We start from the raw sequence: 115,343 nt of genomic DNA on the forward strand, positions 1-115,343 counted from the left end.
GCTACTTCAGCCGCTTGAAATCCGGCGAAATCGTCAAGTACAAGCACTAAGCTTTGTTGACATAAGGCGGATCTTGCCGTCCCTTCGGCCCCTGAGATACCTCGGGGGCTGTTTTCGTTTTGCGATATGATATTCCATATGCTGCCCCCGGTCAGGTGATCGGACTTTTGGGTGGCTCGTTTGATCCCGCGCACGAAGGACATGCGCACATCACGCGTGAAGCGCTCAAGCGGTTCGGACTGGACGCGGTGTGGTGGCTTGTGAGCCCCGGTAATCCGCTGAAAACGCGCGGGCCCGCGCCAATGGCGGCACGGATCGAGCAGGCCCAAGCGGTGATAAATCATCCGCAAGTTACCGTGACCGGCATCGAGGAACGCCTTGGCACACGCTATACTGCGCAGACGATTGCGGCATTGCAGGCGCTTTACCCGCGGGCGCGGTTTGTGTGGCTGATGGGCGCGGATAATCTGGCACAGTTCCACATGTGGCAGGATTGGAAGCGGATTGCCGAAACTGTGCCGATGGGCATTTTGGCCCGTCCCGGCCAGCGTATTTCTGCACGGATGAGCAGAGCGGCAACCCTGTATGCCCCCTACCGGATTTTGGGGCGCAACAGCCAGTTGCTGGCGCAGGCGCATGCACCTGCGTGGTGTTTTGTGAATGTCCCGATGAAGGATGTTTCATCCTCTGCTATTCGCGCCTCGGGGGCGTGGTCAGCGTAAGCGTGCAGAGGCAAGGCCTGCCGTCAAAATAACTGCCAGCCCCGCCCATGTCCAGATGTCCGGGAGGTCGCCAAAGACGGCCCAACCCAACCCGACTGCCGCGACCAACTGGAAGTATACCAGCGGAGCGATGCGTGTAGCAGGCACCAGCTGATAGGCGTAAAGTAGCAGCAGGTTTCCCATCATCGAGCACAATGCCGAGATCAGTGTGAGGCCCGCGATCGTGCCCGTAAAAGCGGGCAGATGAGTGACACCTAGCGGAACAAGTACCAGTGCCGCTATCAAGAGTTGGATGAATGTCATCGCCAGCGGTGTTCCAAGCGGCCCCAACCAGCGGGACATCGTAAGAAATACTCCGTAGCAGGTGCCTGCGGTCACTGCCCAAAGCACGCCCGTGCTAGCCCCCATGCCCGGACGGACGACGATGAGCACGCCTAAAAACCCAAGCACAACCAGCGCCGAGCGCAGTGGTGTCACAGGCTCGCGCAAGAAAATCACCGCCAGAACATAGCTGATCAGCGGTCCCACAAAGAACGCTGCAAAGACGGTGGCGACTTCTTCGACCCGAAGCGCGTTTTGGATGCAACTGATACCGGCAGCAAGAAAACAGGCCCGTACCCAGATGCGCCAGTTACGCAACAGCGCCCATGCGCTGCGCGGAACGAAGGGCAGAATTAGCACTGCCCCGACCAGAAAGCGGGACCATGCGACAAATATCGGCGCTGTCTGATATGTTCCGCTGAGCAATTTGCCTGCACTGTCCCCAGCAGGGATCAAGGACATAGCTAGAAACATGATAAAAACGGCGCGCTGCATAGTGATGCGCTATCACCTGCGTGTGTCCGAGGAAATGTCATTTATGGGCGCTTGTGGCGGCGACCTGTCTTAGGGTAACCCTGAAGAATGGAACGCGCATTTTCACGACGGTATTTTTTGGGCACTGCTGCTGCCGCTGCGGTTTTAGGGTCGCATACTGCGCAGGCAGCGCCGCCCACTGAATCGCTCCGGCCCGTTCAGAGGGGTGAGGCGTTTTTTAAACGTGCTGCGCGCAGTGTCGAGGATATTCTGGGCGAAGCAAAGCTTGCAGGCAATGTATCATTCGCTGTGTCTGACGCAGCGACAGGCAAGACGCTTGAGACCCATGATGCCGCTATAGCGCGCCCGCCCGCGAGTGTGACAAAAGCGATTACCGCGCTTTACGCGTTGGACGCGCTGGGCGCCGGACACAGGTTCGAGACGCGCCTGCTGGCGACAGGTGGGGTCGTCAACGGTGAGATTGGCGGCGATCTGGTTTTGGTCGGGGGAGGTGATCCTACGCTTGATACGGACACACTGGCGCTGATGGCTGCAAATCTGAAGGCTGCGGGAATCATCGGCGTTAAAGGAGGGTTCAAGGTTTATGAGGCCAGCCTGCCGGTAATTTCGCGAATTGATCCCGAACAACCCGATCAGGTGGGGTATAACCCAGGGGTGTCAGGCATCGCTCTGAACTACAACCGCGTTCATTTTGAATGGAGACGCGCGAGTGGCAATTATACTGTGACGATGGAGGGGCGCTCCGATAAGTATCGCCCCGCAGTGACAATGGCCGTTATGCAAATCCGTGATCGTGCTGCGCCGGTTTACACCTATGAAGATAAGGCGGGAATTGACGCGTGGTCTGTTGCCCGTGGTGCTCTAGGCGGCAGCGGCTCCCGTTGGTTGCCGGTGCGCAAGCCAGGCTTGTATGCAGGCGAAGTTTTCCAGACGCTGGCGGGCGCTCACGGGATCAGGTTGAGTGCGCCGAAGATTGTGGATGTGGTTCCCGAGGCTGAGATCCTCGTCCGTCAGGAAAGCGAGGACTTGAGAAGTATTCTGCGCGACATGCTGAAATGGTCAACCAACCTGACGGCTGAAATGATGGGCCTTGCAGCGAGCGCTGCCCATGGACCGGTTCCGGTGAGCCTCAAAGCGTCTGCATCACAGATGAATATCTGGGCCCGCGCGAATTTGGGGATGACGGGGCCCGCGCTGGTGGATCACTCCGGCCTTGGTGATGATAGCCGTTTAACAGCGAACGACATGGTTGCAGCCCTTGTGCATGCCCGCAACGAGGGCCTGCGCGATATTCTCAAGCCCGTGAAAATGCGTGATGAAAAGCGCAAAGTAGTGGATGATCATCCGATCAAGGTTGATGCGAAGACAGGTACACTAAATTTCGTGTCCGCGCTTGCGGGGTATCTGACGGGACCTGACGGGACAGAGATGGCATTTGCCATTTTTGCGGCCGATCAGGATATTCGCGCGAAGTTGACTCGCGCTGAGCGTGAAGGCCCTCCGGGGAGCGACAGCTGGAACATCCGCGCTAAACGGATGCAGCAGCATCTTATTGAGCGCTGGGGCGTTCTTTACGGCGCTTAGCCTGCTGATTTTAAACCTGACTGCTTTTATGGGAGAGCTGGGGGATGCTCCTCAGGTGAGGTGGCGTGCGCGGGCTCCGCGTTCAATCGCTGCAGCGTGCAACCGGTCAATATTCAGCTCATAGCGGATTTCTTCGAGAATACGCATCTCGGCTTCCTCAAGCTTGCCATCGGCTGCGGCAACATCGCAAGCCAGTGCATATGCGGTCTCGTTCAGGCGATCGGGCAGGGCCTCGCGCACCAAACCGAATAGAGCATCTAGGCCGTCTTCTTGCTCGAACAGATCGAATACCATCTGGCTGACGGTCTTGATCCGGTCTTGGTCGAAATCGGCAAAGATCGGGAGCAGGGTGACAGCCGTCTGGATCTTGATAAGCTCTGTGGTGCCAATATGTTCGTCCGAGGCGGAAACGGCGATCATTACGGCCACAAGACAATCCTGTGCGCTAAGCGTAAGGGAGGGGTCGTTTTGCATTCTAGGGGATCCTTTACGCGGCGATGTTAGATGTGCAGATTATTGACGGCACGGGCCTTGCGCAATAGACGATGCCAATGCGGCGCGATAAGGTGCTAGCGATTATTTTCGGGAAGTTTGATATGTCTGAGATGCGGGATGCAGCAATGCAGAGCAAAGCGTGGCCTTTTGAAGAAGCGCGCCGCCTGCTCAAACGCTATCAGGGTAAAGCGCCTGAGAAGGGGTATGTCCTGTTCGAAACAGGCTATGGCCCCTCCGGACTGCCGCATATCGGAACCTTTGGCGAGGTTGCCCGGACAACGATGATCCGCCGCGCATTCGAGGCGATCAGCGACATTCCTACCCGCCTTGTTTGCTTTTCCGACGATCTTGACGGCATGCGGAAGGTGCCGAGCAATGTCCCGAATCCGGAGGCGTTGATCGAGCATTTGCAGCTGCCGCTGACATCTGTGCCTGATCCGTTTGGCGAGTTCGAAAGCTTTGGGCATCATAACAATGCAATGCTGCGGCGGTTTCTCGATACCTTTGGTTTTGAATATGAGTTTATCTCGGCCACTGAATTCTATGCTTCCGGCCAGTTCGACGAGATTCTGATGCGCGCCGCTGAAAAATACGATGAGATCATGGAAGTCATGCTCAAATCTCTTCGCGAGGAACGGCGTCAGACCTATTCCATCTTCCTGCCGATCCATCCGGTGACCGGTCGAGTGATGTATGTGCCGATGAAATCGGTGGATGCAAAGGCGGGGACGATCACTTTTGACACCGATGAAGGCGAGGAGATGACCCTTCCGGTGACGGGCGGTAATGTAAAGCTGCAATGGAAACCCGATTTCGGGGCGCGTTGGGCGGCCCTCGGGGTCGATTTCGAGATGTACGGCAAGGATCACAGTACCAACACGCCGATCTACGATTCGATTTGTCGTATCCTTGGCGCGCGTGCGCCGGAGCATTTCAGCTATGAGTTGTTCCTTGATCAGGACGGGCACAAGATTTCAAAGACTTCCGGCAACGGACTGTCGATAGACGAATGGCTTACCTATGCCAGTGCGGAATCTCTGTCGTATTTTATGTATCTCAAGCCCAAGACGGCCAAGCGGATGTATTTCGATGTGATCCCTAAGGCGGTGGACGAATACCACCAGCAGTTGCGCGCCTATGAGACCCAGGACATCAAAGGCCAGCTCAACAATCCCGTCTGGCACATCCACGGCGGCGATGTGCCGAAATCGGATATGGTTGTACCATTCTCGATGTTGCTCAACCTCGCCTCTGTTTCGTCGGCAGAGGATAAGGCCCAACTGTGGGGCTTTATCCAGCGCTATGCACCCGAGGCAACACCTGAAACGAACCCCGGCATGGACGCAGCCGCAGCATTTGCGGTGCGCTACTTCAATGATTTCGTGAAGCCCGAAAAGGTATTCCGAACGCCCAGCGAACTGGAACGTGAGGCGCTGATCGATCTGCGCGCGCAACTGTCTGAGTGGGATGGCGGCCTTGATGCAGATGCGTTGCAGACGATGGTGTTTGCCGTGGGCAAGGAGCGTTTTGATCCGCTTCGCGACTGGTTTACTGCCCTCTATGAAGTGCTTCTTGGCGCGTCGCAGGGGCCACGGTTTGGCGGGTTTATCGCCCTTTATGGCGTTGAGGAAACAGTCGCGCTGATTGACAACGCGTTGGCTGGAAAATTGACAGCAGTGTGAAACTCTTGCCCTGTCGCTTGCGTGATTTACTTTAGGTCATGAAGGCGACAGGGAGAGTGACAATGAAAATGGTAGTCTTGGCGGCGACATTTGCGATGCTGACTGCGTTTGGTGCGCAAGCACAGGATGCTGAAATACGTGGCACAATCAATCAGCAGTTTGAGGCGTTCAAGGTGGATGATTTCACCACTGCCTTCACGTTTGCTAGTCCGTCATTGCAGATGTTTTTTCAAAACCCGCAGAACTTTGGCCGTATGGTGAGCCAAGGGTATCCGATGGTATGGCGGCCTTCGCGGGTCGATTATCTGGATCTGCGACAAGAGGATGATACCTATTGGCAAAGGGTGCAGATTACGGACCAGAAGGGCCGTTTTCACCTTCTGGAATACCGTATGGAGCAAACGCCAGACGGCTGGCGTATCAGTGGTGTGCAGATACTTGATGCACCCGGCGCTGCTGTTTGAGGCGCAACAGCACCGTGACGGTGGCATAGCAGCACCTTAATCCCTCGTTGATATTTCCCTGCGGTGTGTCCGGCAGTTGCGCCGGAGAAGCGCGAAAGGGATATTATGAATACGGCACTCAGCAGCTTGAACAACCTAACCCCCGCCCCCTATGCAAGCGGGCTCGCGGCCTATTCCAACGGCAACGGCACGGCGGGATCGCCGAGTTATGCCACCTCCGGCAATGGAATTTTCGTTCCCGCAGATCAGGATTTCGGCGGTACGCTGGAAATTCTTAAGACAAGCAGCACGCAGACCCTCAGGTACAAAGGCGAGACACCAATTGTTCCGGGGTGCTATGTGCAGATCAAAGCGCGGGTAAAGGCAATCAGCGGGAATCTTCCATCGGTGCGGATCGCAGCCTATGCGGCACGTTCTGACGGTACAGCCCTGAGCGGTGTGGTGACCGAAGGCGCGTTGACCCCGCTGACCGCATACGGTCAGATTGTGGAGGTCAGTGCGATTGTGGGCATCGGCAACCGTTCCGGCGTGGATATGGTATGGGGCGTCAACGCAGATTACGGTCATTTCGGTATTGATCTGGTGGGGCAGAACGGTGGTGTGGTGCGGGTGGATGATATCGAGATCAACGATGTCTCTTCTCTGTTTCTGAGCGATATTGTCGCGACGATCGATGTCCGTGATTTTGGTGCAATTGGCGACGGTGTTACCGATGACACTGCGGCGTTCGAGGCGGCGAACCGTGCAGCGAACGATCGAACTGTCCTGATTCCTGCAGGGGTATTTCGCCTCAACGGGGATGTGACATTTGACACGCTCACCAAATTCGAAGGCAAGGTAACGATGCCAACATCGGCAGTTCTACTGCTGCGGCAAAATTTCGATTTGCCTAACTACATTCAGGCATTCGATGATGAAGAACTCGCGTTTAAAAAGGCGTTTCAGGCGTTGCTGAACAATTCGGATCACGAATCGCTTGATCTGGGGGGACGAAAGGTTGCGTTGACCGGACCAATTGATTTGCAGGCAGCCGTGCCCAACCGGACGCGTTATGAGACACGCCGTGCCATCCACAACGGCCAGCTCATTGCGATGACTGATGGCGATTGGGACACCACAACGATTACTGCGCAGGCAACATATAGCACAGGCAATCCACGCACCCTTACTAATGTGGCGAATGTGGCGAATATTCCCATAGGCAGCCATGTAAGCGGTTCTGGTGTGGGCCGCGAAATTTATGTTCGCGGCAAAAACGTAGCGCGCGGCGAACTCACGCTTAACGGACCATTGTACGATGCGGCAGGTACGCAGAATTTTACCTTTCGCCGATATAAATACATGCTCGATTTCAGCGGCTTTGATGTGATCGCAAAGTTTATAATCCACAATGTGGAGCTTCAGTGTCAGGAGCTTTGTAGCGGAATCATGCTGGCAGATGCAGGAACGATCTTTACGGTCCGTGACTGTTTCATAACCACACCGAAAGATCGCGGAATCACGTCGATTGGAGGTGGATGTCAGGGCATGTTCATCGAGCGCTGTCAATTTCTGTCAGCAGAAAATGATCTGGCGGTGTCACAGCGCAGCACGATTGCGCTCAACGTGAATGCGAATGATGTTAAGCTGCGCAATTGTCGGGCCGAAAGATTTCGCCATTTTGCGGTCATGGCAGGCCAGAATCACCTGATCATCGGAAACCACTTTTTTCAGGGTGATACCGTGAATGGCGGCATTCGGTCGGCTGGTGTGGTGCTGGCAGAGGCCTATGCATCCTGCGTTTTCAACAATAACTACGTCGATAACGCGTTTTTTGAATGGACAAACGAGCGGGACCCCACCCCCGGCTTCAACGGCGGTTTCTCTTTCAGCTCGCTTGAGGTGGCCGGAAACATCTTTCTATCGGGTGAGGTTGCGACCAGCTTTAGCTATCTGGTGATCAAGCCGTATGGCGAAGGCCATTTTATAAACGGTCTGAATGTGTCGGGTAATCGCTTCCGAAGCATCAATGGTTTTGTGGACCGCGCGGAGCGGGTCGATACCAGCTTTGCCGATTTGAACTTCACCCGTATGCGCAATGTCCGTTTCACTGGAAATTCGTTCCACGGGATCAGCAATCCGGTTGTTAACCCATTGTTGATGGAGGCCATAGAGGAGTCTAATCAGCAAACATGGGTGATCGAAACAGGACCCGGGCTGCCGTTTCAGGGGCGTTCGCTTAGTGTGGATTCCGTGGTGGTGCGAGGGGGCGTGCGTAATACGGCCAACCAACTCAATTATGATAACCCATTTGTGCGTGCGCAGCAGGGACCAGACGCAAATCAGGTGCATGTCGTATGGTCCGAGCCTGTACGTGGCAAGATTGCTGTGATGGCTCGAATGGACAACGATACCGTTTAGAGGAAAAGGGGTTTCGGCGCGCAATGTGCCGGAGCCCACCTTAGAACTCTCGCCACAGCCCCAATTTTATTGCGCTTTTTTCGATATTGCCCAGCTCGCTTTCGGCGCCGAATTGGAACCGGAATTTGGTCCAGTCCGGACTTAAAACCACTGATGGCGCGAGGGTCGCAGCGGTTTCGCCCGCGATATCGACGGTATAAAGCTGGAGCATGCCTGCGGTGAGATCGGTAAAGTTAAGGCCGACGGTCGTGTCCAGCTTGGCAATATGTTCTCCAAAAGTAACATCCCAGACCAGAGATGCCTCAATCGTAGCCCATCCCGATTTTTCACCCAATTTGATCCCGCGGCCCCAGCTCAGGCCTGCGCGCGCAATTGGAAGTGTTTGTACGCCGATCCACCCTGCGCCTATGCCTGCTTCATATGCCCATTTCGATGTTGCGTCCGGCGTTGATAATGCGCGCCGGAGGGAAAAAATAGCGTAACCGCTTTCAGGTGCAAAACGTAGTCTGAGCATGCTAATGTCTGCAATGAGAGTGGTTTTGTCGGTAAGCCCGTACTCCAGATAGGTTTGGCTCGATGTATCGAGAAAATAGGTTGCCGATATGGAGCTTGCCGTGAAGGAAGAGCCTTTTTCACGCAGCCACGGACCAGCCTTTGAGCTGCCTGCAAGGATGATGAGCAACAAGGCGGGCAAAAGGCGTTCGTACACTGTGGGCAATTCTCCTGCCCTCAGCTTTGGTTAACATCCGTTAATAAATAGTTAGCGAAGTCAAAAAAAGGCCTCGCTGTGAAGCGAGGCCCCTTACGTCTGGTAAACAAACGTCTCTCAGGTTTTGAGAGCTGTCCCGCGTGGCCCGATGAGGAGCCATACGACAAATCCGACGACTGGAAACGCTACAACGCCCAGACTCCACAAGATTTTGCCCAAAATGCCCGCATTGGACGAAAAGATCTGAAGCACTGCGTAGATGATAGCGATCAGATGAAGGGTCGCGAGAATGCCATATTCCATTGTAGTTCTCCCAAATGTGCTTTGTTAACTGTTATGATAAGAACAGTTTGGACAGCGGATTGTTCCAGATATTGTGAATAAAAGTGATGAAGTTTGTGGCGCAGATTTTCGTTGATGGCTCGAATGTATTGTTTTGGCGCGGTGGACAGGCAGATCGCGATGTCCCGCTTTTGGTGATACAGGCGCTTTTGAGGCGACGGTTTCAACCGGTCGTTTACTTTGATCACAGTATCGGGCGGCATCTGAGTAAGGACGATCTCGCTGCGCTGAGCAATGTTGCTCAGGTCGTCATAGCGCCACGTGGAACTCCCGCGGATGCACTGCTTCTCGCTGCAGCGGCGCAAGAGCGCATACAGATCGTTAGCTGTGACCGCTTTAGAGATTGGCGTCCAGATCAACCACAACTGAGAATGAAGTGGTTGGTTACAGGGCGGATCGAGAAGGGCGGGCAGGTAAGCTTTTCGAAAAAACTGAAGCCCGCACCGCTTTGACAAGCATGTTCATCTCCCGCGGCGTTTAACGCCACCACGCATACCGCCCCTGCCCATTGTGCTTCGACCGGATTTCGTTTTGGCGTCGTCCACGGCCTTGTCCACAGCGTATTGGCGCGCCATTGGATCATCCGCTATCGTCAGATCCACAGCCTCCAGGCGCTTTACCTCGTCGCGCAAGCGCGCCGCTTCTTCGAACTCGAGGTTTTCAGCGGCTTTGCGCATATCGGTGCGCAGTCCTTCAAGGACTGATTTAAGGTTGCCGCCCGCTAGCGGGTTGTCGATTTTCGCGGTAACCCGGGACTGATCGGTATCACCCTTATAAAGACCCGCAAGAATGTCCTCGACGTTCTTCTTCACAGTCGTCGGCGTGATGCCATGGAGCTCATTGTAGGCGACCTGCTTCACGCGACGGCGCTCGGTCTCGCCCATTGCGCGCTCCATGCTGCCGGTAATTCGGTCGGCGTACATGATAACGCGCCCCTCGGCGTTGCGAGCCGCGCGTCCGATAGTCTGGATCAGCGAAGTTTCCGAGCGCAGGAAGCCCTCTTTGTCAGCGTCGAGGATGGCTACCAGCCCGCATTCGGGAATATCCAAGCCTTCTCGCAGAAGGTTGATGCCGATCAGCACGTCAAACGCTCCAAGGCGAAGATCGCGAAGGATTTCTATCCGCTCGATTGTGTCGATATCAGAATGCATATAGCGCACGCGGATACCTTGCTCGTGCATGTATTCTGTGAGGTCCTCGGCCATCCGCTTGGTCAGCGTGGTGCACAACGTACGCATCCCCGCGGCAGAGACTTTTCGAACCTCGTCCAACAGGTCATCGACCTGCATATCAACAGGGCGTATTTCAATTTGTGGATCTATCAGGCCAGTTGGGCGGATGATCTGTTCTGTGAACACTCCTCCTGTTTGCTCCAACTCCCATGCCGCAGGAGTAGCGGAGACAAACACCGATTGCGGGCGCATGGCGTCCCACTCCTCGAATTTTAGGGGCCTGTTGTCCATACACGACGGGAGACGGAAGCCATGTTCCGCCAGCGTCATTTTGCGTCTGAAGTCACCCTTATACATCCCGCCGATTTGTGGCACGGAGACGTGGCTCTCGTCTGCGAATACAATTGCATTGTCGGGGATAAATTCGAAAAGGGTGGGGGGCGGCTCACCGGGCGCGCGGCCAGTGAGGTAGCGGGAGTAGTTCTCGATCCCGTTGCAAACACCGGTGGCTTCCAGCATTTCCAGATCGAAATTACAGCGCTGTTCAAGACGCTGCGCCTCCAGAAGTTTGCCATCGCCAACCAACTGGTCGAGACGCATCCGCAGCTCTTTTTTAATGCCGATAATCGCTTGATTCATCGTAGGCTTTGGTGTGACGTAGTGGGAGTTCGCGTAAACGCGCACTGTCTGGAACGTTCCGGTTTTCTCGCCTGTAAGCGGGTCAAACTCTGTAATGCTCTCCAGCTCTTCGCCAAAAAAGCTGAGACGCCATGCGCGGTCGTCAAGGTGGGCGGGAAAAATCTCGAGGGTATCGCCACGCACGCGAAAGCAGCCACGCTGAAATCCAGCATCGTTACGCTTGTAGGCTTGGGCCACCAGATCGGCGATTACCTGACGTTGATCATAAGAAGTGCCTACCTTGAGATCCTGCGTCATTGCGCCGTAGGTTTCCACCGAGCCGATGCCGTAAATGCAGGAAACCGATGCAATGATGATCACATCATCGCGCTCCAGCAGGGACCGCGTTGCGGAGTGGCGCATCCTGTCAATCTGTTCGTTTATCTGGCTCTCCTTCTCGATGAAGGTGTCAGAGCGCGCAACATAAGCTTCGGGCTGATAGTAATCATAATAGCTGACGAAATACTCGACGGCGTTATCAGGGAAGAAGCCCTTAAACTCTCCATAAAGCTGGGCCGCCAATGTTTTGTTCGGCGCGAGGATAATTGCAGGGCGCTGTGTCTCCTCGATCATCTTAGCCATGGTAAAGGTCTTGCCCGTACCAGTGGCCCCCAACAGAACCTGATCACGCTCGCCGTTGCGTATCCCCTCTGACAACTCCCTGATCGCAGTGGGCTGGTCGCCTGCAGGCTCGAATTCGGTATGGAGAACAAATGTCTTGCCACCTTCCAGTTTTGCACGGGTGCGGACATCCTCGGCAGGGTTGGCGAGGTAGGCCTCGGTCACTTCGCTTTTGTCGGTCTGTGCATATGGCATGGTGTAATCTCCTCCCCCTAAAGTCTTCTGTCAGACAGTTTCTTCAAGGGGTAGGTAGGTAAATAATTCTCTTCTTAGCAATAAAGGTAGGACCGTGCAGCCCTCGGGCCGGAGTTTAGCGCCAAGAAACGGCCATATTTCCTTGCAGAGTGCTTTTCTGAACCACGGTGCAGAGCGTGCAGGTCTGCAATGTGAGTTGAGCAAATGGGTATGCCTGTAAAGTGTGCACCGCAATTTACTCCTGACACCGGACCGCTTTTCGCATTTCTATCAAGGCGCGCAGCGGTCTGTCAGGCGATTGCAAACAAAAAAAGCCATGATAATACATTGCCGGATCGGCTGCATATCAACGTTGCGTCAACGCAAAGGGGTTGAATCACGTAGGTCCATCGTGGCAATAGTTTTAGAACGAGCAAGAGGTCACAACACATGCGCGCGAGAATCTATCAGCCGGCCCGTACTGCCATGTCGTCCGGCACAGCAAAAACAAAACACTGGGTGCTGGAGTTTGCACCGGATGAGGCGCGTGAAGTTGATCCCTTGATGGGATGGACCTCGTCGAGTGACACACAAAGTCAGGTTTCGTTGCAATTTTCAAGCAAGCAGGAAGCGGTCGAGTACGCCTCCGAGCATGGCATCGAAGTACAGGTGCAAGAACCGAACAAGCGCAAGCCGGTAATCCGCAATGGCGGCTATGGCGAGAACTTTGCGACGGGACGTCGCGGTGCTTGGACCCATTGAGGGTGTGTAAATCGGGTTAAAGGTGTCTCGGGATCGGGGTAAGCATCTCGAGAAAAATATCCTCATACTGCATATAGCGCATCCTTTTAATGCCTCTGCTGTATGTTGATTTTGTCCCCCTTAAATCATCTAGTATATGCTGGTAGGCAAAGCAGGTAATACACTCAATGAGTGTCTGCGCGTCGTCAGACAGTTTGAAGCTACTTGGCCAACGCACCTCTGCGCGTGACTGCGACCGACAGGTTGCGGACATCCAAATTCGTGCCGCGATCCTAAATGGCTTCACTTCTCTCGGCATAGCCAATTAAGCTAATAACTCCGTCTGGCTTAAGGTGGAGTGAGGCCTCAGGCACAATTTGTGCAACAACCCCATCCGAGACAGTAAGCTTTTGGTTTTGCAGAAATAAATTGAGCGGCGTAGCGCACTGTATTGAGGGGTTGACCTGCGCGGGCGGTTGCGATCCTTTCCGGGGATGGATCAGAACAAGAGCGACAAAATTCAAACCCTTCACGCACAGATCAACGTGTTGTTCGAGGCGCGTAAATTCCGCCGCGCTTTGGATGTCATTGCCGAGGGATTGGCGGTGTCGCCTGATGATATGTTTTTGCGGCTCCGCCAATGCTTGGCGTGGCGCAAGGTCGGGCAAAGGGCAAAAAGCTTGAGCCAATTGCGTGCATTAAACGCCCGTTTTCCCGGTCACCGCGCGGTTGCATGCGAGCTTGCAACGGAACTGCGCCTCGCTGGTGATCCGGCGGGAAGCTTGGATTTGGTTCAGGCCATCATCACTGCCGACCCAAATCACATGGGTGCCCGCACAGAACAGATTCAATCGCTCTCTGCGCTCAAACGGCACGGTGATGCGTTGGTGGCAGCGGATGCAGCTCTGGAACTTCGCGCCGGTCACCTTAGGGTTTCATTGGTGCGCGTGGCGGTGCTGGGTGCGCTGGGGCGGTCCGCTGAGGGGCTGTCGTTTCTGCGGGAGCTGCACGTCGCCCGCCCCCTGAATGTGCAAATAGCACTGGCCTTGGGCGATGCCTTGCTGGTGGCGGGGGATGCGGCTGCAGCGGATGATACCTATGAGGTCGTCCTCGACGCCGCACCGCACAACATTCGCGCATGGCTTGGTCGTATCAACTGCGCAGTGGCACAAGAAGCGGGCGAGGCGGCGCTGGCATATTGTGAGGCCGCCCGTTTGCTGCACCCGACCATACCTGCATTCATCATGCGGCAAACCACAGCCTTCCTTATGTTGGACCGATTGGACAGTGGCGTTGCCGTTCTGGAAGATGCATTGAAACACGCCCCGAATGATGCGGTTTGGCGCTAGCGTTTGGCGCATTTCTATTTCCTGAAAGGCGCGCCTGAGGCCGCAAATGCGGTTTTGGTCAACGCGCCCGAGGGGTATATCGCCACGCACTCCGATGTGCAGCGACGCGCCGACGCGGCGGAGGCGCAAGGTGATGCGGCCGGAGCCCTGCAAATTCTTGGGGAGGCGATTGGCAAAGGCGCCACGCCAGCCCCCGCGGATATACCCGCGGAGTTGGCGCTGAAATATTGCGAGATGGCAGTGCAGATGGGTCAGACCGACGCCGTGCGCCAGATCTTGCTGGAAATCATCGCAGTGATCGACACGTTGCATGACGTCATCCTGATGCGCCTTGTAAAACTGGGCGAGCGGGCAGAGCAACTCGACGTTGCGCTGGCAGCAATCAACGAGATCGCGACGCGCAACCGGATCAGACCCTCTGTCGCACAGTTTCTGGTCCGGCGTGCGCATATGGTGATGGACAGCGCTGGATCCGCGCGTTTGGCGCAGGCGCTTGAGGCCAAGTTGCAACCGTCCGAGCAACCCGAATTCAGAGTGTTTGCTGCCGCCACTTTATCAGGGCCGGATGCCGCACTTGCCTTGGCGCGGTCCGGTATTCAGGTGCCTGCGACGGTCTTGGAGACGAGAATAATCGCAGAGCAGATCCTTGGCGTTGGAAAGTCGCGGCTTGCTCTGCGGTACTTGCGGCGGGCGATAAACAGATGGCCCAACAAGGCGCATTTGCGCGCTTTGTTCATGCGCGCCTGTGCCGCCAATGGCGATCTGGCCGCGGGACATGTGATGCTTGATGCGCTCACGGCGGCCAACCCCGAGGTCTCTGTCGACCTAAACCGGATCGAGCTTTTGGTGGAAGGCGGGCATCTGGAGCAAGCTGTGGCAATTCTTGAAAAGCGGCAGGCGCGTGGCTTGAAAGCGGTCGCTTCAATGCGTGCGATTGAAATATATCTGGCGCTGGGCCGGTATGAGGACGCCCTCAAAATCGAATCGGAAGTGCGCAGATCACCGGCGATAGGGCGCCAGACAGCAAGCCATTTTGGAATTACGCTGGTCGGATCGCGGCTCAAGGATCAGGGACTCTACCGCGAGGATGCAGCCCATTTGCGCAGCACGGGCATGGCCGAGGATGAAATCACCCGCCGCATGGCCCGAAAATTCTTCTATCCGGCGAAATTCATCATTGATGACTGGTTGAAAGGCGCGGACATCTCGGACCCTGCAAAAGCGACTACAGGGAACATACCGCGCAATGTGATGCAGTATTGGAACGCGCCATTGCCGCCCGCCGAGGTTCAAGCCGTCATGGAAAGCTGGCGGGTGCCGGGGTTTGAGCACACGGTCTATGACCGTCTGTCTGCCCTTGCATTTTTGCGCAAGAACTTCGGCGAAAAACATGTGCACGCCTTCTCGTTGGCCAATTCAGCCGCTGAGGAGTGTGATTTTCTGCGGCTCTGCCTGCTGTATAAATTTGGTGGCATTTACGTTGATGCTGATGACCGTTTGAACAGTGATCCGAGCGCGCTTCTTGCCCAAGGCAACGGCATGATTGTGGTTCGCGAAACCATGGGTGCCATCGCCAATAACCTGATCTGTGCCCGCCCCGGTCATCCGGTTTTGAACAACGCGATTGCGCTGGCGGGGCGGTCGCTGTTGAATCGCGAAAATGACAACACATGGTCTAAAACGGGGCCCGGATTGATGACCCGCGCAATTGCGCTCTATCTTCACGCGACCGACGACGCGGAAAGTCGCAATGACCTCACAATCATCACGACCCAGATGATGCGCCGCCATGTGCAGCCGCATGTGCGGCTCTCGTACAAGACCACTGCGCACTATTGGAATGCGCGCGACGGGCGCGTATCGGATCAGATCGTTGCGGCACTTTCCCGGATCGGGTGAGCGTCCGCGCATCGGCTCTGCTGATCTGTACGTGGTCATTTTGGGCACGAGGAAATCCTGACCGGTCAGGGCATCAAAACCATCCGGAGTGATTACATTCATGCCACCGCTGACGCAAAGCAGTAATCAAAGCGCAAGGTGCGATACGGGCTGCGGCGCAATGGATGTGTGCCATGGCCCGACATAATCGGTTTGTGCGACAGCCTAAGGCGCGCGCGCACATTTATGTCGCATTTTCAGGCGGTAACGCCGATGCGGATGCAATTTGAAGTAGATAATTCACCGGCGAAGCGTTACGTTGACGCAACTTCATATATAAAAAACCTTTGAGGATCTGACATGCCGACATTTGAATTCGACGACGGGGCAAGGATCACGCAAAGTGGCGCTGACCCCTCCATTAGCTTCACCGATGATGGGGTCAATTTCACGCTCAGTTCTGCCGCAGGCAATGCGGGCGACGAGGATATTACAAACACACCTGGTTTACTTGGCGGCGTGATTTCCGTTACTGACGTAAGTGTAGCTTCTGGCGGCGTGACACTTACGTTTAATGACGGGGCGGGAAATGCGCAGTTTGCGGGCCAGATGTCGGTCGCATTCTCGACCGTGTTTGCGGGCGGGAACGTCACGTTTGTTGCGACAGATCCTGCGGATAATGTTGTGGTTGCCATGGCTGTAGGCACCGTTTCCACCGGTGCCACGACTGGAAACTTCACGTCTATTATCTTCAACGGTGGCTTTTATGGCATCACGAGCATGACCACCGCAGCATCCGCGCTGACCTGTTTCCTGACGGGCACGCAGATTGCGACGAAAGACGGCATGGTCAACGTCGAGGATATCAAAGCGGGCGACATCATCACCACGGTTGATGGCGAGGCGCAGGTGCAGTGGCTGGGCGTTCAGCACGTCGATACCGCGACGGCGATGCCCGCCAAGGTCAACCCGATCTGCTTTACCGCAGGTGCGCTGGCCGAAAACGTCCCCTCGCGCGATCTGTATCTGTCGCCCAACCACGCGGTTGCGATCGAGGGCCGCCTGTTTGACGCGCATACGCTGCTTAACGGCCGCTCGATCTATCAGGTCGCAAACCCGGGCAAAGCCTTCACCTACTATCACATCGAGACCGGCGCACATGAACTGCTGCTGGCCGAAAATACCCCCGCCGAGACTTTTGTCGATTTCGCCGACCGTGTGAATTTCGACAACGGTGCCGAGCGTGCGGACGCGCCCATGATCCCCGAGATGGCGCTGCCACGGGTATCGGCCAAACGCATGGTGCCCACGTCGGTCGCGCAATCGCTTGAAGAGCGCGCAACCCAACTGAGCTTTGCCCTGTCCAAAACCCGCGCGGCATAACCCGCGTGTTTCGACCAAGGAACGCCAATGTCCGTTGATACGCCTCTTGCTGATACCCGAACGCCAGAAGCGGTCAACGCCGACCTTGAGCGGATAAAGCGCCACCAGAACGCGGGCCGTTTCCCCGAAGCACAAGCCATGATCACCAAGCTGATCGCGACGCAGGGCGAGGTTGCGCGCCTTGTGCATCTGCGTGGTCTCAACGTGGCGATGCAAGGCGATGTCGATGCCGGTCTGGCCGAGCTTAAGTCCGCTATGAGCCTTGATGTGAAAGATGTGAGCATCATCGTCGACTATGGTGCCCTGTTGGCCCAAAAGGGCCGCATCGACGAGGCCGTTGACGTCTTTCAGGCGGGTGTTGATACGGCACCCAAACATGCGCTGGCGCATGCCAATCTGGGTGCGGCACTGGTGGTTAACAAGGATTATCCGCGCGCGATCGCGGCCTTGAAAACCGCGATTGAGCTGGATGACACACTTAACGACAGCCGTCTGAACCTTGCGCAGGCCTATATCCGCATGGGCGCGTTCCAGCCTGCAGTTGATGTGCTGTTTCGCGCGCTGGCCCAAGACCCACAATCCGCCGGCGCGCACGTGAACCTTGCGCTGGCGCTGTTTCGCCGCGAGCGTCACGATGCCGCCGAACACCATGCCCGCCGCGCGCTGGAGTTGGTGCCTGATGCGCCAGAGGCATGGCTGCATCTGGGGGCAATCCTCGGTGCGGCAGGGCGTATGGATGAGGCGGTAGAGGCCTTGTTGCGTGCCGCAGAATCGCGGGATTTTGGCTTGGCTGCCACAAGCCGCATTGTCTCGCTTCGCAAAACCACATCGGACAGCCCCGAGCTTGCCCTGCTGGAAGGTTTTGGCGCCAAGTTGGCGGCCAAGCCCGATGCCCCGGCCGAGACCAGATCAACCTATCACTTTGCCCGTGGTAAAGCTGCGCAGGATCTGGCGGACTACGACATGGCGGCACATCATTTCGCCCTTGGCAATGCTGCCACCGCCGAGGTGCATCCGTTCGACCGTGCAAAAGCCCACGATCAAAACGGCCGCGTGCGCGAGTTGGTCACGCCTGCGCTGATGTCACGTCTCAAGGCCGCAGGGCTACGCTCTAACGCGCCTGTGTTCATCTGCGGGCTGCCCCGGTCCGGCACCACATTGATGGAGCAGATGTTTTCGCGCCATCCGGACGTGCAAGCAGGGGGTGAAATGATCGCGACCCAAGTGGCGTTTTCCAAAAATCCTGTACTGCGCGCGATCTTGGAGAAAGAACGCCCTGCGGATGATCTGAGCGAAGACAACATCACACAATTCGCCGAGGACTACGTTGAGTTTTTGCACCGCGAAGGTCTCAAATCCGATGTGGTGACGGATAAGATGCCCGCTAACTATTACTACATAGGTGTGCTTGCCATGGCGTTCCCGCGCGCGCGGTTTGTGCTGATGCGGCGGCATCCGCTGGATTGTCTGCTGTCCAACTACACGCAAAACTTTGGCCGCAACCAGACATTCAGCTCGTCGTTCGAGAACCTAGGTCTGGTCTATAACCTGTTTGATAGCCTCGCAACGCATTGGCAAAAGCTGCTGCCGGAGCAGGTGCGCGTTGTACAATACGAGGATGTCGTGGCTGATGCCGAAGCTCAGATGCGATCGCTGCTGGAGTTTACCGGTTTGCCGTGGAACGATGATGTGCTGGACCACATTGCCTCATCGCGAGGGGTCAACACCGCCTCTGTGGCCCAAGTGCGCGAGCCGATCTACACCAGATCAGTCAAGCGCTGGCAGCGTTACGGTCCGCACATTCAAGGCCTTGCTTTGGCCGTGCGTGATCATCTTACTGCGGAAGAATTGCGCGCTTGTGGTGTGACACAGGCCTGATTTCCGCGCGTTGTCAGGTCTAGAGGGGGCCTTTGATTTCAAAGGAAGCCCTTACCTCAAAAGCCTAATCTTTTACGCGGTGTTTTTCTAAGTGCGCTACGGCGTGTCATGTGGTGATCTTTAGGATATGTTAGCTGAACGCGGCATTGAAGTTGAGCACGCGGGGCTGGACTTAAGGTTCTTGCCTCTGATTGCTGCAAAGGTCCCAGCCAGAAAGAGGCCGAGAACCATTTCTTGGGACGTGTATGAAACCTACATTAAGGGTAGCGGCAAGTGAGTTGCTATTTACCGCGATGGTCAAACCTTGATGGAAAATGTGCAATTTAGAAAATAAAATCCGGCTTGACCGCTTCAAGGAAGACGGCCGCGAGATACGAGCGGGCGACGCAGAAGCGAAGCTCAACGCTAAGCTGGGCAAGCTGATGAAGTAAAAGAAAGACGCAAAGCGAGCCGATTGAACCTTCTCGACACTTTAGCCTCCCTGTGTGAATGGATAATTTTTTAATGGAATTCCACCTGGCGCGACCACTTTCGTCGGATCAGGTCACACATCATGATTTTAAAGACCAACATGATCCTGCGTATGAAACAGCTCGTCGCCTTTTATAACGGCTGATTGCCAAAATTTTGCTCAAAGACGGTGGATTGTTCGGCCGCTGGAAGGTTGATGCCTACCATACTCGCCTGGACGCAAGCTTGGGCACGTCTCCAAAGCAGGCATAGGAAAGAGCAACCAAGGAATGGTTCCCTCGTTCGTTGAGCAATGATGAGATGCGTGAGGCATTCGGCGTCCGGAGAGGGAGTAAACTCAGTGGTGTTGGCTTTCTGGTATCTCATATCGACTATCAGGCTGAAGAAGTGACGGAAAAGTTCCTCAATACCAATGCCGAACTTTTCGATAACCTTCGCTGGGACGGCGACATTGGAGCAATCAGCGTGCGGTGTGAGGATGGCCCTTAGACAGCGGTTCTCGCTTGCGACGGCAGGTCCATGCGGCTCAGTCAACCATGCGGGCGCCTTGGTCGGCAGCATCTCGACGATCTTTTAAAGGGGATTTCCAAACTGCTGGAGTTGGACAAAGCGGCTGAGGGGCAATTTGATCCAATTTGTTGCGCCCCCAGCGTGGCACGGGACACTTCGAGGACATATGTCATCGACATTCTTGGTGGTCGAGTTCCGGGTTGCCGCGGGCCTGAAAAAACTGGGATCGGCGCGTTCCATGTCGATGTCCCGTCCTCGGTTAGTATTAAAAGATCGTCTGCTTTCCCTTAAATTATTCTCCTCCAAGCCGTCTCGGGGGGCTTGGCTGTTGTTGTTTCTTGTAGATCGCGCAGTCTTACCCCTATTTTCATGGAACTTTTGCTCGGAATTTAAAGTGGCTAAAAATCAACAATTGATTCAACTTGTATTTTTGAGCTATCCCACGATAACTTAAAGCCAGATTTCAGGGGCCTAACCAGGCCTTTTAATTATCTCAATTCGGGCGGCCCGTCGGGTCGCCTGTTTCATTTTATTCTTCCCGAGGATACGCCCAATGACAATTACCCATCTCGTTACCCATTCGGGCGGATTTCACGCGGATGAGTTGCTGTCCTCGGTGATCCTTACGCGGCTGTTTCCCCTAGCCAAGATTGTTCGCACTCGCGATGTGGAATGGACTACGCCCGCACCAGATAAAATTATTTACGATGTCGGCCGTGAGTTTGATGCGGCGCGCCAAATTTTTGATCATCATCAGCGGCCAACACCGCTGCGCGCTGATGATCAGCCCTACAGCTCGTTCGGACTGATCTGGGCGCAGTACGGGCGTGATTACCTGCGGGCGCTGGCAGTGCCGGATGTGGATGTGGAAGATATTCACGCAAGTTTTGACAAGGGCTTCGTGTTGCCTGTGGATCTGGTCGACAACGGCGCGCTCGCCCCCGCAACAGCGGGTGATCTGGCGAGCCTGACCTTGCCCGTTCTGCTTGGGACGCTCAAGCCTGTCTTTGATGATACCAATCCCGATGCCGATGATGATGGATTTGCCGCCGCCTTGCCGATTGCACGGGCTTTTATCGAAGGCTCCCTTGCTGGAAAAGCAGCCAAAAGGCGTGCAGAGGCCATGGTCATCGATGCGATCAAGGCTGCAGGCGACAGCCGCGTGCTTGAGCTGCCGATGGGTATGCCGTTTCGCGGTGCGATCGAGAAGACAGGTGCGGATCACTTATTGTTTGTGATCAACCCGCGCGATGACGATTGGGCCATTGGCGGTATCCGCATCACCGGCGACAGTTTTGAGCAGCGCGCTGATCTGCCTGCCGCATGGGCGGGGTTGACGGATGCCGCGCTTGAGGATGCTTGCGGCGTTAAGGGGGCCAAATTCTGCCATAACGGCCGGTTCATCGCAGTCGCAGCCACCCGCGAGGCCGCACTCGAGATGGCCGCGTTGGCAGTGAAAGATGCGGGTTAAGCCAGCGCACCTTTGACCGAAGCAAGGGCTGCATCGGATGCTTTGGCCAAAAGACTGGCATCCGATGCGCAGGCCACAAATGTGAACCCGTCGTTCAGCAGTTCGGCTGCAAATTTCGTGTCCATCACCAACGTCCCGACAGGGATACCTTTTGCGATAAGGGCAGCGGCCGCTGGTCGGATCAGAGCCCAGACATCGGGGTGCATCGGCTGGCCTAGCAGGCCGATGTCGGCGGCAATATCGGCAGGACCGAAAAATATGCCGGAGACACCTTCGAGGGACCCAATCTCGACCGCAAGGCCAATGGCGGCAGCGGTCTCTAATTGGAGGAGGACAGTCAGTTCCGCCTCGACGCGAGCAAGATAGTTGGTCACGCGTCCGAATTTATTGGCGCGGGTCGAGCCTGAGACGCCGCGCACACCCAAGGGCGGATAACGGGTGGAGGCGATGGCCTTTTGGGCCTCCTCCACCGTCTGGATCATTGGAAACAGCAGTCCCGGCACCCCCAGATCGAGCAGGCGTTTAACGGTTACGGTATCATTCCATTCAGGACGCACGATCGCGGTGGTCGCACTGTTGGCAAAGGCCTGTAGCTGTCCCAACACGCTCATGTAGTCATTGGGCGAATGTTCCATGTCGATTAACGCCCAGTCATATCCCGCCGGCGCCGTCACTTCTGCCACAAAGGGGCTGGAAAGAGTGATCCAGAGCCCAACCTGTTTGTCACCATGTGCCAGTGCGCGTGTGAAAGTATTGGCTTTCAGCTCCATTGCACACGCCTCCTGTTCGTAAAGCCAGCGCATTTCACAGGTCTTCACCCCGCGCTATAGCCGCATCGACAGTTGCAATATCCTCCGTTGCCAGACCGTAGGCCTGCGCAGCAGTTTCGGCACTAATATAACCGCGTGCAAGATCGCGCATGACTGCTTCCTTGGGGCGCTTGGACGGATCGCCGTAGCCCGCACCGCCCGGGAAGGCCATCAGCACCTTGCGGCCGTGGGCGACGAATTGCTTTCCCTTACCGTTCATCGCGGTACCATCATCCTGCATAATAGTGGTAGGCGCGCCCGCCCCGCCGCCCCGCCGCCCCAAAGCGGGATGGTGGACGCGGTCAAACATTGCTTGAATGTCGAACTCGTGGCCCTCACGGGCGCTCACTTCCATATATTGACCGAGGCCGCCGCGCTGTGCGCCGGCACCGCCCGAATCCGGCCTCAGTTCCTTGCGCCAGATGATGACTGGGCCTGCGTGTTCCGTTGCTTCGACAGGCATGGTCATCACACCCGAGGGAAAAGCGGTGGCGTTTAGCCCGTCATGGGCGGGCCGCGCACCGGAACCGCCCGAATTGAAAGTAAGCACTTCGGATCGGCGCGCATGGGCGGGTGCCGGGGCATCGCTGCGCGGGCGCAAAGAGACCTGAAAGTTGCACAGACATCCCGCCCCTTCGGCAGGGACCAGTCCCGGCACAATCTGGTCAAAGGCATTGAATACCGCATCTGGGACAAAATGTCCGACAATATGGCGCAGGGCCACTGGCGCGGGATGAACCGCATTCACGATCGAGTTCACGGGGGCAACAATCTCGAACGGCGCCAGTGATGCTGCGTTGTTGGGGATTTCAGGCGCAATCGCGACCTTCAGGGCATAGCAGGCATAGGCCTTGGCGTAGACAAGCGGGCAGTTGATGCCTTTTTTATCAAGGCCCGAGGTCCCGGTAAAATCCGATATGATGCGGTCGGCGTGAACGGTCACCTTAACGCGCAAGGTGATTGGCGTGTCGAACCCGTCTATCGTAAGCTCGCCCCAGCCGGAGGTGCGCGGAAGTGCTGCGATGCGCTCAAGCGTTGCGCGGCGGGAATTGTCGAGAATGAATGCGGCAATCCCGTCCAGATCGTCGAGCGCAAACTCCGTCATCATATCAACCAGACGGCGATGGCCGATCTCGTTACAGGTGGCCAGCGCATACATATCGCCTACCAGCTGGTCGGGTTCGCGCACATTCCCCCGCACGATACGGATAAGTGTGGGATCGACAGTACCGCGCTCCGCGAATTTCATGATCGGCAGATACAATCCTTCTTCATAGACGCTGGCCGCATCGGCACCAAACCCGCGCCCGCCCACATCCACAACATGTGCTGTACAGGCAAAGAACCCGACCAGCGCACCATGATGGAACGAAGGCGTAACCATCGTGATGTCGTGCAGATGGCCGGTGCCCTCCCATGGATCGTTGGTGATATAGATATCGCCCTCGAATATGTTCTCGCGCCCGATACGGCGGATAAAGTGGGGAACGGCATCCGCCATGGCGTTGACGTGGCCGGGGGTGCCGGTTACCGCCTGCGCCAGCATCCGGCCCTGAACATCATACACACCTGCCGAAAGGTCACCTGCCTCGCGCACGGAGGTGGAAAAGGCGGTGCGCACCAGTGCCTGCGCCTGCTCCTCGACCACCGAGATCAGGCGGTTCCACATAACCTGATAAGCAACGTTTGAATGGGTCATGGTTTTGTCCTCATGTCGATGCAGCCGTCAGGCTGGCGGGTCGCGGTGCGGCTGGTGGGTACGATTATTGTCGTCTCGTCCTCGGTAATGATGGCGGGGCCTTCGATATTGGCGCCCGCTTCCATGTCATCACGCCTCACAGTGGCGGTGGTAACGAATTGGGCTAGGGCCGGATCAAACAGCTGTCGTGTGCCATAACGAACAGCGGCAGTGTTTCCGGTGGACTCCTTCACACGTGCTACATTCTCCGGCGGGGTCGTCGCATTGACCGACCATACGGTAATTTCGATGTCCATGCCCTGCACCGCGCGGCCGAACAGTTTGACATACTCCTCAATAAAACGCGCCTCGAATACCGCGGGGTCAGGCGCCAACGCTTGCTCCTCGCTTAAGGTGATGGGTATCTCCCAACCCTGACCGGAGTAACGCATATAGACCTTGAACTCTGACAGAATGGGCGCAGTCGCGTCACAGTTACGAACAAACCCCGTGGCCTCACTTTGAAGATCGGCAAGCAGAGCTTTGATCCTTTCCACATCAAATCCGGTGAGGCGCATATAGACCGAGCGATTTGCCTCAAAGCTGAAGGGCGCACGCAAAAAACCGATAGCCGATCCGACACCGGCCCCTTGCGGCACAAGCAGGCGCGACACGCCGAGTTTCTCGCATAATCGCCCTGCATGCAGTGGAGCGGCGCCGCCAAATGCGATCATTGTGTATTCACTGAGGTCTTCGCCATTTTCGACTGCATGTACGCGCGCGGCATTCGCCATGTTTTCATCAACGACCTCCGCCAGCCCGAAAGCCGCAGTAGCAGCGTCCATTTCAAGAATATCCCCCAGCACAGTTGTGAGGGCCATAGCGGAGGCATCAGCGTCCAGCGTTATCGTGCCGCCTGCAAAACCGTCGGGGTCTAGTTTGCCTAGGATCAGATCGGCGTCAGTGACCGCAGGTTTTGCTCCGCCGCGTCCATAGCAGGCCGGACCAGGCTCTGATCCCGCGCTTTCGGGTCCCACGCGGATCTGCCGCATTGCGTCAACATGGGCAAGCGATCCACCGCCCGCGCCGATCTCGACCATATCAATCACGGGGATAGAGATGGGCATGCCGGAGCCCTTTTTGAACCGGTAGGTGCGTGCGACCTCGAATACACGGGACGTTTTAGGGGTCTGGTTCTTGATAAGGCAAATTTTGGCTGTGGTCCCGCCCATGTCAAATGACAGCACCTTGTCCAGACCATAGCGGGCGGCGATGTTCGCAGCAAAAACTGCACCACCCGCCGGACCGCTCTCGACCAGACGTACCGGAAACTCCGCTGCGTTCTCGATTGAGATAATTCCGCCGCCGGAATGCATGAGAAAGATGTCACATTCAGTGCCTTCATCGCGCAGGCGCCCTGCGAGGCGGCCCAAATAGGATTTCATCAGAGGCTTGATGTAGGCGTTGGCAACAACCGTATTGAACCGCTCGTATTCGCGCATCTGGGGAGAGACTTCGCAGGATAGCGAAACCATGGTTTGCGGCACCATTTCTGCCAGCACCGCGCCCACCAGTTTCTCGTGGGCGTCGTTGAGGTAGGAGTGGATCAGACCGACGGCGACACTCTCGTATCCTGCCGCTTTGATTTTGGCCACGACCGGTTCTATGTCTGCGCGGGTGAGCGGCAGCAGCTCGTTTCCGCCGGCATCCATCCTCCCGGGCACGGTATAGCGCATCTGCCGTGGCAGCAGCGGCTCGGGCAGGGTGAGGTTGAGGTCGTACTGCTCGAAACGGCTTTCGGTGCGCATCTCGATCACATCGCGAAACCCCTCGGTCGTGATGAGCGCTGTTTTCGCGCCGCGCCGCTCGATCAGGGCGTTGGTGGCCAATGTTGTGCCATGGATAATCTGGCCGATCTGGACGGGGTCAATGCTCGCCTTGGCGCAGACCTGATGCATTCCGTCGATAATCGCGTTTTCGGGGGCGGCATATGTCGTCAGCACTTTGGTAGAGTAGGAAGCAGTCCCGACTTCCAGTACAACATCCGTGAAGGTTCCGCCGATATCAACGCCAAGGCGGATTGAGTGCTGGGTCATATTTGGTCCTTTGTCGTCGATGTTATTGAGGGTGTTACGCATCTGTCTCTCGCGCCGGAGTGTAAAAGTCGGATGTTTTTGCACGGCTCGCCAGCCACCATCCCGATTGCTGCGGCCATGTGGCGAAATTCGTATCATGTCCCAGCGTTTGCGCAGCATGCAGCGCCCACATCGGGTTCACCAGCGCCTCGCGTCCGATGGCGATCAGATCTGCGCGGCCTTGTGCCAGTATATCCTCTGCCTGTTGGGGGTGGGTGATCAGACCTACGGTCATGGTCGTCATCTGTGCGTCCTTTCTGACCCGCTCGGAATAGGGAACTTGAAAACCCGGCTGGCGTTTTTGCGGATCACCTGCAGTGGCCGAACCTGCGATTCCGCTTGAGGAGCAGTCCATTACATCAACGCCGACTTGTTTAAGTGCTGTGGCAAGGACGACGGTATCCTCGAGTGACCAGCCCTCCGGTGCGCCATCGACTGCAGAGGTGCGGAAGAACAGCGGCAAATCCTCGGGCCAGACGGCACGGACGGCTTTGGTCACTTCGAGTGCAAGCCGCATTCGCCCTGCCAGATCACCACCATATTCGTCTGTACGTTTATTTGACAAAGGCGAAAGAAAGCTGTGTAGCAGATAGCCGTGAGCGCCGTGGATCTCGGCAATTTTATATCCTGCAGCAAGGGCGCGTTTTGCGGCGGATACAAAGTCGGCTATCAGAACGACGATATCTTCATGCGAGAGGGCGTCAGGCATCGGCCAACCGTCTGCGACGGGCAGGGCGGATGGACCGACAGGCGTCCACGGCATATCCCCGCGTGCGGAGTCCTGTTCATTCAGGGGGCCGTTTCCGAACCAAGGTCGCTGCATACCGCTTTTCCGGCCCGCATGGGCCAGTTGGATCGCTGGAACTGCCCCGTTGCGCAGTGCAAATTGCGCTACTTGCGCGTGGCCGGCGATCTGGCTGTCGCACCACAGGCCAGGGCAGCCGTGGGTGATACGCCCTGATTTCTGTACCGCCGTTGCCTCGGTGAACACAATTCCCGCGCCACCTGTGGAAAAGCGGCCAAGATGTACAAGATGCCAGTCGTCGAGATGACCTTCATGCGCTGAATACTGGCACATGGGCGAGATGACGATGCGGTTGCGGATCTGGATGTTGCGCAGGGTGAGAGGCTGGAACAGATGCGGGGTGCCGGACATATATACTCCTGAAGGCGGGTTCGGCTGACGCTAGCGCTGCTAGCAGGGGCTGGCAACGGGAACCGGTGCCAAGAACGGTCTGACGTTTGGCGTCACTCAAGAAATGCAATTGCAGAATGGCAGATCCGACAGTAGCGTTATGCGGAACTGATATGTCAGACATTTAAGAGCTGGCACCCATACCACGATAAGGACAAGTATATGGCCCTCACGATTGATCCCGCACGCTTTACCAACCTTGCTGTAGAGGCTCATGATGACGGTGTATGGGTGGTTACATTGAACCGTCCCGCCAAGCGCAACGCACTGGACATCGACACCATCGAGGAGTTGGTCGAGTTTTTTTCGACCGCCCCGCGCGCGGGTGTACGGGCCGTCGTCTTGGCCGGCGCAGGGGACCATTTCTGTGCTGGTCTTGATTTGATCGAACATCACGACGAGGACCGTAGCCCTGCCGATTTTATGCACGTCTGCCTGCGATGGCACGAAGCATTCAACAAGATGGAGTATGGTGGCGTCCCGGTTATCGCCGCGCTGCACGGCGCCGTGGTGGGCGGTGGCCTTGAACTGGCCAGCTCTGCTCATATCCGTGTGATGGACCAGACAGCTTACTTTGCGTTGCCCGAAGGCCAGCGGGGTCTTTTTACAGGTGGGGGAGCCACAATTCGGGTTACCGATTTGGTGGGTAAATCGCGAATGATAGATATGATGCTGACGGGTCGCGTGTATCAAGGGCAGGAGGCCGTCGATCTGGGGCTATGTCAGTATATAGTAGAAGGCTCGAGTTTTGATGCCGCGCTTGAATTGGCGCGCAAGACGGCGCAAAATCTGCCTCTATCCAATTTTGCGATTTGTTCCGCCGTGAGCCACATGCAAAATATGTCCGCTATGGATGCCGCCTATGCTGAGGCGGTGGTGGCAGGTGTGGTCAACACCCAGCCCGATGCGCGTGCGCGTCTTGCTGCCTTTGCGGATAAATCGGCGGCACGCGTACGCCGCAACGAATAATCGTAGCTCTGCGCGGGGTACGCTCTATCTGCTAACGCAGTGACGTTCGCAATATGAGGCACCCCGATGGCACAGATTAAACGCAACAACCTGAAAATTTATGATGATGTCGCCGATCAGTGGTGGTCTGATGATATCCGCTGGGTTCGCACGCTCAAGAATATGGTGCCGGGGCGGCTTGGCTATTTCGATACGCTGATTGATTGGCACGGCAAGGCGGTTCTCGATCTGGGCTGTGCTGGCGGTTTTATGGCCGAGGCGCTGGATGATCGTGGTGCACAAGTCACCGGTATTGATCCTGCATCCGATGCCATCGCAGCTGCCAAAACCCACGCTCAGGGTCGTAACATTACTTATGATGTCGGCGTGGGTGAGGCGCTTCCCTATATAGACGCGAACTTTGATGCTGTGGTTTGTGTAGATGTCCTTGAACATGTTCAGGATCTTGAGAAGGTCCTGTTCGAGGTTGCCCGCGTCCTTAAGCCTGGTGGCGTGTTCCTGTTCGACACAATCAATCGGAACCTCATCGCACAGCTGGCTACTATAACCGTGGCTGAGGATATCCTGCGCATCCTGCCTAAGGGCACCCATGATCCGGCAATGTTTATAAAGCCTCATGAATTGCTGACAGGGTTGCGGCGGGCCGGATTGCAAGCCGGAGCACTTACTGGCTTGGGGCCACGAGGGTTAAACCGGAACGGAGATCTTAAATTTGGTCGTCTGCCACTCAAAACGGTCCTCTATATGGGGAGTGCACTCAAGCCAGAAGCCTGATGCGGAGACGTGATTCCGACCAAGCCAGGCCTGAGTCCCGTATTTAGGGGATGATTCACCAAAAACGGGCGCCTCATTTCTATGCGCGGGTCCACGAATTGCCTGAAAACACCCCCGCAGCACTAAAATTATCTAGGCAGTCGGATTCATATTTGCCATAAAAATATGGTAGTTCAGGGTTCCCGATGGGGGCTAACAGGGAAAAATCGACCTAATGGTCAGTTTCCCTGAAAAAAGCACTTGCGGCCTGCTGGAACTAACACTAGAACCCCCCTTACCGGAGACGCAGACAAGCAGACACGGAGCAGCGGACGGAACGAAGCGGAGACGCGGAGTTAAGGAAGCGAAGATAGAAATTCGGAGAGATTGACTGGCGGGCGCGCAGTGAGAATTGCGCATCTGTTGGGTTTTTGTCTCCACGTTATTTGAAAATAGAATATCTGAAGAGATATGTGGGCGGTTTGGTCTATTTCGATGGATCAACGTCTGTATATCGCGCTCTTAGGGTTCAGGCCCGATGATAGAGTGTCAGCTTCACTGTTTGACGGACTTTCGATTACTTTGGTAATCTTTAGTACATCAAACGGAGAAAAACGCCTGTACTATTCAGTAAGTAGTGCAGGACGATGTGCAGAGGTTCGACGTCAAGGATATGATCGTAAGATCATTTCAACTTGAGAGTTTGATCCTGGCTCAGAACGAACGCTGGCGGCAGGCCTAACACATGCAAGTCGAGCGCACCCTTCGGGGCGAGCGGCGGACGGGTTAGTAACGCGTGGGAACATACCCTTTACTACGGAATAGCCTCGGGAAACTGAGAGTAATACCGTATGTGCCCTTCGGGGGAAAGATTTATCGGTAAAGGATTGGCCCGCGTAAGATTAGATAGTTGGTGGGGTAATGGCCTACCAAGTCTACGATCTTTAGCTGGTTTTAGAGGATGATCAGCAACACTGGGACTGAGACACGGCCCAGACTCCTACGGGAGGCAGCAGTGGGGAATCTTAGACAATGGGCGCAAGCCTGATCTAGCCATGCCGCGTGTGTGATGAAGGCCTTAGGGTCGTAAAGCACTTTCGCTAGGGATGATAATGACAGTACCTAGTAAAGAAACCCCGGCTAACTCCGTGCCAGCAGCCGCGGTAATACGGAGGGGGTTAGCGTTGTTCGGAATTACTGGGCGTAAAGCGTACGTAGGCGGATCAGAAAGTAAGGGGTGAAATCCCAGGGCTCAACCCTGGAACTGCCTCTTAAACTCCTGGTCTTGAGTTCGAGAGAGGTGAGTGGAATTCCGAGTGTAGAGGTGAAATTCGTAGATATTCGGAGGAACACCAGTGGCGAAGGCGGCTCACTGGCTCGATACTGACGCTGAGGTACGAAAGTGTGGGGAGCAAACAGGATTAGATACCCTGGTAGTCCACACCGTAAACGATGAATGCCAGTCGTCGGGCAGTATACTGTTCGGTGACACACCTAACGGATTAAGCATTCCGCCTGGGGAGTACGGTCGCAAGATTAAAACTCAAAGGAATTGACGGGGGCCCGCACAAGCGGTGGAGCATGTGGTTTAATTCGAAGCAACGCGCAGAACCTTACCAACCCTTGACATCCTGTGCTAACCCGAGAGATCGGGCGTTCACTTCGGTGACGCAGTGACAGGTGCTGCATGGCTGTCGTCAGCTCGTGTCGTGAGATGTTCGGTTAAGTCCGGCAACGAGCGCAACCCACATCTTTAGTTGCCATCATTTAGTTGGGCACTCTAAAGAAACTGCCCGTGATAAGCGGGAGGAAGGTGTGGATGACGTCAAGTCCTCATGGCCCTTACGGGTTGGGCTACACACGTGCTACAATGGCATTTACAATGGGTTAATCCCCAAAAGATGTCTCAGTTCGGATTGGGGTCTGCAACTCGACCCCATGAAGTCGGAATCGCTAGTAATCGCGTAACAGCATGACGCGGTGAATACGTTCCCGGGCCTTGTACACACCGCCCGTCACACCATGGGAGTTGGTTCTACCCGACGGCCGTGCGCCAACCCGTAAGGGAGGCAGCGGACCACGGTAGGATCAGCGACTGGGGTGAAGTCGTAACAAGGTAGCCGTAGGGGAACCTGCGGCTGGATCACCTCCTTTCTAAGGATGTTCCTAGCAGCATTAGAACTTGTTCTTTTACTCGTGGAACACTTAGCAGGACAGCAAACAAAGCTGTCCATATTTGGAACATCTTCGGATGTTCTTCGGACCGAGCCGTCCTCATATCTCTTCAGAAACAGAACACGAGCTACCGCTCGTATGGGTCGGTAGCTCAGGTGGTTAGAGCGCACGCCTGATAAGCGTGAGGTCGGAGGTTCAAGTCCTCCTCGACCCACCATGAATTCTTCTGCATATGTAGAAGATAAGTGATGGGGCCTTAGCTCAGCTGGGAGAGCGCCTGATTTGCATTCAGGAGGTCAGGAGTTCGATCCTCCTAGGCTCCACCAAGCACTTAAACTGTAATGAAGCCTTCAGATACAAGCTCAATTAGATCGTTAAGCACTGTACACAGTTCTTAACCGTCCAATTGGACGAATTAACATCGTAAAGAGAGATACAAATAACAACACTGTTTGATCGTGCCGAGTGTGGCAATGATCTCAGTTTGGTGTGTTAGGTTTAGGCCTATCACAAGCATTTGCATAGACTGTTTCCTCGGTCTGCCAATTGTTTGCCATCTGAAAGCAGCAGTGTTGTCCAAGTCAAGTACACTAACCGGAGAGGTCGTAAGGCCTCTCGAAATAGTCATAGATCCGCACGGTTCTATGGCAGTTATGTATGCTTTTGATCTGGAAACAGGGATAAACAGTTTCTTACCAGCTTCTGTTGTCCACGAGGGGCGTTAAGTCCTTCTCTTTCTGGATCAAATCAAGCGCGAAAAGGGCGTTTGGTGAATGCCTTGGCAGTAAGAGGCGATGAAAGACGTGATACTCTGCGATAAGCCATGGGGAGCTGAGAATAAGCTTTGATCCATGGATTTCTGAATGGGGCAACCCACCTGATATTTTGTTATTACTGTGCCTTCGGGTGCAGCTAATAATGAGGTAAACCAGGTATTTCTAGACTGAATATATAGGTTTAGAAAAGCAAACCCGGGGAACTGAAACATCTAAGTACCCGGAGGAAAGGAAATCAATATGATACTCCCCTAGTAGCGGCGAGCGAACGGGGACCAGCCGAGCCATGAGTGTGGTTAGAATGCGTTGGAATGCGCAACCAGAGTGGGTGATAGTCCCGTATAAGAAGCATGATTGGACGTATTAAGTAGGGCGGAACACGTGAAATTCTGTCTGAAGATCGGAGGACCACCTTCGAAGGCTAAGTACTCCTTACTGACCGATAGTGAACCAGTACCGTGAGGGAAAGGTGAAAAGCACCCCGACGAGGGGAGTGAAACAGTACCTGAAACCGAACGCCTACAATCAGTTGGAGGGCCCTTGCGGCCTGACAGCGTACCTTTTGTATAATGGGTCATCGACTTGGTCTCTCAAGCAAGCTTAAGCCGTTAGGTGTAGGCGCAGCGAAAGCGAGTCTTAATAGGGCGAATGAGTTTGAGGGATCAGACCCGAAACCGAGTGATCTAGGCATGGCCAGGTTGAAGGTAAGGTAACACTTACTGGAGGACCGAACCCACATCTGTTGAAAAAGATCGGGATGAGCTGTGCCTAGGGGTGAAAGGCCAATCAAACTCGGAGATAGCTGGTTCTCTGCGAAATCTATTTAGGTAGAGCGTCGACCGAATACCATCGGGGGTAGAGCACTGGATGGGTAATGGGGCCCCACAGGCTTACTGATCCTAACCAAACTCCGAATACCGATGAGTACTAGTCGGCAGACACACGGCGAATGCTAACGTCCGTCGTGAAGAGGGAAACAACCCTGACCTACAGCTAAGGCCCCTAATTCATGGCTAAGTGGGAAAGCAGGTGGGACGACCAAAACAACCAGGAGGTTGGCTTAGAAGCAGCCATCCTTTAAAGATAGCGTAACAGCTCACTGGTCTAAATAAGTTGTCCTGCGGCGAAGATGTAACGGGGCTCAAGCCATGAGCCGAAGCTTAGGATGCATTTATTGCATGGTAGCAGAGCGTAGTGTGACATAGTTCCATGTGTCTTTACCCACTTCGGTGGGATTGGACACAAGGAGCTTTCTGTGAAGCGGGCCTGTGAGGGATCCCGTGGAGAGATCACTAGTGAGAATGATGACATGAGTAGCGACAAAGAGTGTGAGAGACACTCTCGCCGAAAATCCAAGGGTTCCTGCTTAAAGCTAATCTGAGCAGGGTAAGCCGACCCCTAAGGCGAGGCCGAAAGGCGTAGTCGATGGGAACCAGGTTAATATTCCTGGGCCAGGTGAAAGTGACGGATCTCGAGGGTAGTTCATCCTTATCGGATTGAATGGGCTGCTTAGAGGTTCCTGGAAATAGCTTCACCGCTAGATCGTACCCTAAACCGACACAGGTGGATAGGTAGAGAATACCAAGGCGCTTGAGAGAACTATGTTGAAGGAACTCGGCAAAATACCTCCGTAAGTTCGCGAGAAGGAGGCCCGGTTTCTAGGCAACTAGAGGCTGGGGGCACAAACCAGGGGGTGGCGACTGTTTATTAAAAACACAGGGCTCTGCGAAGTCGTAAGACGACGTATAGGGTCTGACGCCTGCCCGGTGCCTGAAGGTTAAAAGGAGGGGTGAGAGCTCTGAATTGAAGCCCAGGTAAACGGCGGCCGTAACTATAACGGTCCTAAGGTAGCGAAATTCCTTGTCGGGTAAGTTCCGACCTGCACGAATGGCGTAACGACTTCCCCGCTGTCTCCAACATAGACTCAGCGAAATTGAATTACCGGTCAAGATGCCGGTTACCCGCGGTTAGACGGAAAGACCCCGTGCACCTTTACTACAACTTCACACTGGCATTAGGCCGAACATGTGCAGGATAGGTGGTGGGCTTTGAAGCGTGAACGCCAGTTTGCGTGGAGCCTCCCTTGAGATACCACCCTTGTTCTGCTTGATGTCTAACCGCGGTCCGTTATCCGGATCCGGGACCCTGTGTGGTGGGTAGTTTGACTGGGGCGGTCGCCTCCTAAATCGTAACGGAGGCGCGCGAAGGTTGGCTCAGACCGGTCGGAAATCGGTCGTTGAGTGCAATGGCAGAAGCCAGCCTGACTGCGAGACTGACAAGTCGAGCAGAGACGAAAGTCGGTCATAGTGATCCGGTGGTCCCGAGTGGAAGGGCCATCGCTCAACGGATAAAAGGTACGCCGGGGATAACAGGCTGATACTGCCCAAGAGTCCATATCGACGGCAGTGTTTGGCACCTCGATGTCGGCTCATCTCATCCTGGGGCTGGAGCAGGTCCCAAGGGTACGGCTGTTCGCCGTTTAAAGAGGTACGTGAGCTGGGTTTAGAACGTCGTGAGACAGTTCGGTCCCTATCTTCCGTGGGTGTAGGATACTTGAGAGGAGTTGCCCCTAGTACGAGAGGACCGGGGTGAACGATCCACTGGTGGATCTGTTGTGGCGCCAGCCGCAGTGCAGAGTAGCTATGATCGGACAGGATAACCGCTGAAGGCATCTAAGCGGGAAGCCCCCCTCAAAACAAGGTATCCCTGAGAGCCGAGGTAGACTACCTCGTCGATAGGCCAGAGATGTAAGCGTGGTAACACGTTCAGTTGACTGGTACTAATGGCTCGATAGGCTTGATTTGATCCAGTAACAGAGTGACTTAACTCTCTACTGCGAAAATCAAAAGCATACACACACATCAGTTGTACTGACTTGGACATTTGGAAAGTTTGTTTGGTTTGGTGATCATAGCGTAAGCAAAACACCCGGTCCCATCCCGAACCCGGCAGTTAAGTGCTACTGCGCCGATGGTACTGCGTCTTAAGGCGTGGGAGAGTAGGTCATCGCCAAACCTAACAAGCTTTCCAGATGAGTATCTCTCTTCGATGAAAACAAAACGCCGCCTGCTGAAAAGCTGGCGGCGTTTTGCTGTGTCAAATTACCTGCAACCTGCTTAAACCTATTGCAAGCGCATCGACAGATAGCACCTTCGCTATGGATACGCTCTTATGCAGACTTAAAAGTCTAAAGATCTGCTGATTTTAGCTCTGCCGCTTCCAGAGGCACTACCCTTTATGGCGCCTCCCAACGTGAAAACGTGTCAGACCTATCGCAAGCTGCCTCACTCTAAGCCAGAAGCTATCTGAAATTAGACTGTCACGGCACAAACCGAACATCTCCAGCGTGTCTCGACATACTTATCACATCCCCGCACCCTCATCAAAAGCCAGACGCCAATGCCTCCCAAAAAACCTCAATAGAAAAAATGCTTTGTCTTGCTACTCCAAGACCCCGAAAACCCGCAAACAACCCAAGACACGCGAAAATAGCACAAACTAAATAAACAATCCTCAAGCAGATCCTTTCGATCCAAAAACAAACACACTCACACTGCACAGCAGGCACAAACAAACTCAGCAAAATAAAACAAAAAAACGCTAGATTAATAACATAATCACAAAATCCTAGATACTCAGAGCTGCGCCATCAGCTCTTGGGTCGGTTGCTGTTTCCACCAATCCATCAGGGTGCCTCACCAATGCCCCAGCATGCCCTGTTAGATCGCTAAATTCTGGGAGCATCTCAATCTCGTGGCCCGCGCCGCGCAGGGCGTCAACAAGCCTCTCGTCAAACCTGCTTTCAATCTTGAGGGAAGTGGTTTCGTCACCCCAAGTCCTTCCAAGCAACCAACGTGGTGCTGTCACAGCCGCTTGAAGATCCATTCCGAATTGAACATGACGTGAAAAAACTGCCGCTTGCGTTTGCGGTTGGCCTTCACCCCCCATAGTCCCGTAGGACATTACCCGGCCGTCGTTCAAAAGTGCGAGGGCTGGGTTTAACGTGTGGAACGGACACCGACCCGGTCCAAGTTCGTTTGGTCCGGGTTGTAGCGAAAATCCTGCACCTCTGTTTTGGAAGAATACACCGGTTTCGGGGCACGTCAGGCCAGAACCGAACTCCCAGAATACACTTTGAATAAAACTAACGACTGTACCCTCACTATCTGATGCACCCATCCAAATCGTATCACCAGCTTTTGGAATGTGCGGCCAATCCAAGGCGCGGAATGGATCAATCCGTGCAGTCATTTCGCCCAGAACATCATTCCTGAGCCATTCCTGAGCCGGCGTTTGCATCCTTTTGGGGTCGCCCAGATCGGCATTGCGGCGGATGAAGGTCTGCTTGGTTGCCTCGATCAATCCATGTATGTGGTTAAAGCTTTCACCGTCTAAAACGCCTAAACGGTCAAATACTCCAAGTATACCGAGTGACGAGACCCCCTGAGTGGGGGCGATCATGTTAAAAAGCCGTCCGTGCGACGTCTTTAGTGAAAGGGGCATTACGTGTTGCGCGGCATATGAATTGAAGTCATCAATGCGCAGCGGACTGCCATGTTCCTGTAGAAATGCGGCATGTGTTTCAGCAACTGGGCCACTGTAAAACGCCTCCAATCCATTGTCGGCCAGTGTTTGAAGGGTTCGCCCCAACGCACCTTGAACCAGCCGGTCGCCCGCAGCAGGAACCTTACCTTCAATAAGATAGGTTTCCGCAAATCCGGGCACATTTTTTAGCCCGTTTAGTTTCTCGCGCGTACAATCCGACTGGTTTCCCGTTACAGCAATACCGTCGCGCGCATGCATTATTGCATCGGCTAACAGAACCGATAGCGGTAAGCGTCGGTCCTGCGGGACAAGCGATAGTGCTGCCTGCCAGCCGCTAATGGTTCCAGGCACCGTAAGCGCCGCAAGGCCGCCCCGTGCTGGAATAGCTTCGGTATGCCCATGAGTTGCATAGAATTCCGGCGTAGCCATACCGGCGGCTGTCCCGCAGGCAGAAATACCGACTGGATCGTGGCCTTCTCGATGAATAATCCAGAAACCGTCGCCGCCAATTCCGTTCATATGCGGATAAACTACAGCGATGGTCGCAGCAGCGGCGACCATCGCCTCTATCGCTGTGCCGCCAGCCACAAGCACGTCCCGCCCCGCGAGAGCCGCAGCGCGGTGTGGCGCGGTAATCCCGCCATTTAATCCAAGTGATGCTTTCAACATTTTACCATCCAATCGCTTCGGGAAGCCATAACGCGAGGCTAGGGTAGAAAAAGACAAGGACAACACCCAAAAGCTGTATGGCTATAAAGGGTAGAACACCGCGATAGATGTCGATGGTCCTGATCGAGGGTGGTGCTACACCCTTTAGGAAAAACAGTGCCCAACCGAACGGTGGCGTCAGAAAAGATGTTTGCAGATTGAGGCCGACGAGTATGGCAAGCCACGCCATATCAACGCCAGCGGATTGAAAGATCGGGAGGAAGAGCGGCAGCGCGATGTAGGAAATCTCGATCCACTCAAGAAAAAAACCAAGTACGAACAGCACCACCATCAAGAATAAAATCTGTCCATTCAGTCCGCCCGGAACCAGCGAGAATGCATCCTGCACCAGCCGCTCTCCACCCAACCCGCGAAAGGCGAGGCCAAATGGCTGTGCAAAGATCAGGATGAGGAACACCATAGCACTGGTGATAAAGGCTCCGCGAACGGCTGCTGTAAGGATCGAAAGATCTAGGCGCCCCGCCAGCAACGCAAGTACCAGACTGCCGAGTGCTCCCATCGATGCGGCTTCGGTCGGGGCGGCGACCCCGCCGATAATGGACCCTAGGACAAGAACAATAAGGGCAATTGGAGGAAGTACAACTTTGACCAGTTTGACCGCAAGTTGCTTTCCCGAAGTGAGTGCGCGCTCTTGTGCGGGAATCGCAGGAACAAGGTGGGGCTTCAGAATTCCTAGCGCCAGAATATACCCGACAAACAAAAGGGAGAGCATCAGGCCGGGGATCAGGGCGGCGGCAAACAGAGTGCCGACAGATTCGCCCATAATGTCGGCCAAAAGAATGAGTACTAAACTAGGAGGGATAATCTGACCCAGTGTTCCGGAAGCGCAGATAACACCGCAGGCCACCCCCGCGTCATACCCCCGGTTGATCACCGGTCCCAGCGCGATCAGACCCATTGTGACGACAGTCGCCCCGACGACGCCAGAGGCAGCGCCCATTAGAACCCCGACCAGAATGATCGCAAGTGCCATGCCCCCCCTGATGCCGCCCATCGCAAGGCCGATCACTTCTATAAGGTCTTCGGCTATTCGCGATTTTTCGAGCATGATGCCCATGAAGATAAATAAGGGAAGCGCCAGAAGGGTATAATTCGTGACAACGCCGTAAATGCGCGAGGGTAGCAGCGAAAATAGCATCGGGCCAAAACCAAAATACCCAAATATCAGACCTGTCGCACCAAGACATATCGCGACGGGTATCCCACCCAATAACATCAAGAAGAATGCGCCAATCATGCAGAGCGCGAGGATTTCAGTGAAGGGCACGGGCGTCACTTTCTGTTTAGGAGGATCGTTTTTCAGGAAGAAGGGGGGCTGACGGGCCGGATAAGATTTGTCAGCGCATGGGCGAACATTGCAAAGGCTTGTAAACCAAGCAAAATAAACGCTACGGGCAGAACCGCCTTGAGTAGGTAGCGATAGCCGAGGCCGCCGGGATCGGGGGAACCTTCGTTAATGCTGTAGCTGTTTTGAACATAGTCGATACTGAGCCATGCAATAACGAGGGCCACGACCAGCAGAAGAAGGGTCGAAACCACATCAACAAACGCCTGCACCCGAACGGACATTTTTTCATAAAAAATATCGACCCGAACCTCGCCACCCTGATTGAGGCCATAGGACATCCCTAAAAGAGCGCCTGCCGCCATCAGGTGCCATTCAGTTTCTTGTAATGCGACCGACCCAATCCCGGCCAGATAGCGACCCAGCACATTGAAACTGACAACCATAACAAGCGCGAGGCCAAGCCATGCGCTGAGTTGTCCGATGATGCGCACGAGGGTGGATGCCCCGTGCGCAGCGGTATTTAAAAACCGGAGCATTCCGATCAGCCCGGCAAGCTGAACAACGGCTTTTCCGAAATGTCGGCCCAGCCTTTGTATTCTGCTTTAAACGCCATAAACGCATCGTGGACCTTGCGCGTGGCTGGATCAGCAGCGGCACCTTCTTCCAGCACGCGGTCGGTTACCGCTTTCAATTCTGCGATAACATCATCGGGTAGAACATCTGCAATGACACCTTCATTATCGACGAGATCCTTGAGCGCAGCAGCATTATTAGCTTCTGACCAAGTATAGCTTTCGACGTTGCAGGCCATTGCAGCAGTTTCGACAATCGCCTTGAGGTCCGCCGGCAGGCTATCCCATGCTGCACTGCCGATCAAAAGTTCGGTCGTGTTCGACGGTTCATGCCAACCGGTTGTGTAATAATATTTCGCAGCATTGTGCAAACCCAGACGGCGATCCTGATACGGCCCGACAAATTCGGCAGCATCAATCACACCGCGTTCGAGTGCTGGAAAAATCTCGCCGCCCGGCAGCAGGGTAACATCGACACCCAAAGCCGCGTATACTTTGCCAGCGAGGCCAGGGATTCGCATTTTCAATCCGTCGAGGTCAGCAACGCCTGTGATCGGCTCACGGAACCAGCCGGTCATCTGAACTCCGGTGTTTCCCATGGGCAGGGCTTTGAGACCCAGCGGCGCATAAAGCTCGTCCCAGAGCGCCATGCCGCCACCGTGATACAGCCACGCATTCATTCCGGCAAAGTTCATTCCGAACGGAACGGTCGTGAAATACTGTGCTGCGGGAATGCGACCGGCCCAGAAATATGCATTTGCAGCATTCATCTCGATGGCACCGCTGCGCACAGCGTCAAACCCTTCAAGGGCAGGGATCAATTCGCCCGCGGCAAAATGTTGAATATTAAGGCGGCCATCGGACATGGCGGCCACTTTTGCGCAAAAATCTGTCGGGCTACCGGGGCCTTCAACATAAAACGGAGATCCAGGGCCATAAGCGTTTGTCATCTTCCAGTTGAAGGTTGATTGCGCATGGGCAATCGACGGGGCCGCCAAAGTCGCTGCGGGAACAGTTGCGCCGGCAAGCAGGAATTTTCTTCTGTCCATTGGTGTCACTTTCTCCATGATGTTCCGATGCCTGACAGGGTGCTTCGACGAAGAAAAACGCAATACTTGGGGTCATCACAAAAAAACGACTTAGTTTTTGCTGATTATAATTAGAGCGAACCAACCGCCCGCGCCCATAATTTGAGCCACCAAACAACATATCATGTCCGGCAAATGCCGGTTCATACGATAGTTTGGAGGCATTCTTTTGAAGGATGAGGCCGGGCGTTTTGCTCATGCCGCCCCTAACGAAAATTCGAGCGTTGTTACAAAACCTTCTCAAATCTTAAACACAGATGTCTTAAACCGGCTCTATCAGGCTCCTAACAAATGGGGGTCCGATCATGCTCAAGCTTGCGAATGTCACGAAATCATACGGTGAAAATATTGCTGTCCACTCGGCCAGCTTTGCTATCGACAAGCCGATGATGGTCGGAGTTATCGGCCGCTCGGGTGCGGGGAAATCCACGCTATTGCGGATGTTGAACCGGTTGACGGATGCAACTTCGGGCGAGATTACGTTTGACGGTTTGAACGTAACTGCCCTGCGCGGCACTGCCAAACGGCAGTGGCAATCGCAGTGCGCGATGATTTTCCAGCAGTTCAATCTGGTACCGCGCATGGATGTGGTATCGAATGTTCTGCACGGTACGCTCAACCGCCGTTCCACCTTCTCGACGATGTTCAACCTCTATCCTGATGAGGACATCCACCGCGCCATCGATATACTGGAGCGGTTAGGCATTGCACAACATGCCCCAAAACGTGCCGAGGCCTTATCGGGTGGCCAACAGCAGCGGGTCGCCATTGCGCGTGCGCTGATGCAGGATCCAAAGATCATTCTCGCCGACGAGCCGATTGCGTCGCTTGATCCTATGAACGCGCAAGTGGTGATGCAATCGCTCCGCGACATTCACGAACAGGACGGGCGGATGGTCATCGCCAACTTGCACACCCTCGATACTGCGCGTCGCTATTGCGACCGTGTTATCGGAATGCGGGACGGTGCCATCGTGTTCGACGACACACCCGAAATGCTGACTACGTCCAGCGCCCGCGAGATTTATGGCGCCGATGCCAGCTTCTCCGAAGCGACTACCTCAACCCAGATCGAACCCGACGAGACGGTCCAGCGCAGGCTGGTCGACATCGCCGCACAATAAGCTGTCACTTTACCCTGCACGCCGCTTTGGGGTGCACTCACAGAAGAAAGATTTCAGATGAAAAAACTCATCGCACTTGCCCTCGCAACCACCGCCATCACCGGAACAGCTTTTGCCCAAGACACAGCAATTACGGAATTCCGCATTGGTATTCTGGGCGGCGAAAACGCACAGGACCGGATGAACAGCAACGAATGTCTACGCAGCAGCATCGAAGAGGCGCTTGGTGTCCCAACCAAGATTTTTGCCCCTGCCGATTATAACGGTGTCATTCAGGGGCTGTTGGGCGGGTCGATTGATTTGTCGCTGATGGGGCCTTCGTCCTATGCGGCGGTTCACATTGCTGATGAAAGCGCAGTCTCGCCCATACTTGTCAAAGTCAACTCCGATGGCTCGACCGGCTACTATTCAATCGGCTTTGCACGCATCGACAGCGGCGTCACCTCACTTGAGGGTCTTAAGGGTAAGGTGTTCGGCTTTGGTGATCCGAACTCAACCTCCGGCTACCTTATCCCCTCTATCGAGATCCCCCAAATTACAGGGGCCAGCATGGATAACGGCGATTACTTCGGTGAGGTGAAATTCACCGGCGGTCACGAGCAGACAATCGTCGCGGTCAACAACGGTGATGTGGCCGCCGGCGTGACCTGGGCGGATGGTCAAGGCAATTGGGAAGACGGCTATAACTTCGGTGCGCTGCGCAAGGCTGTGGATGCTGGTCTGGTTGATATGAATGATCTGGTTGAAATCTGGCGCTCCAAGCTCATTCCCGGCGAGCCTGTCGTGTTGCGTAATGCATTGCCCGACGATGTGCGCGCTACCGTGACACAGATCATCGACACTATGGGTGAAAACGATCCCGCCTGCGCCGAGGCGATTGCGGGTGGCGAAGTGAGCGGCTTTGATCCGATCACCCATGATGCCTACACCTCGATCGTGGCCGCGCGCTTGGCTGAATCGAACTGATCCATACAAGTTTAAACCCTGCTGCTGGTCCTGTCATCCAAGACGGGGCCAGCGCTTTGTTATACGGGACATATCATGGCTGATGCCCAACAGTCTCATGCCGCTGCAGCGGATGTGAGCACCACTTATCTTGCCCAGATCAAAGCAAAGCGGCTGATGAATTTCATCCTGCTTATCGTTTTTCTGGCACTGTTCATGTCTGGCTTCGCGACAGCCGAGAGCCGCAATGCCGGCGGCTTTCTGGAAGGGTTGGGAAACATTTTCGATTTCCCGGCCGCGATGTGGTCGGAAGCCGTCGAGCGGTCACATCTGCTTCCCGGCTATCTGGTGCAGTATTTTCCATCGCTCGTCGAAACGGTGAATATCGCAGCTGCTTCCACGCTTCTGGGTGCGTTAGCGGGTTTGGTGATATCGCTGTTGGTAACACGTGGCTTCGCACCGGTAACGTGGTTGATAGGGCCACTTCGCCGCGTTCTTGATATCTTTCGCGCTGTGCCGGAAATTGTGATCGCACTTGTGTTGATCTTTATGCTGGGTGGTGGGCCGGTGCCTGCGATGATCGCTATTGCCCTGCATACTGTCGGCGCCTTGGGAAAGCTGTTTTCGGAAGTAAATGAAAACGCCTCGCTGAAACCCGTTGAGGGGCTTGCCTCTACGGGTGCGAACTGGACCCAGCGAATGATGCTGGGTGTCATCCCGCAGGTAGCGCCGAACTATCTCAGCTATGCCTTGCTGCGGTTCGAGATCAACATTCGTGCCTCTGCCATCCTAGGATTCGTCGGTGCAGGCGGCATTGGTTATGACTTGCGCAATACAATGAGCTGGGGCGTGGGGAAATATGACGAGGCTGCGGCCATATTCCTGCTGCTTTTCGGAACGATCGTGCTGGTTGATCAGGTATCGAGCCTGCTGCGCAATCGCCTGACACATGGCACGCAAAACATCGAGGCCACGATATGACTACCGCAACACTCCAGATGCAGACAATCACAAGGTTCAGCCGGAAAAAGCGTCTGACACTGGCAGTCCCCTTGGCGATTTTAGCCTACTTTGCCTATATCTTTGTAGCCTTCGACATCGCGGGTCTTGGCGATAGGGTAAATTTTGGGAATGCCCGCACCCTCGTCTCAGACAGCTACAGCTATAAAACCCACGTAACGCAGGACAACCGAAGCGGCGCGATCACCATGTCGATCGAGGGGGAGCGCAAGGCGCAGTATCCGGAAGGCATGACACCCGATTGGGTCACAATGGGCGATGTCACAACTGTGAATTTGGGGCAGGGACATGTGGTGACGCTTGGCCCGCAGGTGCGGTACGACATTCCGGGATACGGGACGGTCACCGCACGGCCCGATGGCAATGGCGTAAACGCGAGTTTTCCTGACGGGCCTATACCTGATTTCATCAACGCCTCCGGTAACCGCGTAATGATCGCCACCGATGCGGGGCGGCTCACCGTTACGCGCAACCGTGCCGAAGTGTTCAAGTACAGCATCGGCTGGGAGATTTTCTTTTTCACACTCGACAGTCCCTACTACGGGATGGATGCGGGTGAACTGTTATCCCGCGCCCTGACGGGTGAGGCGGGCAGCATCGTGCAGGGTTTTTGGTCCAATACCATGTGGCGCCACGGAGATGTGTTCTGGGCTTTGTTCGAGACGTTGTTGATGGCGTTTCTGGGCACATTCGGTGCGGCGATGATCGCACTTCCCCTTGCGTTTTTAGCGGCGCGCAACTTCACCCCTTTGGGGGGGCTGCGGTTCGTGGCGCGGCGCATATTCGATTTCTTGCGGGGGGTGGACGGATTGATCTGGACAATCGTACTGAGCCGCGCGTTCGGACCTGGTCCGATGACCGGCGCACTCGCGATCCTGCTCACGGATACCGGTTCGTTTGGCAAGCTGTTTTCCGAGGCTCTCGAAAACGTCGATGACAAACAGATAGAGGGGGTCGCCTCTACCGGGGCCAAACCGCTACAGCGCTACCGGTTTGGCGTTATTCCACAGATTACGCCGGTTCTGCTGAGCCAGATCCTCTATCATCTGGAATCCAACACCCGTTCTGCAACGATTATCGGTGCCATCACCGGCGGCGGCATTGGACTGCTGCTGACACAGGCCATCGCGACCCAGAAAGACTGGGAGGAGGTGAGCTATTATATTGTTCTCATCATTCTGTTAGTAATCTTCATGGATACACTTTCCGGCTGGCTCCGCCGAAAATTGATCAAAGGTGACGGGGGTGGTCACTGATGCCGCGCCTGTCGCACGATACGCCTTTTATTCATCCTGACTGTGAAATCAGTGATGCTACCTTCGGCACCTTTACCGAAGTCGGCCGCGGCAGCCGGATGTCGCACAGCCACCTTGGAGACTACTCTTACTGCGACCGTTATGCCGACATTGCAAACACGGACGTGGGTAAATTTTCCAACATCGCGGCCTTTGTGCGTATTGGTGCCACAGATCACCCGATGACCAAGGCGAGCTTGCATCACTTCCACTACCGCTCGGGCGATTATTTCGATGATACCCCCCACGATGAGGCGTGGTTTGCCCACCGCCGGTCGCGGCGAACATATATCGGACATGACACGTGGCTGGGCCATGCCGCGCAGGTGCGTCCTGACGTCACCATTGGCCATGGTGCGGTGATTGCAGGCGGTGCGATCGTAACGAAGGATGTGGCCCCCTATATGATTGTTGCTGGGATACCGGCGGTACCAATACGCGCAAGGTTCACGCCGGACGTAGCGGAGCGTCTGATGGCGTTGGCATGGTGGGACTGGCCGCATGAACGTCTGCATGCGGCGCTGGATGACTTTCGCAGCCTTAATGCCGAAGCCTTCCTTGAAAAATTCGGTTAATTACTCTGCTGCACTTAGCGTAGCTTGTGATGTCATCGCAAACCTGTCGGCCAGCCCGCCACGCAGGTAGCTCCAGCGCCCCGCCACCATTGTTCCTTCGATCCGGCGCGTCCCCTGATTAAAGAATACGAGATCGGCACGCTTGCCTGCCGCGATCTCGCCGCGGTCGGACATGCCCATGATACGGGCTGGCGCACCCGAAATCATGTGCCAAGCAGCGCCAAATTGAACTATACCTGCATCGCCGAGCGAAAAGGCCGCTTTGGAAAGCGCTGCAAATACTGCGCCGGAGACAAGCGCATCGCAAAGCCCGTTGCGGACCAGATCAATCGCGGCACTACCACCGATCTGAGATCTGGCCCGCAGCACGTCATGTGCGCCCGCTACGATAGGATTACCTTGAATGCGTGCTACCCGTGCGGGTGCGTAAGCGGTGGGAAATTCGCATATCCGCGCCCCGATCATATCGTAATATGCGCGGGTCGGTGCATCGCGGTCGCCGGAGCTGCCATACCGGATGCGGGCCGCGTCAAATGCTGTCGCCATACTACAGATAAACCGTGGTGCATAAGGCGTCAGTCTGGCCGTAGCGCGAACCAGTGCAACATAAGCCTCTGGATCATATCCGGCCTGCAAACCCCATTGCTCGAACTCTGTCCGGTCCCGTCCGAGAAGGTCGAGCCTTTGGGGGATCTGGTTATGGAATATGATGTAGTCAATTCCATAGCGACGCACGACCTCCAGCAGCCGCTCTTGTGACTCGACACAATGAATATCACAACGCAGTTGCACCCGCAGATCGGTCACGGCTGTCTGTCTGTAGTCAGCAAGTGCGTCCAGAAAGGTTTCGGCGAAATCCGGTCCATGCTTACCCCCTTCCCAAGACCAGCTTTGACCAAGCCATGCCGTTGTTATGCCCTGCGCCGCAGCTTCCTGTCCGACCGACCAAAGCGCCGATGCGATGGGAAATCCGCTGTCGGGGCGGGGCGGCACCTGACGCTCGAAGGCGGTGCTGTGCAGGTCGATTATCCCTGGCAATACCAGATAGCCGGACAGGTCGATTGTGCTGTTCCCAGGCTTTGGCAGATCGTCAGTAATCAGGCCCTGTTCAAGGGCGACATCCTCAAAAACCAGCGTTTCTGCGCGAAGGACGTGAGCACCCGACAGTCGTATATTTTGACAATGCTGCATTTTATCTGCCCGACCGTGTTATATATCGGTTAGGATAGCAGGTGATTGTATCACCTTCGTGACGTCTCAGGTATCGGTGAGGGTAAGGGTCACCTTATCACCGGCAAACCACGTGCGGCCGACCTCGACCGGTATGCCGCAGTCGTCAACATTGATACCGATTGTGCGCAAAACGGGTGCATGCTCTGCAATTTGGAGGTGACGCGCTTGCGTCGCAGTGGCCAGTTTTGCATTCACACGCGTAGAGGCACGCATATAGTCGGCCACACCGCATGCTTCCAATGCATCCGTCACAGAAGGGTTGCGGCCCAACAGGGCCGGAAGCTCTACAAAGCGTTGTGCGGGAAACACGCTGCGAAAGAGTGCGATTGGCTGGTCCTCGGACAAAGACAGCCCCTCATAAACGTGAACCTGTGCGCCCTCCTGAATGTTCAGGGCCTCTGCCTCAGAGATATGCGCCGTGCGTGTCTCCAGTAACAGCACCTTTTTGGCAGGCGTGCGGCCTGCAGCTGCTATGTTTTGATGAAACCGTACCCGACGCCCGATAGGGTAATCGGTGGGAACGGTTGTCACAAAAACACCTGCGCCGCGCCGCGCATGGACCAGTCCTTCGTCAGCAAGTGCAGCCAGCGCCTGACGGACCGTGTGCCGGTTCACGCCAAAGCGTGCGCTCAGAACAGCTTCGGTCGGCAGTTTGTCCCCGGCCCGGTACAACCCCTCTGCGATGTCCTGCCGCAAAGAGGCGGCAATCGCTTTCCAGATCGGCGTGCTGCGGGTCATGTCATTAAAACTTCATACTTCTCTGGATTGGCAAGGCGGGGCGTTACCGATATGATTTGTCTAGTTGTATAGACAACTAAAAGAGGTGTCTAGGTGAATAGAATGAGTGATCTCCAAGTGCGGCGCAAAGAATGGCTCGGCCTGTTGGCGCGGTCATCTGCGGCGGATGTTGCCAATGGTTGGCGCGCGCTGGGTCTAGTGCAAAAGCATACTGTCCTGCGGGCGCCAGAAATCGGGGGTGTAATGGTGCGTGGTCGTGCCGGTGCGGTTGGCGCCCCGTTTAATCTGGGCGAAATGACGGTGACCCGTGCGAGCGTGAAGCTTCCCTGTGGTACCGTTGGCCACGGGTATGTTCAGGGTCGCAGCAAAGATCACGCGCTGCACGCAGCAGTGATTGATGCGTTGATGCAAACAGATGAAGCGGACCGGATCGATGCGGAACTACTGACCGCTTTACGCGATGCAAAAGTTGCAGTGATGAGCAAGCGCGCCGCGAAAGCGGCAGCGACAAAGGTAGACTTTTTCACAATGGTTCGGGGGGAGGACTGATGCAGGCACATGTACTTGAGGGCGGTTTTGGCAACATACCGGTGGAGGCCTCACATGCCTTTAGGGCCATTATGACGGCAATGGCGCGTCCCGGCCAAATCATGGAGATTACTGGCGCTCAGCCCCCTGCACCCCTGTCACCTGCGGCCGGTGCTGTTTTGCTGACACTGTGTGACCCCGAGACGCCGGTCTTCCTCACTGAAGCTTATGACACGCCACAGATCCGTGACTGGATTACTTTCCACACTGGCGCGCCATCTTGCGATCCGTTTCAGGCAATGTTCGCCCTTGGCTCATGGGATCAACTGAACTTGGCGAAATTCTCGCGTGGCACAGCGGAATACCCCGACCGCTCTGCCACGCTCATCGTCGAGGTTGGTGAATTGGCAAACGAGGGGGCCACATTGAAGGGACCCGGAATCGAAGGTCATGCCCGCCTGTCGCTCCCCGAGACGGGGTTGTTTCAAGACAACGCGCAATATTACCCGCTTGGCCTTGATTTCATTTTTACCAACGCGACGCGCCTTGCGGGGCTGCCGCGCACAACGAGGATCAGCTGATGTATGTGGCTGTAAAAGGCGGCGAACGTGCGATCGATAACGCCCACGCATGGCTTGCGGAAGAGCGGCGCGGGGATACATCGATACCGGAGCTGGGTGTGGAGCAGATCCGCGAGCAGATGGCGCTCGCTGTGAACCGTGTGATGGCCGAAGGGTCACTTTATGATCCTGATTTGGCTGCACTGGCGATCAAACAGGCGCGCGGCGATTTGATCGAGGCTATCTTCCTGATCCGCGCATACCGGACCACGCTGCCGCGTTTTGGTGGCTCGGAACCAGTGAAGACCGAGACTATGACCTGTGATAGAAGGGTATCGGCCACCTTCAAGGATGCCCCGGGGGGACAGGTCTTAGGGCCTACGTTTGACTATACGCACCGTCTTCTGGACTTCAAGCTCGCGGCTGACGGGGAGGTGCCGGATGCCGCTGAGGCCACGCCAAACGGGCAGACCACGCCGCATATCATGTCATTTCTTGATCGCGAAAATCTGATCCAGAAAGAGCCTGCAGGCGACACCGTTCCCGCCGACCTGACGCGAACACCGCTGGAACTGCCCGCCAGCCGCGCGTTGCGGCTCCAGTCACTCACGCGGGCGGATGAGGGATTTATCCTTGGCATGGCTTATTCGACCCAGCGTGGTTATGCGCGCAACCATGCTTTTGTAGCCGAACTGCGCATCGGCGCGGTCGCCATCGAGATGGATATCCCCGAGTTGGGGTTTGCGATCGAGATTGGCGAGATTACGGTGACCGAATGTGAAACCGTGAACCAGTTTCAGGGATCCAAAGCGCAACCTCCCCAGTTCACCCGCGGCTATGGACTGGTCTTCGGCATGACCGAGCGCAAGGCCATTTCCATGGCGCTGGTAGACCGTGCGCTTCGCTGGAAAGAGCTGGGCGAGGACAACACAGGTGCGCCGGCACAAGACGAAGAGTTCGTACTTTATCACAGTGATAATATTCAGGCGACGGGATTTTTGGAGCATATCAAGCTGCCACATTACGTCGATTTCCAGTCAGAGCTGGAGTTGGTTCGCAAGTTGCGCCGCGATGCTTTGACAGCCGCCCTGGCCGAGAGGGAGGATGCTTCGGGCGGCAGTGTAGGTGAAAATGTGAAAGAAGGCGTAACGCTATGAGTGAATACAACTTTGCCTATCTGGATGAACAGACGAAGAGAATGATACGCCGCGCGATTCTCAAGGGACTGGCAATACCCGGTTATCAGGTGCCGTTTGCGAGCCGCGAGATGCCGATGCCTTATGGCTGGGGCACGGGTGGTGTGCAGGTATCGGCGGCTGTGCTGACGCCTGATGACACGCTCAAGGTGATTGATCAGGGGGCTGATGATACGACCAATGCTGTTTCAATCCGACGGTTTTTCCAGAAAACTGCGGGCGTCGCGACGACCGAGGCGACCGGAGATGCGACAGTTATTCAGACACGCCACCGGATACCGGAACACGACCTGCGCTCGGACCAGATTATTGTCTATCAGGTGCCAATCCCCGAGCCGCTGCGCTTTTTGGAGCCCTCGGAGGTCGAGACCCGCAAGATGCACAGTCTGGAGGAATACGGGCTTATGCACGTTAAGCTGTATGAGGATATAAGCCAGCACGGCGATATTGCGACGTCCTATGCCTATCCTGTAAAAGTGGAGGGACGATATGTTATGGACCCGTCACCGATCCCCAAATTCGACAACCCGAAGCTGGAAATGGCAGGGATACAGCTGTTCGGCGCTGGGCGCGAGCAACGGATTTACGCGGTTCCGCCCTACACAAAGGTCGTGAGCCTCGATTTCGAGGATTACCCGTTCCAGCCGACCAAGGCAGACCATGCATGTGATTTATGCGGTTCTGATGAAAGCTATCTTGATGAACTGATCGTTGATGATGCGGGCGGGCGGATGTTTATGTGTTCTGACACCGATTTCTGCGCGACACGGCGCAGGGAAGGTCATGTGGGCGCGCAGGGAACACCCTTTAAGGAGGACGCAGCATGACGCCGCTCTTGCAGGTCGAGAATGTCGCAAAACATTATGGTACGCGAGTTGGCTGCACAGATGTATCGTTTGATCTTTATCCCGGTGAGGTGATGGGGATTGTCGGCGAGAGCGGGTCGGGTAAATCCACGTTGCTCAATTGCCTCGCGGGGCAACTGACGCCGGACGCCGGTGCTGTGCGCTACGATACCCGAGCGGATGGCTTGCGCGACACCATCACCATGTCCGAGCCGGAGCGCCGCATGTTAGGGCGTACCGATTGGGCTTTTGTGCACCAACATGCTCGTGACGGGCTGCGCATGAACGTCAGTGCTGGTGGAAATGTGGGCGAGCGGTTGATGGCTGTGAATGCGCGGCACTACGGTGAAATTCGCGCCTCTGCCGTGGATTGGCTGGGCCGTGTCGAGATTGCGGAGGAACGGATTGACGACCGCCCCACCGCATTTTCCGGTGGAATGCAGCAGCGTTTGCAGATTGCGCGCAATCTGGTGTCGGGACCGCGGTTGGTGTTCATGGATGAACCCACTGGCGGCCTTGATGTGTCGGTGCAGGCGCGGTTGCTGGATTTGCTGCGCGGACTGGTGCGCGAGATGGGGCTGAGCGCCATTATCGTCACCCATGACCTTGCCGTTGTACGCCTATTGGCAGACCGCCTGATGGTGATGAAAGACGGGCGCGTGATCGAGACGGGTCTGACCGATCAGGTGCTGGACGATCCCCAGCACCCCTATACCCAGCTTCTTGTTTCTTCTGTTTTGCAGGTGTGAGCCGATGATTTCTATCGAAAATATCTCCAAATCCTTTGTTCTGCACAATCAGGGGGGTGTCGAAATTCCCGTGATGCAAGGGGCAAGCCTTCGGGTGGAGGCAGGCGAATGTGTGGCTCTGATTGGCGCGTCGGGTGCGGGAAAGTCGACATTGATGCGGATGATTTATGGCAACTATCTCACGGCATCGGGACGGATTATGATCGGGGATCTGGATGTTGCCAGCGCTGCGCCCCGAGAGATAATCGAGTTACGCCGCATGACGCTCGGCTATGTCAGCCAGTTTCTGCGTGTCGTGCCGCGTGTCTCGACACTTGATGTTGTGTGCGAGCCATTGCTGACTACAGGTACGCCGCGTGCGCAGGCGGTGGAGACGGCGCAGGAATTGCTGTCGCGGCTCAATATCCCCGAACGCTTGTGGTCGCTTAGCCCAACAACATTTTCAGGAGGCGAGCAGCAGCGGGTCAACATCGCCCGCGGCTTTGCCTATCCTTATCCAGCACTGCTGTTGGATGAACCAACCGCCAGCCTTGATCCTTTGAACCGCGCTACGGTCCTGTCGATGGTCGGAGAGGCAAAAGCCCGCGGCGCTGCAATTATCGGTATCTTTCACGACCACGCCGCACGCGATGCGCTGTGCGATCAACAACTGGATGTAACGCAATTTACACCCGGTTTGATGGCATGACCGGGCGGATGATCGCCATCGTGGGGCCGTCCGGTGTGGGCAAGGACAGCGTGATGGCGGGGATGACTGAGGCTGATCCGCGTCTGTTGGTGGTGCGGCGGGTGATCACCCGTGAGGCTGATGCTGGCGGGGAGGACTTCGAGAGTATAACGCCTGACATGTTTCGCAAGCATGAGGCAGCAGGGCAGTTTGCATTGAGTTGGGGCGCGCACGGCTTGCAATACGGTGTACCCGCTAGCGTCCATGACCAAATCAGAGGCGGGCATGATGTGCTGGTAAATCTGTCACGCGGCATTCTGGAGGAGGCCAACCGATGCTTTCCACGCCTGCAGGTGATTGCCTTGACTGCAAACCCTGACATCCTCGCGGCGCGCCTTGCCGCGCGGGCACGCGAGAGCGCTGGACAGATCGCGCGGCGACTAAAGCGTGCAGCCAATCCCATACCTGAAGGGATAGCGTTTCTGGAACTCGACAACAGTGGTTGTCTGTCGCGAACGGTTCAGGCCGCCCTCGACCATCTTTATCCTGTGAGGGCGTAGCGATGGATTTGGTGGAACAGCCCGTTGCTGTCCTCACCCATGAGGGTGACTGCGTCGAGCGTGAAGGGATCAGCAACCTTGTCCATCAGGCAAGGGCGGAGGGCGGCCATGACCGGATCTGCTGCCTTCGCGGGCATGGAGCCGCTCAGCGTCAGGTGGAAATGGAAATCCTCGAAGATAAAGGGGTAACCCCATGCAAGCAGCTGTGCGTCCTGCCGCGCGCTAAGCCGTGCCTTGCGGCGGCGCGCAATCTCTGCGTCGGACAGTGGTGCGCGAAACGGATCAAATGCCTTTATGACTTCAGCGGCGAAATCCTGAACCAACGGGCCGTCCTGCGCGGGGCGCAAGGCAATAAACCCGTTCTGATGCCGCAGATCAAGGGACCCCAAAGGGCAAGGTTTCACCCTCTCTGCAAAAGTTTCTATAGCAGCTTCAAGCGCGCTTTGGCATGTATCTTTGGCCAGCCTGAAAGGCGCTTTCAACGTGCCATGCAGGCCGTATTTGCGCGGTGTCGCCGTGATTCTTTCGATATCGACACCCTCCAGCTCCGTTGGAGCGCACGCGGTTCCCCGTGCCGAATCCCATCCCAGCCAAGCTGCGCCGAAATCGGCAAGATCGCCGGTTGGTGTGTAAAAAACAGCATATCGTTCAAACATTTGATTTCCTTCGCAGATGCTTTCTTCTGCCAAAAACGCGTGACATTCATATGACAAACCAGACAATTCTTGCCAATGCTAGGCTGATCCTCGAGACCGAGATAGTTACCGGATCGGTCGTGATGGAGGGCGGTTTCATCAGCGAGATTAATAGCGGTAGCACCGTGCCCAAGGGTGGAATCGACCTGCAGGGCGATTACCTGGCTCCCGGTTTGGTGGAGTTACATACCGACAACCTCGAGCGGCACCTCTCCCCGCGTCCGCGCGTCGACTGGCCCTATCGCGCCGCTATTCTCGCGCATGACCGAGAGTTGGCAGGCACGGGTATCACAACTGTTTTCGATGCGATCCGGGTGGGTTCTATCGTGTCGGGCAGTAGCTCGCGTTATGGGAAATATGCGCGGCGGATGGCGGACGAAATTTTGGCAGTGCGCGCGGCCGGTATGCTTCGGATCAGCCACCATATTCATTTGCGCGCCGAGATCTGCTCGGAGACTCTGGCCGAGGAACTGGCAGAATTCACCCCCGAGGACCGCATTGGTATCGTGTCTATGATGGATCACACACCCGGCCAGCGACAATTTGCGGATCTGTCCAAGTTTGAGACATATGTACGTGGAAAATACAGTTTTGGTGATCAGGAGTTTCGGGATTACGTCGATTTCCTGTATGGTCTTCAGGATAAATTCGGGACCCGCCATGAAGCTGCAACTGTGTCGGCGGCCACGCGGTTGGGCGCGGCACTTGCCAGTCATGATGACACTACGGCACGACAGGTTGCGGCCAGTCATGCCTACGGTGTGACCCTTGCTGAATTTCCGACAACGGTCGCGGCTGCTGATGCCTGCCATGCACAGGGGATCGCCACAATCATGGGTGCGCCTAATCTCATTCGGGGGGGGTCCCACTCCGGTAATGTGGCGGCGGCTGATTTGGCCCGCGTTGACCGCCTTGATATTCTGTCATCGGATTATGTGCCTGCGGGGCTGCTGATGGCTGCCGTTCAATTGGGTGATATCTGGGATGATCTGCCGCGCGGAATGGCGACGGTTACATCGCGTCCTGCCGCTGCCGTTGGGCTGAAAGATCGCGGATCGCTTTCCACGGGGAAGCGGGGGGATGTGATCAGGTTCTCGATTTTGGAGGACACGCCGATACTTCAAGAAACATGGAGCGCTGGTGCGCGCGTTTTCTGAAGGGCGGGAGGTCACGTAGATTAGGGGCGCGCCGGTTTTCCTCTGAATTCATGTGCGAGAAATCCGCAGATCACGATGATCGCGGCACCGGTAATTTCGCGAAGGGAAGGAGCCTCGGCAAAGATGAAATAGCCGACAGCCAGCGCAAACAATATCCTCACGTAGGGGAACGTCGCGAGTGCCGCAACTTCGCCAAAGCGGTAAGCCTCGACCGTAAACAACATTCCGAGCGTGCCAAGCGTGCCTGCAAGCGCCAGCAACAGCGCGTCGTGAAAATTGACGGTAGTCCAGCCCGCCACTGCACCGGGCAGGGTGCCGATGCTGGCCACCAAAGCGATCCAGAACATGATTGTCGACGTATGTTCTGTGCGCGCCAGAACACGATTTTGAAAAATTAAAATAGCTGCAGCAAAGGCAGAGCCGAGGCCGAATAATACGCCCGTCTCGACCGCAAACTCCTTAACGCCGCTGGCGATCAGAACACCGCCAAAGCCAAGCACGGCCGTGAAGGCGCGGCGCCCCCCGATCCGCTCGCCCAACACCAAGGGTGCGAGGGCGATGGTAAACAACGATGTTGTAAATGTAAGCGTGGACGCAAGGGCGAGGTCAAGAGACTGGAAACTCGCATAATAGAGCCACCAACACACCAGACTTGTCACACCGCGCAGCACCAGCCGGTGCCAGCGCGAAGAGCGGAAGCGGAAAGGATAGCGCACCATAATCCAGACTGAGACGATGACAAGCTGACTAAGGGCGCGAAAGAAAATGATCAGTGCAAATGGCACATCGGGGCTCAAAAACCGCAAGGCGGTTACATCCGCCGTAAACACCGCAGCGGCAGCAATCAGCAACGCCGCTCCATAGGGATTATTGATGGCAGTAAGGGGCGTCATTCGCGGCGGAATGGCGAGAACGAAACAGGGTCGATTAACGCAATTTCGCGCATGATCTGGACCCAGGCTGCTAACCCGTCTTTGATTGAGGACAGGCGGAAAAATTCGTTTGGAGCATGAAATTTTTCGTCCGAGAGTGAAAAGGAAAACATGACTGTATCCATTCCCAAAACGCGGTGTACAATTTCCGTGAGGGGCAGGGACGCGCCGATACGCACCTTGAGCGGGATCTGACCACTCGTTTTGTGCAATGCTGCGGTAGCGGCAGCCAGAAGCGGATGCTCCGGTGGCACGGCATAGGCACCGCCCTGTCCGCGCTCGCCATAAATCTCAAGGGTGGCATAGTCTGGCAAATGCGCATGAAGATGCGCTACCACCGCCTCCTTGGCGCGTTGCGGAACCTGACCGGGCACTAGGCGCATGGTTATTTTCGCAAAAGCCTCGTTCGGGATCACCGTTTTAGAGCCCGCGCCGGTATAGCCGCCCCACATCCCGTTCACATCAAGGGTAGGACGCACCCAAAGCCTCTCCAGCGTGGAAAAGCCCGCCTCGCCGTGCGGGGAGGCATGGATGGCATCAAAGGTGTTTTTGTCATTGTCGGGGATCGCCGCGATCTCTGCGCGCTCCGCCGCCGTAGGCTCGGTCACGCCGTCATAGAAGCCTGCCGCCGCGATGTGGCCGTCCGCATCATGCAAGCTTGCGATCAGGCGTGACATGACGTGCAAGGGATTTGCGACAATGCCGCCATAGCGGCCTGAGTGAAGATCTTGCGTCGCTGTCTGGACCCGCATCTCAAAGCCGGTGTTGCCCCGTGATCCCACGTTAAGCGCCACCAGATCGGGCCGCCATCGCGCCCCGTCCGCAGACAGTACCGCGTCCGCTGCGAGCAAATCGCGGTGGGTTTCGAGAATGGAAGTGAGGGAGGGCGAGCCGGTTTCTTCTTCGCCCTCTATCAGCAGTTTGATGTTGACGGGCAGGCGCTCCTCTACGGCAATGAAAGCCGCAAGCGTGTCGAGCGCGATCATCATTGGTGCCTTGTCATCGGAAATGCCGCGACCGAACAGCCTGCCGTCAACTTCGGTGGCGTCAAACGGAGGCGTGTGCCATTTCTCTACAGGATCGGCGGGCTGAACATCATAGTGGGCATAGACAAGCACCGTGGGTTTTCCCGGTGCGTCCATCCGCTCGGCATAGAGTGCTGGTTGCCCGCTGCCATCAAGTGGTGTGAGGCGCTGTGACTTTTGAAACCCCATGGCGGTAATCCGCGCCTCGATAAACTGCCGGGCATCCTCCATCCCCTGCGCCATTGCAGGATCGGCACCTACCGAGGGGAATGAAACAAGCGTTTTCAGATCTTCGATCAGATGCGCTTCGCGGGAGAGGGCGTAAGTCAAAACAGGGTCGGTCATGGTTCTATCCTTCAGCTTATGCCGCCATCTACGCTGAGGATCTGTCCTGTGATCCAGCTTGCCTGCGCGGAGGTCAGGAAGGCGGCGGCGGCGGCAATATCTTCTGGCGTACCCAGCCGTCGGGTGTGAATGCGCTGTACCAGTTGCGTCTGCCCTTCAGGGCCGTAAGCATCCCACTGGCGCCGTGTTGCGGGATTGGACAGCACAAAGCCGGGCGCGATGGAATTAACGGTAATACCATGTTGGCCCAGCTCAAGGCTGAGCTGTTTTGTCAGGCCGACAAGGGCATGTTTGGCGGCAGTGTAGGCATGTATCCCAGTCAAGCTGGGGCGCAGGCCGGCACCCGAACTTATTGTCACGATCCGTCCCCACCCTGCTGTTTTCATTGCGGGAACAAGCGATTGTGACAAGTAAAGGGTCGCGTCGACGTTGACCGCAAAAATACGGTGCCACGCTGCGGGGTCGACATCCTCCAATGCAGTGCCAACCTGATTGCAAACCCCGCCTGCTGCATTCACCAGCATGAGCGGCGCACCGTAATCGGCAGTAATTCGGGCATGAAGATCATGCACTGCAACAGGGTCACACAAATCACAACCGAGCGCCGGCAGGCCGCGTTCGGCGGCAGCATTCTCGAGCGCGTCACCCGCCAGATCAGTCAGCACAACGCGGGCGCCATCTGCCGCGAGGCGTGATGCAATTGCGGCACCGATACCACCGACCACGCCGGTCACAAGGGCGGTGCGCGCGGTCATGCCAGCACCTTGGTCAGCTCATGGAATGTCTCTTCCGACATGTCGCGGCGGCCTTCTTCGATATCGTGGATCAGCTCGACCAATTTGCGCAGCAGGGGCGTGTCAATGCCGTGGCTTGCCGCAATTTGTGCGACTGTGCCGACCTGTGGATCAACCTCGGTTTTGCGTTTGCGCACGGCTAGATCACGGTAAATACCTGTATGGGTCTTGGCGGTTTTTGAATTGAAAAATGCAAGTTCGGACAGGCTTTTGCGCGCTGCATCGTCGCCCGCATCCGGCAGAAAGGAGCTTGGCTCGAACCCGTTAAAGGGCTTGGGCGAGACCCCTTCGGCGAGGGCAGTCTTCATTACCTCGCGGGCGAGACCCATAAGGGCAGGGCCACGCGCGGGATCTGCGAAATTTTCCGTCATGCTATCCATGCTCAAAGCGGTTGCAAACAGCATCGCGCCATAGCCAAGCTTCCCCCACAGATATGCCCAGATATCCTCTGTCAGCACAGCATCAGGCTCGAATATCTGCATCAGCTGATGCAGCTCGGTGGTGCGGGGACGGATCATACCGTCGATTTCACCGACGACTACGGCAGCGCGGTTGCCAAACAAGATCCGGCCCGGACCAACCCAATCCGCACCGTAGTTTACGAACGCGCCGATTGTACGATCGGCACCGATGTGTTGCGCAATCACCCGCTCGTTCAAACCGTTCTGCGCAGACAGGACATAACCGTCTTGCGCCAGATGGGGCTTCAGCTGGGCCAGCGCACCTTCGGTTGCATGAGCTTTGACGGCGAGGACAATCCGAGAATAAACACCGGTGAGCTGGTCTGGTGTGACGCAGGGTACGATCTGCCGGAATTCCTCTACCGGACCTTCGATGCTCAGGCCGGTGGTAGCGCAGGCATTAACATGCTCCGGGACAATATCGACCATCAGAACCGGTACGCCGGCCCGTGCCCAATAGGCCCCCAGAATTCCGCCAATGGCACCTGCGCCCCAAATCAGGATTGGATCTTCAGTCATTGCCAAACTCCGCCCATGGTCCTTCAAGTGCTGCACGGGTTTCGGCCACGCCAACCTCCCATATCGCTTGCATTTCGGTATCCGGCCGCTGCCATGGACCCCCGAATGAGCCATCCTTGAGCAATACCCGCGTTTGAGCAGGTGGACAGGCCTTCATCATCGCCATATCGACCATCGGTTTTTCACCTTCCGGTGCGGGGGCATGGGCAAGACGCGTCCACGGAAAATTCTCCATCCAGTTGGCATGGGAACCAGTGGTATCAATCGACTGGATCTTTGCCCATGTCAGCGGCGCATTCCACCAATTATGAAATTTGATCGAGACATCGCCGTATTCGGCCATCAATTCCTGTGCTAGCGCGCCCACCGGATTATTACCGCCGTGGCCGTTTACAATCAGAATCTGGGTGAATCCTGCCTGTCGCAACGATGCGATGATGTCACGCACGACAGCCATCAATGTCTCGACCCTCAATGAAATCGTTCCGGGAAAGTCCTTGAAATAGGGGGCAAGCCCGTAAGGCATGACCGGAAAAACAGGCACGTTAAGCGGCGACGCTGCCTCTGTCGCCACGCGCTCGGCCAAAATGAGATCGACGCAGACTGATAGCTGCGCGTGCTGCTCGGTCGAGCCTATGGGAAGGATGCAGCGCGGGTCACGCGCGGCCGCCGCCTCGATATCGCGCCAATTCATTTGTGCAACATTCATTGCGGCTCTCCTTTGTGTAATTCAGGTGTCGCAAACTGTGTTTGCGCAGGCAGCTCTCCCGCCCAATCCTGCGCGCCGAGCACGACTTTTGACATCAGTTCGAACAGCATTTGCCGCTCGCCTTCGGATAGGGTGGTCAGCATACGTCTTTCCATTGCCTCGAAGGTCGGCCGCGTTTCGTTGAACAGTTTGCGGCCTTTGGCCGACAGGCGCAGCGCCTGTTTGCGCCGCCCGCCGGGAGCCTTTTCACGCGCTTCAATCATGCCCATAAGCTCCAGGCGTTTGATCGCCCTGCTTAGTGTGTTTTTCGGAAATCCCGATGTTTCGGAAATGTCGCGCGCGCTGCCACCATCGGTCAGCGCCAGCGAATAGATCACGACATACTCGGGCCGCTTGAGCCCGTAGGTGTCCTGAATCCATGTGTAGAGCGGCGTATTATATAAAAGTGCCAGATAGTTGAGACGGAACGTAAACGGGCAGGGATTATCCCACAGCTTGGCCTCGAGCATGGCTGGCCTCTGCTCGGCATCGTGTATGCCAAAGTTTTGATCATGCGCTGTCTGAGGGCCTGCCATATTTATCCTAATCGTTATGAGTTCCAAAATGAACTTGACTACATCATTATTCACGCACATCCTGATAAAGCAAGTTCCAAATGGGACACTAAAAGTAGAAAAAACAATCTACCAACTGGAAGGGATACTCATGAAAAACCGGAATTTCCTTGCCCCGATGGCGTTCGCGCTGGGTCTGGCTGCGGCGGGTGCTGCATCTGCCCAGACGCTGACCATGGGCGTACGCGGCGGGCCTGAATCGATGGACCCGCATTTCTCTGCCCTCGGCTCCCATGCCGAAGCGGCCAAGCACATTTTTGATACCCTCGTCTGGTCTGGCACCGATTTGCAGATCGAGCCGGGACTGGCCACAAGCTGGACCGCGGTGGATGACGACACATGGGAGTTCAAGCTGCGCGAAGGCGTCAAGTTTCACGATGGATCGGATTTCGATGCGGAAGACGTCAAGTTTTCGATCGAGCGTATTCCGGTTGTGACCGGACCAACCACCACGGCGATCTATGTGCGCCGCGTGGCCAGTGTCGATATCATCGACCCCTACACCGTCCACATCAACACGGACGGTCAGGCGGCAACGCTACCCAATGACTTCATACGCTTGTTCATCGTATCTTCCGAGGCAGCGGCCGATTATTCCACGCCTGAAACAGCCGCCGAAGGCTTTAACTCCGGCGCGGCCACAACCGGCACCGGCCCCTATAAATATGTCAGCTGGGAGCCGAACGGCGATCTGGTTCTTGAGCGGAACGACGATTACTGGCGCGGAATGGGCGCGTGGGAGAAAGTGATCCGTAAAGAGATCCCCAACGACAGCTCGCGACTTGCGGCGCTCAAAGCGGGTCAGGTTGATGTGATCAACTACGTCTCCTCCGTGGATTATCTGGCGCTCGAGCGTGACAACAGCATTGATGCCATCATCGGCGACAGTGTCTATGTCATGAACCTGCAACTCGACCAGCGTGTCGATACGCCGCTTGTGCGTGCAAAAGACGGCTCCAAATTGCCTGAGAATCCGTTCCGCGACCTCAAGGTGCGTCAGGCGATCGACTATGCAATTGACCGCGAAACAATGGTCGAAGTGGTCTTGGAAGGTCTTGGTAAGCCCGCCAACCAGATGATGCCGGCGGGTTTCTTTGGGTCCAGCGATAAAATTCCGATGCCGGAATATAACCCCACCAAAGCCAAGGAACTGCTGGCCGAAGCGGGCTATCCCGATGGTTTCGAGGTGGATTTGTACTGTACCGGTGACCGTCTGCCGGGCGATGCTGCCATCTGCCAGGGTCTGGGTCAGATGCTGACACAGGCAGGGATCAAGGCAAATGTTAACGCCATCTCCAAGACCGTCTATTTCCCCGCTCAGGCGCGGCTGGAATACTCCATGTTCATGAACGGTTGGGGCACCCTGACGGGTGAGGCTTCCTACACCGTAGGCAGTCTGGCTCACTCCAACGACCCGGAGGCGAAGCTGGGCGCATTCAACCGTATCGAATATAAAAACGAGGAGGTTGATGCCCTGATGCAGGCGGGTGCCACGATGATGGACCCCGACCAACGCCGCGCTGCTTATGAGGAAGCCATGGAGAAAGTAATGGCAGACAAAGCCTATATCTCGCTGGTGCAGTTGCAGACTGTCTGGGGTGCAAAGGCGGGAATGCTCGACTTCGAGACCCGCTTTGACGAAGATACGCTGGCGTTTTTCATGACGCCTGCCCAATAACTTTAATCTGAAAAAAACAGGTCGGGTGGCCCGCGCGCTGCCCGACCCTTTCTTTACCCCAAAGGACATCTGATGCTCGGTTTTGTTATCCAGCGCTTTTTACAGGCCTGTGGCGTGATGGCCGTGATGTCAGTCATCGTATTCTTTGGCGTGTACGCCATCGGGAACCCGATCGACATTGTGATCCCGCCCGACGCAACACAAGAAATTCGCGAGGAAGCAATCCGCAGGCTTGGCCTCGACCGACCGTTGTTCGAACAGTACTTTACCTTTGTCGGTAATCTGTTGCAGGGCGATCTGGGCCGCTCGTTTGTCTACAACATGCCCGTTCTGGAGCTGATCGGCGGGCGACTGCCTGCGACGCTAGAACTGGTGCTAATCTCTGTAATTTCCGCCACAGTGCTGGGTGTCAGCCTTGGCATTTATGCCGGCTACCGCCCTGACAGTTGGATATCAAAAACTATCATGGCGGTATCTGTGTTGGGCTTTTCTGTCCCGTCATTTTGGGTGGGCCTTATCCTCATCCTGTTCTTTGCGGTCAATCTGGGGTGGCTACCTGCTGGCGGGCGCGGTGAAACTGTGATGATCTGGGGTGTGGCGTGGTCTTTCCCGACCCTCAACGGATTGTCGCACATTGCCCTCCCTGCTGTGAACCTTGCGCTGTTCAAACTGGCGATGATGATCCGTCTGGCGCGCGCAGGCACCCGCGAGATTATGCTGACCGATACGATAAAATTCGCCCGCGCTGCGGGACTGTCGGAAGGGACGATCCTGCGACGTCACCTGCTCAAGCTGATCTCGATTCCGATCATTACCGTCTTCGGGCTGGAGCTTGGATCGACGCTCGCTTTTGCTGTAGTGACCGAGACAATTTTTTCGTGGCCCGGCGTGGGCAAATTGATAATCGACAGCATTGCCGTTCTGGACCGCCCCGTGATGGTTGCCTATCTCATACTGGTGGCTTTTTTGTTTGTGACCATTAACTTCGTGATCGATCTGGTGTTTGCCCTGATTGATCCCCGCGTGCGAAAAGGAGCCTCAGCATGAGCGCCGATCGGAGCCCGCTTGGGCGTTTCTGGGTCGAGTACCGCGAAAATAGAATTGCCGTGGTGGCCCTTGGCGTTGTCGTTCTGATGGTCCTCACCGCACTTTTTGCCGGTGTAATTTCGCCGCAGAACCCCTATGATCTTGCGAACCTGTCGCTAATGGACAGCCGACGACCGCCGGGCTTTGTAGGCTCGGGCGGCTATACCCACCTTCTTGGTACTGATCCGCAGGGGCGGGATTTGTTGTCGGCTATATTTTATGGTCTGCGCATCTCGATACAGATCGGCCTTGCCGCAGGCCTTGTCTCGCTGAGCATTGGCACGACGCTGGGCATTCTCGCCGCCTATCTGGGCGGAAGGATCGAGACGCTGATCATGCGACTGGTCGATCTTCAGCTATCGTTCCCTGCAATCTTGCTGGCTTTGGTGATTGTTGCCTTGCTGGGGCAAGGTAAGGCTCAGTTGATAGGTGCGTTGGTTGCCGCGCAATACGCGTATTTTGCCCGTACTGCCTATGGCGCCGCAAAGGCGGAGCGTGGCAAAGATTACATCGAGGCGGCACTCGCCACACCGCTTAGCTCCCGCATCGTTGTGTGGCGGCACATGTTGCCAAACTGCGCGCCGCCGCTGATCGTGGTGGCCACTGTACAAATCGCCAATTCGATTTCGCTTGAAGCCACGCTCAGCTTCCTCGGTTTGGGTCTGCCCGTGACCGAGCCATCGCTGGGAATGCTGATCTCGAATGGCTTCCCTTACATGATGAGCGGGCGCTACTGGATCTCTGTCTATCCTGGTGTGGCCTTGATCATTCTGATCGTGGCAATCAACATTGTGGGCGATCAGGTCCGCGACCAGTTTAACCCGAGGTTGCGCAAATGAACCCACCTGTCCTGAGTGTGAAAAATCTGGCGACGCATTTCTTCACCCGTGCCGGTGTGGTCAAGGCGGTCGATGACGTCTCGTTTGATCTGGCCGAAGGCGAGATTATGGGGTTGGTGGGCGAAAGTGGGTCGGGCAAAACCGTTACGGGGTTCTCTCTGTTGGGCTTGGTCGATGCGCCCGGGCGAATTGTTGAAGGATCGGTCAAACTTAACGGAACCGAGCTGACGACCCTGTCCGGCCCCGAATTGCGCAAGCGCAGAGGCCGCGAAATTTCGATGATTTTTCAGGATCCGATTGCAACGCTTAACCCCATGCTAACCATTGGACAGCAAATGCAAATGGCCATTGATGCACACGAACGACTGAGCAAACGCGCAGCCATGTCGCGTGCCGCAGAGTTCTTGACCCAAGTGGGAATACCTTCGGCACAGGCACGACTGCGGTCCTATCCGCATGAATTTTCAGGCGGTATGCGCCAGCGCGTGGCGATTGCCATTGCTCTTCTCCACCGCCCCGCGGTTCTGGTTGCGGATGAACCTACGACCGCGCTCGACGTTTCTATTCAGGCGCAGATCCTGTTCCAGATGCGGGATCTAGCGGCGCAAACTGGTACTGCGATGATCTGGATCAGTCACGATCTGGCTGTGGTGTCGAGTTTGGCAAGCAAGCTGGCCGTAATGTATGCTGGCCGGATCGTCGAGCAGGGACCGACTGCCAAGTTGCTACGCGATCCTCGTCATCCCTATACGGCAGGGTTGATTGCCTCACTACCGTCTATGGCCAAGCCCGGCACCCCGCTCACCCAGATCAGGGGTACTACGCCCTCGCTATTGTCTCTACCCGAAGGCTGCCCGTTTGCGCCGCGCTGTGATTACCGTACCGATGCTTGTGCGCAAAAGCCTGACATGACCCTGTCGGAGGGGCGGGGCTGGCGGTGCTTCCACCCAACCGGCCAAGATGTAGGTATTCCCGCATGAGCGCGTTTCTGGAGATTGCGGATGTCAGCCGCCTGTTCGGCCCCAAACTGACCACCGGCGAGAAAATCGCGGCAAAGCTGGGCGCAACTGTCGAGACCCGCTCGGTGCGGGCGGTATCGGATGTGACCCTGTCGGTCAGAAAGGGCGAGACACTTGGGCTGGTGGGGGAGTCGGGGTGCGGGAAGTCTACGCTAGGACGGCTGATCGCAGGGATACTGCCGCCAACCACCGGCACAGTAACAATCGACGGCGCGCCGGTGATGGTAAAAGGCAAAAAGATTACAACTCGTGTGCAGACCGTCTTTCAGGATCCGTTCGCAAGCCTTGATCCACGTATGAAAGTAGGCGCTACGGTTGCCGAGGGGCCGATTGCCCATGGGCTCACGACGAAAGCGGATGCCAAAGAATACGTCGCAGAGTGGTTCACCCGTGTGGGTCTGGATCCGGAATGGGTAGACCGCTATCCGCACCAGTTCTCCGGTGGTCAGCGACAGCGCATTGCAATTGCCCGTGCACTAGCAATGCAGCCTGATGTTCTCATTTGTGACGAGCCTGTTGCCTCGCTCGATGTGTCGATACAGGCGCAGATCATCAATTTATTTCTGGAGTTGACCAAGGGGCTGGATCTGACTTGTGTCTTTATCAGTCATGATCTGTCAGTTATCCAACACGTCAGTGATCGCGTGGCAGTTATGTATCTGGGCAGGATCGTCGAGCTTGGGCCGGTGGCGGATGTATTTGGTAAGCCTGCACATCCCTATACCGCCGCCTTGTTCGGAAGTGTGCCGAAGCTGGTTCTGGATGCTGAAGAACTGGTGCGGTTCGATACCATCGAGGGGGAAGTGCCATCGCCTCTGTCGCCGCCATCAGGGTGCTATTATCATCCACGTTGCCCACTCGCGACCGAGGCGTGTCGGACAGCGCAGCCCGAAACGCAAATTTTGCCCGACAATCGCGCCGTCGCCTGCTACCACTTCGCGCAGCAGCTCGACGCCGCAAAAGATAGCAGCGGGGCGTAGAGAGGCAATCCGGCCTGCAAAAGCTATCCGCTCTTTAAAAGGTTTTTGCTGATATGCGCTTTTAGCAATGCAGCACCCTGCTCGGCATCAAGAGACAGCGTCGCTTCGGCAATGGCGGCGTGCTCGTCCGCGCTTTGTTGCAAGCGCGCAAGCGCTGTGTTTTCCGCCAGATCCACCGCATATGCCTGAAGGCGGAACCGCCGCGTCAGATCATATCGTGCGCCAATCATTTCGAGAAGGACGGGCGATCCTGCGTTGGATACGAGGGCAAGGTGGAACTCGCGGTTACGCTCGTCCCACGCGATGATATTGTCGCGAAACGATGTCTGGAGCGCTGACTCTGCCTCTTGGAGCAGGTAGTGCGCTGAGACAACAGAAGCGCGCCATTCGGATGTCTGGCGCGCAATCGACCATATCAATCCTAGTGCCTCAAGCTCGGCGCGGACGCGGGCATTGTCCAAGAGTCGTTCCTCGGACATTTCGGTGACGAAAAAACCGCGCTGTTCGACAGCCTGAACATAACCTTCACCGCTGAGCTGTGAAAGCGCTTCGCGGGCCGAGGCGGCGCTGACAGCATATTCTTTCTGGACGTGCGAGATCTTTAGTTTTGTGCCGGGGGCGAAGACCCCCAAAGAAATATCACGCCGAAGCATATCGGTGAGGTTCTGGATTACGCCACCCGAGAGAGGATGGATATTTTCGACCGGTGACGACATATATCTTGTATTCCTAAAAAATATCAGATATTTTTGATTAAATATGACAATATGTAAGATCATCTAAATGTACCGCACGGTTATCATAGGAGCAAGCGGTGAAATCGGTGCCGCAATGGTGCAGGCCGCTTTGGCGCGTGGTGACGTTGTTGCAGCACTCGATCTTGTGGGGCCCGAGCAGGGCGGCTGTGCGCACACAGGTAGTATTGATATTACCAGCCTTGCGAATGTCCGCGAAGCGCTCGGAAGGTGCCGCGATGCGCTGGGCGGAATCGATGTGTTGATCAATGCGGCAGGTATCATGACCAAGGGGGCGCTGCATGAAACAACAGATGCGGATTTCGCACGGGTTCTGGATGTCAATCTGAGCGGTGCGTTTAGATTGACCCAGACTGCGGCGGATTTGATGGGGGCAGATGGTGGCGCAATTTTGCACACGTCCTCCATTCACGCGCTGCGCGGCGCGCAAAACCGTATCGCCTATGCCGCGTCTAAAGGCGGGATAACAGCTTTGGTTCAGGCTGCGGCATCCGAATTGGGCCCGCTGGGCATCACGATTAATGCTGTCGCTCCAGGTCCAGTGGGGCGCGGCATGGGATCACAACCCGAAGACCGTAGGCGTGCGATTTCCCGTGTCCCGCTTATGCGGGTGGCCGAAGCGGCAGAAGTTGCGGCTGCTGCGATGTTCCTGACCTCTGCTGGCGGGCGCTTTATTACTGGACATGTTCTACCCGTCGACGGAGGGGCGGGTGCAACTTTCTTTGCAGGACCGACTGCTGCAATGAGCCTTGTGGAATAGGCTCCAAGAGGTCAGGATTTACCGACTATCACGTCATCTTTAGGGAGGAATTAAGATGAAGACACTATTTAGAACAACGGTGGCTGCGGCTGCTCTTGCAACACTTGCAGGCACGTTTGCATCCGCTGAAACGCGTATCACCTATAAGTCGGCAAAGGTCGGCTCGTCCTATTACCAGATGGGCGTCGAATTAGCGGAAGCTATGAAAGCCGGCACAGACGGCGAAATCACCGTTACCATCGAGGAAAGCCAAGGGTCCGTCCAGAACGTGATGGAGGCCAAAGCCCGTGGCGGCGATTATGTCTTTACGACACCGCCAGCCCTTGTCGGTCTTGCGCAGGCAGGAAAGGCAATGTTCGAAGACAAGGGCGATCCGGCATTCGCCGAAATCCGCGCCCTGTTTCCGATCCCGTCTTTGACCATGCATTTTGTCATGTCGGCGGACAGCGGGATAACGGATCTAACAGGCATGGATGGTAAGACAATCTTGCTCGGCAAAGGCTCGTTCGGGGCAACGGAGGGCGAAAAGTATCTTGAGCTTTTCGGCCTTACCGACAAGGTTACGATCGCTGATGCGGAGTTGTCTAACGCCGTTGCAGCCCTCAAGAACGGCCAGATCGACGGATTTGTGACGGCAGGCTCATGGCCTGCGCCAAACGTGATCGAGGCAGCTGCATCAACGCCAGTCACCATTCTATCGCTCACCGAGGCACAGATCGCGGAGACAAAGCGTACCACCCTGACCATTCCTGCAGGCACATATGCAGGGCAGGATACGGACATTGTTACAACCTCGCTGCCGGTTGTCGCCTACACCACCACCGCAATGGATGATGACACTGCCTATCAGCTGACCAAGACGTTCTGGGACAGCAAGGCAAAGCTGGGCGGAAGCTCCCCTTGGTGGAACGGCGTTGACGAAGCGCTGATGGGCACGATTGAAGGCCAAATCCACCCCGGTGCCGTGCGGTATTATACCGAGGCAGGCGTCGCGCTGACCGACGCACAGAAATAGGGTTTGAACCCTTTTACAGGCCGCAACTTTGACGGCCTGTAACACCCTTCCCCCATTTTCGAGCATTGTCCCATGAATACTCTTCCCAAAAGTCGCCTGGTTTCCGGGTTCTGGCTCCTGCTGGCCGCTGGTCTGGTCGGCTATCACCTCACCCTCATCTTCTCGGGGTTGGTGCCCAATCTGGTTAGCCGTCCATTGCACATGGCATTCATCCTGCCCTTCGTGCTGATCCTTGGTGCCAGCAGTCGCGCCGGCCTTGTCAGCGGGACCGTGCTGACAGTGCTAGGGGTAGGGGCGGCTCTCTGGATTGCGCTCAACAACGATATGCTGGGCGATCAGTACGGTTTCCTAGAGGGAGATTTCCAGAAACTCATCGCGATAACACTGCTGGTTGTTACACTCGAAACAGCGCGCCGTGCAATCGGCTGGCCCTTGCCCATCGTTGCGGGGCTGGCATTGCTCTACGGACTTTATGGCCAATATATTCCGGGTCAGTTTGGCCATTCCGGCACACCGCTGAGCAGCTTTCTGGGCACGCTCACGATCGCTGAGGGTGGGATTTGGGGCTCGCTTACAGGCGTTTCTGTAGGCGTGGTGTCAATTTTCGTGATCTTCGGCGCGGTCCTCAATGCGGGCGAGGCTGGGCAGGGCTTTATGAACGTAGCCGCCGCTGCTGCGGGCAGGCTCAAAGGGGGCGCTGCAAAGGTCTCGGTAATATCCTCCGCGCTTTTCGGGTCAATCTCCGGTTCGGCCTCCGCGAACGTTGCCTCGACAGGAGCGATTACACTGCCCGCGATGACAAAGCTTGGCTATCCCAAGCGCCTGTCGGCAGCAGTTGAGGCTGTCGCCTCTTCGGGCGGGCAGATCATGCCGCCGCTGATGGGGGCGGGGGCCTTCGTCATGGTCGAGCTGACAGGCGTGCCCTATACGTCGATCATGGCGGCGGCGATCCTGCCAGCATTTTTGTATTTTCTTGCGGTTTGGGTTGGCATCAATGCTTATGCCAGCCGCTATGACCTGAAAGGAGTGGATGAGGCTGACCGCCCCGCACGGCGGGATGTGATCATCACCTCTTTGTTCTTTCTGGTTCCGTTCTCTGTTCTTCTCTGGGCGATGTTCGGTGCGAAATTTACGCCGGAATATTCCGCCGCACTGGCGATCCTCGCAGGGGCACTGTTGCTGTTCATCAATGCCGATCTGAAAAGTAACCGCGATCAGATCATTGACCGTTTCACCAGTGCCGTATTGAACGCGGCCCGGCAGGTCTCGATGATTGCGGCGATCATTCTGTGCGCTTCTATTATTATCGGGGTGCTTTCCATCACGGGCCTGGGGGTAAAGATCACCTCGCTCATTCTTGAGGGTTCGGGCGGGTTGCTTTGGCCATCACTTTTGCTCACCGCATTGGCCTGTCTGATCCTCGGTATGGAAGTGCCGACGACTGCTGCCTACGTTATTTGTGTCTCGGTCGCGGGCCCCGCACTGACGCAACTGGGGTTGGAGCCCTTGCAGGCGCATTTGTTTGTGTTCTGGTTTGCGCTGTTGTCCACGATCACACCGCCGGTGTGTGGCGCTGTATTTATTGCGGCGGGGATGATCGGTGAAAACTGGCTCAAGGTGGCGCTCACGGCGATGGCGCTGGGCATTGGTCTGTATATCATTCCACTGGGCATGATTGCGAACCCGGACATGTTGCGCCTGGCGGAGGCCCCTGTGGCGGCCCTCATTGCGATGATCCGGGTGGCAGTGGGACTGACACTGGTGTCTTATGGCCTGATTGGGGCCCGCAAGATCGTCCCTACCGTGTTGATGGTGTTGGCCGGCCTCTTGGTCGTTTTCTCAGGACTGGTGATTTAAGGCGGGGATAGCATGCTAACCCTTGCCTGCGATGGCCCCCAGAACGCTTGCGGCGAGGAGGCCGTTACCGGATAAATAGCCGCTGTCAGATGCTCCCGATACGCCAACCGCCGCTCCGCCTGTGGCATAGAGGTTGTCAAACAGGCCACCCGAAAGCATTCTGACACGTGCGCTGACCGGATCGATATCCAACCCTCCTTGGGTATGGAACAGCGCGCCAGTTACTTTGACGGCGCAAAAGGGAGCCGTCAGATGTTGGCCTGTCCAGCGCCGGCCAAACGCGTCGGTTCCGTCGCGGGGTATTGCCGCAATAATGCGTCCAAGGCTGCCTTGCTCAAACCCGCACTTCTCATCAAGTGCGTCTAGTGTATCGGCCTGCACCACAGCTCCCTGACGTTGTGCCAATTTGAAATCGGCGAACTGCTGCGCGATATTTGCGATGCGCGCATCGAATACGGCCCATGCAAAACCGTCCGGTTGCTCCAGAACAGCACGTGCTGCTTCGGAATATCCTTGTGCCTCGTTCCAGAAGCGCAATCCGTCGCGATTAACCTGAAAACCGCCTTCGGTGATGACTGCCCATGTAATCAGAATGCCGTGGGGGTGGGCCACGTTCCCGTGCCCTTGATAGGCACCCAGATGACGCGTGGCAGCGCCCAGTTTCTCACCCCAGCTGACCGCATCGCCGTTGTTACCATCATGGCCAAACCACAGTCCGCCATCAATTTCCGGCATGTGTTGTGTTACCATCGCGCGGTTGCCGCCAAATCCGTTGCACGCAAGTATGAGGCGGCCCGCCTTGATCGTCTCAAAAGCGCCATCGGGGCGCAGGACCTGAATACCGTCAACGCGGGTCCCGTCGGAGTAAAGCGTGACAGCGCGGCGTTCACAGATCAGCGGAATGCCAAGATCTTCAATCCTGTGGCGCAGCGCGTCGACCAGTTCAGCGCCCGATCGGGTGGGCAGGCCGTGCATGCGCCGGCGTGAATGGCCGGGGTAGTCAAAGTCGGTGACAACTGAAAATGGCAGGCCGTGGGTGTCGGTGAGCCAGTCGATTACCGGTGCCGCATTTTGCGCGAGGACATCCACGAGCGTTTGCTCGTTCTCATTATGCGCCTTGTGCTGGATATCGGCGGCAAATAGCGCTGGATCATCTGCGATGCCTGCCTTTTGCTGCAGCGCGGTGCCAGCGGCGGGAATCAGGCCAGCACTCAGCGCCGTAGATCCCGATGGCAGGGGGTCAGCCTCAATCAAAAGAACGTCCTGACCCGCCTCATGGGCGCGCAATGCGGCTATCATGCCGGCCGCACCCGCGCCGATAATCAGGGTTTCGACCTCTATGTCATAGGTTGCTTGCGGTGGAGCGATTTCAGGATGTGCCATCATACCGTTTCCCAAGTGCGAGCATTTCGGGTGTTCCGATTGCCTCGTTCAGCCCGTCAAAATCATACATCCGGTCGGCAAACGGTATGTTGGACCCGGCCTTTTTCAGGCTGCTGTAATAGTCATGCGCTGTGCGTGCCAGCGCCCGTACGATACCGCCAGGAAAGATTACGATATCAAATCCCATCGCTTGCAAGTCTTGCGCAGAAGAGATCGGCGTTGCGCCACCCTCGACCATATTCGCAAGCAAGGGCACTTGCCCTTTGAAAGTTTGTGCAATGCGACCCAGCTCTGCGGTGTCACGCGGGGCTTCGATGAATAGCACATCGGCGCCGGCCTCGATATAGGCGCCGGCACGGTCGACGGCGGCCTCGAAACCCTCGACTGCGATTGCGTCAGTGCGGGCAATGATCAGGGTGTCATGACGACGCGCATCAGCCATGGCAGCGATCTTATCCGCCATCTCTGCACGTGACACGAGTGATTTGTCAGACAAGTGCCCGCAGCGCTTGGGATAGGTCTGGTCTTCTACCTGAAGCGCTGCCGCGCCCGCACGCTCATACGATACCATTGTGCGCCGCGCATTGAGCGCGTTACCAAAGCCGGTATCGGCATCCATGATCACCGGCAAATCGCTGCGATCAGCAATGAGTGCCATCGTGTCGGCCATCTCACTTGCTGTGCTCAGCCCGATGTCAGGGCGGCCAAGACGCGTGTAGGCCACCGCAGCGCCCGACAAATAAAGCGCCTCGAACCCTGCATCCGTAGCAAGTGCAGCAGTCAGCCCGTCATAAACTCCGGGAGCAATCAGAATATCGGAAGAACTCAGGCGCTTGCGTAAACTCACGGTGCCGCTCCAATCTGTTTTGTCGCTTCGTCGCAGGTCAGCACCTGTGTGACCGACCCAAGAGAGACCAGCGTAGCCTCGTGCACGTCACTGTTGAAGGCAGCACAGCCGTCCGACAGCATAACGGTATGGATATCGCGCAGATGCGCATCGCGTAGGGTGCTGGCCACACCGCCATTGGTCACAATACCGCCGACAATAAGAGTATCTATGTCCATAGCGCGCAGAATATATTCCAGCCGCGTCTGGTAAAATGCGGAATACGCGACCTTTTCGATGGTGAAGTCAGCAGGTTTGAGCGTGTCGACAAGATCATGCCCGAACCCGCCGGGGGTAAAATCGCCATTGGTCAGAAAAGGCCGCAGCTTTTTCAGATGCGCCGCAATCAGGGGCGCCCCACCGCGACCGGGTACAAGGGTGAACTGTGCCGAAATGTAGGTACCTCCTGCGGCTATCAACGCTGCGCGCAGCGGTGCGATACGGGCAGGCAGCGCTGCAATTGCGGGAGCGGATTGACCTGCACGGCCATATGCCCCCTCAGGGTGCAAGAAGTCGTTTTGCAGATCAATGGTCAGAAGGGCAGTACGCTGCGGGTTCATGTCGGGCTCCTTTCAATCACTGTATTGCCAAAGGCATCGACACGACCTGTGAGGCCCGGCTCGATCAGGACAGTTGTATCTGGCTGTTCCAGAATGGCGGGGCCTGATATTTGTGCACCAACCGGCAATTCAAGTCGGGCGTATATCTGGGTCTCGTACCACTGGCCACCAAAGTATACCTGCCGTGTGCCGCGCAGTGCTGTCTCGACACTGCCGCCTTTCGGGGCCAACGTGGACAGATCAAAGCGCGGGCGCTTGCCCGTAACGGCGGAGCGCAGATTGATGACGCGCCGCACGCCCCCCTCTAGCAGGCGACCATAGGTGGCGCGGTAGGCTGTATCGAATGCTTCGCCGATCGCGGCCTCATTTGGGGCTGTCACCTTGCCATTATCGACCGTCACCGGAAGCGGAACGCTAACTGTGTGGGTTTGACCCAAATAGGCCATATCAAGAATGAACGACGTTTGGCGGGCTTCGAAAACAGTGCGCGATGCGTCCAGCATGGCAAGGCCCTGATCCACGTGGTGTTGCATGTGCGTGACAAGGGAGGTCGTATCCACACCGTCGAGCATGGCATTGACTGTTTGAACAAAGTCTTGCCGCATGTCGGCAATCACACAGCCCATTGCCGAGGTAACACCAGGATAACGCGGGACAATAGCACGCGCCAGTCCAACCTCTTCAAGCATCGCACCTGCATGCAGTGCGCCGCCGCCGCCAAAGGGCATAAAAGCGAAGCGTTTGGGATCAAACCCGCGCTCGACCGACACAAGACGCAGCGCGCCCGCCATTCGGCTGTTCGCCACCCGCAAAATAGCTTCGGCGGCGGTAAGTGCATCAAGGCCCAGCGGCGCGCCGACATGCTCAAGAATAGCCGCTTGTGCTGCTTCGACATCGAGGCGTGTAAGCTTGCCGCCGATCGGATTGTCAGGATCAATGCGACCCAGCACCACATTTGCATCTGTCACAGTGGGCCTTGTGTTGCCTTGCCCGTATGCCACAGGACCGGGGGTGGAGCCTGCGCTTTCGGGGCCAATGTTCAGAAGGCCGCCCTTGTCTACCCAAGCGATAGAGCCGCCACCTGCACCGATTGTCGTAATCTCGATCATGGGCGAGCGGACGACCATCCCGAAATCAATCGAGGTTTGCTGGCTCAGCATGCTTTGCCCTTGCGCGATGAGCGAGACATCGAAGGAGGTGCCGCCCATATCGCCTGTGATTACATCGGGAAAACCCGCCGCCTGAGCGATATAGCCCGCCGCAACCACACCCGCCGCAGGGCCGGACAAAGCAGTGCGCACCGGAAATTTCGTTGCCGTTGCGACGTCCATCACGCCGCCGTTGGACTGGACGATCATGAATTCACCCTTAAAACCGTCGCCTTTCAGCGCGGTTTCGAGCCGTCCCAGATACCCCGATACTTCGGGTTGAAGATAGGCGTTGAGGGCCGTTGTCGAAAACCGCTCGAACTCGCGGATTTCGGGTAGAATTTCAGAGGAGCATGACACGTGGGCATTTGGCCAGATTTCGCGCACTGCCGCCACGGCGAGTTTCTCGTTCTCGGGATTTGCATAGGCGTTGGCGAACAGCACTGCAACGGCGAGGCAATCCTGCGCGATAAGATTTCGGGCGGCCTCACGTACAGCATCGAGATCGACAGGTACTCTGATGGTCCCGTCGGCCAGTGTCCGTTCTGGAACCTCAAGGCGCTGGGCGCGGTCAACCACAGGTGTGAAATCACCGCGCAAACCCCACGTGCGGGGACGGTCACGGCGGCGCATCTCAAGGACATCACGCAGGCCCTGCGTGGTGATAACGCCGATCTTTGCGCCTTTACGCTCAAGTAAGGCATTGGTGCCTGCGGTTGTGCCGTGAACGACCACCGATACCTCGCTGAGGTCTTCTACCCGCGATCCGATACCGCCCAGAAAACCCGCCGACTGGTCCGGGCGTGAGGTTGGCACTTTTGCCACCTCGGCCAATCCTGTCGCTTCGTCCAACACAAAGATATCCGTGAATGTGCCGCCTACGTCGACGCCGATCATCTTGCTCATGCTGTGTGCTCCTGCCATCCGGTACCGTATGTTTCAGTTGCTTTCTGTGCTGACAGGAAGCCTGCCGCGACATCGCGAGCGACAGCTTCGGGCGCGCGCGCTGATGCGGGTCCGTATCCCCCGCCGCCCGGTGTTTCCAGCCGCACAGACTGTCCTTGCTCCAACTTGATCCCAACCATTTTGGAGGCCATCGGTGGGTGCTGCCAGCCGTCCACTTGCTCGAAGCTGAAGACGTTGAGCGCGGCATCACCGCCGCCTGCGACACCGGTAGGCGCATACCGCCCCCGTTCCCCGAACAAGAACGCCTTGGCGCCGTTGCCCTCCAATACTTCGATTTCATACACAGCCCCGAGGCCGCCACGATGTGTGCCTGCCCCAGCACTGTCAGGGCGCAAAGCCCATTGTTTGAACATGACGGGATAGGCAGCTTCGAGAATCTCCAGCGGTGGGATCGTCGCGGTGGAGATTGGCGCGTTCCCGTGGTTCAACCCGTCACCGTCGATGGCGCCGCCATGCCCGCCGCCGTAAAAGCTGAACATGACCCAAGGCTTGCCATTGTCGCGCGTGCCAGAGATCGACAGGGCATTGATGGTTCCATAGGCGTTGCCCACCACCCGCTCAGGTGCTGCGCCTGCTGCGGCGGCGAATATGACGTCGATCATTCGCAGGATTGTTTCTGTATATCCGCCCACAGGTGCGGGAAAGGGTGCCGAAAGCAGGGAGCCTTCGGGGATTTTGACAGTGATAGGTCGCATCACACCTGCATTGGCTGGCAGTGCGGGAAAGATGTGTTTGATCGCGACATAGGCAGTGGCCACTGCGGTCGGCAACGCGATGTTCACAGGTCCTGCACAGCGCGGTGCAGTACCCTCGAAGTCCAGTGTCATCGTGTCGCCCGAAATCTCTAGGGCTACAGTGATCGGCAGGGGAACATCGGTGATGCCGTCATTGTCAAGGTAATCGGTCGCTGTCCAGCGGCCATCGGGAAGGCCCGTTAACTCAGCCCGCATCAGTGTCTCGGCACGGTCTTGAAGGGCATCAAGACCTGCACGCACGGTATCGGCCCCGTATTCGCCCAGTAGTTCGTCCATGCGCCGCACACCAAGATCAAGCGCACCCAATTGCCCGTTCAGATCACCCTGCGCTGATTGTGGCAAGCGGGTGTTGCGCATAAGGATATCGATGATGTCGGTCTGGATGACACCTGCTTTGGCGAGCCGCACAGGAGGCAGCACAAAAGCCTCCTGAAACGCATCCGTGGCGGCGGGATTGTAATTTCCCGGCACTGCACCGCCCACATCGTGCCAGTGACCGACCGAGGCAAGGTAGCAGAACAGTTTACCGTCATGGTAGTAGGGCCGCACAAGGCGCATATCGCTCAGATGTGTTCCGCCGACGTGCGCGTCGTTGAAAATGTAGATATCGCCATCTTCAAGATCGCCATTCTGCGCAGCTTTGTCGATCACGGCCTTGACCGCAAAGCTCATCACGCCCACAAAAATCGGGAGACCTGATTTGCCCTGCACAAGGGTGTCGCCGGAAACCGCGTGATAGAGGCCATGGCTCGCGTCATGTGCCTCTGCAATGATGGGGTTAAAGGCAGCGCGAAACAGTGTCGCGTCCATCTCGTCTGCAATCTGCTCCATCCGGCCGGCCAGAACGGCCAGCGTGATGGGATCAATCTCTACGCTCATGTTTTTCCCTTATGTTCAGCAATATCATTCCATACGTCCTGCCGTGTGAGCAGGCCTGCGGTCACTTCGAATCGGTCGATAAATCGGATGCCCTCAAATGGGGTGCCATCAGGCCACTCGCCGCTCAGCGTGCCGCGACAATAGACAATGGCGTGTGCCTGCGGCGAGTGCAGGGCGTCAAAACCTTCATAGGTTTTTTTCACAAAACGGTAGCGCGGCGCCGCCCACTCAATCAGCGCTGCAAGGCTGTGCAGTTCCGGTGCGCCGGGAAAGTTCATGGTGAAATCCGGTCCCAGCAGAGCCTGTGCCTGTTTCAAATTACGCGCTTCCATTGCGCCCAGAAACCCGCGAATGATTTCGACGGGATCGGGCAGCGCCCGCGCGCCATTGCGGTGCTCGCGTCCGCGCATGTAAGCTGCGTGCGGCATCTCGTGAATCATCACAGTCACGGCCTCGGGGGGGGCTGGCACAACGATTCGAACCGCATCGGTGAGCGCACGTCCCAGCCTGCCTTTCTCCTCGTCGGTATAGCCTTCAAGTACGTGAAGTTCGAGTACCGGCATTTCTTTCCCCCAAAGTATTTGTATCTTTTATAATACAGATAATTATTCAGGCATAGAACAAATATTTCACAAACCGTAGTACAGTTTTCTTGCAATTGCGCAAAACGCCGTTACGGTTAACGAATATTAGGAGATGACCTGCAATGTCTGCAAAACCCGGTGATACGTCTGTGAGCAGCCTTCCGGAGGGGGGGAAGTCGCGCCGCGTCTACTTGCAGCTTTTGGATGGAATTACGCGCGGCACATATGCCGATGGGACAATCCTGCCTGGCGAACAGAAGCTGGCGGCCTTGCTGGATGTGTCGCGGGTTACGCTGCGACGTGCGCTTGATACGCTGGAGGCAGAGGGGTTGATTGATCGCCGTGCTGGTGTAGGCACACGGGTTTGCGCCCCCGCCGAGCGTCCGTCGATGGCGGCTGACTTCACAACGCTGATGCCTCAGGTGGTCCAGATGGGTCACGAAACAACCGCCCGTCTGTTGTCTTTCAGCTATGGTGTGCCGCCAGCCGTTGTTGCGGAGGCGATGAAGATTTCGCCTTCCGCAAACGTCCAGACCGCCGTGCGGCTGCGCCTTATCGAGGGGCAGCCTTTTTCGCATCTGACGACATATGTCCCCGAGGAGATTGCGCAAAACTATTCGGAATCGGAGTTGGCCACGACGCCTCTGTTCCGCCTGCTGGAGCGGTCGGGTGTAAAGGTCGAGACCGCAGACCAAAGTGTCAGCGCCACGCTCGCCTCGCCTGAAGTGGCGGCTCATCTGGGATTGAGCGTCGGGGCGCCATTGTTGGCGCTCAACCGTGTTGTGCGTGATGCGCGGGGCGGCGGGGTCGAGTATCTTGCAGCGCTCTACAGGCCAGATATGTTCAAGTTGGAAATGAAGCTGAGCCGTGTAGGGGCGGGGGATGCGCGTCATTGGGAACCTGTGGTCAACGCGGGCCGTGCGGAGGCTGCCGAATGAGCACTTCGCTAACCTTGCTCGACAAACTATGGGCTGCGCACGAGATTTTGCGCCGCGAAGACGGCACGTCCCTGTTGTGGGTCGACAGGCATCTTGTGCACGAAGGCTCTCATCACGCATTTGCAAAGCTGCGCGAGCGCGGGATGACCGTAGCGCACCCCGCACTGACATTCGGTGTAGTGGATCATTACGCCCCGACCCGCGCCGGAGAGGTTGCCGCAGACATTCGCGGCATGATCACCAAGCTGGGCGAGAACGCACGGGGTGCAAGCATCCGGTTGTTCGATCTGCATGATCCCGCTCAGGGTATTGTCCATGTGATCGGCCCCGAGCAGGGCCTGACCCTGCCCGGTTTGCTGATTAACTGCGGGGATAGCCACACCTCGACACACGGTGCGTTTGGCGCGCTTGCTTTTGGCGTTGGTGCGACCGAGGTTGCCCATATTCTCGCGACGCAGACAATCTGGCAAAAGCGGCCAAAGACAATGCAAATTACATTTCGCGGCACTCTAGGTGCGGGAGTTACGGCAAAAGACATGGCGCTCCACTGGATTGCGGCGCTTGGTACGGGTGGCGCGCAGGGTTTTGCGGTGGAATACGCGGGCGATGCCGTGCGCGGTCTAAGTATGGAAGGGCGCATGACCCTCTGCAACCTTAGCATCGAGGGTGGCGCTCGCATGGGCTTGGTCGCGCCGGATCAGGTGACCTTCGACTACTTGAAGGGTCGCCCCTTTGCGCCCCGAGGTGCCGAATGGGACACAGCAGTAAGGGATTGGAGCAAGCTTTCCTCGGATGGTGGTAGTACATTCGAGCGCGAAGCCGAATTCGACGCCGCCGCTATTGCGCCGACAGTGACATGGGGCACATCGCCCGAGGATGCCTTACCGATAAGTGGCGCTGTGCCTGATCCCGATAAATCGGCGACAAACGCGCAGAGTACGAAAGCATCTATCGAGTATATGGGGCTGGAGGCAGGTATGCCGCTGACGGGGATTGTGGTGGATCAGGTGTTCATCGGGTCCTGCACCAATGGCCGGATTGAGGATTTGCGCATGGCCGCAAGGGTGCTTGAAGGGCGCAAGGCAGTCGTGCCCGGCCTCGTTTCCCCCGGCTCTGCCTTGGTCAAAAAACAGGCTGAAGACGAGGGTCTGGCAAAGATATTTATCGACGCGGGATTGGAGTGGGCCGGCTCTGGGTGCTCGATGTGTGTGGGCATGAACGGTGATCTGGTAGAGGCAGGAAAACGTTGTGCTTCGTCAACAAACCGCAATTTCAAAGGCCGTCAGGGACGTGGGGCGCGCACCCATCTGATGAGCCCCGCAATGGTTGCCGCAGCTGCGGTAACGGGCCATCTGACTGACGTGCGGCCCTTGTTGGAGGGACGGGTATGAGCGGTTGGGAGACTCTGAGCGGAACAGCCGTGGCTTTGTCGCAAGACAATATAGATACAGATCAGTTGATCCCTGCGCGATTTATGTCGCAGCCGCGCAGCGCGGGTTACGGCGGGTTTCTGCTGCATGATGTGCGCGGCGCCCAAGCCAGCCACCCGTTGGAGCACCACAGGCCGCAGATCCTTATTGCAGGGCGAAATTTTGGCAGTGGCAGCAGCCGTGAGGCGGCGGTCTACGCGCTGGTTGATTTCGGGATCAGGGCGGTTTTCGCCCCCAGCTTTGGCGATATCTTTGCGGGAAATGCGGTCAACAATGGCCTGCTGGCCGCGCAGATCGATGCGGACCTGGCCGCAGATCTGATTTCGGCACTGGGGGATGGTGCCGCGCCTGCGCGCGTTGATCTGACAACAGGGCATGCGACAGTAGCGGGACGTGAAGTGGCCTTTACCCTCGATCCGGTAAGCCGGCAGAAATTGATCAACGGGTGGGATGACATCGACATGACCCTTGACCATTCAGACGAAATTTCGACGTTTCGCGCGGCCCGCCTTGCCGCGCATTCATGGGCTTTGCCCGCAATCTAAAACAAAACCAACGGCGCAAAATGTGCCAATCAACAGGGAGAACGACCAAATGAAACATACTATTCTCGGCGGCATCCTCGCCACAACTGCTCTGGCCGGAACAGCTTACGCTCAAGAGACGCTAACAGCCGTTCACGCCTTTCCTGAATCACTGGTCTATACCAAAAGCTTTCTGGAATTTGTCGACAAGGTAAACGCCGCAGGCGAAGGTGTCATCCAGATCGAAGTACGCGGTGGACCCGAAGCCATCGGCATGTTCCAGCAGCCCGACGCTGTGCGCAGCGGTGTGGTCGATATGGTCTACACGCCGGGTAGTTTTTACGCCGGTGCATTGCCTGAAAAAGACGCGCTCGTGACATCCAACAAAGTCGCTTCCGAAGTGCGTGCAAACGGCGGCATCGAACTCATCGACCAAATCCATCAGGAAAAGATGGGCGTAAAGTACCTCGGCTGGTTCGATTCCGGTGTGTGCTACAACCTGTGGACACGCGATGAGCCTACATTGGATGCGGATGGCAACCTTGACGTGACAGGCCTCAAGCTCCGCGGCAACGCGGTCTATAACGCCTTCTTCACCGATTATCTTGGCGCACAGGTCATCGACCTCCCGACCACCGAAGTTTACTCGGCGCTCGAGCGTGGCGTGGTGGATGCGACAGGCTGGACACAGATCGGCCTGATCGACCTGAAGTGGAACGAGTTCCTTAACTACCGCATCGAGCCATGCTTTTTCTCGACCGACCTAGGCACGATCGTGAACCTCGAAAAATGGAACAGCTTGTCAGAAGAGGCGCGCACCATCGTACAAGATGTGGCAATTGCTCACGAAGCTGAATCAGCTGAAAAACTCGGTGCGGTGCGGGATGCTGATTTCAAAGCACTCGAAGATGCCGGCATGACTGTCATCACACTCGAGGGCGACGCTGCCGATGCATACCTCGAAGCAGCTGTGTCCAGCACATGGGAGCGGATGAAGGCGTTGATGGAAGAAAGCCCGCAAGGTGCCGACAACTACGACAAACTGATCGAACTTTTCTATACAAAGTAGGCCAGACGCGCGCCGCGGATCATCTGCGGCGCGTATTTCAACGCGGGAGTGAAAGATGCGAATGTTTGGCAAGATCTATCTTGGAGTCCTTTATGCAATGGCGGGGATTGCGGGTGCGATGCTAATCTGGTTGATGATTTCGGTCGTCACCTCCGTGATGATGCGCAATCTGGGGATGCAGCCGTTTGCTTGGCTGTTCACCTCCAGTGAATATGCGATCCTCTATATGACCATGCTTGGTGCGCCGTGGCTGGTACGCGAAAAGGGCCACGTTCATATCGAACTGGTGACTGCAGCACTACCCGGTAGTGCCCGCCGCGCCGTCAGCCGCTTTGTCGCGGCCTGTTGTGTGGCTGTCTGCGCTCTGCTCGCGTGGAAAGGGGGAGAGCTGATGCTCAACAACATTGCGCGCAACGATCTGGATGTGCGCGCCTACTACTTTCCAAAATGGATACTCACCGCGGCCTTTCCCATCAGCTTTGGCTTGATGGCAGCCGAATTCAGCCGCTTTGTTTTTGGCGCTGATCTCATGCACTCCGGCGAAGCAGGAATTCACGAATAATGGAATGGTTTGAATCGCTTGCGCTGTTGCTGGGGTCTATTCTTCTGCTCATGGCCATCGGCATGCCCGTCGCATTGGCATTTTTAGCGGCTAATATTGTTGGCGCATGGCTTTTTATGGGTGGCGCGAGGGGCGTCACGCTGATGCTCAACAACGGCTTCGGCAGCTTGACCAATTTTGCACTTGTGCCGATCCCGCTATTCTTGCTCATGGGCGAGATATTTTTTCACACCGGCCTCGGGGCACGGATGTTCAATGCGATCGATAAACTCTTGGGGCGCCTGCCTGGCCGGCTCAGCTATGTCACTGTTTTGGGCGGTACGGCGTTCTCCACCCTATCGGGGTCTTCTATGGGCTCCACCGCCTTGCTGGGGTCGTTGATGGTGCCTGAAATGACAGAGCGCGGATACAAAAAGAAAATGTCCATTGGTCCGATTCTCGGCACCGGTGGATTGGCGATCATCATACCGCCCTCGGCACTTGCGGTATTGCTGGCGACACTGGCACGGGTTGATGTGGGGGCATTGCTGATTGCGGGTATTATTCCCGGTCTGATACTTGCCTGCTTTTATATTGCTACAATTTACATACAGACAAAAATGGACCCTGACGCTGCCCCTGCATACGACGTCGAGACAATCGGGCTGGGCCAGAAGTTTGCGCTGTTGTTCAAGGATATTCTGCCGATGCTATCGGTGATGATCCTCATCGTGTTCGGCATGGTTGGCGGTTTGATCACCCCCTCCGAGGCCGCCGCGTTCGGTGCGCTGGGTGTGCTTATCCTCGCTGTTATATTCCGCTGCCTCTCGTGGGAGGTTATGAAACGCTCAATCGTGGGCGCGCTGCGGGTAACGCTTATGGCCTATCTGATCGTGTTCGGCTCTGCCACGTTTAGCCAGTTGCTGGCGTTCTCCGGCGCAAGCTCTGGTTTGATCCGGTGGGCCACCTCTTTTGATCTCGCACCGATCGCGATGCTTTTGGCGATGTTTGCTGTGCTGCTGTTGCTGGGCATGTTCATGGAGCAAATTTCAATGATGCTGCTCACAGTGCCGATCTTCTTCCCGCTTGCACTGACACTCGGGTTCGATCCGATCTGGTTTGCCCTCATCATCCTGCTGGCTCTTGAGATCAGTTTTACCACACCGCCCTTCGGGCTACTCCTGTTTGTGATGAAAGGAGTGGCGCCCAAGGACACAACCATGCGCGAGATCTACGGCGCCGCGATGCCCTATATCGGGTGTTCGATGTTGCTCGTTTTCTTGCTGATCCTGTTCCCGCAGATTGCCTTGTGGTTGCCCAGCTTTTGATGGGGCAGGGCGGAACACGACATGCCAAAGCAGCCTAGAGTAATGGTACGACGGCTTCTTTCAGCCAGACCGTGATAAATCCGAGCGCAAGCCATGGGCCGAATGCCAGTGGCTTGCGTACGCCACCTCTGCGGCAAAGTGCAAATGCCAGCCCGCCGAGACTCGCGACCAGTAAAACCTGCGGCAGCAGTAAAGCACCAAGCCATGTGCCGCTGGCCGCAAAAAGCTTTGCATCGCCAAGACCAAGGCCCTCGGTGCCATGCCGCGTGAAGTAGTAATGTCCGATTAACCAGAACAAGGCGAAGCCCCCAGCACCGCCAATGGCTGAAGACAACAAGGCGACACCGCCATCCGGAGCACTGATCGCCAAACCGGCCACAACCAGAGGTATGGTATAATGGTCGGGCAGGCGAAGCTGTTCCAAATCGATCCATATGAGCCGCGCCAGTATCAGGATCAGTATAGCCGTAATAAAAAACGTCACTGGATCAGCCTCTTAAAGTAAACTGGTTAAATAAAGCCGACGCAGGTGAAACTAAGTCACGACCCCTCGCGTGTCTCGACCGGGTTATAAAAATAATCTCGTTAATAATAAAACCGGGTGGAAAACTTTTCGCTCAACCAGGAGAGACGAATGCAATTTACAAACAAAGCTGTACGATTTGCAATGACGGTCAGTGCTGCTGCACTTATTGCTTCATCGGCAACAGCGTCTTCGCATCGCGAAGCGCCGGGTATCACTGAGCAGCCAAAAGTCGATGCTTCCGACTTTTACATGTTTAAAAGCTATGAGCCCGGTCGCGGAAAATTTATCACATTCATCGCGAACTATATTCCGTTGCAGGCACCCTATGGTGGTCCGAACTACTTCACGATGGATCCCGACGCGATTTATGAAATCCACATCGACAATGATGGCGATGCCGTAGAAGACATCACATTCCAGTTCGACTTTGCAAACGAGCTGGCAAACGATGGCGCGGGCATTGCTCTGCAGATTGGCGATGCAACTGTCGCGATACCGCTGCGTACAGCGGGTCAGATCACCGGCGCTGCATCCGATTCGCTAAACGAGATCGAAAGTTATACGCTGACACATATTACTGGCGACCGTCGGTCGGGTACCCGTAGCGCTGTGACAGGTCCGAATGGTGCAAAATTTGCCAAGCCACTTGATAACATCGGCGAAAAAACATTCCCTGACTATCGCACCTATGCGGATAGCTTCATCAACGAGGTCACTATTCCGGGCTGCTCCACTCCGGGCAAGGTATTTGTTGGGCAGCGCGCTGAGGCATTCGCGGTGAACCTTGGTCAGGTATTTGACCTTGTGAACCTCGTACCGCTCGAAGGCTCCATCGAAAACACCCGTGAAAACGATGATCTGGTTGGGCGGTTCAACGTAACATCGCTTGCGATCGAAGTGCCTACAGAATGTGTCGTGGGTACCGGCAACGGTGTAATCGGTGCTTGGACGACAGCGAGCCTGCCACAGGGTAACGTTGAAGATCCATCGCCAACCTATGCGGCTACTTCCCAGTACGGCGGCGCATTTGTGCAGCAGTCGCGTTTGTCCAACCCGTTGGTCAACGAACTGGTCATCGGTCTGCCTGACAAGGACCTCTTTAACGCTGCCGAGCCGACACAGGACAGCGCACTGGCCGTCTATGTGACTAACCCGACACTGCCCGCACTGGTTGACATTCTGTTCCGCGACGCACTGGGTGCTCCAGACAACATCGCGCCGTCCAACTTCCCGCGCAATGACCTTGTCGCGGCCTTCCTTACCGGATTTCCGGGTTTCAACCAGCAGTCCATCGTGACCGGCTCTGAAATGATGCGCCTGAACACGGCAGTGCCCGCAACCTTCCGCGGGGGTCAAAGTCCTTTTGGTGTCGTAGCTGAGGATCTTGCAGGTTTCCCTAACGGTCGTCGTCCTGGTGATGATGTGGTTGATATCGCGCTGCGCGTTGTTATGGGCGCACTTTGCCACAACGTACCACTTGGTGCTGAACTGGGTGTAGAGGGTGCAGTCGAAGACACCGACAGCGACAACATCAATCTGGGTTACTGTAACCCCGAAGATGCGCCAGTCGGCAATGCACCGTTCATTGATGGCGCGCCAATCTCGGCTCGTGACATGCAGAACGTGTTTCCATACCTGAACACACCACTGCCCGGCGCAGTAAACTGATAGGGGGATCTGATGAAACTTAAATCAAAATCTTCCGCTTTCGGCGCCCTGCTTTTGTTAGCAGCATGCGGCGGCGGTGGCGCGGCGGTTGGAGTAGCCGGAATTTCCAGCCTTGGGTCCGGATTTGTCCAGATGTTTGCGGCAGCCCCAAACTCCGACCCTGTTGACGCACAAGCCGTCAATATTACCGCAGTGAGCCTCACCGCAGCCCCGTTTAACCCATAACGGCGGCGTCATACCAAACGCAGCGGCCCTCCCTGATCGGAGGGCCGTTTGCATGTCTACTGTTCCGCGCTGTCCGGCTGTTCATAGACAAAACGCCGGCCGGTAATCTCCACCGTTTTAGCTCCGCGTTCAGTGCTCCGGACAATCGTGCTCTGCAATCTGATTTCTGCATCTCCCGCCTGTGCCAGAATATCGACGCTGTAGGCATTCGAAATCAGACCACTGTTTTGGGGCCGCAGGACGTTCGCCCTGCTCAGATCCTCAAGTGTCAATGATCCGCGCCCTTCGCGTAGGCGGATAAGCTGGCTTGCCTGACTTCTGTTTTGCAACATGACACCCAACAAGAACGGATCAACCGAATTGAGGTTCACCGTGCCCTGAACAGGCAGTGCCGTAACATAAGGCCTCATCGCAGCCAGAGCTTCCGGCGCAACGCCAAAGGATAATAGATCATCAAGACTGCCAACAGGGCCGGTGAAAGCGAGAATGCGGATGATCTGGTTCGCGATCTGTGGCGGCTGGTCCAGCGCTATCATCAGGCGTTGGGCAAACGCCTGCGTCCCTGCATTTGCGTCTGCCAGCTGGTTAATGTCGAATTTGGCCTGCAAATCCGTCACCTGAACCGAGAATTCTCCGGTCGGCAGCACAACCTCGTTTTGAATGACCCCCAGCGCCCACGGCTCGTTGAGGTGGTCGGTCTCTGGCCCGTCATCGAGATCCCGGCGCAAGGCATCTACAACTGATGCCTCCGCTCCAAACGCGATTTGCTCGACAACGGCTGCATCGGCAGCACGCAATACCCTGTCAGTTGCCGCTCCCTGGGTCGAGATCAGCACCAGCATTAACCCTCCCGCGATTGCCAGAACCACAAGAACGTTAACCAAAACCACGCCTGCATCTTGAGAACGCGGGCTCATCTGCCCTGACCTGCGGGCAGAACGATGAGGCGGGTTACGCTGTGGGGGACAGGACCCTCCGTGCGTCCAATGCTGAGGGTCACCTCTGCCGCGATCGGAGTAGGGGCCGTTTGTTCGCCTGCGGGGGGCCAGATGCTGTGCCATTGGCGCGCGCGGTCCATGACGCGCCACTGTGCCGACGCAATGCCGGACAGCAGCTGTTGGCGGACGGGGGGCGCTTGGGGCATCTCAATCTGGCGCACCATCACAGCATCATCGAGGCGATAGGCAACTCTGGCCGACGCCAGTCCCTGACTCCGTTGGAACGCGATTGATTGTGTATCGAGAGTGACGGCAGAAGGTGTGATTTGGGCAAGGTCGCGGCGTATGATCAAAAAGGCGCGGTCAATTTCCGCGAGCCGCTCAAGCCGTCCTTCCGTGCGCTCTCCGGTGCGCGCTACTGTGTTTAGAACGGCGAGGCCAGCAATGCCTATTACGGCAAATATCGCAAGTGACACCAAGACCTCGATCAGGCTCAGCCCTGCATCGCGGCTCCGCTCTGCGGTCATACAGATGTGCTGCCGATCAGGCTGAAATCCCCAGCGCCGACCCTCAGCACTCCAAGCCCGCGCTCGCACTGGCCGGAACGGTCAAACCGGTATGGACCGATCACGCCGGTGAACCCCTCCTTGCGGGTAAGTCCCTTGGCCGAGAGCTGGCCGGTCTGGCCGAGAATACGCAGGAGTTCGACCCCGTCGAGAACAAGGCCGCTAATGATGCCCCCCGGGGTTCCCGACGCGTTGCGAAATGCCTCGTCAAAGGCGGCAAAGCGTAGCGGGTCCGGCGCTGCAAACCATGCGTCGCGGAAGGCGGGCTGTTGCGACAGATCAAGGGCGGACCACTGTGTGGATCCCAGTAGCTGAATGCCTGATCCGCGCAGCGCTTCGGCAAAGGGGAGAAGGGTGCCATCTGCGACAGGTATGTAAACCGCATCCGGCAATTTGCCGCCCGCCGAGAGTGCAGCCATAAGGCCATCAGGACTGCCCCGCGTAAGGGTGGGCCGCACCGAGAGACCCAATGCCTGACCCGCGCGCTGGGCAGAAGCGGCGGATTGTGCGCCAAACGTGCCGGGCGGGACCACAACAGCCACATCGCGCAGATTACGCTGTGCCGCGATCGAGAGGATCGCTTGCGCTGATTGTGCGGTCGTCACGCCAAAAACGAATGTGCCACCCCCCGCAAGTTCTTCGTTGTTGGACAAGGTCACAACAGGCACACGCACGGCATTGCCCACCGCGCTGGCCTGCGCGCTGAAAACAGGGCCTACCAGCATTTTGGCACCGCTTGCGACCGCTTGTTTCGCCGCCGCGACAGCCGTTTCCGGAGCTGAACCGCAATCGACAATTTCGATGCCGACACCGGGTCCGCCGCCAAGGGTTGCAGCGGCCTGCAATGTCTGGCCTAATTCGGCTGACGCACCGGACAGGGGCAATAAAAGCGCAGACTTCTGCGGACCGCCCGATCCGCGTGTGGCACCCGCCGCTGGCAGTGATATTTGTCCACAATTCGATACAAGGGAGACAACCGATGCCGCTGATAAGCCGGTCAAAATCCGCCGGCGCGAAAGGCGGTCATCCGCTGCGCAGGCTGCGACATTTTCTGATTGGGTTGGCTTTGACATGTGTGATCCTCGTCTCGTTGATCGGGATAAGTGGTGTCGTGATGCCGGTAAGCCTGATTACACGTAATACAGATTTATCGCCAGCAGTCATTGCTGTCTACGGCTCCATCCGTAGCGGGAAGGCCGACCTTAAAGGTGGCTACCAGCTTGAGTGGCACAGCAGTGCAGGGGTGCTCTGGCTGCCTCATTTGCGAACCGAATTTGTGCTTGAAGGAGCGGACAGTAGGGTGACCGGCACGCTGCGCACAGGCCTGCGCGGGATCAAGGCCCGCGATGTTGCGGGCCGTGCCGGTCCCGGCCTTGCGCAGCTGGTAGAGGGCGCATGGCTCTGCGATATGACTGCCCGCCTGAGCGATGTAAACTTCGGTTGGTATTGGCGATCCGCGCAGGCCTCTGGTCTGGTGAGTACGCCGCAGGGGACATGCAGCAAGGACGGTCGCCAGATCACGGTGCCCTCTCTGACCCTCGTCCTCGGGCAAGTGGAGCGGGACGCTTCTTTGGTCCTCACAGGGGCGCAGGAGGCGGCGTTGGCGACGGTTCGTGTGCGGCGTGAACGCAGGATTGATATCGAGATCCTACCCGCAGCGGCCGATGTATTTCCACAGCTGCCTCGGGGTGGCCCGATCAACCTGCAACTGCCGTTCTGATCATCCGGCAAGCGCATTTAGCCCCACAATCGGCATGAGTATCGACATCACCAGCAGCATCACGATCCCGCCCATGATCAAAAGGACCGCAGGTTCTACCAAGGCCACGATTGTGGTCACTGTCGCCTTGAGAGAGGCGGCCTGGTCTGTGGCGGCGCGGTCCAGACTATCACCCAGACGCCCGCCTGCCTCGCCGCTTGCAATCATCGCGATCAGCATCGGGGGAAAGACGCCTGATGCCTCCACAGACTTTGACAGGCTGGCACCTTCGGATACATCTTGGGTGATGCGCGCAACCCTCGTACGGATATAGCGGTTGGGAACCGTACCTGCGGCCGCCGCCAACGCATCGGCAAGGGGCACACCCGATTGCACCAGCGTCGCAAGCGTGCCAGAGAACTGCGCAGAATTCAGGCGCAGGGCTAAGCCGCTAAAGAGAGGCACACGGGTCAGCCACCTGTCCCAGACAAGCCGCATTTCGGGCTGCCGCAGAAGGGTGAGAACGCTGACAATCGCGGCGATGAGCAACACCGCTGAAACCGTCCCCCAGCGTTGCATCCATTCTGACACGGCGATGAGCGCACGGGTCAGGGCAGGCAGTTCGGCGCCGCGGGCGGTAAATACCCGCACAATGTCAGGCACGACAAACGTCAGCAGAGCCACGATCACACCCAGTGACACAACCGCCAGCAATGCGGGATAGATCAGTGCCAATTGCAAGCTTTGCCGGTTGCGGGCGCGGTCCTCGATGTGGTTCGCCAGATGTTCCATCACCTGCGGCAGCTTGCCTGCACTCTCGCCTGCTTTCACGGATGCTCGGTAATATTCGTCAAAACTGCCCTGCGCATCCTCAAGCGCGTCCGCCAGACTGCGTCCGTCGACGATCGCGCTGCGCAAATTAAGGAGCAGGGACATGTCCCGTGCCCCCGTTATCTGATCCGCCACAATCTTCAGAGCGTCCTCGATCCGCACCTGTGCACCAATCAGGGTGGCCAGTTGCCGTGTAACAAGTACCTGTTTTTTCAGGCTCAGGCGATGGGGGCGCAGGGAAGTGGCCCCGCCTGCGGGTCGCATTGTGGCTTCTACCGACAGCGGCAGCAGATTGCGCTTGCGCAGATCGGCACGGGCCGCCGTCAGCGAGGCGGCCTCTAGCAGGCCCTTGCTTTTCTTACCGGATGTATCGACGGCGCGATAGGTGAACGCAGGCATGTTCAGCGCTCGCCCAGAATGGCATCTTCGCGGACTGCACGTGCGACCTCATGAACTGTCGTGAGGCCCTGACGGACCTTTTCCACGCCATCTTGCAGAATTCCAGGGGCGGTCTTGCGCGCCTCGGCTGCCATCGCGGCTTCAGATGCACCTTCGTGGATCATACTTTCGAGCGTGGGCGTCATAACGATGATCTCGTAGATTGGTAACCGCCCGCGGTAGCCTGTTCCGGCACAGGCATCGCATCCCTTGGCCTCGTAAATCTCGAGGCCGGCTTCGGCGACGCCCGACAAGAGCGCGGCTTCACTCTGGCTCAGGGCATGGGGAGTCCGACACTCGGGGCAGAGTTTGCGTACCAGACGTTGTGCCACCAGCCCGCGCAACATCGGAGCAAGTAAGAACCGCTCGACCCCCATATCAATGAGGCGCGAGACGGCGCCAATCGCTGTATTGGTATGGAGGGTCGACATCACAAGGTGTCCGGTCATCGCGCTCTCAACCGCGATCTTGGCGGTTTCGCCATCGCGTATCTCGCCTACCATAATCACATCGGGGTCTTGACGCAAAATCGCGCGCAAGCCGCGCGCGAAAGTCATTTCAGTCTTTGCATTAACCTGAATTTGGCCGACCCCGTCCATAGAGTATTCGATGGGGTCCTCGACGGTAAGGATGTTACGCTCACGGTCGTTGAGCGCGTGCAGCGCGGCATAAAGCGATGTTGTTTTGCCCGAACCGGTCGGTCCAGTGACCAGAACCAGCCCCTCCGGCGCTGTGATGATTTGGTTGAATGCGGCAGTGTCACGCTGCGACAGACCCAGATGGCCGATGCCCAGCTGCGTCTGCCCCCTGTCCAGCAGACGCAGAACAACCCGCTCCCCGAACTGCGAGGGCAGCGTAGAAATTCGTACATCCAGCTCGTAACTGCCGACGCGTAAACTCACCCGGCCATCCTGCGGCAGCCGCTTTTCCGCGATATCGAGCTTGCCCATCACCTTGAGGCGGCTGGACAATTGCGGGGCTAAAGCGCGGTTAGGCGTCAACACCTCACGCAGGACGCCGTCCACGCGGAAGCGGACCACGAGGCGTTTCTCCTCAACCTCGATATGGATGTCGGATGCACCGTCCTTGACTGCTTCGAGGAGAAGCGCGTTGATCAGGCGCACAACCGGTGCATCATCCTTTTGGTCCAGCAGATCGTCGACGGAGGCGGCCGTTTCCGCCAAGGCGCTGAGGTCATCCCGTTCGGCCCCTGCCATTTGTGCAGCTTCCGATGCGCTGTCGCGATAGGTTTTGGACAGGGCCGTATCAAAGGTCGCAGCATCCACTGCTTCGAACGAAACCAGCCGCCCCGCAATGCGCTGGGCCTCGATCAAGGCCGAGACAGAGGCGGTTTCAAGATGTTGGCAGACGTGTTTTTCTGCGAACTCGGCAGGCTTTTGCAGCAAGACGCCATTCGCCTTTGCGAAACTGTAACTCAGAGGGGTAAAGGTCATTGTACATCCTCAAGGGTGAGCCGGAGACTGATCTGACCAGGCTCGGTCAGGCGGTCCATTTCGACAGCGACAGCGCGCACACCACTTGAAGCCTCAAGCGAAGCAATCCATGAGGTCACCTCGGCAAATCCTGCTTTTGCAACCGTGATGCGCAGCCGTTCGCCGTCAGGATCAAGGCGGGCCAGCGGGATGCCGGCCTCTTCGGCGCTTTGTGTAACGCGCGGGCCAATGGGCGTTGTGGAGGCGGCGACAGGCGCAATAACGGGCGCACCGCTTGCTGCGGCTCTGGCAATCTGTAGGGTCGAGAGATAGCCTGCGATACGCGCGCTCTGGGCCTCCCGCTCCACCATCAGCGGCTGCCACACATAAAGCCATAGACCAAGCATAACCAAGACGCCGCCACCACCCAGCACCATTACACACTCGCGAGGGTTCAGCTTTTGCATGATATTCACGGGCGGACCGTCAATTCAGCCCGCGCAGCCCCGGAATCCACCGCAGCGGAGCCGACTGTGATCAAAAGGCCGCTATCCTTCAGACCGGTTTCTGCGCGTTGCAGGGCACCCAGATCAGCGGCCTCGACGGTTAGGCGCAGCGTATCACCGGCCCAGTTCAACTGACGAAACTGGACCGCATCCGGCAGCAGCAGCAGCGCCTCGGCCACACGGTCCATGAGTGGCAAAAACGATGACCCGCGTTGCGGTGCAGCCAGTGCAGCAAGCTGGCGCTGCAACAGGGCAGGCGGATCATCGGGCGAGGCATCGGGCAGCAAGGGGGTGAGCGCGCGCGCGGCATCTGCCCGCAAATCCTGTGCGATGGCCTTTTGGGCCCGCACATCCAGAACCGCAATGCCAAGGTGGAACAGTGCGGCGATCGCCGCGCAGGCCGCCAGCAGTTTCAGCGGTCTGGCAAAACCCTGTGAAGGCCGGTAAACGCCCTGCCGTAGATCGGCGGCAAACAAGCTGTCCGGTTGTGGCACTTCCTGTGCCGATAGGTCGTTGCATGGGAAACCTGCCGGCAGGTCAGCCCCGTAGCTGTCAACGCGCGGTTTGCCCGCAGCTTGCCAGATGTGAGCAAGCACATCCGCATGTACCGCGAAACCTGTCCCGTCAGAGGCGCGGACCAGAACACGGTCGGCGTGACGATAGGCCCGCCAAACCACGTGGCCAGCCGCGTCAGCGACTGGTGGGTGAATAAGAGCTTGCTCGGGGATTATCGCGCTGTCCGGCGAACCCTTCTCTAGATAGCGAAGAAGGCATGAAACATCTATCGTCGCCGCCAACGTCATCCCATCGGATCTGTCGCCCAGCAGCGAAAAATGTGTCTGCTCCAACGGGCAGGCGATTGCATCCTCGAGTGCAAAGGGAAGGGCCGCTGCTTGTTGCCGTGTTGATTTCACAGGAAGAGCAATGGAATGCAGGCCAACATTTTCCGCAGGTACAACTGTGAACCCCTGATCAACTGCGCGTAATGCCAACGCGTGCAATGGACCATACGCAGCGAGGTGCTGGACGCTACCGCTCTTTGATGAGACATCAGGATTTGCCGCGTCAGGCGAGGTGCTTGGCGCGGTAACTTTCTGAAAAAAAAGAGATTTTTTTGTTTTCACGGAGTGTTTCTATGTTATACTTTTAGTGGGGCTTCTTCTATTTGTCCTTGTCGTATGTCGGTTAGCATATCCCACATACGGTATAGTTAGGAGATAAGTTTCATGTTTGACCGGAAAATTGCCCGCTGCATTTTGTGCAAGCGCGGCATTGCAAGGCCGCGCAAGGCGGACGCTGGTGTCACATTGATCGAGATGATGGTCGTTCTGGTCATTATCGCGGTTGTCGCTGCCATGGTCGTGCCAAATGTCATTGGCCGTCCGGATGAGGCACGGGTCACCGTGACGCAAACCGATCTACGCTCTATTGCCGGTGCGCTGGAGCTTTACCGCCTTGATAACCGTGTTTATCCCACCAGCGCGCAAGGCCTGTCGGCACTGGTCGAGCGTCCTACAATCGCGCCGGAGCCTGTCAGTTGGGCATCGGGAGGGTATCTCGCGGTGATGCCGCAGGATCCATGGGGCGCGCCCTATGTCTACAAGTCACCAGGCGAAAGTGGGCGCTTTGACCTCATCAGTCTCGGGGCGGATGGCCAGCCCGGCGGTGACGGGGTGAATGCGGATATACAGCTCGGTACGGCTACAGCCTCGAATGGCTGAGCAACGATCCCTTGATGCTGGCGTTACGCTGATCGAGATCCTTGTTGTGCTGGTGCTGATCGGGGTGAGTGCGGGTGTGATCCTGTACGCACTCCCCTCTGCGCCCAATTCGCGCACAGTCGCCCAAGAGGCAGACCTTTTAATGTCGCGCCTTAACATCGCAGCCGAGCGCAGCCTTATAGATGGCAAGTTATTCAGGCTTAACTGGACGCTCGATTCGTATAGTTTTGAGGAGTGGTCTGAGGGTGCGTGGCAAAATGCATCTGGTGCGCCTCTGGCTGAGAACCACCGGCTCGCCGATGATCTGTTGCTTTCGGGTCCTGCCGGCGCGCAGCGTGGTACCGTACGGATTACGCCGGATTTGTTGCCCAATAGCGCAGGGGTGGATGTTTTGCGTCTGGCATCAGGCCATTTGGGACGCATTCTTACATTCGATGGTGCCTCTGCCGTCTTGTCGGACGCCACGCAATGACCCGCCCTCGCGACACGCAGGCAGGGTTTACCCTGATCGAAACACTGGTCGCGCTTGCGGTGCTGGCAGTAGGTTCTGTTACACTGCTTGTCGGGGTAGAGCGTCATGTGGCAGGTATGCGGGGCCTTTCGGACAGGGTTGCGGCGCGTTGGGTTGCGGAAAACGCGCTGGCCGCGACGACCCTCGGCGTGGACATGATACCGGCATGGTCCAATGCGCTCGGAGTCGATTGGACAGTGCGGCAGGAAGTATTGCCACTGGCTGGCTCGGGTTTGAGTGCAGTGACGGCACGGGTTTTCGACCCTCTGCAGGGGCCTGACGGCGCGTTGGTGGCGCTAACGGCTTATCTCGCAATTGGGGGGACAGACCAATGACAGCACCGCGTGTTTGGATGTTGAGCTTGTTGTTGGTGGCCGTATTTTTTGCCTCTGCGACATATGCGGTTTTGCAACTCGTGTGGCACAGAGCGGGCCATACCAGTGTGATGCCTCTTGCTGTGGTGACACCCGAAGTTGCCGCGGCGCAGGCGCTGACCCGCGATGTAGACAGTATCGTAGCATTGGCGCCTTTTGGTCAGGTGATTAGTCTTGCGCAAACAGCAACAGAACCGGTCGCACGCACCTCGGTCAACCTTGCTTTGCGCGGCGTGCTGGTTGATCCTGATCCCGCCCAATCACGTGCCTTTATTCTTGTCGATGGGAGCACCTCGGTATTCAGTGTTGGAGATGACGTCGAACAGACGGAGTTGGTTGCTATAAATGCGGATACGATCACGCTCAAATCCGGTGATGAATTAATTGTTTTGGGGTTTTCAGGGGTTTTGGGCGCACCAGGATCTACCCAAGTGCAAACTGATCAGGCGCCAGTCGACGAAACGGGCGATCCTTTTGCCCGTTTGGCAGCCGCTTTGATACCGGGCAACGGCTCGATTGATCTGCGGGATGCACCCCCTCCAGAGACGACCGAGGAATACATAAACCAGTGGCGCGACCGGATCACGCAAAATCCGCAAGCGGCGATGGAAAGTGTCGGCGTGGAACTGGTGGAAAATGGTTACAGGGTAAAGACCGACCCCGACATCGGCGTGACTTTAGCTGGGTTAAAGGCGGGTGATGTGATAACCCGGCTTAACGGCCAGACGGTGGGTGATCTGGACAGTGATAAACTGCTCTATGACGAGGTCGCAGCGGCGGGGATTGCCCGCTTGGAAGTGGTGCGGAACGGACAGGCGTTGTTGCTGTCTTTTCCGCTGAGGTAGTTGGGATGAGGGTGGAGATAATGCGCAAATTTGCATGGCTTGTGATGTTCGTGATCTTGCTTTTCCCTGCTGTACTTTCGGCTCAGGAGATTGCCCTCGACGATACAAAAGCCGAATTCGTGGTTAATTTGCGTAATGCAGAGATTTCCATTCTGGCTGAGCAGGTGTCGGAAATCACACAACGTACACTCGTGATTGATCCTGATCTGGCGGGCAACGTGACGGTTATTTCTGCAACCCCGCTGACGCAGGCGGGTGTGTGGTCCCTGTTCCAATCTATGCTGCGGGTCCGCGGGTTTGTCGCGGTCGAAAGTGGGGTTATCTGGGAGGTTGTGCCCGAGAACCAGTCGATTGCCAAAGGCGGCACTGTGCCACCCGGTGGGCGTGCAGGTGATCAGGATGTTATCACAAAGCTTGTCCCGCTTGACCGGCTTCCTTCTGCCGAGGCGGTGCGCGTCTTGCGACCCCTAGTCGCTCAAACCGGCTATATCGAGGCACTTACCGATCCTAATGCGATCATAATCACCGATACTCAGGCCAACGTAGACCGCATTGTCAATATCGCACGCACTTTTGACACACCCGCCGACCAGCGCACCGAGGTGATCCGTTTCACATTTGCCGAAGCCGAAACAGTGGCTCAGGCCATGAGTGCTGTACTGGGTACCTCTGGCACAGGTGCCAAAATCTCTGTTGATGCGGCATCGAATGTTTTGCTTGTGCGCGGCAGCGAAGTCGACATCAGCCAGATCCGGCAATTAGCCCGTGATCTGGATGTGGCACCGCGTAATGATCCACAGGCGCAGAAACGAACCCATCTTTATGCACTTCAATTCGGCGATGCCGAGATAATTGCCGATATCGTTTCGGAAACCTTGCAAGGCGGTGCTGATATCGCAAACCCTGTCGCGGCAGCTGTTGAGGGTCAGGCACCGGTGCCAACCGGTCCCGCGCCGGAGGTGTCGATACAGGCCTCCACAGAGACAAATTCAATCGTGATCCGTGGCACCTCGCGCCAGATTGAGGAGGCGTCGAATCTGATTGCCGCATTGGACCAGCGCCCCAAGCAGGTCATGATCGAAGCGGCAATCGTCGAAGTGTCCGGTGACGTGGCAGAGCGATTGGGCACCCAGCTGGGTTTTGGACCGGGCGGGCAAAGCGGCGGGTTTGCGGCAACATCCTTTGGCAACGGAGGCAGTTCGCTGGGGAATGTGCTGAGCGCACTTGGCGTAAGTCAGGCCTCGGGTCTCGCGAGTGGTTTGACCTTGGGCGGCGGCGTTGACGGGTTTGGCATTCTGGTCCAGGCCCTGTCACAATCCACACAGGCAAACCTGCTTTCGACCCCGTCTATCACAACCACAGACAATAAGGCCGCGACGATCGTAGTCGGTCAGAATGTACCGTTCCGGACCGGTTCTTTTGCGACGGACGGTAATACCGCCACCCCCTTCACCACGATTGAACGGCGTGACGTCGGCATAACGATGCAGGTTCTTCCACGTGTGACGGCAAACGGAATTGTGCGCCTCGACATCTCTCAGGAAGTATCGAGCCTCGTTAACGCGAATGTTGAGGGTGCTGCCGATCTGGTAACCAATCGGCGCGTGATCGAGACAACTGTTCAGGCACAGGATGGCGGGACAATCGTTCTTGGTGGTCTGATAACTGACGACAGCAACTCGTCATTGGGTAAGGTACCGGGCTTGGGCGACGCGCCCCTGATCGGCGGGCTTTTCCGCTCGCGCAGCAAGGACCAGACGCGGCGGACTCTGTTTGTGTTTCTGCGCCCCACCGTGATCGACAGCCAGCAAAAGGCGACTGCCGTGGCACAGCGTCAGTTCCAGCGGGTGCGCAAGGCAGATGCCGCTGAACCGCCGCGCAATCTGCTCAAGGAGCGCAAGGTCAACAAATTGCCGCTGGAGATAAACGGACTGTACTGACAGCGCGGGTTTATCGCGACGGGACGCTAAACGTCAGCGACGCCCATAGCGATTCCCAAAACGCGCCGCCTGACGCAATAAACAGCGCTCTATCCGGTTGCCGCATCACAACTGTATCCACCAAATAGGTGTGGTCTTGCCTTATCGGAAAACGCACGATCCCTTCAGCATCGGTTTGCGCCACTGAGGTTTGTACCATTCCTGCCGGATCCCGTTCAAACAGTGTCACGCGGTTGCTTTTAAGCGGCTCCCCCTCAAAGAGTGCCTGAAACCGGAGACCGCCGGTGATGTCCGAAGTATAGGGATTGTCGAGGGCAACAATCTCGATCTCCAATCCCCGCGCCATATCTTCCCCAGCGCCAGTCCCGACAGCAATCAATGCCTTGGAAAAGCGCGAGAACGCCTCTTTGATTGGCGTCTTGGGCAGCGAACGGGCCGCATGGGCATCTAATATCTCGAGATGGTTTTTCTCGGTCAGAAATTCGACGAATTTCTCGTAATCCTGATATACTACTGTATTGAATTTGCTCTGGTACAACAGCGTCAGAAGGCCTTCGGATCCTACGCTTCCGGTGAGAGCTGGCACATCGCCGAAACGCCCCTGCAAGGCGGCAGTTTCTGTGCCCTGCCATGTTTCTGCACGCAGGATAACACGGGGATCCCATGACAGCGCCTGACCTTCGAGGTTTTGACCATTGAGCAGTTGTGCTGTGAAATCTGTATCCGCTGGCATTTGCCACGTCGATGGCTCGATCCAGACCTCATGTGCCTTTGCAGATGTTGAAGCGAAGGCGATTGCTACGATTAGTGCGGTCCGTGTGCGTCCCATAAATTAACTCCATTTTCACTCATACCCAGATGAACAAGAACCGCCCGAGGAAAGCGGCGGGGATCATCCATACTTGTCAATAAATCAGCGGTGGAGAATCTGGCACACCGCGTATCCGCCAGTCTAGCTTTTCGTACTGATGGGTAAAGGCCCCGCAGAGAATAAGCACGATAACGATACACACCTGTTGAAGTAGCGCTATATTTCGTTCAGTTATGACTGAACAAATTTGACGACGGCGCCATATAAATATTGATCGCACGCTAGACAGGAGACATTGAATGTCTGAAGACGCGAAAGAGGATGCTGTTCGCACCGGATTTATCGAAAAGACCGGTTTGGTGAGTCAGGCAGAAGGCCTCCCTCGAATCGCGGGACGTGTTTTCGGGCTGCTTATCTATGATGGCGATACCGTTTCGTTTACCGATCTTGCAACGCGCTTGCAGGTCAGCCGTGCGAGCATCAGCACCAGTATCCGCCTTCTCGAAGAGCGTGGATTGATCAAGCGGATCACGAAGCCTGGCGACCGTCAGGATTTTTTCCAACTTGCGCAAAACCCCTATGGTACAATGCTCAAGGGGATCCAGCGGCGCAACCGCGCGATACAGGCCGATATTGCACAAACAATCGAAAGCCTGCCGAAAGACGCTCCAGCCGTAAGCAGACTGGGGGCCTATGCTGATTTTTACGCATCACTCGACGCCGCAGTTGTGGTTGCCCTGAACACCCTCAAGGATCATTGAAATGACCGCTAAGACCGACACAGCAAAAACAGAGCCTGCGCAGTCGCAAGAATTGGCAATGGACCCACAAGTAGTTAAAAGGTCAGCACAAAATACATCTGCGACCAAGCCACAAGAGCTGGTGTTCACTACTGACGATGGCGCCTCGCGATCAACTTGGTTTGCCGCAATTCTGGTTGTACTGATCATCGGCTGGATGGGCAGCGGATTTGTATTTCCTTCGGAGGAAACTGATCCGGTTGCCGCACGCGAAAATCGCCAACCTGTCGCGGTCGCAGTGACAACATCGGTTGCCGAAACCGTCACCCAATATTACCAGGCCGAAGGTCAGGCATTGCCCGACCGTGATACCATGCTGAGAGCAGAAGCATCCGGAGATATAGCCGAGGTTTTGGTGGCGAAGGGGCAGGACGTGCAAGCGGGGGATATTATCGCCCGATTTGATCCGGTTGGAAACGAAGCCGATGCCAACCGTGCCGCAGAGGAGTTGGCCCGTGCGCAACGTGAGTTTGACAATGCGCAGCAATTGCTCGACCGGGGTGTCGCGACCGCAGATCGTGTGGCACAGGCGCGTGCTGCGCTCGCCACGGCACAGGCGCAGGTAACAGATGCTGCACAGGCGGCAAAGGCGCTGACCATTACGGCCCCCTTTGCCGGACGGATCGAGACGCTTGATCTGGACGAGGGCGAGTTTGTTTCTGCCGGAACCGAAGTGGGGCGTTTGGTCGATATTACACCTCTCACGGTTGCCATTCAGGTCCCACAACAGTCGCTTACGCGCCTATCGGTGGGGCAGCTGGCAACTGTCCAATTCATTACCGGAGAAGAGCGCGCGGGTGTCGTGACCTTTGTAGGCACTTCTGCCGCGTCTGAGACCCGTACATTTCTGGCCGAGATCGAAGTCGAGAACGAAGATAGCGCAATCCCTGCTGGCATCTCGTCGGAGGTGAGCATTCCCACTGGAGAGATCACGGCACATTTCCTCTCACCCTCAATCGTTTCGTTGAACACCGAAGGCGCGCTAGGGGTCAAAACGGTCAACGCGGATAACGTGGTCGAGTTTTTCGAGGTGCAGGTCGTCAAAGCGCAGATTGACGGCATATGGGTCACCGGCTTGCCCGAAAGCGCCGATATGATCACGGTCGGTCAGGGGTACGTCAACGCCGCCGAGACTGTCGCGCCAAGCGCGGGGGAGCCAGCGCGATGAACAGTATAATTGATTTTGCATTTTCGCGGTCGCGGGTCGTAGTTATGGCTTTGCTGCTCATCCTCGGGGTGGGTGCTTATGCCTATGTCGCGATCCCCAAAGAGGCCAATCCCGAGGTGCCGTTGCCGCTGTTTTATGTCTCGACCGGTCTGGACGGAATTAGCCCTACGGATGCCGAGCGGCTCTTGCTGGAGCCTATGGAAACGGAATTTGGTTCTATCTCCGGCCTCCAGAGCATGAAGTCCGATGCGACCGAAGGGTTTGTTTCTATCCAGCTTGAATTTATCCCCGGCGGTGACAATCAGGAAGCCCTTGATAAGGTGCGCGAAGCGGCCGACCGGGCGCAGGGCGACCTGCCAGATGACGCCTATGATATCACAATCACAGAGATCAATACCGCCCTGTTTCCAATTATTACCGCGATCCTGTCAGGCCCTGTGCCGGAACGCACGCTGAACGATTTGGCAGATCAGATGCAGGAAGAGATCGAGGGCCTTCAGGGCGTGCTCGAGGTCGACATCGGCGGCCAGCGGTTCGAGTTTCTCGAAGTGCTCATCGATCCGACAGTGTTCCAGACCTATAATCTGTCATTCGATGAATTGATCGGGCAGATACAGCGCAACAACCGCTTGATTGCTGCCGGTGCGATCGAGACAGGATCGGGCCGGATTGTACTCAAGGTGCCGGGGTTGATCGAGGATCTGGAAGATGTGATGGCGATGCCGGTGAAAGTGCGCGGCAACGCGGTTGTTACCTTTGGCGATGTAGCCACGATCAGGCGTACTTTCGAGGACCCGGACTCTTTCGCGCGCATCAATGGCCAGCCTGCTCTGGCGCTGGAGGTCACTAAACGCTCTGGCGCGAATATCATTGAAACCGTGGATGAGGTGAAGACGCTGGTCGAAGAGATGCGCGCTGACTGGCCTGACAGCATCGAAATCACCTATCTGCAAGACCAGTCCAAACAGGTAAAAGACCTACTAAGCGATCTGGAGGCCAACGTAATCGCTGCCGTTATTCTTGTGATGATCGTAATTGTACTGGCGCTGGGCACCCGCTCCGCGATCCTTGTGGGACTTTCTATTCCGGGGGCGTTCTTTGCTGGTGTTATCGCCCTTTGGGCCATGGGTTTTTCCATGAACATTATCGTTTTGTTCGCACTGATCCTTGTGGTCGGGATGCTGGTGGACGGCGCGATCGTGACGACAGAACTCGCCGACCGAAAATTACAAGAAGGTGCCGCGCCCAAAGAGGCATACACCTTTGCGGCCAAACGCATGGCTTGGCCGATTATCGCCTCGACAGCGACCACACTTTCCGTTTTCTTTCCACTCCTATTCTGGACCGGAATGGTGGGAGAATTCATGAAATACCTCCCCATCACCGTGATCCTCACGCTCTCAGCTTCCCTTTTCATGGCTCTCGTATTTATCCCCGTTGTTGGCGGACTGATCGGCAAGCGCCAGCCGCAGTCAGCAAAGTCAAAAGCTGCACTACACGCCGCCGAATTTGGTGATCCGCGCAAAATGGGCGGATTTACCGGTGGCTATGTGCGGCTGTTGGAGCGAGCCATCATGCGCCCCGCAGCTACATTGCTGTTGGCGATTGCACTGCTGCTGGGGGGCTTTGGCATGTATGGCACCTTCGGAAAAGGTGTGAGTTTCTTTCCCTCCGTCGAACCTGATTTTATGCAGGTACAGGTCCGTGCCCGTGATAATTTTTCGATCTTCGAGCGCGATGCACTGGTGCGTGCCGTTGAGGAGCGCATTCTTGGATATGATGAGATCGCCAGCATTTATGCCCGCTCTATTATGTCGGCGGGGCAGGGCGACGAAGAAACCATCGGCACGTTACAATTGGAGCTGATGCCATGGGACACTCGCCGCACAGCTGCCGAAATCGGAATCGATATTCGCAAAAGCGTATCCGATATCGCTGGCATCGACGTACAGGTCCAAACTGAAAGCGGCGGTCCCACAGCGGGCAAACCTGTGAACCTGCAAATCACCGCCCGTAATCCCGATGTTCAGGGCGTAGCAGTGCAGCAGGTCCGCGATATAATGGACCGGATGGGTGGTTTTACCGATGTGACCGATACACGGCCTGTGCCCGGCGTTGAGGTATCAATCCTCGTGAACCGTGCCGAAGCTGCCCGGTTTGGCGCAGACGTGAGCCTGCTGGGACAGGCGGTGCAGTTACTGACCCAAGGGATAACTGTAGCAGACTACCGGCCCGATGACATCGATGGATCGCTCGACATCCGCGTACGTTTCCCGCGAGAAGAGCGCTCGCTTGCTGAGTTGGGCAGCCTGCGGGTGCCAACCTCGGCCGGTCTTGTGCCAATCTCGAATTTTGTCACATTTGCCCCCTCGAACCGGACAGGCGTTATCCGCCGCATCGATGAAAAACGCGTAGCGACGATTGAGGCAAACGTTGCACCCGGTGTTCTGGTCAACGATCAGGTTGTGGCACTGACGGCGGCGCTTGATGCGATAGATTTGCCCGAGGGGGTCGCCTTTAGTTTCGGCGGCGAGGCGGAAGATCAGGCTGAAAGCATGACATTTCTTGTTGGCGCTTTCGGGACGGCGATATTTTTGATGTTCGTTATCCTCGTGCTTCAGTTCAACAACTTCTTTCAGGCCTTCGTGGTCATGTCTGCGATCATATTCTCGATTGCCGGTGTATTGCTGGGTCTCATCGTCACGGGCCGACCTTTTGGTATTGTGATGGGAGGTATCGGTGTCATCGCCCTTGCAGGGATCGTGGTGAACAACAACATTGTTTTGATCGACACCTATAATGATCTAAAAAAATCCGGCCAATCCCCGATGGAGGCCGCACTGCGCACAGGAGCGCAACGGCTGCGCCCTGTTATCCTGACCTCTCTGACGACGGCATTGGGATTGCTGCCTATGGTGATCGGACTGAACCTGAATTTCTTCACGCGCGAAATCGTATATGGTGCGCCCTCAACCCAGTGGTGGACCGAGCTTTCCTCGGCCATTGCGGGGGGATTGGTGATTGCTACGATCCTGACCCTTGTAGTGACCCCTGCCATGCTAATGCTTGGGGAAAGGCGTGAGGCGCGGTCAAAACCGCCCGTACCGGAGTTTCCGGCGGAATAGATGCCGAGAGGTAGGCAGAAGAGCCGCCCTACTGCACAAGGATAACCTATAATGTGCCATCGGTCCCCCTATATAAAGTGAAGTATAGGGGGCATCGCGCCCTTACGCGTGATTAAAAGCGCAAAAACCTAATTTAGTGATGGTTTGCCGAAATTGTTTCACGCCATGGACACCTTAATGCCCAAAACTTCGTTTTTTATAAAATTTACCTGAGGATGCACCGCATGGCTGTGTCCGGAACCGTTGTTTTGGAGCTTTTGATGCGCATTTTGGCAATTGATGATGATCCGGTGATCCTCGAACTGCTTGAGGCATCTTTGTGCAGTGCCGATGGTTTCGACCTCGCCACACATCCCAGTGCGGAAAGTGCGCTTGATGCCCTTGAAGGATCGCGAACTCCATTTGACTGTATCCTGCTGGATATCATGCTGCCGGGGATTGATGGCATCGAGATGTGCGAGCTGCTCCGCAAGACAGCCGAGTACCGCTCTGTTCCGATCCTGATGATTACCGGCTGCACTGAAGAGAACCTGATGGCACGGGCCTTCAATGTAGGCGCGACTGATTTTTTGATGAAGCCGCTGAACCAGCTGGAATTGATCGCACGGGTGAAAAGTGCAGGTTTGCTCAACCGCAGTTTGCGCACCGCGCATCACTCCATGGGAGAGCTGTCACGGCTGTTGAAGGTCTCATTTGATGCTCCGGTGAGTTTGAGTGGCGACGGTATGACCAATATGTTGGCCCTCGAAAACCGCTTTTTGCGCTGTAAAACGCAGCGTTTTGCGATGACGCTTTTTGATCTGGATATCTGCGGTTTGCGCGGCATTTATCGGTCTGTAGGTGCTACAGCATTTCGTCAGTGTCTAGAACTTATCGCCGAAGCGGCGGGGTACGCGACTGCCGGACTGAATGTCGAGATGGCCTATGTCGGCAATGGCCGATTCTTTGGATGCAGCTTTGACCGTAAGCGGATCAACTTTGAGACACATACAGCTGAGTTCAATAAAAAGCTGGGCGAAATTTGGGACTCGGAGGGTACCGGTGTACCAACCCCGCCTACGGGAAAATTCAGACAAACCTCGGAGCAGCGAATCTGGTCGGGCACGTCAGCGTGTAACCAGCTGCAGGCCCTGAAATCAGGGGGCGGGCGCTTTCCTCACTTTCTGATCTCGGATGAGGTGGACCTCTTTTCGCGATTTGACACTAAAATAAACGCAACTTCCTGATGCAGATAAAGATGTCGGAGCCAATAAGAATAAGGTTCGGCGCGACAATACCTCTGGTTTATCCAATATTGTTTCGATCCGACAAACTTATGCCATCATTCTCATACAGGTTGTTACTATAGAAAAATAAACGGGCATCCGAAAAATGGCCCGGAAACGTACCGGAGATAGAAATGAGAATCCTCGCTGTTGATGACGATCCAATCATCCTCGAATTGCTTGCGCAGTTTGTTGAATTCGTTGGCGGGCATGAGCTGGTGACAGCGACCTCCGGTCAAGAGGCAATCCAGCTTGTGAAATCATCCGGTAAATCAGGTTTCGACTGTTTCTTGTTTGATATTCAGATGCCTCAGATGGACGGGATCGAACTCACGCAAAACATTCGTGATATGGCGCAACATGCTGACACGCCCGTTCTGATGCTCACGGCAATGTCGGACAAGCGCTACATTGATGCTGCCTTCGCTGCGGGTGCGACTGATTATGTGACCAAGCCTTTTGAGGTGACGGAGCTTACGGCGAGGCTGCGCCTGGTCGAGGATCTGGTGAAAACCCGCCGGATCAGAACCAAAAAGATTTTTGCGACCCAATCTCGTTCTGCGCAGGCTCAACCAAATGTACTCGCAAGCAAGCTTGAGCTGCATGATCCGGTCTCCATCTACGATGTAGATAACGTAATCGAATACCCGGCAATGGAGAACTACGTGCGCCAGCTTGCACGCGGTTCGATGTTCGGGTCCTCTACATTCGCCTTCACAGTTCGCAAGATTGCAGAGCATCATGCCCATCTTTCTGCCGCCGAATTTGCATTTCTGATTTCTGACGTTGCAGAGGTGATTTCGGACACATTGGCGGGGCATCAGTTCCTCATGGCTTATGCTGGTAGCGGCACATTCGTTTGTGTCACCGAAAGCGGTTGGCGCCCTGACATGGCTCCGATGATGGATGCGATCAATTTGTCGCTTTCACGCACCGAGCTTTTTGATAATTCCGGTCAGCAACTTTATGTCCGCGTCAGTGCGGGTGATGCAATCCGGCTTATCTGGAAGTCAGAGAACTCTGTTATGGAGGCTGTATCGGCTGCGTATCTGTCGGCGGAGGCTGCCAGTGCAGCGCACGAGCGCTCTATGAACGACCTCTGGCTCTCGCCGCAGCGGGCATGAAGGATATGCCCTCAGAGCTGCCCGGCCTTGAGCGTATCAAAGAACGCTTTTTGTCGCTGCTTGCAGAGCGACAAACAACAATTGCCCATCACGCACTGGCAGCATGGGAAAGTGATAGCGCTGCTGCGCAGTCCTCAAACCTGCAGGGGGCGCAAAATGTTCTGCATCAGATTGCGGGCTCTGCAGGTTCGCTCGGCTTTGTAGAGTTGGGGGAGGCGGCACGCAGTTGCGAGGGCGCAATCATCACTTTCCTCGACAGTAACGATGGTGCTCAGGGGAGCTTGCCACATTCGTTGTTTGAGGAACTTGATGACTTTGTGTGCATGAGCCAGACACTGCTCGCGCAGAGGTCATAAGCGACACGCGCGCCATTCACGTAAGCATCTGTTTTTTCAATCTTCCTATTCCAGCCAAGCCGGGGTGGGGTCAGGTTCTTTGAATGGATTTTTCGATGGCCTGTTTTATCTGCTCTGACAGCGCCATGGGATCAAACGGTTTGCTGATCACATCAGCCGCACCATTCGCGAGCAATTCCTCGATCTCGGAATGCTGGGCGCGAGCGGTCATGAAGATTGCGGGAACCGCCGAGAGCGCGGGATCTTTGCGCATCTGGTCCAGTGTCTCACGGCCCGTCATGCCCGGCATCATCATATCCAGCAAAAACACGTCCGGTGCGAATTCAGAAACCTTTTCAAGGGCGTCATTGCCAGAATTGCACTGAAGCACTTCGAACTCGCCTGACATTTCAAGAGCCATCAACGCTATTTCACGGATATCCGCATCATCTTCTACGTGTAGTAACTTGATCATCGATTGCCACTCCCTGTCATGCCTGACGCTTCTGCTTTTCTAATGCAGGTTGTGCGTCTTGTAACGCAACTTTGGGGAGACAGAAGTAAAATGTGGTCCCGATACCTTCGGTAGATTCAAATTCGATGGATCCGCCCATGTTTTCGACAATCGCTTTGCAGATGTTAAGGCCAAGACCTGTTCCACCCTTCAACGCGCGATCGGAATTTGCCATGTCGGAGAACCTGTTGAATAGTTTATGCTGATCTTCTGCCGGTATGCCCTGGCCCTCGTCCTTGACCGAAACGCGCACTTGCGCACCCTCGTCTGCGACATCAATGAAGATGGTGCTATTAGGCTTCGAAAACTTGTAAGCATTTGACAACAGGTTCGTCAGCACTTGTATGAACCGGTTCGGATCTGTCCTGAACGGCAATGCGACGTCTAGTCCCATGATTTCAACTTGCACGCCAAATCGCTGCTGAAGCATTGCATTTGCCTCATTGACTTCTTTCACCAATGCGGCCAAATCGACGTCCTTGAGCTCAAAATCCATTTCGCCACTGGAGATCTTATCCAGATCAAGAATATCGTTGATTATCAGGACAAGGCGGTCGGCGTTGCGATGAGCAATCTCCAGAAGGGATACAGCCTTAACAGGTAGCTCTCCGGCCGACTTGGAAAGCAGTAGTCCCATTGCGCCTTTGATTGATGTCAGTGGTGAGCGTAGCTCGTGGCTGACTGTAGAGATGAACGCGGATTTATGTTTTTCTTGGGCAACGCGCTCTGAAATATCGTTTATCAGGATCAGGTAGCGGCCCGTTTCATCCGTGCCCGGTAAAAATTTTATGCTGACGTCCACAGGTATGTCCATCAACACAGTTTCGAACCTTGTTGACGGTTTGCCGGATACCTTCAATTCGCGGCAGGCGGCCAAAACTTCGCTTGTGTCGCGCTGATGAGCAAGCTCTGAAAAACTGGTTTTCCGGTAATCGTCGCTGTTGATGTTAAAGCGGCTCTCGGCGATGCGATTCATATAGCTGAATGTTTCGGTCTCGGAATCAATGATCCAGACATCGTCGCGTAGCTCATAGAGGGTCTGGGCGGTATGACGCTCCGAGATCAGCTCGTTGGTGCGGCTGATGTCGGTTCGCACCGAAATGGATCCTCCCCAATTACCAGAGCGATCGAACAGAGGCATGATCGTCGACTGTGTGTAGACGGTGTGCCCGTTTTTGTGGCGTAGGGCGGTTTCGCCCTCCCAGCTTTTGCCGCTGCGCAAATTGTTGCGGATCTCCAACGCTATCTTGCTTCCGGAGGCCTCGTATAAGATCGTAACCGGCTGTCCTATCAGATCGACGCGGTCATAGCCGGTGAGCTCCAGCAACTTTTCGTTCACCTCTGTCAGCTCGTCGTTTTCGTTTACGATGTTGATACAGGCGTGTTTGTCAAATGCATCTAGGCGCTGGGCCATGGAAAAGCGGGTGTCGTGGAAGCGCCGATGTGCAGCGCGATTCAAGATGAAGGTGGGCACAGTAGACGCGATAGCAATTGCGCCGAATGCGGGGACAATCGCTTCTGCAGTTCCAGAAAATATGGTGTGGGCAAGGCCGTACCAGGCCCCGCCTAACGCACAGCCGCTCAAGACAGCGGATGTCGCATTACTTTTCAAGTCCGATGACTTTACCATTTGTTCTCTTTTCGCATCTTGCGCGTTCAGCCTAACGGTATTACGCGGCTACTCCCTAGCGTTAACCAACTGTATGCGTGAGGATTTCGGCATGATTGTGGCTAATGTGTCATTTTCTTGTGTTATCCAACAGTTGCGTCAGGACGCGAGGGGCACGCATCTGGTGATTGAGTCTACTACCGCGCCAAGATCGGTCTGACTTTTAACCATGTGGGCGAACAGTCTTGGATCACTTGATTGTTTGCTAGTGGATGTCAGGCCGATTATTTTCGCATCGGGTTGCCGCATCTTGATCTGGTTTATAAGCTCGCTTGCGTCGCCATCGGGCATTGACCAGTCCAAAATCACTACATCGAGGCGTTCCCCGGCAATGATCTGTTGCGCAACAGCGAGGGACTTGGCGTGTTTTACATCCCCAAATCCCTTAAGTGCTCCGGCAAGAACTTCGGCGAAATCATTGTCACTTTCGACGTGGAGAATGGTTATCATGTCCTTGGCAGCATCAGTAACCTGCTTTGCAACATGAGCTTTGTCTTCAACACCGTCGGCTAGAGGTACGGTGAACCAGAAGACCGTGAGGCCGCCCGGAACGCTTTCAAAACCAATCTGCCCACCTTGGCGGAGGACAATCTGGCGAGAGATGTTCAAACCGAGCCCTGTTCCACCATTTGCGCGCGTATCCGAACTGTCTGCCTGCGAGAAAGGCTGGAAGATGCGGGAGCGAAATGCTTTGGGCACGCCGGGTCCGGTATTCTGGACATAAATAATGGCAAGGTCGTTAATCATTTCGGCTCTGACGACGACGTCGGTTTCTGGGTCTGAATATTTACAGGCATTTGAAATCAGATTTGCCAGAACCTGCTGCGTCCGTCCTTGATCAACATAAACGGGTAGGGGGCCGTCAGGTAGATCAACCACGATCGAGCAGTCATGCGTGACGGCAAATGGAGACATCTCGCAGACACTCGTGCGGATGATTTCATTCATATCGAGGTCATCATTGTTGAACATAACCTCGCCGGAGGATATTTTTTCAAGATCAAGAATATCATTTACGATATTGGTCAGCCTGTCGGCATTGGATTTTGCAATTTCGATCAGCCGCGACTGCGCGTGGCTAAGTGTTTTGATCTTAGCCGCTGTTAGCAGACCCAAGGCGCCCTTGATTGATGTCAGCGGGGTGCGGAGTTCATGACTGACTGTCGAGACAAATTCGTCCTTCATCAGATCGATTTTCTTCTGGTCAGTAATGTCGATGATTTGTGCGATATAAAAGTATTGGCTTTTGTTTTTTTCCAGCGACCATGACACATTCAGCAGGCCCCACCGTTCTTCGCCGTTCGGCCCGATAATCCGGTGTTCGGCTGAATAGACCGTGCCCTTTTTCCCTTTGATCATATCAGAGATCGCGATGTAGAGCGCTTTGCGATCATCATAGGGGAGCATGTTGGACAGCCGGCCACCAGCGATCAGATCTTCCTGGCTCATGCCTGACAGTGCCGAGAACGCCGCGTTTACACCAACGAAATGCCCTGTGTCATCCATTAGCGCCATGCCGATCGGCGCATGGTCAACAACCTGCCGAAACAACCGTTCGCTATCTGCGAGCGCGTCGCGGTCGCGGCGCAGCCTCGTGACGTCCATTTGCGTGCCGATCAGGCGGAGGGCAACGCCTTCTGCGTCGCGGTCGACAACGACTGCGTTCGACCTCATCCAGCACCAGTCGCCGTCGATTGATCTCATCCGGTATTCCGCAACGGACCTCGCAGTTTTCCCGGCGATACAATCAGCATCGGCCTTTTCCAGAGTTCCGATATCCTCGGGGTGGATGCGCGCAAGAAAAACTTGCTGAGTGTCCAGATCTTTGCAGCCGTGCTCGTATCCCATGATCCGGCACCAAGTTTCTGACACTTCCGATTTTCCAGTTTGAAGGTTGATATCGAAAACACCGATTTCGGACCCCTGAAGCGCAAGGTCGAAAATGGTTTTGCTTTTGCTAAGTTCCCGCTGTGCGGTGTTCTGGCTTGTCATGTCGCGGAAAATCACGGTGCTGCGCTTTTCTCCTTCACTGCTCACCCATTCGTTCCGGTGCAGATCAAGCTCGAGGGTGCGACCATCCTTGGATTGACCGGTGGCGTTATAGGATCCATCGGTAGACTGGGTGGTTTTTACGATTAGCGCAAATTCCACCATATACATTTCTGACGCTGAACGGCCAAAGCATTGCTGCGCTGCCTGATTTGCGAAAAGCACCCGGTCTCGGCAATCCAGCACAAACACCGCAGTGACATGGTTTTCGATAATCGAGCGGTTTTCTTCAACTCGTGCAGCGATCTGGCGGGTTTTCAGGTTGGAAATCTCTTTGATCGTATCGGCATGGCGACGGATATTGCGTAGAATGGAAAGCAACAAACCTGTCAACGTGAGACCGGTCAGCATAATGCTCAAGGGTTGATAGCTGACCTGCGCCGCTTCAAACTTCGGTGTGCTGCTAAAATTCAGTGTCCAAGTCCGCCCGAAACGCTCTATCTGATGGGCTTTTGTAAACTTGGGGGGGGCGTTTGTGTCGCGCTTACCCTGAAAAAGCTCCATACCACCTTCACCAGAAGGGCCATCATACGCCAGAAGGGTATAACTTTCTCCCTGTGCAGAGATAATATCGCTTAAAATATCCTCCGCTACAAAGGTCGCGTTGACCCAGCCCAGAAAGGTGCCGCGTTCGCCGGTCACGGAAGAGGCTGTATAGATCGGCATGTACAAAACTGATCCGATGCTGGATCCGCCTGCTTGCACCAGTTGGATGGGCGGTGTCAGACGGGGCGTGCCGGTATCACGGGCAATTTTCATTACGTCCGAGCGATCCTCCCTAAACGTCAGATCAAGACCGATTGCATTGATGTTGGGAAGGGCGGGCTCCATATATTTAAGAATAAAGTGCGTATCTTCTTCTGACAGGTATCTCAAACTAAAGAATGGATCATTTTCTGCGCGCATCCGTTGCATGAATGATTCCGTGCCGTCATCGGGGACTTCGACAATGAAGCCGATGCCTGTGACACCGGGCAGTCGGTTGCCGATGTCGAGTTTGTCTATATAGTGTTTGAAATCAACGGCAGTTACATCGTCAGATGCAGCGACAAATGCAGCTGTGCCCATGACGCTGAGCAAATGTGTCTGCAGGCGGGCGTAAAGAACATTGACGCTATCTTCTGCTATAGCGTCGAATTCCCGCACCGCCTTTTCGGAGTGCAAATTTGTGTTCAGCGTAAAGAGGATGCTTGTGAGGGTAACGACCACAACAGCCAAACAGATTTCTAGACGAGAAAACAAATCACTACCTCAAATAATCGTACGCTATCCTGCACACTTCAGCTCTGGACACCTAATCTAGCCGTTTTGCGATGCTACTATGAGTTGTCGTTGTGCAACAAGCGCGATTTCCTCTAACAAAATATAGCGAAAAAATGTGCTTTTATCGCAACTTGACTGTTGCTCGGCTGGGTTGTGACACGGCGGGAGTAATGGCTTTCAAACTCGTTAGATGTGCATTTTGCCATCCTGTTTCGTGTAGTTCTGTCCGTTTGAACCGTCGTGAGGTGGCGGCGTCGAAACCTATTCGAGGCGTCTGAACAGGAGCGACAGTCCGAAGCACAAAATGAAATAGAATGCTGCCGTGGTCAACCATGCCTCGAAAATCAGCCGTGTTGAGGCCACCAATTCGACCGTTTTATAGGTCAGTTCCTGAACCGAAATAAGCGAGATGATAGAGCTGTCTTTGATGAGGCTGATAAACTGGTTTGCCATTGGCGGCACAACTTTTCGCAACGCCTGCGGCATCACGACATAGCGCATTTCCTGAAAGCGGCTCATGCCGATGGCGCGGGCCGCCTCGATCTGTCCTTTTGGAATCGACTGAATGCCGGCACGTACAATTTCCCCGACGAACGCTGCCTGAAACAGGCCTAGAACAAGCACGCCTGACACCAGCGAGGGAAACCGGCGCATATCGCCAAAGAAAAACTCCCAGATTGGGGCGTTGTCACTGCGTGCGATACCACGCGCCCACGCGTTCATATCAAGTGCATCAATAAGTTGTTGGGACAAAAAGAAAAAGAAGATGAAGATGATGACCACAGGAGGGATGTTGCGCAACACTTCGAGGTAGGTGCGCGCAAGCAACCGGATGGTCAGGTTTTCGGCGCAACGCGCCACACCAAGGATCACGCCAAATACCGCCGCGAAAATGCCAGAGTAGATGCAGATGCGCAGCGTTGCGAAAAGACCCTGCAGCAGCAGATTTGCGAACCATTCCTGCCGGTCCTCGCGGTAACGGATGATATAATCCGGTATCAACTCCCACCGCCAAGCGTAGTTAAGCGTGCCCTCCAGCCGCAACAAAATATAGCTCACCGCGCCCAAAAGCACGATGAGAATTAGCCAGTCGGCCCAGACAAGACGTCGTATGAGGGAGGGCACGCGCACAGAGACTTACTGGTTAACCTGATCTTCCCAGTTGTTGCCTTTGAACCAATAATCGTTGCGCTCTTTCAGCCAGCCGCTGGCCTGCTTGACCGCGATCCAGTTGTTAAAGAAGTTAAGCGCATCGCCGTCCCCCTTGCGCAGGGCAAAGCCTTCGCCGGTGGCGAGGAAAGTCTGGTCAAAGGGAATAGACAACTTGTCAGGATAGCGGCGCACCTCAATTGAGGGTGTAGGCTCGGCCTGCATGTTTGCATGCGCATTGCCGTTCAGTACTTCCTGCGTTGCCGCGCCATCCTCGTCAAACAGCAACAACTGCGCCTCTGGGAACAACTGGGCAATGGTAGTTGCGGGAGTGCCACCGCGGCGTGCAGCAAAGGTCACATCGGGAGAGTTATAATCCTCGAGGGTGAACCCTTCTGTCATGGCGGTATTTGCAAGAATGGTCAGGCCGGAAAAGGCATAAGGCTGGGTGAAATTGACTGTTAGGTTGCGCGCTGGCGTAATGGACATGCCGGAAATGATCACATCAAAATTGCCCGCGACCAGCTGGGGAATGATCCCGTCCCATGCTGTCGGCACAAATTCAACATCCACACCCATATCCTTGGCCAATTCGCGTCCTACGTCGAGTTCAAATCCGATAAGCTCTCCGTTTACGTCGCGCATCGACCATGGCGTAAAGATCGACAGACCAATCCGGATCACTCCATCTTGCTTGATGGTCTCGATTACGGATTCAGAGCTGAGAGTCTGAGTTGTGCTTTGGGCCATTGCCGGTAGGGTGATAACAGTGCTGGTCAGGGCAGCAAATGCCATGCCAATCGCGTTTGACATCGTTTTTCTGCGTGTAAGGGACATGTGTCTCTCCTTGGGTTTGGTGTTCAGGTTTCGGTAGTAAAACGTCGCTCCAGCGCTGAGACGCCAAAGGACAAAACGAGGGTAAGTGCCAGATAGGCGGCTGCAATCGTGAACCAGATCTCAAAGCTCATGTAGGTGTCGGAAATGATATTGCGCCCCACAGTTGTCAGCTCGGCCACAGCGATCACGCTAACAATGGCGGAAGACTTGATCAGATTTACAATCTCGCCCGTTAGCGGTGGCAGCATAATGCGCACCGACTGGGGCAGGATGATATAGCGGTAGGCTTGTGCGCGGCTCATCCCGATGGAGGCAGCAGCTTCCCATTGACCAACCGCGACAGAATTGATGCCAGCGCGAAAAATCTCCGAGATCAGTGCGGAATGATAAACGCCAAGGGTCAGGACTGCCGCTGTCCAACGGTCCAGCCCGAAGATCGGGCCGAGCACGTAGTAGAATAAATACAGCAACACCAGCAGCGGAATGTTGCGCACAAATTCCAGATACCCGATTGCCACTGCCTTACCCACGATCAACCCTGACAGTCGAAGCAAGGCCACGCCAAGCCCTAGGATGGTCGCAAGAACAAAACAAATCAGCGACAGAACGATCGTGGCCCACAGGCCAGTGAGGATTTCACCTGCTTGAAACCCGTCATCGGTAAATGTGTAGATGTATTTCGGGACCTGATACCACTGCCAGTTATAACCCATCTGCCGGGCACCTGAGTAGGATGTCCACATTATCACGCCCACAATGACCGCATAGAGCATCACGGCGATCAGGGGAATATTCAGCACCCGTTTCAGGGTAAGTGGACGAGCGGTGCGCACGCTTCAATGTTCCAGTATCTGATCAAGGAATGCGCGGGCGCGGGCACTGGCGGGCGCGGTAAAAAACGTCCCTGGCGGAGCGACTTCCACAATGCGCCCAGCCTCCATGAACACCATCGTGTCGGCAACCTTGCGCGCAAATCCCATCTCGTGTGTGACCACGACCATTGTCATACCGGTGCCTGCGAGCTCGACCATCACCTCAAGCACCTCACCGATCATTTCCGGATCAAGCGCGGAGGTAGGCTCGTCAAACAGCATGACACTCGGCTCCATACACAGGGCACGGGCGATCGCAACGCGCTGTTGTTGACCGCCCGACAATTGAGCGGGGCGTTTGTCTGCCTGCTCGGGAATGCGGACCCGCTCAAGATATTTGCGCGCTGTTGCCTCCGCGGTGTGGCGGTCTTGCTTGCGGACCCTCAGGGGGCCGATCATCAGGTTTTCCAGAACGGTCAGATGCGGGAAAAGATTGAACTGCTGGAAGACCATTCCCACGTCCTGCCGTAGTTGCCGCATGCCCTGCGCCAGCGCATGGACCTCTATCCCGTTCACGTTCAGATCCCCGGTGTCATGGTTTTCGAGGCCGTTAAAGCACCGGATGAGAGTGGATTTGCCAGAGCCGGAGGGACCGCAAATTACAACGCGCTCCCCTTGGTTTACTGTTAGGTGTATATCCGTAAGGGCTTGGAAATCGTGAAACGACTTCCCTATACCTCTAGCAATAATGATCGGCGTCTGCGTCATTCTGGCTCGCGCCTCCCTGATTAGCGTTAAGCTAGGGTACCGATAGGTGCTGGCAACCGATACGGCAGATCAATTTGGGGCTTTCTACTCAGTTGCCCATTCTTTCCAACAAAATGCACTGCCTTGTGCTGCGCCTTGCGTGCGTCCGCCCTCGCTAGATGTTCTGCAAGTCCGCCTCGTCTAGCTCTTTTTGCAACCGAGCTTCCTCTTGCGCCTGCGGCGTCGAAAAACGTGCAAACAAGGAATACGCGACAGGTGTCAAATAGAGCGTGAATAAAGTAGCCAAGCCAAGGCCACCGACGATGACCCAGCCCAACGCTTCGCGCGCTTCGGCACCTGCACCGGAGGAGAGGACCAGCGGCACACCACCCAGAACCGTCGATGTCATTGTCATCATGACCGGCCGCAAGCGGATCGTCGACGCATCAATAATAGCGTCCTGCACATTAAGTCCCTTGTCACGCAACTGGTTGGCGAATTCCACGATGAGGATGCCGTTCTTGGCCATGATCCCGATCAGGATTACCAACCCAATCTGGCTGTATACATTGAGGCTTTGACCCGAAAGGAGCAGCGCAAAGATTGCGCAGGCCAGCCCCAGCGGCACTGTTGCCATAACAACGACCGCCGAGACGAAACTCTCGAATTGCGCCGCCAGCACCAAAAAGACGATGAGTATCGCAAAGCCGAAGGTGAGCAGAATACCCGAATTTGTCTGATCCAGTGTGGCTGCCTCTGCCAATGGTACAATACGGTTTTCGTCCCCCAGAACTTCTTCGCCGATTGCTTTGACCTGTTCGAACGCATCGCCAAGCGACAGATCCGGTGTCAGGCCGGCCGTCAACTCGACCGACCTGTTTTGGCCTTCGCGGTCCAGTTCTGGCGCAACTGCGCGTTCTTCCAGTGTCACAAAAC

At 56.1% G+C, this 115,343-nt stretch carries 102 protein-coding genes, 2 tRNA genes, 3 rRNA genes and 1 pseudogene (2 of these 108 cut by a window edge); 62 read left to right on the forward strand and 46 right to left on the reverse strand.

Going from position 1 to position 115,343, the window contains the following annotated elements; translation table 11 throughout:
• Positions 1-50 carry the final stretch of an alanine/glycine:cation symporter family protein gene (locus C8N30_RS10095; protein ID WP_025064386.1) on the forward strand. Its footprint begins 1,501 nt before the window's first position, so 50 of the gene's 1,551 nt are visible here — the last part of the coding sequence; the start codon falls outside the window, past its left edge; the stop codon is at positions 48-50.
• A gap of 69 nt (positions 51-119) precedes the next feature.
• Positions 120-722, forward strand: a complete 603-nt coding sequence (locus tag C8N30_RS10100) for a nicotinate-nucleotide adenylyltransferase (protein WP_025064387.1) — start codon at positions 120-122, stop codon at positions 720-722.
• On the opposite strand, the gene C8N30_RS10105 is transcribed toward C8N30_RS10100, so the two are convergent.
• Positions 714-1,538 carry a DMT family transporter gene (locus C8N30_RS10105; protein ID WP_025064388.1) on the reverse strand — a complete coding sequence of 275 codons (825 nt, stop codon included), beginning with the start codon at positions 1,536-1,538 and terminating at the stop codon, positions 714-716. The genes C8N30_RS10100 and C8N30_RS10105 overlap by 9 nt on opposite strands.
• Positions 1,539-1,625: 87 nt before the next feature.
• On the opposite strand from C8N30_RS10105, the gene dacB reads away from it, so the two are divergent.
• Positions 1,626-3,122 carry a D-alanyl-D-alanine carboxypeptidase/D-alanyl-D-alanine endopeptidase gene (gene dacB, locus C8N30_RS10110; RefSeq protein WP_025064389.1) on the forward strand — a complete coding sequence of 499 codons (1,497 nt, stop codon included), beginning with the start codon at positions 1,626-1,628 and terminating at the stop codon, positions 3,120-3,122.
• A 51-nt stretch (positions 3,123-3,173) separates the two neighbouring features.
• Here the strand turns inward: dacB and C8N30_RS10115 are convergent, their stop codons facing one another.
• Positions 3,174-3,596: a tellurite resistance TerB family protein gene (locus C8N30_RS10115; protein WP_025064390.1), complete on the reverse strand. Its 423-nt coding sequence runs from the start codon at positions 3,594-3,596 to the stop codon at positions 3,174-3,176.
• 122 nt (positions 3,597-3,718) lie between these two features.
• Here C8N30_RS10115 and C8N30_RS10120 point away from each other — a divergent pair, with 122 nt between their 5' ends.
• From C8N30_RS10120 to C8N30_RS10130, 3 genes are all read left to right on the forward strand, one after another.
• Entirely contained in the window at positions 3,719-5,299 is a 1,581-nt protein-coding gene (locus tag C8N30_RS10120) for a lysine--tRNA ligase (protein ID WP_025064391.1), read from the forward strand.
• 62 nt (positions 5,300-5,361) lie between these two features.
• Positions 5,362-5,763 carry a DUF4864 domain-containing protein gene (locus C8N30_RS10125; RefSeq protein WP_025064392.1) on the forward strand — a complete coding sequence of 134 codons (402 nt, stop codon included), beginning with the start codon at positions 5,362-5,364 and terminating at the stop codon, positions 5,761-5,763.
• A gap of 105 nt (positions 5,764-5,868) precedes the next feature.
• Complete coding sequence (locus C8N30_RS10130; RefSeq protein ID WP_025064393.1) at positions 5,869-8,163, forward strand: glycosyl hydrolase family 28-related protein; 2,295 nt, start codon at positions 5,869-5,871, stop codon at positions 8,161-8,163.
• Between the two features lie 40 nt (positions 8,164-8,203).
• Here C8N30_RS10130 and C8N30_RS10135 read toward each other — a convergent pair whose 3' ends face one another.
• On the reverse strand, positions 8,204-8,872 hold the full coding sequence (locus tag C8N30_RS10135; protein ID WP_025064394.1) for a hypothetical protein: 669 nt from the start codon (positions 8,870-8,872) through the stop codon (positions 8,204-8,206).
• 117 nt (positions 8,873-8,989) lie between these two features.
• Complete coding sequence (locus C8N30_RS10140; RefSeq protein WP_025064395.1) at positions 8,990-9,175, reverse strand: PLDc N-terminal domain-containing protein; 186 nt, start codon at positions 9,173-9,175, stop codon at positions 8,990-8,992.
• 95 nt (positions 9,176-9,270) lie between these two features.
• Here C8N30_RS10140 and C8N30_RS10145 point away from each other — a divergent pair, with 95 nt between their 5' ends.
• Positions 9,271-9,666, forward strand: a complete 396-nt coding sequence (locus tag C8N30_RS10145; protein WP_170151166.1) for an NYN domain-containing protein — start codon at positions 9,271-9,273, stop codon at positions 9,664-9,666.
• Positions 9,667-9,675: 9 nt separating this feature from the next.
• Here C8N30_RS10145 and uvrB read toward each other — a convergent pair whose 3' ends face one another.
• Entirely contained in the window at positions 9,676-11,880 is a 2,205-nt protein-coding gene (gene uvrB / locus C8N30_RS10150; protein WP_025064397.1) for an excinuclease ABC subunit UvrB, read from the reverse strand.
• Positions 11,881-12,309: 429 nt separating this feature from the next.
• On the opposite strand from uvrB, the gene C8N30_RS10155 reads away from it, so the two are divergent.
• The 7 genes and pseudogenes from C8N30_RS10155 to C8N30_RS10190 all read left to right on the forward strand — a co-directional run bounded on the left by C8N30_RS10155 (position 12,310) and on the right by C8N30_RS10190 (position 21,540).
• The gene (locus tag C8N30_RS10155) at positions 12,310-12,621 is read left to right on the forward strand and encodes an ETC complex I subunit (RefSeq protein WP_025064398.1); all 312 of its coding nucleotides are present in this window, start codon (positions 12,310-12,312) and stop codon (positions 12,619-12,621) included.
• A 194-nt stretch (positions 12,622-12,815) separates the two neighbouring features.
• Positions 12,816-12,929, forward strand: a pseudogene (locus C8N30_RS10160) (IS5/IS1182 family transposase); the annotation flags it as partial.
• Positions 12,930-13,094: 165 nt separating this feature from the next.
• Positions 13,095-13,949 (forward strand): tetratricopeptide repeat protein, encoded by an 855-nt coding sequence (locus C8N30_RS10165; protein WP_025064400.1) that lies wholly within the window; start codon positions 13,095-13,097, stop codon positions 13,947-13,949.
• Positions 13,950-13,952: 3 nt separating this feature from the next.
• Entirely contained in the window at positions 13,953-15,848 is a 1,896-nt protein-coding gene (locus C8N30_RS10170; protein WP_025064401.1) for a glycosyltransferase, read from the forward strand.
• A gap of 339 nt (positions 15,849-16,187) precedes the next feature.
• Positions 16,188-17,210 (forward strand): Hint domain-containing protein, encoded by a 1,023-nt coding sequence (locus tag C8N30_RS10175; RefSeq protein WP_025064402.1) that lies wholly within the window; start codon positions 16,188-16,190, stop codon positions 17,208-17,210.
• A gap of 27 nt (positions 17,211-17,237) precedes the next feature.
• On the forward strand, positions 17,238-19,088 hold the full coding sequence (locus tag C8N30_RS10180; protein WP_025064403.1) for a tetratricopeptide repeat-containing sulfotransferase family protein: 1,851 nt from the start codon (positions 17,238-17,240) through the stop codon (positions 19,086-19,088).
• A gap of 1,534 nt (positions 19,089-20,622) precedes the next feature.
• Complete coding sequence (locus C8N30_RS10190) at positions 20,623-21,540, forward strand: MYG1 family protein (protein WP_025064405.1); 918 nt, start codon at positions 20,623-20,625, stop codon at positions 21,538-21,540.
• On the opposite strand, the gene C8N30_RS10195 is transcribed toward C8N30_RS10190, so the two are convergent.
• From C8N30_RS10195 to C8N30_RS10210, 4 genes are read right to left on the reverse strand one after another with little or no spacing between them, the layout of a single operon-like run.
• Positions 21,537-22,310 (reverse strand): HpcH/HpaI aldolase family protein, encoded by a 774-nt coding sequence (locus C8N30_RS10195; RefSeq protein ID WP_025064406.1) that lies wholly within the window; start codon positions 22,308-22,310, stop codon positions 21,537-21,539. The genes C8N30_RS10190 and C8N30_RS10195 overlap by 4 nt on opposite strands.
• A gap of 34 nt (positions 22,311-22,344) precedes the next feature.
• Complete coding sequence (locus C8N30_RS10200) at positions 22,345-24,048, reverse strand: hydantoinase B/oxoprolinase family protein (RefSeq protein ID WP_025064407.1); 1,704 nt, start codon at positions 24,046-24,048, stop codon at positions 22,345-22,347.
• Positions 24,045-26,123, reverse strand: a complete 2,079-nt coding sequence (locus tag C8N30_RS10205) for a hydantoinase/oxoprolinase family protein (protein WP_025064408.1) — start codon at positions 26,121-26,123, stop codon at positions 24,045-24,047. Before C8N30_RS10205 ends, C8N30_RS10200 begins: the two co-directional genes overlap by 4 nt.
• A gap of 34 nt (positions 26,124-26,157) precedes the next feature.
• A complete protein-coding gene (locus tag C8N30_RS10210; RefSeq protein ID WP_025064409.1) occupies positions 26,158-27,318 on the reverse strand; it encodes an NADH:flavin oxidoreductase/NADH oxidase in 1,161 nt (386 codons plus the stop codon).
• Positions 27,319-27,519: 201 nt separating this feature from the next.
• On the opposite strand from C8N30_RS10210, the gene C8N30_RS10215 reads away from it, so the two are divergent.
• The 7 genes from C8N30_RS10215 (at position 27,520) to rrf (ending at position 35,045) form a co-directional block, all read left to right on the forward strand.
• Positions 27,520-28,326, forward strand: a complete 807-nt coding sequence (locus C8N30_RS10215; protein WP_025064410.1) for a crotonase/enoyl-CoA hydratase family protein — start codon at positions 27,520-27,522, stop codon at positions 28,324-28,326.
• A gap of 66 nt (positions 28,327-28,392) precedes the next feature.
• On the forward strand, positions 28,393-29,100 hold the full coding sequence (gene ubiG / locus C8N30_RS10220) for a bifunctional 2-polyprenyl-6-hydroxyphenol methylase/3-demethylubiquinol 3-O-methyltransferase UbiG (protein WP_051567252.1): 708 nt from the start codon (positions 28,393-28,395) through the stop codon (positions 29,098-29,100).
• A 670-nt stretch (positions 29,101-29,770) separates the two neighbouring features.
• Positions 29,771-31,233 (forward strand): 16S ribosomal RNA (locus C8N30_RS10225).
• Positions 31,234-31,394: 161 nt separating this feature from the next.
• Positions 31,395-31,471: transfer RNA gene (locus C8N30_RS10230), tRNA-Ile, on the forward strand.
• A 33-nt stretch (positions 31,472-31,504) separates the two neighbouring features.
• A tRNA-Ala gene (locus C8N30_RS10235) sits at positions 31,505-31,580 on the forward strand.
• A 419-nt stretch (positions 31,581-31,999) separates the two neighbouring features.
• Positions 32,000-34,834 (forward strand): 23S ribosomal RNA (locus tag C8N30_RS10240).
• A gap of 96 nt (positions 34,835-34,930) precedes the next feature.
• Positions 34,931-35,045 (forward strand): 5S ribosomal RNA (gene rrf / locus C8N30_RS10245).
• The 16S, 23S and 5S rRNA genes sit together here with 2 tRNA genes alongside, the layout of an rRNA operon.
• A gap of 612 nt (positions 35,046-35,657) precedes the next feature.
• On the opposite strand, the gene C8N30_RS10250 is transcribed toward rrf, so the two are convergent.
• From C8N30_RS10250 to C8N30_RS10265, 4 genes are read right to left on the reverse strand one after another with little or no spacing between them, the layout of a single operon-like run.
• Entirely contained in the window at positions 35,658-37,244 is a 1,587-nt protein-coding gene (locus tag C8N30_RS10250; protein WP_025060878.1) for a gamma-glutamyltransferase family protein, read from the reverse strand.
• Position 37,245: 1 nt separating this feature from the next.
• Positions 37,246-38,571 carry a TRAP transporter large permease gene (locus tag C8N30_RS10255; protein WP_025060879.1) on the reverse strand — a complete coding sequence of 442 codons (1,326 nt, stop codon included), beginning with the start codon at positions 38,569-38,571 and terminating at the stop codon, positions 37,246-37,248.
• A gap of 32 nt (positions 38,572-38,603) precedes the next feature.
• A complete protein-coding gene (locus C8N30_RS10260) occupies positions 38,604-39,128 on the reverse strand; it encodes a TRAP transporter small permease subunit (protein WP_025060880.1) in 525 nt (174 codons plus the stop codon).
• Between the two features lie 5 nt (positions 39,129-39,133).
• Positions 39,134-40,213, reverse strand: coding sequence for a TRAP transporter substrate-binding protein (locus C8N30_RS10265; RefSeq protein WP_025060881.1), 1,080 nt, complete (start codon positions 40,211-40,213; stop codon positions 39,134-39,136).
• Between the two features lie 344 nt (positions 40,214-40,557).
• Between C8N30_RS10265 and phnC the strand changes: the two genes are divergently transcribed.
• From phnC to C8N30_RS10290, 5 genes are all read left to right on the forward strand, one after another.
• Entirely contained in the window at positions 40,558-41,376 is an 819-nt protein-coding gene (phnC, locus tag C8N30_RS10270) for a phosphonate ABC transporter ATP-binding protein (RefSeq protein WP_025060882.1), read from the forward strand.
• A gap of 57 nt (positions 41,377-41,433) precedes the next feature.
• On the forward strand, positions 41,434-42,342 hold the full coding sequence (phnD, locus tag C8N30_RS10275) for a phosphonate ABC transporter substrate-binding protein (RefSeq protein ID WP_025060883.1): 909 nt from the start codon (positions 41,434-41,436) through the stop codon (positions 42,340-42,342).
• Positions 42,343-42,417: 75 nt separating this feature from the next.
• The gene (phnE, locus tag C8N30_RS10280; RefSeq protein WP_025060884.1) at positions 42,418-43,302 is read left to right on the forward strand and encodes a phosphonate ABC transporter, permease protein PhnE; all 885 of its coding nucleotides are present in this window, start codon (positions 42,418-42,420) and stop codon (positions 43,300-43,302) included.
• Entirely contained in the window at positions 43,299-44,597 is a 1,299-nt protein-coding gene (gene phnE / locus C8N30_RS10285) for a phosphonate ABC transporter, permease protein PhnE (protein ID WP_025060885.1), read from the forward strand. The genes phnE (C8N30_RS10280) and phnE (C8N30_RS10285) overlap by 4 nt, the downstream gene beginning before the upstream one ends.
• Positions 44,597-45,211 (forward strand): LbetaH domain-containing protein, encoded by a 615-nt coding sequence (locus tag C8N30_RS10290; RefSeq protein ID WP_025060886.1) that lies wholly within the window; start codon positions 44,597-44,599, stop codon positions 45,209-45,211. The genes phnE (C8N30_RS10285) and C8N30_RS10290 overlap by 1 nt, the downstream gene beginning before the upstream one ends.
• On the opposite strand, the gene C8N30_RS10295 is transcribed toward C8N30_RS10290, so the two are convergent.
• Together C8N30_RS10295 and phnF are read right to left on the reverse strand one after the other, a co-directional pair.
• Positions 45,212-46,402, reverse strand: coding sequence for an alpha-D-ribose 1-methylphosphonate 5-triphosphate diphosphatase (locus C8N30_RS10295; RefSeq protein WP_025060887.1), 1,191 nt, complete (start codon positions 46,400-46,402; stop codon positions 45,212-45,214).
• Positions 46,403-46,468: 66 nt separating this feature from the next.
• Complete coding sequence (gene phnF / locus C8N30_RS10300; protein WP_025060888.1) at positions 46,469-47,182, reverse strand: phosphonate metabolism transcriptional regulator PhnF; 714 nt, start codon at positions 47,180-47,182, stop codon at positions 46,469-46,471.
• Positions 47,183-47,284: 102 nt separating this feature from the next.
• Here phnF and phnG point away from each other — a divergent pair, with 102 nt between their 5' ends.
• From phnG to phnN, 7 genes are read left to right on the forward strand one after another with little or no spacing between them, the layout of a single operon-like run.
• A complete protein-coding gene (gene phnG, locus C8N30_RS10305) occupies positions 47,285-47,731 on the forward strand; it encodes a phosphonate C-P lyase system protein PhnG (RefSeq protein ID WP_037967742.1) in 447 nt (148 codons plus the stop codon).
• Positions 47,731-48,291, forward strand: a complete 561-nt coding sequence (gene phnH, locus C8N30_RS10310) for a phosphonate C-P lyase system protein PhnH (protein WP_025060890.1) — start codon at positions 47,731-47,733, stop codon at positions 48,289-48,291. The genes phnG and phnH overlap by 1 nt, the downstream gene beginning before the upstream one ends.
• Complete coding sequence (locus C8N30_RS10315) at positions 48,291-49,427, forward strand: carbon-phosphorus lyase complex subunit PhnI (RefSeq protein ID WP_025060891.1); 1,137 nt, start codon at positions 48,291-48,293, stop codon at positions 49,425-49,427. The genes phnH and C8N30_RS10315 overlap by 1 nt, the downstream gene beginning before the upstream one ends.
• On the forward strand, positions 49,424-50,293 hold the full coding sequence (locus tag C8N30_RS10320) for an alpha-D-ribose 1-methylphosphonate 5-phosphate C-P-lyase PhnJ (RefSeq protein ID WP_025060892.1): 870 nt from the start codon (positions 49,424-49,426) through the stop codon (positions 50,291-50,293). Before C8N30_RS10315 ends, C8N30_RS10320 begins: the two co-directional genes overlap by 4 nt.
• Positions 50,290-51,060 (forward strand): phosphonate C-P lyase system protein PhnK, encoded by a 771-nt coding sequence (gene phnK / locus C8N30_RS10325; protein WP_025060893.1) that lies wholly within the window; start codon positions 50,290-50,292, stop codon positions 51,058-51,060. Before C8N30_RS10320 ends, phnK begins: the two co-directional genes overlap by 4 nt.
• A 4-nt stretch (positions 51,061-51,064) precedes the next feature.
• The gene (gene phnL, locus C8N30_RS10330; RefSeq protein WP_025060894.1) at positions 51,065-51,748 is read left to right on the forward strand and encodes a phosphonate C-P lyase system protein PhnL; all 684 of its coding nucleotides are present in this window, start codon (positions 51,065-51,067) and stop codon (positions 51,746-51,748) included.
• Positions 51,745-52,287, forward strand: coding sequence for a phosphonate metabolism protein/1,5-bisphosphokinase (PRPP-forming) PhnN (gene phnN / locus C8N30_RS10335; protein WP_025060895.1), 543 nt, complete (start codon positions 51,745-51,747; stop codon positions 52,285-52,287). The genes phnL and phnN overlap by 4 nt, the downstream gene beginning before the upstream one ends.
• Here phnN and C8N30_RS10340 read toward each other — a convergent pair.
• Positions 52,269-52,943, reverse strand: coding sequence for a DUF1045 domain-containing protein (locus tag C8N30_RS10340; protein WP_025060896.1), 675 nt, complete (start codon positions 52,941-52,943; stop codon positions 52,269-52,271). The genes phnN and C8N30_RS10340 overlap by 19 nt on opposite strands.
• 50 nt (positions 52,944-52,993) lie before the next feature.
• Between C8N30_RS10340 and C8N30_RS10345 the strand changes: the two genes are divergently transcribed.
• Positions 52,994-54,139: an alpha-D-ribose 1-methylphosphonate 5-triphosphate diphosphatase gene (locus C8N30_RS10345; protein ID WP_025060897.1), complete on the forward strand. Its 1,146-nt coding sequence runs from the start codon at positions 52,994-52,996 to the stop codon at positions 54,137-54,139.
• A 20-nt stretch (positions 54,140-54,159) separates the two neighbouring features.
• On the opposite strand, the gene C8N30_RS10350 is transcribed toward C8N30_RS10345, so the two are convergent.
• Genes C8N30_RS10350 through C8N30_RS10375 form a run of 6 tightly spaced genes read right to left on the reverse strand, consistent with a single transcriptional unit; the run spans position 54,160 to position 59,499 of the window.
• Positions 54,160-55,032, reverse strand: a complete 873-nt coding sequence (locus C8N30_RS10350; RefSeq protein WP_084273536.1) for a DMT family transporter — start codon at positions 55,030-55,032, stop codon at positions 54,160-54,162.
• Positions 55,029-56,441, reverse strand: coding sequence for a M20/M25/M40 family metallo-hydrolase (locus C8N30_RS10355; protein WP_025060899.1), 1,413 nt, complete (start codon positions 56,439-56,441; stop codon positions 55,029-55,031). Before C8N30_RS10355 ends, C8N30_RS10350 begins: the two co-directional genes overlap by 4 nt.
• A gap of 11 nt (positions 56,442-56,452) precedes the next feature.
• Positions 56,453-57,196 (reverse strand): SDR family NAD(P)-dependent oxidoreductase, encoded by a 744-nt coding sequence (locus C8N30_RS10360; protein ID WP_025060900.1) that lies wholly within the window; start codon positions 57,194-57,196, stop codon positions 56,453-56,455.
• Positions 57,193-58,215 (reverse strand): ketopantoate reductase family protein, encoded by a 1,023-nt coding sequence (locus C8N30_RS10365; protein ID WP_025060901.1) that lies wholly within the window; start codon positions 58,213-58,215, stop codon positions 57,193-57,195. The genes C8N30_RS10360 and C8N30_RS10365 overlap by 4 nt, the downstream gene beginning before the upstream one ends.
• Positions 58,208-58,924, reverse strand: a complete 717-nt coding sequence (locus C8N30_RS10370) for a creatininase family protein (RefSeq protein ID WP_025060902.1) — start codon at positions 58,922-58,924, stop codon at positions 58,208-58,210. Before C8N30_RS10370 ends, C8N30_RS10365 begins: the two co-directional genes overlap by 8 nt.
• On the reverse strand, positions 58,921-59,499 hold the full coding sequence (locus C8N30_RS10375) for a MarR family winged helix-turn-helix transcriptional regulator (RefSeq protein ID WP_025060903.1): 579 nt from the start codon (positions 59,497-59,499) through the stop codon (positions 58,921-58,923). Before C8N30_RS10375 ends, C8N30_RS10370 begins: the two co-directional genes overlap by 4 nt.
• 130 nt (positions 59,500-59,629) lie before the next feature.
• On the opposite strand from C8N30_RS10375, the gene C8N30_RS10380 reads away from it, so the two are divergent.
• The 5 genes from C8N30_RS10380 to C8N30_RS10400 all read left to right on the forward strand — a co-directional run bounded on the left by C8N30_RS10380 (position 59,630) and on the right by C8N30_RS10400 (position 65,140).
• Positions 59,630-61,216, forward strand: coding sequence for an ABC transporter substrate-binding protein (locus C8N30_RS10380; protein ID WP_025060904.1), 1,587 nt, complete (start codon positions 59,630-59,632; stop codon positions 61,214-61,216).
• Positions 61,217-61,288: 72 nt separating this feature from the next.
• Positions 61,289-62,263, forward strand: a complete 975-nt coding sequence (locus C8N30_RS10385) for an ABC transporter permease (protein ID WP_025060905.1) — start codon at positions 61,289-61,291, stop codon at positions 62,261-62,263.
• On the forward strand, positions 62,260-63,141 hold the full coding sequence (locus C8N30_RS10390) for an ABC transporter permease (RefSeq protein WP_025060906.1): 882 nt from the start codon (positions 62,260-62,262) through the stop codon (positions 63,139-63,141). The genes C8N30_RS10385 and C8N30_RS10390 overlap by 4 nt, the downstream gene beginning before the upstream one ends.
• Positions 63,138-64,121: an ABC transporter ATP-binding protein gene (locus tag C8N30_RS10395; RefSeq protein ID WP_025060907.1), complete on the forward strand. Its 984-nt coding sequence runs from the start codon at positions 63,138-63,140 to the stop codon at positions 64,119-64,121. The genes C8N30_RS10390 and C8N30_RS10395 overlap by 4 nt, the downstream gene beginning before the upstream one ends.
• Complete coding sequence (locus C8N30_RS10400) at positions 64,118-65,140, forward strand: ABC transporter ATP-binding protein (protein WP_025060908.1); 1,023 nt, start codon at positions 64,118-64,120, stop codon at positions 65,138-65,140. Before C8N30_RS10395 ends, C8N30_RS10400 begins: the two co-directional genes overlap by 4 nt.
• 23 nt (positions 65,141-65,163) lie before the next feature.
• Here C8N30_RS10400 and C8N30_RS10405 read toward each other — a convergent pair whose 3' ends face one another.
• Positions 65,164-65,856: a GntR family transcriptional regulator gene (locus tag C8N30_RS10405; RefSeq protein WP_025060909.1), complete on the reverse strand. Its 693-nt coding sequence runs from the start codon at positions 65,854-65,856 to the stop codon at positions 65,164-65,166.
• 67 nt (positions 65,857-65,923) lie between these two features.
• On the opposite strand from C8N30_RS10405, the gene C8N30_RS10410 reads away from it, so the two are divergent.
• The 3 genes from C8N30_RS10410 to C8N30_RS10420 all read left to right on the forward strand — a co-directional run bounded on the left by C8N30_RS10410 (position 65,924) and on the right by C8N30_RS10420 (position 69,527).
• On the forward strand, positions 65,924-66,655 hold the full coding sequence (locus C8N30_RS10410) for an SDR family NAD(P)-dependent oxidoreductase (protein ID WP_025060910.1): 732 nt from the start codon (positions 65,924-65,926) through the stop codon (positions 66,653-66,655).
• A 55-nt stretch (positions 66,656-66,710) separates the two neighbouring features.
• Complete coding sequence (locus C8N30_RS10415) at positions 66,711-67,670, forward strand: TAXI family TRAP transporter solute-binding subunit (protein ID WP_025060911.1); 960 nt, start codon at positions 66,711-66,713, stop codon at positions 67,668-67,670.
• Positions 67,671-67,742: 72 nt separating this feature from the next.
• Complete coding sequence (locus C8N30_RS10420) at positions 67,743-69,527, forward strand: TRAP transporter permease (protein WP_025060912.1); 1,785 nt, start codon at positions 67,743-67,745, stop codon at positions 69,525-69,527.
• Positions 69,528-69,542: 15 nt separating this feature from the next.
• Here C8N30_RS10420 and C8N30_RS10425 read toward each other — a convergent pair whose 3' ends face one another.
• From C8N30_RS10425 to C8N30_RS10450, 6 genes are read right to left on the reverse strand one after another with little or no spacing between them, the layout of a single operon-like run.
• Complete coding sequence (locus tag C8N30_RS10425; RefSeq protein WP_025060913.1) at positions 69,543-70,910, reverse strand: FAD-dependent oxidoreductase; 1,368 nt, start codon at positions 70,908-70,910, stop codon at positions 69,543-69,545.
• On the reverse strand, positions 70,897-71,757 hold the full coding sequence (locus C8N30_RS10430) for an isocitrate lyase/PEP mutase family protein (protein WP_025060914.1): 861 nt from the start codon (positions 71,755-71,757) through the stop codon (positions 70,897-70,899). Before C8N30_RS10430 ends, C8N30_RS10425 begins: the two co-directional genes overlap by 14 nt.
• Positions 71,754-72,356, reverse strand: coding sequence for a cysteine hydrolase family protein (locus tag C8N30_RS10435; protein ID WP_025060915.1), 603 nt, complete (start codon positions 72,354-72,356; stop codon positions 71,754-71,756). Before C8N30_RS10435 ends, C8N30_RS10430 begins: the two co-directional genes overlap by 4 nt.
• Positions 72,353-74,410 carry a hydantoinase/oxoprolinase family protein gene (locus C8N30_RS10440; RefSeq protein WP_025060916.1) on the reverse strand — a complete coding sequence of 686 codons (2,058 nt, stop codon included), beginning with the start codon at positions 74,408-74,410 and terminating at the stop codon, positions 72,353-72,355. Before C8N30_RS10440 ends, C8N30_RS10435 begins: the two co-directional genes overlap by 4 nt.
• Positions 74,407-76,104, reverse strand: coding sequence for a hydantoinase B/oxoprolinase family protein (locus C8N30_RS10445; protein ID WP_025060917.1), 1,698 nt, complete (start codon positions 76,102-76,104; stop codon positions 74,407-74,409). Before C8N30_RS10445 ends, C8N30_RS10440 begins: the two co-directional genes overlap by 4 nt.
• Entirely contained in the window at positions 76,101-76,667 is a 567-nt protein-coding gene (locus C8N30_RS10450) for a tautomerase family protein (protein ID WP_025060918.1), read from the reverse strand. The genes C8N30_RS10445 and C8N30_RS10450 overlap by 4 nt, the downstream gene beginning before the upstream one ends.
• Positions 76,668-76,810: 143 nt before the next feature.
• Here C8N30_RS10450 and C8N30_RS10455 point away from each other — a divergent pair, with 143 nt between their 5' ends.
• From C8N30_RS10455 to C8N30_RS10480, 6 genes are read left to right on the forward strand one after another with little or no spacing between them, the layout of a single operon-like run.
• Positions 76,811-77,626, forward strand: a complete 816-nt coding sequence (locus C8N30_RS10455) for a GntR family transcriptional regulator (protein ID WP_025060919.1) — start codon at positions 76,811-76,813, stop codon at positions 77,624-77,626.
• Positions 77,623-79,017, forward strand: a complete 1,395-nt coding sequence (gene leuC, locus C8N30_RS10460; protein ID WP_025060920.1) for a 3-isopropylmalate dehydratase large subunit — start codon at positions 77,623-77,625, stop codon at positions 79,015-79,017. Before C8N30_RS10455 ends, leuC begins: the two co-directional genes overlap by 4 nt.
• Positions 79,014-79,601 carry a 3-isopropylmalate dehydratase small subunit gene (gene leuD / locus C8N30_RS10465; RefSeq protein WP_025060921.1) on the forward strand — a complete coding sequence of 196 codons (588 nt, stop codon included), beginning with the start codon at positions 79,014-79,016 and terminating at the stop codon, positions 79,599-79,601. The genes leuC and leuD overlap by 4 nt, the downstream gene beginning before the upstream one ends.
• Before the next feature lie 49 nt (positions 79,602-79,650).
• The gene (gene dctP / locus C8N30_RS10470) at positions 79,651-80,649 is read left to right on the forward strand and encodes a TRAP transporter substrate-binding protein DctP (protein ID WP_025060922.1); all 999 of its coding nucleotides are present in this window, start codon (positions 79,651-79,653) and stop codon (positions 80,647-80,649) included.
• Positions 80,650-80,704: 55 nt separating this feature from the next.
• Complete coding sequence (locus tag C8N30_RS10475; RefSeq protein ID WP_025060923.1) at positions 80,705-81,211, forward strand: TRAP transporter small permease; 507 nt, start codon at positions 80,705-80,707, stop codon at positions 81,209-81,211.
• Positions 81,211-82,518 carry a TRAP transporter large permease gene (locus tag C8N30_RS10480; RefSeq protein WP_025060924.1) on the forward strand — a complete coding sequence of 436 codons (1,308 nt, stop codon included), beginning with the start codon at positions 81,211-81,213 and terminating at the stop codon, positions 82,516-82,518. Before C8N30_RS10475 ends, C8N30_RS10480 begins: the two co-directional genes overlap by 1 nt.
• 34 nt (positions 82,519-82,552) lie before the next feature.
• On the opposite strand, the gene C8N30_RS10485 is transcribed toward C8N30_RS10480, so the two are convergent.
• Positions 82,553-83,002 (reverse strand): prepilin peptidase, encoded by a 450-nt coding sequence (locus C8N30_RS10485; protein WP_025060925.1) that lies wholly within the window; start codon positions 83,000-83,002, stop codon positions 82,553-82,555.
• Between the two features lie 150 nt (positions 83,003-83,152).
• Between C8N30_RS10485 and C8N30_RS10490 the strand changes: the two genes are divergently transcribed.
• Both C8N30_RS10490 and C8N30_RS10495 read left to right on the forward strand, forming a co-directional pair.
• Positions 83,153-84,712, forward strand: coding sequence for a DUF4331 domain-containing protein (locus C8N30_RS10490; protein WP_025060926.1), 1,560 nt, complete (start codon positions 83,153-83,155; stop codon positions 84,710-84,712).
• A 12-nt stretch (positions 84,713-84,724) separates the two neighbouring features.
• Positions 84,725-84,937: a hypothetical protein gene (locus tag C8N30_RS10495; RefSeq protein ID WP_025060927.1), complete on the forward strand. Its 213-nt coding sequence runs from the start codon at positions 84,725-84,727 to the stop codon at positions 84,935-84,937.
• A 56-nt stretch (positions 84,938-84,993) separates the two neighbouring features.
• Here C8N30_RS10495 and C8N30_RS10500 read toward each other — a convergent pair whose 3' ends face one another.
• From C8N30_RS10500 to C8N30_RS10510, 3 genes are read right to left on the reverse strand one after another with little or no spacing between them, the layout of a single operon-like run.
• Positions 84,994-85,854 carry a type II secretion system minor pseudopilin gene (locus C8N30_RS10500; RefSeq protein WP_025060928.1) on the reverse strand — a complete coding sequence of 287 codons (861 nt, stop codon included), beginning with the start codon at positions 85,852-85,854 and terminating at the stop codon, positions 84,994-84,996.
• Positions 85,851-86,402, reverse strand: coding sequence for a type II secretion system protein GspJ (locus tag C8N30_RS10505; RefSeq protein ID WP_025060929.1), 552 nt, complete (start codon positions 86,400-86,402; stop codon positions 85,851-85,853). The genes C8N30_RS10500 and C8N30_RS10505 overlap by 4 nt, the downstream gene beginning before the upstream one ends.
• Entirely contained in the window at positions 86,399-87,514 is a 1,116-nt protein-coding gene (locus tag C8N30_RS10510) for an ABC transporter substrate-binding protein (protein ID WP_025060930.1), read from the reverse strand. Before C8N30_RS10510 ends, C8N30_RS10505 begins: the two co-directional genes overlap by 4 nt.
• Before the next feature lie 2 nt (positions 87,515-87,516).
• Between C8N30_RS10510 and C8N30_RS10515 the strand changes: the two genes are divergently transcribed.
• Positions 87,517-88,161 carry a hypothetical protein gene (locus C8N30_RS10515; RefSeq protein WP_037967744.1) on the forward strand — a complete coding sequence of 215 codons (645 nt, stop codon included), beginning with the start codon at positions 87,517-87,519 and terminating at the stop codon, positions 88,159-88,161.
• Here the strand turns inward: C8N30_RS10515 and C8N30_RS10520 are convergent, their stop codons facing one another.
• From C8N30_RS10520 to gspL, 4 genes are read right to left on the reverse strand one after another with little or no spacing between them, the layout of a single operon-like run.
• A complete protein-coding gene (locus C8N30_RS10520) occupies positions 88,162-89,370 on the reverse strand; it encodes a type II secretion system F family protein (protein ID WP_025060932.1) in 1,209 nt (402 codons plus the stop codon). It abuts the gene before it with no gap.
• A gap of 2 nt (positions 89,371-89,372) precedes the next feature.
• A complete protein-coding gene (locus C8N30_RS10525) occupies positions 89,373-90,863 on the reverse strand; it encodes a GspE/PulE family protein (protein WP_025060933.1) in 1,491 nt (496 codons plus the stop codon).
• Entirely contained in the window at positions 90,860-91,309 is a 450-nt protein-coding gene (gene gspM / locus C8N30_RS10530; protein WP_232222862.1) for a type II secretion system protein GspM, read from the reverse strand. The genes C8N30_RS10525 and gspM overlap by 4 nt, the downstream gene beginning before the upstream one ends.
• 5 nt (positions 91,310-91,314) lie before the next feature.
• A complete protein-coding gene (gspL, locus tag C8N30_RS10535) occupies positions 91,315-92,472 on the reverse strand; it encodes a type II secretion system protein GspL (protein ID WP_025060935.1) in 1,158 nt (385 codons plus the stop codon).
• A 102-nt stretch (positions 92,473-92,574) separates the two neighbouring features.
• Between gspL and gspG the strand changes: the two genes are divergently transcribed.
• From gspG to gspD, 5 genes are read left to right on the forward strand one after another with little or no spacing between them, the layout of a single operon-like run.
• The gene (gspG, locus tag C8N30_RS10540) at positions 92,575-93,069 is read left to right on the forward strand and encodes a type II secretion system major pseudopilin GspG (protein WP_025060936.1); all 495 of its coding nucleotides are present in this window, start codon (positions 92,575-92,577) and stop codon (positions 93,067-93,069) included.
• Positions 93,062-93,541 (forward strand): prepilin-type N-terminal cleavage/methylation domain-containing protein, encoded by a 480-nt coding sequence (locus C8N30_RS10545; RefSeq protein WP_025060937.1) that lies wholly within the window; start codon positions 93,062-93,064, stop codon positions 93,539-93,541. Before gspG ends, C8N30_RS10545 begins: the two co-directional genes overlap by 8 nt.
• Complete coding sequence (locus C8N30_RS10550) at positions 93,538-93,915, forward strand: type II secretion system protein (RefSeq protein ID WP_025060938.1); 378 nt, start codon at positions 93,538-93,540, stop codon at positions 93,913-93,915. The genes C8N30_RS10545 and C8N30_RS10550 overlap by 4 nt, the downstream gene beginning before the upstream one ends.
• Entirely contained in the window at positions 93,912-94,799 is an 888-nt protein-coding gene (locus tag C8N30_RS10555; RefSeq protein WP_025060939.1) for a type II secretion system protein N, read from the forward strand. The genes C8N30_RS10550 and C8N30_RS10555 overlap by 4 nt, the downstream gene beginning before the upstream one ends.
• Positions 94,800-94,819: 20 nt before the next feature.
• Positions 94,820-96,739: a type II secretion system secretin GspD gene (gene gspD, locus C8N30_RS10560; protein ID WP_025060940.1), complete on the forward strand. Its 1,920-nt coding sequence runs from the start codon at positions 94,820-94,822 to the stop codon at positions 96,737-96,739.
• Between the two features lie 10 nt (positions 96,740-96,749).
• Here gspD and C8N30_RS10565 read toward each other — a convergent pair whose 3' ends face one another.
• Positions 96,750-97,568 (reverse strand): DUF4198 domain-containing protein, encoded by an 819-nt coding sequence (locus C8N30_RS10565; protein ID WP_025060941.1) that lies wholly within the window; start codon positions 97,566-97,568, stop codon positions 96,750-96,752.
• A 281-nt stretch (positions 97,569-97,849) separates the two neighbouring features.
• Between C8N30_RS10565 and C8N30_RS10570 the strand changes: the two genes are divergently transcribed.
• From C8N30_RS10570 to C8N30_RS10595, 6 genes are all read left to right on the forward strand, one after another.
• Positions 97,850-98,311, forward strand: a complete 462-nt coding sequence (locus C8N30_RS10570; RefSeq protein ID WP_025060942.1) for a GbsR/MarR family transcriptional regulator — start codon at positions 97,850-97,852, stop codon at positions 98,309-98,311.
• A 1-nt stretch (position 98,312) separates the two neighbouring features.
• Positions 98,313-99,518, forward strand: a complete 1,206-nt coding sequence (locus tag C8N30_RS10575) for an efflux RND transporter periplasmic adaptor subunit (protein ID WP_025060943.1) — start codon at positions 98,313-98,315, stop codon at positions 99,516-99,518.
• Positions 99,515-102,643: an efflux RND transporter permease subunit gene (locus tag C8N30_RS10580; RefSeq protein WP_025060944.1), complete on the forward strand. Its 3,129-nt coding sequence runs from the start codon at positions 99,515-99,517 to the stop codon at positions 102,641-102,643. Before C8N30_RS10575 ends, C8N30_RS10580 begins: the two co-directional genes overlap by 4 nt.
• A gap of 224 nt (positions 102,644-102,867) precedes the next feature.
• A complete protein-coding gene (locus tag C8N30_RS10585; protein WP_051567085.1) occupies positions 102,868-103,869 on the forward strand; it encodes a response regulator in 1,002 nt (333 codons plus the stop codon).
• Positions 103,870-104,042: 173 nt separating this feature from the next.
• On the forward strand, positions 104,043-105,032 hold the full coding sequence (locus C8N30_RS10590; protein ID WP_025060946.1) for a response regulator: 990 nt from the start codon (positions 104,043-104,045) through the stop codon (positions 105,030-105,032).
• A complete protein-coding gene (locus C8N30_RS10595; RefSeq protein ID WP_025060947.1) occupies positions 105,029-105,388 on the forward strand; it encodes an Hpt domain-containing protein in 360 nt (119 codons plus the stop codon). The genes C8N30_RS10590 and C8N30_RS10595 overlap by 4 nt, the downstream gene beginning before the upstream one ends.
• 70 nt (positions 105,389-105,458) lie before the next feature.
• Here C8N30_RS10595 and C8N30_RS10600 read toward each other — a convergent pair whose 3' ends face one another.
• The 8 genes from C8N30_RS10600 to C8N30_RS10635 all read right to left on the reverse strand — a co-directional run.
• Positions 105,459-105,842 (reverse strand): response regulator, encoded by a 384-nt coding sequence (locus tag C8N30_RS10600; protein WP_025060948.1) that lies wholly within the window; start codon positions 105,840-105,842, stop codon positions 105,459-105,461.
• A gap of 16 nt (positions 105,843-105,858) precedes the next feature.
• A complete protein-coding gene (locus C8N30_RS10605; protein ID WP_025060949.1) occupies positions 105,859-107,511 on the reverse strand; it encodes a PAS domain-containing sensor histidine kinase in 1,653 nt (550 codons plus the stop codon).
• 138 nt (positions 107,512-107,649) lie between these two features.
• Positions 107,650-110,841 (reverse strand): CHASE domain-containing protein, encoded by a 3,192-nt coding sequence (locus C8N30_RS10610; protein WP_037967745.1) that lies wholly within the window; start codon positions 110,839-110,841, stop codon positions 107,650-107,652.
• Between the two features lie 282 nt (positions 110,842-111,123).
• Positions 111,124-111,993: an amino acid ABC transporter permease gene (locus C8N30_RS10615; RefSeq protein WP_249038041.1), complete on the reverse strand. Its 870-nt coding sequence runs from the start codon at positions 111,991-111,993 to the stop codon at positions 111,124-111,126.
• A 6-nt stretch (positions 111,994-111,999) separates the two neighbouring features.
• Positions 112,000-112,848, reverse strand: coding sequence for a transporter substrate-binding domain-containing protein (locus tag C8N30_RS10620; protein ID WP_025060952.1), 849 nt, complete (start codon positions 112,846-112,848; stop codon positions 112,000-112,002).
• Positions 112,849-112,871: 23 nt separating this feature from the next.
• Positions 112,872-113,681, reverse strand: a complete 810-nt coding sequence (locus tag C8N30_RS10625) for an amino acid ABC transporter permease (protein WP_025060953.1) — start codon at positions 113,679-113,681, stop codon at positions 112,872-112,874.
• Positions 113,682-113,684: 3 nt separating this feature from the next.
• Positions 113,685-114,428 carry an amino acid ABC transporter ATP-binding protein gene (locus C8N30_RS10630; protein WP_025060954.1) on the reverse strand — a complete coding sequence of 248 codons (744 nt, stop codon included), beginning with the start codon at positions 114,426-114,428 and terminating at the stop codon, positions 113,685-113,687.
• 154 nt (positions 114,429-114,582) lie between these two features.
• Positions 114,583-115,343, reverse strand: the final stretch of a protein-coding gene (locus C8N30_RS10635; protein WP_025060955.1) for an efflux RND transporter permease subunit. 2,338 nt of this gene lie beyond the right edge of the window; the window shows 761 of its 3,099 coding nt (coding positions 2,339-3,099); the start codon falls outside the window, past its right edge; it ends in the stop codon at positions 114,583-114,585.

This window comes from Sulfitobacter guttiformis, assembly GCF_003610455.1.
GTDB classification, from domain to species: Bacteria; Pseudomonadota; Alphaproteobacteria; order Rhodobacterales; family Rhodobacteraceae; genus Sulfitobacter; species Sulfitobacter guttiformis.

Excerpts from the sequence above, each read along its gene's own strand:
- C8N30_RS10425 (WP_025060913.1), bottom strand. The coding sequence starts at position 70,910 with ATGGCACATCCTGAAATCGCTCCACCGCAAGCAACCTATGACATAGAG.
- C8N30_RS10315 (WP_025060891.1), top strand. The coding sequence starts at position 48,291 with ATGTATGTGGCTGTAAAAGGCGGCGAACGTGCGATCGATAACGCCCAC.
- C8N30_RS10475 (WP_025060923.1), top strand. The coding sequence starts at position 80,705 with ATGCGAATGTTTGGCAAGATCTATCTTGGAGTCCTTTATGCAATGGCG.
- C8N30_RS10250 (WP_025060878.1), bottom strand. The coding sequence starts at position 37,244 with ATGTTGAAAGCATCACTTGGATTAAATGGCGGGATTACCGCGCCACAC.
- C8N30_RS10360 (WP_025060900.1), bottom strand. The coding sequence starts at position 57,196 with ATGACCGCGCGCACCGCCCTTGTGACCGGCGTGGTCGGTGGTATCGGT.
- C8N30_RS10505 (WP_025060929.1), bottom strand. The coding sequence starts at position 86,402 with ATGACCGCAGAGCGGAGCCGCGATGCAGGGCTGAGCCTGATCGAGGTC.
- C8N30_RS10155 (WP_025064398.1), top strand. The coding sequence starts at position 12,310 with ATGCGCGCGAGAATCTATCAGCCGGCCCGTACTGCCATGTCGTCCGGC.
- C8N30_RS10380 (WP_025060904.1), top strand. The coding sequence starts at position 59,630 with ATGAAAAACCGGAATTTCCTTGCCCCGATGGCGTTCGCGCTGGGTCTG.
- C8N30_RS10390 (WP_025060906.1), top strand. The coding sequence starts at position 62,260 with ATGAGCGCCGATCGGAGCCCGCTTGGGCGTTTCTGGGTCGAGTACCGC.
- C8N30_RS10165 (WP_025064400.1), top strand. The coding sequence starts at position 13,095 with ATGGATCAGAACAAGAGCGACAAAATTCAAACCCTTCACGCACAGATC.
- C8N30_RS10115 (WP_025064390.1), bottom strand. The coding sequence starts at position 3,596 with ATGCAAAACGACCCCTCCCTTACGCTTAGCGCACAGGATTGTCTTGTG.
- C8N30_RS10175 (WP_025064402.1), top strand. The coding sequence starts at position 16,188 with ATGCCGACATTTGAATTCGACGACGGGGCAAGGATCACGCAAAGTGGC.
- gspD (WP_025060940.1), top strand. The coding sequence starts at position 94,820 with ATGCGCAAATTTGCATGGCTTGTGATGTTCGTGATCTTGCTTTTCCCT.
- C8N30_RS10295 (WP_025060887.1), bottom strand. The coding sequence starts at position 46,402 with ATGCAGCATTGTCAAAATATACGACTGTCGGGTGCTCACGTCCTTCGC.
- C8N30_RS10340 (WP_025060896.1), bottom strand. The coding sequence starts at position 52,943 with ATGTTTGAACGATATGCTGTTTTTTACACACCAACCGGCGATCTTGCC.
- C8N30_RS10350 (WP_084273536.1), bottom strand. The coding sequence starts at position 55,032 with ATGACGCCCCTTACTGCCATCAATAATCCCTATGGAGCGGCGTTGCTG.
- phnL (WP_025060894.1), top strand. The coding sequence starts at position 51,065 with ATGATTTCTATCGAAAATATCTCCAAATCCTTTGTTCTGCACAATCAG.
- phnE (WP_025060884.1), top strand. The coding sequence starts at position 42,418 with ATGGCTGATGCCCAACAGTCTCATGCCGCTGCAGCGGATGTGAGCACC.
- C8N30_RS10630 (WP_025060954.1), bottom strand. The coding sequence starts at position 114,428 with ATGACGCAGACGCCGATCATTATTGCTAGAGGTATAGGGAAGTCGTTT.
- dacB (WP_025064389.1), top strand. The coding sequence starts at position 1,626 with ATGGAACGCGCATTTTCACGACGGTATTTTTTGGGCACTGCTGCTGCC.
- leuD (WP_025060921.1), top strand. The coding sequence starts at position 79,014 with ATGAGCGGTTGGGAGACTCTGAGCGGAACAGCCGTGGCTTTGTCGCAA.
- leuC (WP_025060920.1), top strand. The coding sequence starts at position 77,623 with ATGAGCACTTCGCTAACCTTGCTCGACAAACTATGGGCTGCGCACGAG.
- C8N30_RS10345 (WP_025060897.1), top strand. The coding sequence starts at position 52,994 with ATGACAAACCAGACAATTCTTGCCAATGCTAGGCTGATCCTCGAGACC.
- C8N30_RS10435 (WP_025060915.1), bottom strand. The coding sequence starts at position 72,356 with ATGAACCCGCAGCGTACTGCCCTTCTGACCATTGATCTGCAAAACGAC.
- C8N30_RS10365 (WP_025060901.1), bottom strand. The coding sequence starts at position 58,215 with ATGACTGAAGATCCAATCCTGATTTGGGGCGCAGGTGCCATTGGCGGA.
- C8N30_RS10600 (WP_025060948.1), bottom strand. The coding sequence starts at position 105,842 with ATGATCAAGTTACTACACGTAGAAGATGATGCGGATATCCGTGAAATA.
- C8N30_RS10525 (WP_025060933.1), bottom strand. The coding sequence starts at position 90,863 with ATGACCTTTACCCCTCTGAGTTACAGTTTCGCAAAGGCGAATGGCGTC.
- phnC (WP_025060882.1), top strand. The coding sequence starts at position 40,558 with ATGCTCAAGCTTGCGAATGTCACGAAATCATACGGTGAAAATATTGCT.
- C8N30_RS10195 (WP_025064406.1), bottom strand. The coding sequence starts at position 22,310 with ATGGAGCTGAAAGCCAATACTTTCACACGCGCACTGGCACATGGTGAC.
- C8N30_RS10510 (WP_025060930.1), bottom strand. The coding sequence starts at position 87,514 with ATGTCAAAGCCAACCCAATCAGAAAATGTCGCAGCCTGCGCAGCGGAT.
- C8N30_RS10125 (WP_025064392.1), top strand. The coding sequence starts at position 5,362 with ATGAAAATGGTAGTCTTGGCGGCGACATTTGCGATGCTGACTGCGTTT.
- C8N30_RS10410 (WP_025060910.1), top strand. The coding sequence starts at position 65,924 with ATGTACCGCACGGTTATCATAGGAGCAAGCGGTGAAATCGGTGCCGCA.
- C8N30_RS10500 (WP_025060928.1), bottom strand. The coding sequence starts at position 85,854 with ATGAGCCCGCGTTCTCAAGATGCAGGCGTGGTTTTGGTTAACGTTCTT.
- C8N30_RS10215 (WP_025064410.1), top strand. The coding sequence starts at position 27,520 with ATGGCCCTCACGATTGATCCCGCACGCTTTACCAACCTTGCTGTAGAG.
- C8N30_RS10575 (WP_025060943.1), top strand. The coding sequence starts at position 98,313 with ATGACCGCTAAGACCGACACAGCAAAAACAGAGCCTGCGCAGTCGCAA.
- C8N30_RS10580 (WP_025060944.1), top strand. The coding sequence starts at position 99,515 with ATGAACAGTATAATTGATTTTGCATTTTCGCGGTCGCGGGTCGTAGTT.
- C8N30_RS10355 (WP_025060899.1), bottom strand. The coding sequence starts at position 56,441 with ATGACCGACCCTGTTTTGACTTACGCCCTCTCCCGCGAAGCGCATCTG.
- C8N30_RS10395 (WP_025060907.1), top strand. The coding sequence starts at position 63,138 with ATGAACCCACCTGTCCTGAGTGTGAAAAATCTGGCGACGCATTTCTTC.
- C8N30_RS10415 (WP_025060911.1), top strand. The coding sequence starts at position 66,711 with ATGAAGACACTATTTAGAACAACGGTGGCTGCGGCTGCTCTTGCAACA.
- C8N30_RS10420 (WP_025060912.1), top strand. The coding sequence starts at position 67,743 with ATGAATACTCTTCCCAAAAGTCGCCTGGTTTCCGGGTTCTGGCTCCTG.
- C8N30_RS10260 (WP_025060880.1), bottom strand. The coding sequence starts at position 39,128 with ATGCTCCGGTTTTTAAATACCGCTGCGCACGGGGCATCCACCCTCGTG.
- C8N30_RS10180 (WP_025064403.1), top strand. The coding sequence starts at position 17,238 with ATGTCCGTTGATACGCCTCTTGCTGATACCCGAACGCCAGAAGCGGTC.
- C8N30_RS10210 (WP_025064409.1), bottom strand. The coding sequence starts at position 27,318 with ATGTCCGGCACCCCGCATCTGTTCCAGCCTCTCACCCTGCGCAACATC.
- gspG (WP_025060936.1), top strand. The coding sequence starts at position 92,575 with ATGTTTGACCGGAAAATTGCCCGCTGCATTTTGTGCAAGCGCGGCATT.
- C8N30_RS10105 (WP_025064388.1), bottom strand. The coding sequence starts at position 1,538 with ATGCAGCGCGCCGTTTTTATCATGTTTCTAGCTATGTCCTTGATCCCT.
- C8N30_RS10130 (WP_025064393.1), top strand. The coding sequence starts at position 5,869 with ATGAATACGGCACTCAGCAGCTTGAACAACCTAACCCCCGCCCCCTAT.
- C8N30_RS10480 (WP_025060924.1), top strand. The coding sequence starts at position 81,211 with ATGGAATGGTTTGAATCGCTTGCGCTGTTGCTGGGGTCTATTCTTCTG.
- C8N30_RS10585 (WP_051567085.1), top strand. The coding sequence starts at position 102,868 with ATGGCTGTGTCCGGAACCGTTGTTTTGGAGCTTTTGATGCGCATTTTG.
- C8N30_RS10205 (WP_025064408.1), bottom strand. The coding sequence starts at position 26,123 with ATGACCCAGCACTCAATCCGCCTTGGCGTTGATATCGGCGGAACCTTC.
- C8N30_RS10495 (WP_025060927.1), top strand. The coding sequence starts at position 84,725 with ATGAAACTTAAATCAAAATCTTCCGCTTTCGGCGCCCTGCTTTTGTTA.
- C8N30_RS10565 (WP_025060941.1), bottom strand. The coding sequence starts at position 97,568 with ATGGGACGCACACGGACCGCACTAATCGTAGCAATCGCCTTCGCTTCA.
- C8N30_RS10375 (WP_025060903.1), bottom strand. The coding sequence starts at position 59,499 with ATGGCAGGCCCTCAGACAGCGCATGATCAAAACTTTGGCATACACGAT.
- phnE (WP_025060885.1), top strand. The coding sequence starts at position 43,299 with ATGACTACCGCAACACTCCAGATGCAGACAATCACAAGGTTCAGCCGG.
- phnH (WP_025060890.1), top strand. The coding sequence starts at position 47,731 with ATGCAGGCACATGTACTTGAGGGCGGTTTTGGCAACATACCGGTGGAG.
- C8N30_RS10140 (WP_025064395.1), bottom strand. The coding sequence starts at position 9,175 with ATGGAATATGGCATTCTCGCGACCCTTCATCTGATCGCTATCATCTAC.
- C8N30_RS10440 (WP_025060916.1), bottom strand. The coding sequence starts at position 74,410 with ATGAGCAAGATGATCGGCGTCGACGTAGGCGGCACATTCACGGATATC.
- C8N30_RS10555 (WP_025060939.1), top strand. The coding sequence starts at position 93,912 with ATGACAGCACCGCGTGTTTGGATGTTGAGCTTGTTGTTGGTGGCCGTA.
- C8N30_RS10190 (WP_025064405.1), top strand. The coding sequence starts at position 20,623 with ATGACAATTACCCATCTCGTTACCCATTCGGGCGGATTTCACGCGGAT.
- C8N30_RS10290 (WP_025060886.1), top strand. The coding sequence starts at position 44,597 with ATGCCGCGCCTGTCGCACGATACGCCTTTTATTCATCCTGACTGTGAA.
- phnN (WP_025060895.1), top strand. The coding sequence starts at position 51,745 with ATGACCGGGCGGATGATCGCCATCGTGGGGCCGTCCGGTGTGGGCAAG.
- phnK (WP_025060893.1), top strand. The coding sequence starts at position 50,290 with ATGACGCCGCTCTTGCAGGTCGAGAATGTCGCAAAACATTATGGTACG.
- C8N30_RS10570 (WP_025060942.1), top strand. The coding sequence starts at position 97,850 with ATGTCTGAAGACGCGAAAGAGGATGCTGTTCGCACCGGATTTATCGAA.
- uvrB (WP_025064397.1), bottom strand. The coding sequence starts at position 11,880 with ATGCCATATGCACAGACCGACAAAAGCGAAGTGACCGAGGCCTACCTC.
- C8N30_RS10620 (WP_025060952.1), bottom strand. The coding sequence starts at position 112,848 with ATGTCCCTTACACGCAGAAAAACGATGTCAAACGCGATTGGCATGGCA.
- C8N30_RS10450 (WP_025060918.1), bottom strand. The coding sequence starts at position 76,667 with ATGCCGGTACTCGAACTTCACGTACTTGAAGGCTATACCGACGAGGAG.
- C8N30_RS10400 (WP_025060908.1), top strand. The coding sequence starts at position 64,118 with ATGAGCGCGTTTCTGGAGATTGCGGATGTCAGCCGCCTGTTCGGCCCC.
- phnG (WP_037967742.1), top strand. The coding sequence starts at position 47,285 with ATGAGTGATCTCCAAGTGCGGCGCAAAGAATGGCTCGGCCTGTTGGCG.
- ubiG (WP_051567252.1), top strand. The coding sequence starts at position 28,393 with ATGGCACAGATTAAACGCAACAACCTGAAAATTTATGATGATGTCGCC.
- C8N30_RS10320 (WP_025060892.1), top strand. The coding sequence starts at position 49,424 with ATGAGTGAATACAACTTTGCCTATCTGGATGAACAGACGAAGAGAATG.
- C8N30_RS10455 (WP_025060919.1), top strand. The coding sequence starts at position 76,811 with ATGTCTGCAAAACCCGGTGATACGTCTGTGAGCAGCCTTCCGGAGGGG.
- C8N30_RS10200 (WP_025064407.1), bottom strand. The coding sequence starts at position 24,048 with ATGACCCATTCAAACGTTGCTTATCAGGTTATGTGGAACCGCCTGATC.
- C8N30_RS10265 (WP_025060881.1), bottom strand. The coding sequence starts at position 40,213 with ATGGACAGAAGAAAATTCCTGCTTGCCGGCGCAACTGTTCCCGCAGCG.
- C8N30_RS10445 (WP_025060917.1), bottom strand. The coding sequence starts at position 76,104 with ATGAGCGTAGAGATTGATCCCATCACGCTGGCCGTTCTGGCCGGCCGG.
- phnD (WP_025060883.1), top strand. The coding sequence starts at position 41,434 with ATGAAAAAACTCATCGCACTTGCCCTCGCAACCACCGCCATCACCGGA.
- C8N30_RS10490 (WP_025060926.1), top strand. The coding sequence starts at position 83,153 with ATGCAATTTACAAACAAAGCTGTACGATTTGCAATGACGGTCAGTGCT.
- C8N30_RS10405 (WP_025060909.1), bottom strand. The coding sequence starts at position 65,856 with ATGTCGTCACCGGTCGAAAATATCCATCCTCTCTCGGGTGGCGTAATC.
- C8N30_RS10550 (WP_025060938.1), top strand. The coding sequence starts at position 93,538 with ATGACCCGCCCTCGCGACACGCAGGCAGGGTTTACCCTGATCGAAACA.
- gspM (WP_232222862.1), bottom strand. The coding sequence starts at position 91,309 with ATGCAAAAGCTGAACCCTCGCGAGTGTGTAATGGTGCTGGGTGGTGGC.
- C8N30_RS10605 (WP_025060949.1), bottom strand. The coding sequence starts at position 107,511 with ATGGTAAAGTCATCGGACTTGAAAAGTAATGCGACATCCGCTGTCTTG.
- C8N30_RS10545 (WP_025060937.1), top strand. The coding sequence starts at position 93,062 with ATGGCTGAGCAACGATCCCTTGATGCTGGCGTTACGCTGATCGAGATC.
- C8N30_RS10520 (WP_025060932.1), bottom strand. The coding sequence starts at position 89,370 with ATGCCTGCGTTCACCTATCGCGCCGTCGATACATCCGGTAAGAAAAGC.
- C8N30_RS10120 (WP_025064391.1), top strand. The coding sequence starts at position 3,719 with ATGTCTGAGATGCGGGATGCAGCAATGCAGAGCAAAGCGTGGCCTTTT.
- C8N30_RS10595 (WP_025060947.1), top strand. The coding sequence starts at position 105,029 with ATGAAGGATATGCCCTCAGAGCTGCCCGGCCTTGAGCGTATCAAAGAA.
- C8N30_RS10385 (WP_025060905.1), top strand. The coding sequence starts at position 61,289 with ATGCTCGGTTTTGTTATCCAGCGCTTTTTACAGGCCTGTGGCGTGATG.
- C8N30_RS10370 (WP_025060902.1), bottom strand. The coding sequence starts at position 58,924 with ATGAATGTTGCACAAATGAATTGGCGCGATATCGAGGCGGCGGCCGCG.
- dctP (WP_025060922.1), top strand. The coding sequence starts at position 79,651 with ATGAAACATACTATTCTCGGCGGCATCCTCGCCACAACTGCTCTGGCC.
- phnF (WP_025060888.1), bottom strand. The coding sequence starts at position 47,182 with ATGACCCGCAGCACGCCGATCTGGAAAGCGATTGCCGCCTCTTTGCGG.
- C8N30_RS10590 (WP_025060946.1), top strand. The coding sequence starts at position 104,043 with ATGAGAATCCTCGCTGTTGATGACGATCCAATCATCCTCGAATTGCTT.